This is a genomic window from Streptomyces sp. NPDC086835 (genome assembly GCF_044745705.1).
Lineage (GTDB): Bacteria > Actinomycetota > Actinomycetes > Streptomycetales > Streptomycetaceae > Streptomyces.
The window spans coordinates 57,007-172,349 of the sequence record NZ_JBIVAU010000005.1 but is presented as its reverse complement, the minus strand read 5'-3'; the positions used below and the strand labels follow the sequence as shown (position 1 = coordinate 172,349).

General features: G+C 71.6%; 100 protein-coding genes and 2 pseudogenes (2 of these 102 only partly in view). 68 read left to right on the top strand and 34 right to left on the bottom strand.

Annotated elements, in window-relative coordinates:
* From ACIPJI_RS18625 to ACIPJI_RS18605, 5 genes and pseudogenes are all read left to right on the top strand, one after another.
* A protein-coding gene (locus ACIPJI_RS18625) for a branched-chain amino acid ABC transporter permease (protein ID WP_005309543.1) crosses the window boundary here: on the top strand, positions 1-594 show its 3' portion. It extends 297 nt beyond the left edge of the window; 594 of the gene's 891 nt are visible here — the last part of the coding sequence; its start codon lies off the left edge, out of view; it ends in the stop codon at positions 592-594.
* 220 nt (positions 595-814) lie between these two features.
* Positions 815-1,879, top strand: coding sequence for a branched-chain amino acid ABC transporter permease (locus tag ACIPJI_RS18620; protein WP_307710541.1), 1,065 nt, complete (start codon positions 815-817; stop codon positions 1,877-1,879).
* On the top strand, positions 1,876-3,135 hold the full coding sequence (locus ACIPJI_RS18615; RefSeq protein ID WP_402247368.1) for an ABC transporter substrate-binding protein: 1,260 nt from the start codon (positions 1,876-1,878) through the stop codon (positions 3,133-3,135). Before ACIPJI_RS18620 ends, ACIPJI_RS18615 begins: the two co-directional genes overlap by 4 nt.
* Positions 3,136-3,559: 424 nt before the next feature.
* Positions 3,560-4,402: a response regulator transcription factor gene (locus tag ACIPJI_RS18610; protein WP_402247367.1), complete on the top strand. Its 843-nt coding sequence runs from the start codon at positions 3,560-3,562 to the stop codon at positions 4,400-4,402.
* A 229-nt stretch (positions 4,403-4,631) separates the two neighbouring features.
* Positions 4,632-5,846, top strand: a pseudogene (locus ACIPJI_RS18605) (hypothetical protein); the annotation flags it as partial.
* A gap of 82 nt (positions 5,847-5,928) precedes the next feature.
* On the opposite strand, the gene pssA reads toward ACIPJI_RS18605, so the two are convergent.
* The 9 genes from pssA to ACIPJI_RS18560 form a co-directional block, all read right to left on the bottom strand.
* On the bottom strand, positions 5,929-6,789 hold the full coding sequence (gene pssA / locus ACIPJI_RS18600) for a CDP-diacylglycerol--serine O-phosphatidyltransferase (protein ID WP_356620104.1): 861 nt from the start codon (positions 6,787-6,789) through the stop codon (positions 5,929-5,931).
* Complete coding sequence (locus ACIPJI_RS18595; RefSeq protein ID WP_189464470.1) at positions 6,776-7,432, bottom strand: phosphatidylserine decarboxylase; 657 nt, start codon at positions 7,430-7,432, stop codon at positions 6,776-6,778. The genes pssA and ACIPJI_RS18595 overlap by 14 nt, the downstream gene beginning before the upstream one ends.
* A gap of 169 nt (positions 7,433-7,601) precedes the next feature.
* On the bottom strand, positions 7,602-8,807 hold the full coding sequence (locus ACIPJI_RS18590) for an acyl-CoA dehydrogenase family protein (protein ID WP_307709259.1): 1,206 nt from the start codon (positions 8,805-8,807) through the stop codon (positions 7,602-7,604).
* 2 nt (positions 8,808-8,809) lie between these two features.
* Positions 8,810-9,322 (bottom strand): MaoC family dehydratase, encoded by a 513-nt coding sequence (locus ACIPJI_RS18585; RefSeq protein WP_307709260.1) that lies wholly within the window; start codon positions 9,320-9,322, stop codon positions 8,810-8,812.
* Between the two features lie 5 nt (positions 9,323-9,327).
* Positions 9,328-10,302, bottom strand: coding sequence for a CoA ester lyase (locus tag ACIPJI_RS18580; RefSeq protein WP_307709261.1), 975 nt, complete (start codon positions 10,300-10,302; stop codon positions 9,328-9,330).
* Positions 10,299-12,311: a protein meaA gene (locus tag ACIPJI_RS18575; protein WP_307709262.1), complete on the bottom strand. Its 2,013-nt coding sequence runs from the start codon at positions 12,309-12,311 to the stop codon at positions 10,299-10,301. Before ACIPJI_RS18575 ends, ACIPJI_RS18580 begins: the two co-directional genes overlap by 4 nt.
* 9 nt (positions 12,312-12,320) lie before the next feature.
* Complete coding sequence (ccrA, locus tag ACIPJI_RS18570; protein WP_307709263.1) at positions 12,321-13,658, bottom strand: crotonyl-CoA carboxylase/reductase; 1,338 nt, start codon at positions 13,656-13,658, stop codon at positions 12,321-12,323.
* 463 nt (positions 13,659-14,121) lie between these two features.
* Positions 14,122-14,967, bottom strand: a complete 846-nt coding sequence (locus tag ACIPJI_RS18565; protein ID WP_402247363.1) for a TetR family transcriptional regulator — start codon at positions 14,965-14,967, stop codon at positions 14,122-14,124.
* A gap of 121 nt (positions 14,968-15,088) precedes the next feature.
* Positions 15,089-16,870, bottom strand: coding sequence for a 3-hydroxybutyryl-CoA dehydrogenase (locus ACIPJI_RS18560; protein ID WP_356620096.1), 1,782 nt, complete (start codon positions 16,868-16,870; stop codon positions 15,089-15,091).
* 339 nt (positions 16,871-17,209) lie between these two features.
* Between ACIPJI_RS18560 and ACIPJI_RS18555 the strand changes: the two genes are divergently transcribed.
* Positions 17,210-17,779: an adenylosuccinate lyase gene (locus ACIPJI_RS18555; protein ID WP_402247360.1), complete on the top strand. Its 570-nt coding sequence runs from the start codon at positions 17,210-17,212 to the stop codon at positions 17,777-17,779.
* A gap of 56 nt (positions 17,780-17,835) precedes the next feature.
* Positions 17,836-18,522 carry an HAD-IA family hydrolase gene (locus ACIPJI_RS18550; RefSeq protein WP_356620092.1) on the top strand — a complete coding sequence of 229 codons (687 nt, stop codon included), beginning with the start codon at positions 17,836-17,838 and terminating at the stop codon, positions 18,520-18,522.
* 191 nt (positions 18,523-18,713) lie between these two features.
* Here ACIPJI_RS18550 and ACIPJI_RS18545 read toward each other — a convergent pair whose 3' ends face one another.
* Both ACIPJI_RS18545 and ACIPJI_RS18540 read right to left on the bottom strand, forming a co-directional pair.
* Positions 18,714-20,348, bottom strand: a complete 1,635-nt coding sequence (locus ACIPJI_RS18545; protein ID WP_402247358.1) for a sensor histidine kinase — start codon at positions 20,346-20,348, stop codon at positions 18,714-18,716.
* Positions 20,345-21,229 carry a response regulator transcription factor gene (locus ACIPJI_RS18540; RefSeq protein WP_402247356.1) on the bottom strand — a complete coding sequence of 295 codons (885 nt, stop codon included), beginning with the start codon at positions 21,227-21,229 and terminating at the stop codon, positions 20,345-20,347. The genes ACIPJI_RS18545 and ACIPJI_RS18540 overlap by 4 nt, the downstream gene beginning before the upstream one ends.
* Before the next feature lie 341 nt (positions 21,230-21,570).
* Here ACIPJI_RS18540 and ACIPJI_RS18535 point away from each other — a divergent pair, with 341 nt between their 5' ends.
* Both ACIPJI_RS18535 and ACIPJI_RS18530 read left to right on the top strand, forming a co-directional pair.
* Positions 21,571-22,185 carry a carbonic anhydrase gene (locus ACIPJI_RS18535; RefSeq protein ID WP_307709269.1) on the top strand — a complete coding sequence of 205 codons (615 nt, stop codon included), beginning with the start codon at positions 21,571-21,573 and terminating at the stop codon, positions 22,183-22,185.
* Between the two features lie 57 nt (positions 22,186-22,242).
* Complete coding sequence (locus ACIPJI_RS18530; RefSeq protein ID WP_402247354.1) at positions 22,243-24,201, top strand: SulP family inorganic anion transporter; 1,959 nt, start codon at positions 22,243-22,245, stop codon at positions 24,199-24,201.
* Positions 24,202-24,454: 253 nt separating this feature from the next.
* Here the strand turns inward: ACIPJI_RS18530 and ACIPJI_RS18525 are convergent, their stop codons facing one another.
* Entirely contained in the window at positions 24,455-24,994 is a 540-nt protein-coding gene (locus ACIPJI_RS18525) for a GNAT family N-acetyltransferase (protein ID WP_402247712.1), read from the bottom strand.
* Positions 24,995-25,089: 95 nt separating this feature from the next.
* Positions 25,090-26,133 (bottom strand): Rv2578c family radical SAM protein, encoded by a 1,044-nt coding sequence (locus ACIPJI_RS18520; RefSeq protein WP_402247352.1) that lies wholly within the window; start codon positions 26,131-26,133, stop codon positions 25,090-25,092.
* Positions 26,134-26,269: 136 nt separating this feature from the next.
* Between ACIPJI_RS18520 and ACIPJI_RS18515 the strand changes: the two genes are divergently transcribed.
* The 17 genes from ACIPJI_RS18515 (at position 26,270) to ACIPJI_RS18435 (ending at position 48,215) form a co-directional block, all read left to right on the top strand.
* On the top strand, positions 26,270-26,713 hold the full coding sequence (locus ACIPJI_RS18515; RefSeq protein WP_356620081.1) for an SRPBCC family protein: 444 nt from the start codon (positions 26,270-26,272) through the stop codon (positions 26,711-26,713).
* A 213-nt stretch (positions 26,714-26,926) separates the two neighbouring features.
* The gene (locus ACIPJI_RS18510; protein WP_402247350.1) at positions 26,927-29,335 is read left to right on the top strand and encodes an MFS transporter; all 2,409 of its coding nucleotides are present in this window, start codon (positions 26,927-26,929) and stop codon (positions 29,333-29,335) included.
* 219 nt (positions 29,336-29,554) lie between these two features.
* Positions 29,555-31,993, top strand: coding sequence for a SpoIIE family protein phosphatase (locus tag ACIPJI_RS18505; protein WP_402247348.1), 2,439 nt, complete (start codon positions 29,555-29,557; stop codon positions 31,991-31,993).
* Between the two features lie 33 nt (positions 31,994-32,026).
* Positions 32,027-32,929, top strand: coding sequence for a hypothetical protein (locus ACIPJI_RS18500; protein ID WP_402247346.1), 903 nt, complete (start codon positions 32,027-32,029; stop codon positions 32,927-32,929).
* Between the two features lie 135 nt (positions 32,930-33,064).
* Positions 33,065-34,312, top strand: a complete 1,248-nt coding sequence (locus ACIPJI_RS18495) for a hypothetical protein (protein WP_402247344.1) — start codon at positions 33,065-33,067, stop codon at positions 34,310-34,312.
* Complete coding sequence (locus tag ACIPJI_RS18490) at positions 34,312-35,910, top strand: substrate-binding domain-containing protein (RefSeq protein WP_356620071.1); 1,599 nt, start codon at positions 34,312-34,314, stop codon at positions 35,908-35,910. Before ACIPJI_RS18495 ends, ACIPJI_RS18490 begins: the two co-directional genes overlap by 1 nt.
* On the top strand, positions 35,894-36,670 hold the full coding sequence (locus ACIPJI_RS18485) for a hypothetical protein (RefSeq protein ID WP_402247342.1): 777 nt from the start codon (positions 35,894-35,896) through the stop codon (positions 36,668-36,670). Before ACIPJI_RS18490 ends, ACIPJI_RS18485 begins: the two co-directional genes overlap by 17 nt.
* A 38-nt stretch (positions 36,671-36,708) precedes the next feature.
* Positions 36,709-37,209, top strand: coding sequence for an Lrp/AsnC family transcriptional regulator (locus tag ACIPJI_RS18480; protein WP_307709278.1), 501 nt, complete (start codon positions 36,709-36,711; stop codon positions 37,207-37,209).
* Between the two features lie 66 nt (positions 37,210-37,275).
* Positions 37,276-38,115, top strand: a complete 840-nt coding sequence (locus tag ACIPJI_RS18475) for an alpha/beta hydrolase (RefSeq protein ID WP_356620067.1) — start codon at positions 37,276-37,278, stop codon at positions 38,113-38,115.
* A complete protein-coding gene (locus ACIPJI_RS18470; protein WP_402247340.1) occupies positions 38,112-38,747 on the top strand; it encodes a maleylpyruvate isomerase N-terminal domain-containing protein in 636 nt (211 codons plus the stop codon). The genes ACIPJI_RS18475 and ACIPJI_RS18470 overlap by 4 nt, the downstream gene beginning before the upstream one ends.
* 187 nt (positions 38,748-38,934) lie before the next feature.
* Entirely contained in the window at positions 38,935-39,765 is an 831-nt protein-coding gene (ddaH, locus tag ACIPJI_RS18465) for a dimethylargininase (RefSeq protein ID WP_307709281.1), read from the top strand.
* Positions 39,762-40,985, top strand: a complete 1,224-nt coding sequence (gene rocD, locus ACIPJI_RS18460; RefSeq protein ID WP_402247338.1) for an ornithine--oxo-acid transaminase — start codon at positions 39,762-39,764, stop codon at positions 40,983-40,985. Before ddaH ends, rocD begins: the two co-directional genes overlap by 4 nt.
* Before the next feature lie 123 nt (positions 40,986-41,108).
* Complete coding sequence (locus ACIPJI_RS18455) at positions 41,109-41,945, top strand: M55 family metallopeptidase (RefSeq protein WP_402247336.1); 837 nt, start codon at positions 41,109-41,111, stop codon at positions 41,943-41,945.
* Positions 41,938-43,284, top strand: coding sequence for a M20/M25/M40 family metallo-hydrolase (locus ACIPJI_RS18450; protein WP_356620061.1), 1,347 nt, complete (start codon positions 41,938-41,940; stop codon positions 43,282-43,284). Before ACIPJI_RS18455 ends, ACIPJI_RS18450 begins: the two co-directional genes overlap by 8 nt.
* A gap of 11 nt (positions 43,285-43,295) precedes the next feature.
* The gene (locus tag ACIPJI_RS18445) at positions 43,296-45,293 is read left to right on the top strand and encodes an LpqB family beta-propeller domain-containing protein (RefSeq protein WP_402247335.1); all 1,998 of its coding nucleotides are present in this window, start codon (positions 43,296-43,298) and stop codon (positions 45,291-45,293) included.
* A complete protein-coding gene (locus ACIPJI_RS18440) occupies positions 45,290-46,225 on the top strand; it encodes an LD-carboxypeptidase (RefSeq protein ID WP_402247334.1) in 936 nt (311 codons plus the stop codon). The genes ACIPJI_RS18445 and ACIPJI_RS18440 overlap by 4 nt, the downstream gene beginning before the upstream one ends.
* A gap of 190 nt (positions 46,226-46,415) precedes the next feature.
* A complete protein-coding gene (locus ACIPJI_RS18435) occupies positions 46,416-48,215 on the top strand; it encodes a CocE/NonD family hydrolase (RefSeq protein ID WP_402247710.1) in 1,800 nt (599 codons plus the stop codon).
* On the opposite strand, the gene ACIPJI_RS18430 is transcribed toward ACIPJI_RS18435, so the two are convergent.
* Positions 48,216-49,283, bottom strand: a complete 1,068-nt coding sequence (locus ACIPJI_RS18430) for an adenosine deaminase (protein ID WP_402247332.1) — start codon at positions 49,281-49,283, stop codon at positions 48,216-48,218.
* A gap of 82 nt (positions 49,284-49,365) precedes the next feature.
* On the bottom strand, positions 49,366-50,112 hold the full coding sequence (locus ACIPJI_RS18425; RefSeq protein WP_402247329.1) for a GntR family transcriptional regulator: 747 nt from the start codon (positions 50,110-50,112) through the stop codon (positions 49,366-49,368).
* A 165-nt stretch (positions 50,113-50,277) separates the two neighbouring features.
* On the opposite strand from ACIPJI_RS18425, the gene ACIPJI_RS18420 reads away from it, so the two are divergent.
* From ACIPJI_RS18420 to ACIPJI_RS18400, 5 genes are all read left to right on the top strand, one after another.
* Entirely contained in the window at positions 50,278-50,853 is a 576-nt protein-coding gene (locus ACIPJI_RS18420; RefSeq protein WP_402247327.1) for a GNAT family N-acetyltransferase, read from the top strand.
* Between the two features lie 303 nt (positions 50,854-51,156).
* On the top strand, positions 51,157-51,891 hold the full coding sequence (locus tag ACIPJI_RS18415) for a tetratricopeptide repeat protein (protein ID WP_402247325.1): 735 nt from the start codon (positions 51,157-51,159) through the stop codon (positions 51,889-51,891).
* A 144-nt stretch (positions 51,892-52,035) separates the two neighbouring features.
* Positions 52,036-52,773 carry a VOC family protein gene (locus ACIPJI_RS18410; protein ID WP_307709291.1) on the top strand — a complete coding sequence of 246 codons (738 nt, stop codon included), beginning with the start codon at positions 52,036-52,038 and terminating at the stop codon, positions 52,771-52,773.
* Between the two features lie 264 nt (positions 52,774-53,037).
* Positions 53,038-53,472, top strand: a complete 435-nt coding sequence (locus ACIPJI_RS18405) for an SMI1/KNR4 family protein (protein ID WP_402247323.1) — start codon at positions 53,038-53,040, stop codon at positions 53,470-53,472.
* Positions 53,473-53,569: 97 nt separating this feature from the next.
* Positions 53,570-54,250, top strand: a complete 681-nt coding sequence (locus tag ACIPJI_RS18400; protein WP_402247321.1) for a DNA alkylation repair protein — start codon at positions 53,570-53,572, stop codon at positions 54,248-54,250.
* Between the two features lie 192 nt (positions 54,251-54,442).
* On the opposite strand, the gene ACIPJI_RS18395 is transcribed toward ACIPJI_RS18400, so the two are convergent.
* Positions 54,443-54,796, bottom strand: coding sequence for a VOC family protein (locus tag ACIPJI_RS18395; protein ID WP_307709293.1), 354 nt, complete (start codon positions 54,794-54,796; stop codon positions 54,443-54,445).
* A gap of 67 nt (positions 54,797-54,863) precedes the next feature.
* Positions 54,864-55,673 carry a methyltransferase domain-containing protein gene (locus tag ACIPJI_RS18390; RefSeq protein WP_402247319.1) on the bottom strand — a complete coding sequence of 270 codons (810 nt, stop codon included), beginning with the start codon at positions 55,671-55,673 and terminating at the stop codon, positions 54,864-54,866.
* 110 nt (positions 55,674-55,783) lie between these two features.
* On the opposite strand from ACIPJI_RS18390, the gene ACIPJI_RS18385 reads away from it, so the two are divergent.
* On the top strand, positions 55,784-56,209 hold the full coding sequence (locus ACIPJI_RS18385) for a protein-tyrosine phosphatase family protein (RefSeq protein WP_356620040.1): 426 nt from the start codon (positions 55,784-55,786) through the stop codon (positions 56,207-56,209).
* A gap of 82 nt (positions 56,210-56,291) precedes the next feature.
* Here the strand turns inward: ACIPJI_RS18385 and ACIPJI_RS18380 are convergent, their stop codons facing one another.
* Positions 56,292-57,818, bottom strand: coding sequence for a phosphatase PAP2 family protein (locus ACIPJI_RS18380; RefSeq protein ID WP_356620038.1), 1,527 nt, complete (start codon positions 57,816-57,818; stop codon positions 56,292-56,294).
* A gap of 197 nt (positions 57,819-58,015) precedes the next feature.
* On the opposite strand from ACIPJI_RS18380, the gene ACIPJI_RS18375 reads away from it, so the two are divergent.
* A complete protein-coding gene (locus ACIPJI_RS18375) occupies positions 58,016-59,233 on the top strand; it encodes an aminotransferase class I/II-fold pyridoxal phosphate-dependent enzyme (protein WP_402247316.1) in 1,218 nt (405 codons plus the stop codon).
* Between the two features lie 67 nt (positions 59,234-59,300).
* Here the strand turns inward: ACIPJI_RS18375 and ACIPJI_RS18370 are convergent, their stop codons facing one another.
* A complete protein-coding gene (locus ACIPJI_RS18370; RefSeq protein ID WP_356620034.1) occupies positions 59,301-59,966 on the bottom strand; it encodes a VTT domain-containing protein in 666 nt (221 codons plus the stop codon).
* Positions 59,963-60,745 carry an MBL fold metallo-hydrolase gene (locus tag ACIPJI_RS18365; protein ID WP_307709299.1) on the bottom strand — a complete coding sequence of 261 codons (783 nt, stop codon included), beginning with the start codon at positions 60,743-60,745 and terminating at the stop codon, positions 59,963-59,965. The genes ACIPJI_RS18370 and ACIPJI_RS18365 overlap by 4 nt, the downstream gene beginning before the upstream one ends.
* Positions 60,746-60,887: 142 nt before the next feature.
* Here ACIPJI_RS18365 and ACIPJI_RS18360 point away from each other — a divergent pair, with 142 nt between their 5' ends.
* The 4 genes from ACIPJI_RS18360 to ACIPJI_RS18345 all read left to right on the top strand — a co-directional run bounded on the left by ACIPJI_RS18360 (position 60,888) and on the right by ACIPJI_RS18345 (position 66,038).
* Complete coding sequence (locus ACIPJI_RS18360) at positions 60,888-63,014, top strand: phage holin family protein (protein WP_402247313.1); 2,127 nt, start codon at positions 60,888-60,890, stop codon at positions 63,012-63,014.
* A gap of 79 nt (positions 63,015-63,093) precedes the next feature.
* On the top strand, positions 63,094-64,485 hold the full coding sequence (locus tag ACIPJI_RS18355; RefSeq protein WP_402247312.1) for an amino acid permease: 1,392 nt from the start codon (positions 63,094-63,096) through the stop codon (positions 64,483-64,485).
* The gene (locus ACIPJI_RS18350; protein WP_402247310.1) at positions 64,443-65,483 is read left to right on the top strand and encodes a zinc-dependent alcohol dehydrogenase family protein; all 1,041 of its coding nucleotides are present in this window, start codon (positions 64,443-64,445) and stop codon (positions 65,481-65,483) included. Before ACIPJI_RS18355 ends, ACIPJI_RS18350 begins: the two co-directional genes overlap by 43 nt.
* A 135-nt stretch (positions 65,484-65,618) precedes the next feature.
* The gene (locus ACIPJI_RS18345) at positions 65,619-66,038 is read left to right on the top strand and encodes a hypothetical protein (RefSeq protein ID WP_356620026.1); all 420 of its coding nucleotides are present in this window, start codon (positions 65,619-65,621) and stop codon (positions 66,036-66,038) included.
* On the opposite strand, the gene ACIPJI_RS18340 is transcribed toward ACIPJI_RS18345, so the two are convergent.
* The 3 genes from ACIPJI_RS18340 to ACIPJI_RS18330 form a co-directional block, all read right to left on the bottom strand.
* Positions 66,028-66,864: a helix-turn-helix domain-containing protein gene (locus ACIPJI_RS18340; protein ID WP_402247308.1), complete on the bottom strand. Its 837-nt coding sequence runs from the start codon at positions 66,862-66,864 to the stop codon at positions 66,028-66,030. The genes ACIPJI_RS18345 and ACIPJI_RS18340 overlap by 11 nt on opposite strands.
* Positions 66,865-66,929: 65 nt before the next feature.
* Positions 66,930-67,349, bottom strand: a complete 420-nt coding sequence (locus ACIPJI_RS18335; protein WP_307709309.1) for an SsgA family sporulation/cell division regulator — start codon at positions 67,347-67,349, stop codon at positions 66,930-66,932.
* 516 nt (positions 67,350-67,865) lie between these two features.
* The gene (locus ACIPJI_RS18330) at positions 67,866-68,924 is read right to left on the bottom strand and encodes a phosphatidylinositol-specific phospholipase C domain-containing protein (RefSeq protein WP_356620021.1); all 1,059 of its coding nucleotides are present in this window, start codon (positions 68,922-68,924) and stop codon (positions 67,866-67,868) included.
* Between the two features lie 187 nt (positions 68,925-69,111).
* Between ACIPJI_RS18330 and ACIPJI_RS18325 the strand changes: the two genes are divergently transcribed.
* Entirely contained in the window at positions 69,112-70,650 is a 1,539-nt protein-coding gene (locus ACIPJI_RS18325; RefSeq protein ID WP_402247305.1) for an ATP-dependent DNA ligase, read from the top strand.
* A gap of 48 nt (positions 70,651-70,698) precedes the next feature.
* Here ACIPJI_RS18325 and ACIPJI_RS18320 read toward each other — a convergent pair whose 3' ends face one another.
* The gene (locus ACIPJI_RS18320; RefSeq protein ID WP_402247303.1) at positions 70,699-71,205 is read right to left on the bottom strand and encodes an FBP domain-containing protein; all 507 of its coding nucleotides are present in this window, start codon (positions 71,203-71,205) and stop codon (positions 70,699-70,701) included.
* Between the two features lie 102 nt (positions 71,206-71,307).
* Between ACIPJI_RS18320 and ACIPJI_RS18315 the strand changes: the two genes are divergently transcribed.
* The 4 genes from ACIPJI_RS18315 to ACIPJI_RS18300 all read left to right on the top strand — a co-directional run bounded on the left by ACIPJI_RS18315 (position 71,308) and on the right by ACIPJI_RS18300 (position 74,344).
* Complete coding sequence (locus ACIPJI_RS18315) at positions 71,308-71,610, top strand: 4a-hydroxytetrahydrobiopterin dehydratase (protein WP_402247301.1); 303 nt, start codon at positions 71,308-71,310, stop codon at positions 71,608-71,610.
* Positions 71,611-71,665: 55 nt separating this feature from the next.
* Positions 71,666-72,403 (top strand): class I SAM-dependent methyltransferase, encoded by a 738-nt coding sequence (locus tag ACIPJI_RS18310; protein ID WP_402247299.1) that lies wholly within the window; start codon positions 71,666-71,668, stop codon positions 72,401-72,403.
* A gap of 87 nt (positions 72,404-72,490) precedes the next feature.
* Positions 72,491-73,453, top strand: coding sequence for an AraC family transcriptional regulator (locus ACIPJI_RS18305; RefSeq protein ID WP_402247298.1), 963 nt, complete (start codon positions 72,491-72,493; stop codon positions 73,451-73,453).
* A 27-nt stretch (positions 73,454-73,480) separates the two neighbouring features.
* Entirely contained in the window at positions 73,481-74,344 is an 864-nt protein-coding gene (locus ACIPJI_RS18300) for a class I SAM-dependent methyltransferase (RefSeq protein WP_402247296.1), read from the top strand.
* Positions 74,345-74,419: 75 nt separating this feature from the next.
* Here ACIPJI_RS18300 and ACIPJI_RS18295 read toward each other — a convergent pair whose 3' ends face one another.
* Together ACIPJI_RS18295 and ACIPJI_RS18290 are read right to left on the bottom strand one after the other, a co-directional pair.
* Positions 74,420-74,878, bottom strand: coding sequence for an RICIN domain-containing protein (locus tag ACIPJI_RS18295; protein ID WP_307709317.1), 459 nt, complete (start codon positions 74,876-74,878; stop codon positions 74,420-74,422).
* Positions 74,879-75,051: 173 nt separating this feature from the next.
* Positions 75,052-75,882 (bottom strand): aldo/keto reductase, encoded by an 831-nt coding sequence (locus ACIPJI_RS18290; RefSeq protein WP_307709318.1) that lies wholly within the window; start codon positions 75,880-75,882, stop codon positions 75,052-75,054.
* A gap of 250 nt (positions 75,883-76,132) precedes the next feature.
* Between ACIPJI_RS18290 and pqqA the strand changes: the two genes are divergently transcribed.
* The 7 genes from pqqA (at position 76,133) to ACIPJI_RS18255 (ending at position 80,577) form a co-directional block, all read left to right on the top strand.
* Entirely contained in the window at positions 76,133-76,243 is a 111-nt protein-coding gene (pqqA, locus tag ACIPJI_RS18285; protein ID WP_356620007.1) for a pyrroloquinoline quinone precursor peptide PqqA, read from the top strand.
* A 9-nt stretch (positions 76,244-76,252) separates the two neighbouring features.
* Positions 76,253-77,149, top strand: a complete 897-nt coding sequence (gene pqqB / locus ACIPJI_RS18280) for a pyrroloquinoline quinone biosynthesis protein PqqB (protein ID WP_402247294.1) — start codon at positions 76,253-76,255, stop codon at positions 77,147-77,149.
* Positions 77,146-77,871 (top strand): pyrroloquinoline-quinone synthase PqqC, encoded by a 726-nt coding sequence (gene pqqC / locus ACIPJI_RS18275; protein WP_402247292.1) that lies wholly within the window; start codon positions 77,146-77,148, stop codon positions 77,869-77,871. Before pqqB ends, pqqC begins: the two co-directional genes overlap by 4 nt.
* The gene (gene pqqD / locus ACIPJI_RS18270) at positions 77,868-78,128 is read left to right on the top strand and encodes a pyrroloquinoline quinone biosynthesis peptide chaperone PqqD (RefSeq protein WP_402247290.1); all 261 of its coding nucleotides are present in this window, start codon (positions 77,868-77,870) and stop codon (positions 78,126-78,128) included. The genes pqqC and pqqD overlap by 4 nt, the downstream gene beginning before the upstream one ends.
* The gene (gene pqqE, locus ACIPJI_RS18265) at positions 78,125-79,234 is read left to right on the top strand and encodes a pyrroloquinoline quinone biosynthesis protein PqqE (protein WP_402247288.1); all 1,110 of its coding nucleotides are present in this window, start codon (positions 78,125-78,127) and stop codon (positions 79,232-79,234) included. The genes pqqD and pqqE overlap by 4 nt, the downstream gene beginning before the upstream one ends.
* A 2-nt stretch (positions 79,235-79,236) precedes the next feature.
* Complete coding sequence (locus tag ACIPJI_RS18260; protein ID WP_402247708.1) at positions 79,237-80,013, top strand: Tat pathway signal sequence domain protein; 777 nt, start codon at positions 79,237-79,239, stop codon at positions 80,011-80,013.
* A gap of 207 nt (positions 80,014-80,220) precedes the next feature.
* Complete coding sequence (locus tag ACIPJI_RS18255) at positions 80,221-80,577, top strand: hypothetical protein (protein WP_402247286.1); 357 nt, start codon at positions 80,221-80,223, stop codon at positions 80,575-80,577.
* A gap of 260 nt (positions 80,578-80,837) precedes the next feature.
* On the opposite strand, the gene ACIPJI_RS18250 is transcribed toward ACIPJI_RS18255, so the two are convergent.
* Both ACIPJI_RS18250 and ACIPJI_RS18245 read right to left on the bottom strand, forming a co-directional pair.
* Positions 80,838-82,637 carry an AMP-dependent synthetase/ligase gene (locus tag ACIPJI_RS18250; protein ID WP_402247285.1) on the bottom strand — a complete coding sequence of 600 codons (1,800 nt, stop codon included), beginning with the start codon at positions 82,635-82,637 and terminating at the stop codon, positions 80,838-80,840.
* A gap of 336 nt (positions 82,638-82,973) precedes the next feature.
* Positions 82,974-83,855 (bottom strand): LysR family transcriptional regulator, encoded by an 882-nt coding sequence (locus ACIPJI_RS18245; RefSeq protein WP_402247705.1) that lies wholly within the window; start codon positions 83,853-83,855, stop codon positions 82,974-82,976.
* A 118-nt stretch (positions 83,856-83,973) separates the two neighbouring features.
* Between ACIPJI_RS18245 and ACIPJI_RS18240 the strand changes: the two genes are divergently transcribed.
* The 3 genes from ACIPJI_RS18240 to ACIPJI_RS18230 all read left to right on the top strand — a co-directional run bounded on the left by ACIPJI_RS18240 (position 83,974) and on the right by ACIPJI_RS18230 (position 88,463).
* Positions 83,974-85,014, top strand: a complete 1,041-nt coding sequence (locus ACIPJI_RS18240; RefSeq protein WP_356619997.1) for a bile acid:sodium symporter family protein — start codon at positions 83,974-83,976, stop codon at positions 85,012-85,014.
* 252 nt (positions 85,015-85,266) lie between these two features.
* Entirely contained in the window at positions 85,267-85,668 is a 402-nt protein-coding gene (locus tag ACIPJI_RS18235) for a (2Fe-2S) ferredoxin domain-containing protein (RefSeq protein WP_402247283.1), read from the top strand.
* 800 nt (positions 85,669-86,468) lie between these two features.
* Entirely contained in the window at positions 86,469-88,463 is a 1,995-nt protein-coding gene (locus ACIPJI_RS18230; protein ID WP_402247281.1) for a VWA domain-containing protein, read from the top strand.
* A 214-nt stretch (positions 88,464-88,677) separates the two neighbouring features.
* On the opposite strand, the gene ACIPJI_RS18225 is transcribed toward ACIPJI_RS18230, so the two are convergent.
* From ACIPJI_RS18225 to ACIPJI_RS18200, 6 genes are all read right to left on the bottom strand, one after another.
* Positions 88,678-88,962, bottom strand: coding sequence for a sigma factor (locus tag ACIPJI_RS18225; protein ID WP_402247279.1), 285 nt, complete (start codon positions 88,960-88,962; stop codon positions 88,678-88,680).
* Between the two features lie 68 nt (positions 88,963-89,030).
* Complete coding sequence (fdhD, locus tag ACIPJI_RS18220; RefSeq protein ID WP_364590248.1) at positions 89,031-89,870, bottom strand: formate dehydrogenase accessory sulfurtransferase FdhD; 840 nt, start codon at positions 89,868-89,870, stop codon at positions 89,031-89,033.
* A 23-nt stretch (positions 89,871-89,893) separates the two neighbouring features.
* On the bottom strand, positions 89,894-90,751 hold the full coding sequence (locus tag ACIPJI_RS18215; RefSeq protein WP_402247278.1) for a 2Fe-2S iron-sulfur cluster-binding protein: 858 nt from the start codon (positions 90,749-90,751) through the stop codon (positions 89,894-89,896).
* Positions 90,748-92,730, bottom strand: coding sequence for an NADH-ubiquinone oxidoreductase-F iron-sulfur binding region domain-containing protein (locus tag ACIPJI_RS18210; protein ID WP_402247276.1), 1,983 nt, complete (start codon positions 92,728-92,730; stop codon positions 90,748-90,750). The genes ACIPJI_RS18215 and ACIPJI_RS18210 overlap by 4 nt, the downstream gene beginning before the upstream one ends.
* On the bottom strand, positions 92,721-94,646 hold the full coding sequence (locus tag ACIPJI_RS18205; protein ID WP_356619988.1) for a molybdopterin-dependent oxidoreductase: 1,926 nt from the start codon (positions 94,644-94,646) through the stop codon (positions 92,721-92,723). The genes ACIPJI_RS18210 and ACIPJI_RS18205 overlap by 10 nt, the downstream gene beginning before the upstream one ends.
* Positions 94,643-95,632 carry a 2-dehydropantoate 2-reductase gene (locus ACIPJI_RS18200; RefSeq protein WP_402247274.1) on the bottom strand — a complete coding sequence of 330 codons (990 nt, stop codon included), beginning with the start codon at positions 95,630-95,632 and terminating at the stop codon, positions 94,643-94,645. The genes ACIPJI_RS18205 and ACIPJI_RS18200 overlap by 4 nt, the downstream gene beginning before the upstream one ends.
* A gap of 249 nt (positions 95,633-95,881) precedes the next feature.
* On the opposite strand from ACIPJI_RS18200, the gene ACIPJI_RS18195 reads away from it, so the two are divergent.
* The 16 genes and pseudogenes from ACIPJI_RS18195 to ACIPJI_RS18120 form a co-directional block, all read left to right on the top strand.
* The gene (locus ACIPJI_RS18195) at positions 95,882-96,829 is read left to right on the top strand and encodes a beta-ketoacyl-ACP synthase III (RefSeq protein WP_356619985.1); all 948 of its coding nucleotides are present in this window, start codon (positions 95,882-95,884) and stop codon (positions 96,827-96,829) included.
* Positions 96,830-96,855: 26 nt separating this feature from the next.
* On the top strand, positions 96,856-97,329 hold the full coding sequence (locus ACIPJI_RS18190; RefSeq protein ID WP_402247272.1) for an NUDIX domain-containing protein: 474 nt from the start codon (positions 96,856-96,858) through the stop codon (positions 97,327-97,329).
* Positions 97,330-97,473: 144 nt separating this feature from the next.
* Complete coding sequence (locus ACIPJI_RS18185) at positions 97,474-98,151, top strand: GntR family transcriptional regulator (RefSeq protein ID WP_005309360.1); 678 nt, start codon at positions 97,474-97,476, stop codon at positions 98,149-98,151.
* Between the two features lie 152 nt (positions 98,152-98,303).
* Positions 98,304-98,882 carry a dihydrofolate reductase family protein gene (locus ACIPJI_RS18180; RefSeq protein ID WP_402247270.1) on the top strand — a complete coding sequence of 193 codons (579 nt, stop codon included), beginning with the start codon at positions 98,304-98,306 and terminating at the stop codon, positions 98,880-98,882.
* A gap of 275 nt (positions 98,883-99,157) precedes the next feature.
* Entirely contained in the window at positions 99,158-100,339 is a 1,182-nt protein-coding gene (locus tag ACIPJI_RS18175; RefSeq protein ID WP_402247268.1) for an ROK family protein, read from the top strand.
* A 322-nt stretch (positions 100,340-100,661) separates the two neighbouring features.
* Entirely contained in the window at positions 100,662-102,176 is a 1,515-nt protein-coding gene (locus ACIPJI_RS18170; RefSeq protein WP_402247266.1) for a sugar ABC transporter ATP-binding protein, read from the top strand.
* Positions 102,177-102,182: 6 nt separating this feature from the next.
* A complete protein-coding gene (locus ACIPJI_RS18165; RefSeq protein ID WP_402247265.1) occupies positions 102,183-103,217 on the top strand; it encodes an ABC transporter permease in 1,035 nt (344 codons plus the stop codon).
* A 107-nt stretch (positions 103,218-103,324) separates the two neighbouring features.
* The gene (locus ACIPJI_RS18160) at positions 103,325-104,371 is read left to right on the top strand and encodes a substrate-binding domain-containing protein (RefSeq protein WP_307709339.1); all 1,047 of its coding nucleotides are present in this window, start codon (positions 103,325-103,327) and stop codon (positions 104,369-104,371) included.
* Positions 104,372-104,438: 67 nt separating this feature from the next.
* Positions 104,439-105,653 (top strand): Gfo/Idh/MocA family oxidoreductase, encoded by a 1,215-nt coding sequence (locus ACIPJI_RS18155; RefSeq protein ID WP_356619974.1) that lies wholly within the window; start codon positions 104,439-104,441, stop codon positions 105,651-105,653.
* Positions 105,654-105,693: 40 nt separating this feature from the next.
* Positions 105,694-106,701, top strand: a complete 1,008-nt coding sequence (locus tag ACIPJI_RS18150) for a sugar phosphate isomerase/epimerase family protein (protein WP_402247263.1) — start codon at positions 105,694-105,696, stop codon at positions 106,699-106,701.
* 240 nt (positions 106,702-106,941) lie between these two features.
* Positions 106,942-110,637 (top strand): ThuA domain-containing protein, encoded by a 3,696-nt coding sequence (locus ACIPJI_RS18145; RefSeq protein ID WP_402247261.1) that lies wholly within the window; start codon positions 106,942-106,944, stop codon positions 110,635-110,637.
* A 107-nt stretch (positions 110,638-110,744) separates the two neighbouring features.
* Positions 110,745-111,863: an inositol-3-phosphate synthase gene (locus tag ACIPJI_RS18140; RefSeq protein WP_307709343.1), complete on the top strand. Its 1,119-nt coding sequence runs from the start codon at positions 110,745-110,747 to the stop codon at positions 111,861-111,863.
* Positions 111,860-112,798, top strand: coding sequence for an SCO3242 family prenyltransferase (locus ACIPJI_RS18135; protein WP_402247259.1), 939 nt, complete (start codon positions 111,860-111,862; stop codon positions 112,796-112,798). The genes ACIPJI_RS18140 and ACIPJI_RS18135 overlap by 4 nt, the downstream gene beginning before the upstream one ends.
* 374 nt (positions 112,799-113,172) lie before the next feature.
* Positions 113,173-114,024: pseudogene (locus ACIPJI_RS18130) on the top strand (sugar phosphate isomerase/epimerase family protein); the annotation flags it as partial.
* The gene (locus ACIPJI_RS18125; protein WP_402247258.1) at positions 114,021-114,668 is read left to right on the top strand and encodes an EboA domain-containing protein; all 648 of its coding nucleotides are present in this window, start codon (positions 114,021-114,023) and stop codon (positions 114,666-114,668) included. The pseudogene ACIPJI_RS18130 and the gene ACIPJI_RS18125, both read left to right, overlap by 4 nt.
* Positions 114,668-115,343, top strand: the 5' portion of a protein-coding gene (locus ACIPJI_RS18120) for a TatD family hydrolase (protein ID WP_402247257.1). 173 nt of this gene lie beyond the right edge of the window; the window shows 676 of its 849 coding nt (coding positions 1-676); it begins with the start codon at positions 114,668-114,670; its stop codon lies off the right edge, out of view. Before ACIPJI_RS18125 ends, ACIPJI_RS18120 begins: the two co-directional genes overlap by 1 nt.

Sequence of the window (115,343 nt, the reverse complement as noted above, 5' to 3'; positions counted from 1 at the left end):
GTGGACATTCTCCTGACGACGGAGCTCACCCGGCTGATCGGCACGGACGTGATGGCGCTCGGCGACCCCTGGGGCGACCGGGTGGTGAACCTCGGCGAGATCACGATCGCGCAGACCCGGATCGCGGCGTTCGTCGCCGCCGCGCTGCTCATCACGGCGTTCCTGCTCGCCTTCCGCTACACCTCGTGGGGTGTGGCGATGCGGGCCGCGGCCGAGAACCCGCAGACGGCCGCGCTGATGGGCGTACGTCTAGGACGGGTCTCGATGTCGGCCTGGGCGGTCGCCGGCGCGCTCGCCGCGGTCGCGGCGCTGTTCCTGACCGTCTTCCCGACGCCCGGCCTGGAACGGGCCACCTCACTCGCCGCCCTCAAGGCGTTCCCCGCCGCGATCCTCGGCGGGCTGGACTCGACCACGGGTGCGCTGGCGGGCGGTCTGATCGTCGGGGTCACGGAGTCGTTCGCGACGGGCTACCAGAGCGAACTGACGTTCCTGGGCGGGGGGATCGGGGATCTCGCCCCGTATCTGGTGATGCTGCTCGTGCTGTTGGCGCGGCCCGCCGGACTCTTCGGCACGAAGGAGCTCGCCCGTGTCTGACACCGACCGCCCCGGCTCCGCGGAGCGCGCAGAGCACGTCGGGACCGCGAAGCCGTCCGTACCCGCTCCCTCGGGCGAGACCGCGAAGCCGTCCGTCCCCGCCCCTGCCGGCGAGGCCGCCGCGCCGGTGAAGCCCGCCGACGCCGCACCCGTACCGCCCGGCGGTGCGGAGCCCGCGAAGGCCGTGTCCGAGGCTGCCCGGCCCGGCCGGGTGTCCGGCGTGCGGCAGGGGCCGCCATGGCGGCGCCCCCGCGCGTACCTCTGGTGCGCCCTGTCGCTCCTGCTCCTCGCGCTGCCCTTCTATCTCGACCGCTTCTGGCTCCAGGCAGGCCTCTTCGCCATGGCCGCCGCGATCGGCGCCATCGGCATCAACCTGCTCACCGGCGCGACCGGTCAGCTCTCCATGGGGCACGCCTTCTTCCTGGCCATCGGCGCGTACGGCTACTGCGTCCTGGCCGGCGGCAACGACGTGGAGAGCGGCCACGAGCTGGCCGGTCTCGGCCTGCCGACGTGGCTGGCGGCCGTGCTCGCGGTACTCCTCGCGGGTCTGGCGGGCGGGGTGTTCAGCCCCATCGCCGGCCGGTTGCGCGGGGCGTACCTCGGTATCGCCACGCTCGCGCTGATCTTCGTCGGCCAGCATGTGCTGTTCAACGCCCGTGATCTGACCGGCGGCTTCAACGGCCGCTCCGTGCCTCCGCTCTCCATCTTCGGATTCGAGTTCGACGACAGTGAGCTCCTTGTCGCCGCCGTCCCGTTCCAGTCCATGGAGAAGCTCTGGTACGCCGCGCTCGTCGCCCTCCTGGTGTGCGGGCTCTTCGCCCGCGGAGTGCTCCGCGGCCGGCCCGGCAGGGCGATGAACGCCCTGCGGGACCACCGCATCGCCGCCGGCGTGATGGGCGTACCGGTCGCCCGCTACCGGGCCGCCGTCTTCGTCCTGTCCTCGATGTACGCGGGTCTCGCCGGCGTCCTGCTGGCCCTGATCTTCCAGCGGACCGTGCCCGAGTACTTCGGCATGATCCTTTCCCTCGAGTACCTGGCCATGATCGTCATCGGCGGTCTCGGCACGGTCGCGGGAGCGGTCGTCGGCGCGATCTTCGTCTCGCTGCTCCCTCAGGTCCTCACCCGCTGGAGCGACGCCCTGCCCCTGGTCTCCGCACCGGGCACCGGCGGCGTGTCCCCCGGGGAGGCCTCCCGCTATCTGTACGGCGCGGCTGTCGTCGCGGTCGTGCTGTTCCTGCCCGGCGGACTCACCCGCCTCGTTCCGTCCCCTCGGGAGAAGAAATGAAGTCAAGAACGTACGCGGCGGTCCTCGCCGTCCTCGCGCTGACGGTGACGGCCGGTTGCAGCAGCAAGGCCACCAGCGGCGACGGTGACACCAACGGCGCCGGGGGAGTCAAGACCGACAAGGGGGTCACCGACAAGGCGATCACACTCGGGGTGCTCACCGACATGACGGGCGTCTACGCCTCACTCGGCAAGAGCGTCACCCAGGCCCAGCAGCTGTGGGCGAAGCAGACCAACGCGGCCGGCGGCATCTGCGACCGGCAGATCGAGCTGACGGTCCGCGACCACGGCTACGACCCGCAGAAGGCCGTCGCCGGCTACACCGAGCTGGAGCCGAAGGTGCTCGGCTTCGCGCAGTTCATCGGCTCACCGTTCGTCGCTGCCGTCAAGGAGCGCGTCAACGGCCAGGACAAGGGGCTCGTGCTGCCCCAGGCGTGGTCCGCGAACCTGCTGGGCAGCCCGTACGTCCGGGTCCTCGGCGCCACGTACGACGTCGAGACGATCAACGCCGTCGACTACCTCCTCGCCGAGAAGCGCATCGCCAAGGGCGACAAGATCGGTCACGTCTTCTTCGAGGGCGACTACGGCGAGAACGCGCTGGCCGGCTCCAAGTACGCGGCCGAGAAGGCGGGCCTCACCGTCGTCGAGCAGAAGATCAAGCCGACGGACAACGACATGTCGGCGCAGGTCGCGGCCCTGAAGAAGGCGGGCGTCAAGGCGATCCTGCTCAGCGCGGGTCCGCGGCAGGCCGCGTCCCTGGCCGGTGTGGCGGCGGCGGGCGGCTTCAACGTCCCGATCGTCGGCAACAACTCCGCGTTCGCGCCGCAGCTGCTGGCGACGCCGGCGGGTCCGGCGCTCACCAAGGACTTCTACATCGCCTCCTCCACGCTCCCGATCGGCGCGCCGGAGCCGGGCCCGTCGAAGCTGGCCAAGGAGTACGCGGCCGAGTACCCGAAGGACGGCCTCGACAACGGTGTGGTCGCCGGCTACACGGCGGCGACGGTCTTCGGCGAGGCGCTGAAGAAGGCGTGCGCCGACAAGGACCTGACGAGGGAGGGCGTCGACAAGGCGCTGCTGACGCTCAACGCGTACAAGAGCGACTTCGGCATCACCCACGACCTCTCGGACCCGGCGGCGCCGTCCACCCGTGAGAGCTTCATCATGAAGCCGGACAAGTCCGTGCCGGGCGGCCTGAAGGTGGTCCGGCCGGGGACGGCGTCGGAGGCGGCGAAGTCCTACCGTCCGTCAGCGACGTAACCGCCACATCGGCGCTCGCCGCTCGCCCCTCGCCCCTCGTCCCCCGGCTCAGGGGGCGAGGGGCGAGGGCGTCCCGTAGCGACGGCGTCGGCCACCGCGACGGGGAGTTCTCGCCGGTGGGAACGATCGTGTCCCCCCGGTCGACGCCGTACCCGACGACGCCGAAGGCGGCGAACCGCACACCTCCGGTCGCGGGGCGAGGCCTGCCGCCTTCGGTCCGAACCCCCGTGGCGGACCGCCGGCGCGCCGGCCCCGCCAGAACTATCGCCGAGCCGGATCGCCCTCGCCATGGGGACAAGTGCGTATTGACGGCCGGACAGCGGCTGGCCACGGTCTGCTCCGCTACGGCAAGCTGCTCCGTACGCCACGCTTGAACGCTGCGTGGCGCTCTCTGCTCAGGCAGGGGGACGCGAAAGGCAGAGGGATGTCCGACCCCACAGGAAACGACTACGCACGCATGCTGGAGCTCGCCGTGAGTCTCCTGGAGACCAGGGACCCGGATCATCTGTGGCGTGCTGTGGCGGAGGAACTGATGCGCGCGCTCGGCGGTGAGGTGGTTGTCGCCAAGGACTCCGAGTGGGCCGCGGACGACGGGCCCGTGCGGGCGTGGCGAAGGGGTGGGGGCGGCGCGGCGGACGTGCCCTCGCGCCGGGCCGCACGCCTGATCCGGGAGGGCTACCCCTTCGCCGGGCACTACGGCACCGGGCAGGACCGAGCACCCCGCACGGCGGCCCAGCTCACCGGCGCCCGGTGGCGGAACAGCGAGACCGCGAGCGTCCTCCGCCAGTGCCTCGGGACCGATCACATGCTGGGCCTGCCCCTGCCGGGCCGGAGCCACCCGGTGCGGGGCTTCCTGATCCACCGCGCCGGCCCCGACTTCGACGAGCGGGCCCTGCGGTACGCGGCTGCCGTTCAGCCGCTGCTGCGCGCGGCCGCGGCCCAGCACGAACTGCTGACCGGTTACGCGGCGCCGGGCGCGGAGCGCTCGGACCGCGGTGCGGCATGCCCGTCCGGCGCGCGGTCGTCCGACCTCGGCCTCACCCCGCGCGAGACCGCGGTCCTGGGGCTGCTCGCCGAGGGCCTGCCCGCGCAGACCATAGGCCGTCGGCTGCACGTGTCGGTGCGGACCGTGCACAAACATCTGCAGAGCGTGTACCGGAAGCTGGACGCCCCGGACCGCCTCAGCGCCGTGCTGCACGCGCAGCGGCTCGGCCTGCTCGACCGGGACGCCCCGTGTGACGTACCGGCGCCCGCGTGCAACGGGTGAGGGCGCGACGGGTGCAACGGGTGAGGCCCGGATGCGGAAAGCATCCGGGCCTCGACACGATCGAGACGATCGTGAGCGCACCGAAGGAGGACACAAAGGCCTTCAAGCGCCGTTGGGTCGATGTCCGGGGGGCGCGGATGCCCTGGGGGGCGGATGCGGCATCCGCCCCACAGGGCATGGGATCAGCGTCCGTCGCCGGGGCGGTCGTCCGGGCCGCACTTGTCTCAGGCCCGGCATCACGACACTGCGCCTGCCCTCCGTGCTGGCCATGGCGGTGGCGGCGGCGTGTGTGACGGTCATCGGCCAACGGCTGGCCGGTGGCTGGGCGGGACTGGGAGGAGGGCTGGCGTTCGGGCTGCTTCCCGCTGTGCAGTTCTACCTCCAGGAGGGACGCCCGTACGCACTGGTCGCGGCAGGAGCCGGCATCTCCACGCTGCTGCTGGTCACCGCGTTGCAGGGACGCGACAGGAAAGCGCACTGGGCGGCTTACGGCGGCACGGTCCTGCTGTGCGCGCTGCTCAACTGGCTGTCGCTGCTGATACTGCCCGCGCACCTGGCGACCCTGGCCTGGACGAGAACCGAGCGCGTGACATGGATCCGCTGGGCGGCGGCCTCCACGGCCGCCGTGGCAGGTGCCCTGCCGATGATCCTCTTCACCCTGACCCAGTCCCGGCAGGTGTCCTGGATCCCGCCGCTGACCTGGCACATGCTGATCGGCCCGGCGATCGTGCTGGCCATCGGCGCTCTCGGGGCCCTTCTGGACCGGCCACGGGCAGGCCGACCGTCGCTGGCAGCCGTCGCTCTGCCATTGCTGGCCGTGCCGCAGATCGGCCTGATCGGCCTCTCCTTGGCCAAGCCACTCTTCCTGGACCGCTACGTCCTGTTCAGCATGCTGGGTCTGGCCCTGCTGATCGGAGCGGCACTGGGTGCGGTGACACGGGTGATCAAGCCGCGGTTCCCTCGATCGTCACGATGGCTGGTGCCGGCCGTGGTCGCCGTGGCCGTGATCGGCCTGTGGCCGCAATCGCTGGCCAAACGGTCCCCGGCCAGCCGCGTGGACGATGTCCTGGCCGTGGCGGCGGACGTGCGACAGCTCAAGAAGGACGGTGACGCGGTTGTCTTCGTCCCGGCGGCCCGGCGCGACACCGCGCTGGTTTCCCCCGCCGCGTTCGCCGGTCTGCGGGACATCGCGCTGGCGGAGAGTCCTGTGGCGTCCGGGACGCTGAAGGGTGAGGAGGCGAGTCCGGAGCACATACGGACGGCGATGCTGGCGCAGCGGCGGATCATGCTGATCACCGATACGCCTGAGGTGGCCCGTCCGGCGTCGGCGGCACGGGACAAGGAGAAGATCGCCGTCCTGGAGAAGTGCTTCACAGTGGTGGCGGACGAGCAGGTCCGCGGGCGGCGGGTGACGGTGTACGAGCGGATCCGAACGGACCGGTAGGGCATCGAGGTGCCGTAGAAGACCCGAGGGCCCGGACCGAATCGTGATTCGGTCCGGGCCCTCGGGCACCGTACAAGCCGAGCTACGGGAGCTGCGCCGCCCGCGCCTCGCGGCTCTCGCGCCGGTTGTCACGGAACGTGTTCACCCGGCGCGCCGTCGCGAACAGCGGGATCGTCGCCGCCATCACGATCTGCAGCGCGCAGCCCATCTGCAGCAGCACCTGGCCGCCCGGCGCGTCGAACGCCCACGCCGCCAGCATGCCCATGGCCGCCACGATCCAGCAGAGCACCGCCACCGCGAGGATGCCCCGCGGCTTCGGGTACTCGACCCGGCTCACCATCAGCCACGCGGTACCGACGACGGCCAGCAGTGTCGCCTCGAACGGCAGCTCGAGCAGCACGATCGAGACGACCGTGAGCGCGCCGAAGGGTGAGGGCATGCCCTGGAACGTGCCGTCCTTCACGGTGACGCACGAGAAGCGGGCAAGCCGCAGCACCACCGCCAACAGCACAACGATCGCGCCCACCGCCGCGACCCGCTCATGCGCGTCACTCGCGACCATGCCGTACACGAGCACGAAGTACGCGGGCGCCAGACCGAAGCTGATCAGATCGGAGAGATTGTCCAGCTCCGCACCCATCGGTGACGACCGCAGCTTGCGGGCGACGAGGCCGTCGAACAGGTCGAAGACGGCCGCGCACAGCATCAGTATCACGGCCGTTGCCGCGCTGTTGCGGGCCATGCCCGACTCGTCACCCGAGAGGTGCGGGATGAGGATGCCGGTGGTGGTGAAGTACACCGCCATGAATCCGCACGTCGCGTTACCGAGCGTGAGGGTGTCCGCTATCGACAGCCGGAGAGACAGCGGCATTTCCTCCGCGTCGTCGTCCTCGTCCTCGGCGACCCAGTTCGTGGCCTGTGCGTCGGGATCAATCACGGTCAATTCGAGTCACCCCCGCAGTCGTGGTCTGACCGACCTCGACAGCGACGTCGACACCTTCCGGAAGGTAGATGTCAACGCGCGATCCGAAGCGGATCAGACCGATGCGGTCGCCCTGCTCGACCTTGGTGCCCTGCGGGATGTACGGGACGATCCGCCGCGCGACCGCGCCGGCGATCTGCACCATCTCGATGTCACCGAGCTCGGTGTCGAAGTGCCAGACAACGCGCTCGTTGTTCTCGCTCTCCTTGTTGAACGCGGGGACGAAACCGCCCGGGATGTGCTCGACCGACGTCACCGTGCCCGAGAGGGGCGCGCGGTTGACGTGGACATTGAGCGGGCTCATGAAGATCGCGACGCGGGTACGTCCGTCCTTCCACGGCATGATGCTCTGCACCACACCGTCGGCGGGCGAGATGACCCGGCCGTGTGCGATCTCGCGCTCGGGGTCGCGGAAGAACCACAGCATGCCCGCCGCGAGCGCGGTGGTGGGCACGGCGATGGCCGCGGCACGCCGGGAGCGGCGCGAACGGGCCAGGCTGAGTGCAGCGGTGGCGACGGTCGGCAGAAGCCACGGCGATGCTCCGCGAGCGATACGTACGCCAAGGAGGCTGTCGCGAGGTGCAGAGGTTTGGCTGTGGGGCATGGATGACCTTCGTAGCGGATGATGCCGCGCTGGCAACGGGGGACGGCGGCTTTCCCGCGATCGTATCGGTTACGACCCGCAACTGGGAAAGGCAGAAGCCGAGTCGGCGGCCGGAAGACGATGACAGGGTGTGATCATCTTCCGGCCGTAACCGACTCAAAAGCGACAATCAACCCTGGAATCGGTACTCCTCGAGCAGCCGACGACCAATGATCATTTTCTGGATCTCGGCGGTACCCTCACCGATCAGCAGCATCGGGGCCTCACGGTAGAGGCGCTCGATCTCGTACTCCTTGGAGAAGCCGTAGCCGCCGTGGATACGGAAGGCGTCCTCGACGACTTCCTTGCAGTATTCGGAGGCGAGGTACTTCGCCATCCCTGCCTCCAGGTCGTTTCGTTCCCCGGAGTCCTTTTTGCGAGCTGCGTTGACCATCATCGCATGCGCGGCCTCGACCTTGGTAGCCATCTCGGCCAGCTTGAACTGGATCGCCTGGTGCTGGGCGATCTGCTTGCCGAAGGTGTGGCGCTGCTGGGCGTAGGAGACGCCCAGCTCAAAGGCACGCTGCGCGACGCCGCAGCCACGCGCCGCCACGTTCACGCGCCCGACCTCGACGCCGTCCATCATTTGGTAAAACCCTCGGCCGGTGGTGCCGCCGAGCACCCGATTGGCCGGAATGCGTAGTCCGTCCATGATGAGTTCGGTCGTGTCGACGCCCTTGTAACCCATCTTGTCGATCTTCCCGGGGATGGTGAGGCCGGGTCGGACCTCTCCGAAGCCGGGCTCCTTCTCGACCAGGAAGGTCGTCATCGACTTGTGCGGGGCGGTGCCCTCGGGGTGTCCTTCGTCACTCCGGCACAGGACGGCGACCAGAGTGGACGTGCCACCGTTCGTCAGCCACATCTTCTGGCCGTTGAGGACGTACTCGTCGCCGTCCCTCACACCCTTGGACGTGATGGCCGACACGTCGGAGCCGAGGCCCGGCTCGGACATCGAGAACGCGCCCCGCACCTCGCCCAGCGCCATGCGCGGCAGGAAGGTGTCCTTCTGCTCCTGTGTGCCGTGCTGCTTGAGCATGTACGCCACGATGAAGTGCGTGTTGATGATGCCGGAGACGGACATCCAGCCACGGGCGATCTCCTCCACGCACAACGCGTACGTGAGAAGGGACTCGCCCAGGCCGCCGTACTCCTCCGGGATCATCAGGCCGAACAGACCGAGTTCCTTCAGGCCCTCGACGATCTGCGTCGGGTACTCGTCCTTGTGCTCCAGCCCGGTCGCGACAGGGATGATCTCCTTGTCGACAAAGTCCCGCACGGTGGCGAGGATCTCCTGCTGAACATCGGTCAGACCGTGGGTCTGGGCGAGTCGCGCCATGACTACTTCTCCTGTGACTTCAGCTCGGGCCGGCCGGGCTGCTCGCCGCCGCGCGCCTTGATGTACGTCTCCGTCGGGACCATCACCTTGCGCCGGAAGACGCAGACGAGGGTGCCGTCCTGCTTGTAACCCTTGGTCTCCACGTAGACGATCCCGCGGTCGTTCTTCGACTTGGAGGGCGTCTTGTCGAGGACGGTGGTCTCGCCGTAGATGGTGTCGCCGTGGAAGGTCGGCGCCACGTGCCGCAGCGACTCGATCTCCAGGTTGGCGATGGCCTTGCCGGAGACGTCCGGTACGGACATGCCGAGCAGCAGCGAGTAGATGTAGTTGCCCACCACGACGTTCTTGCCGAAGTCCGTCGTGTTCTCCGCATAGTTGACGTCCATGTGGAGGGGGTGGTGGTTCATCGTCAGGAGGCAGAAGAGGTGGTCGTCGTACTCGGTGACCGTCTTCCCGGGCCAGTGCTTGTAGACGGCCCCGACCTCGAACTCCTCGTAGGTGCGTCCGAACTGCATGGCGGTCAGGCCTCCGGGATCTCGAACTTGCTGGTGCGCTGCATGCCGGCCGCGCGCCCCTTGCCGGAGACGACGAGGGCCATCTTGCGGCTGGCCTCGTCGATCATCTCGTCGCCGAGCATCGCCGAGCCCTTCTTGCCGCCCGCCTCCGACGTGTAGTAGTCGTACGCGTCGAGGATCAGCTCCGCGTGGTCGTAGTCCTCCTGCGACGGCGAGAAGATCTCGTTGGACGCCTCGACCTGCCCCGGGTGGAGCACCCACTTGCCGTCGAAGCCGAGCGCGGCGGCGCGCTGCGCGACCGCACGGTAGCCGTCGATGTTGCGGATCTGCAGGTAGGGGCCGTCGATCGCCTGGAGGTTGTTGGCGCGGGCCGCCATCAGGATCTTCATCAGGATGTAGTGGTACGCGTCGGCGTCGTAACCGGGGGGCTGCTCGCCGACGACCAGGGACTTCATGTTGATGGAGGCCATGAAGTCGGCCGGGCCGAAGATGATCGTCTCCACGCGCGGCGACGCCTGGGCGATCGCGTTGACGTTGTTGAGGCCCTGCGCGTTCTCGATCTGCGCCTCGATGCCGATCTTGCCGACCTCGAAGCCCATCGTCTTCTCGATCTGGGTGAGCAGCAGGTCCAGCGCCACGATCTGCTGGGCGTCCTGCACCTTCGGCAGCATGATGCAGTCGAGGTTCTGGCCGGCGCCCTCGACGACCGTGACGACGTCACGGTAGGTCCAGTGCGTGGTCCAGTCGTTGACCCGCACGACCCGCGTCTTGCCGGTCCAGTCGCCCTCGTTGAGGAACTTCACGATGGTGTGGCGCGCGTCCGGCTTGGCGAGCGGCGCGCAGGCGTCCTCCAGGTCCAGGAAGACCTGGTCGGCGGGCAGACCCTGGGCCTTCTCCAGGAACCGCGGATTCGAGCCGGGCACCGCCAGGCAGGAACGGCGCGGACGAAGACGGTTGACCGGGTGCACAGGGGTGCTCATGCGGGGACCTCCAGAGGGTCGAGCTTGTTCGCTTTACGGATCTCGTCGACGATACGGCCGATGATCTCCGTGATACCGAAGTCCTTCGGGGTGAAGACGGCGGCCACGCCCGCCTCCTTCAGGGCGGCGCCGTCGGCGTTCGGGATGATCCCGCCGACGATCACCGGAATGTCCGCGGCGCCCGCCTCGCGCAACCGTGCGAGTACGTCCGGCACCAGCTCGGCGTGCGAGCCGGACAGGATGGAGAGGCCGACGCAGTGCACGTCCTCCGCGAGGGCGGCGGAGACGATCTGCTCAGGCGTGAGCCGGATGCCCTGGTAGACCACCTCGAACCCGGCGTCGCGGGCCCGTACGGCGATCTGCTCGGCGCCGTTGGAGTGCCCGTCCAGGCCCGGCTTGCCGACCAGCAGCCGCAGCCGGCCGGAGCCCAGCTCGTCCGCGGTACGCGCCACCTTCTCGCGCACGGCGGCGAGCGGGGTGCCCGCCTCCGCGGTGACGGCCACCGGGGCGCTGCTGACGCCCGTCGGCGCACGGAACTCGCCGAAGACGTCACGCAGCGCCCAGGCCCACTCGCCGGTGGTGACGCCCGCACGCGCACACTCGACGGTGGCCGCCATCAGGTTCTCGGTGCCCGCCGCGGCCTTCTTCAGCGCCGCGAGGGCCTCTGCCGCACGGGACTCGTCGCGGTCCGCGCGCCACTCGTGCAGCTTCGCCACGACCCGGGCCTCGTTCGCCGGGTCGACCGTCATGATCGCCGTGTCGAGGTCCGCGGTGAGCGGGTTCTCCTCGGTGGTCTCGTAGATGTTGACGCCGACGATCTTCTCGTCGCCCGCCTCGATCCGTGCCCGCCGCTCGGCGTGCGAGGAGACCAGCTGGGACTTGAGGTAGCCGGACTCGACGGCCGCCATCGCGCCGCCCATCTCCTGGATCCGGTCGATCTCCGCCAGGCACTCGGCGACGAGCGACTCGACCTTGGCCTCGATGACGTGCGACCCGTCGAAGATGTCCTCGTACTCCAGCAGGTCCGACTCGTGCGCCAGCACCTGCTGGATGCGCAGCGACCACTGCTGGTCCCAGGGCCGGGGCAGACCCAGCGCCTCGTTCCACGCGGGCAGCTGCACGGCGCGCGCCCGGGCGTCCTTGGAGAGCGTGACGGCCAGCATCTCGAGCACGATGCGCTGGACGTTGTTCTCCGGCTGCGCCTCGGTCAGCCCGAGGGAGTTGACCTGGACGCCGTAGCGGAAGCGGCGCTGCTTCTCGTTCTCGATGCCGTAGCGCTCGCGGGTGACCTTGTCCCAGATGCGCCCGAACGCGCGCATCTTGCACATCTCCTCGATGAAGCGGACGCCCGCGTTCACGAAGAACGAGATACGGGCGACCACGTCACCGAACTTTTCCGCCGGCACCTGGCCGGAGTCGCGCACCGCGTCGAGCACGGCGATCGCGGTGGACATCGCGTACGCGATCTCCTGCACCGGTGTGGCCCCGGCCTCCTGCAGGTGGTAGCTGCAGATGTTGATCGGGTTCCACTTGGGGATGTTGGCCACCGTGTACGTGATCATGTCGGTGGTCAGGCGCAGCGAAGGACCGGGCGGGAAGACGTGCGTCCCGCGCGACAGGTACTCCTTGACGATGTCGTTCTGGGTCGTGCCCTGGAGCCTGGTGATGTCCGCACCCTGCTCCTCGGCGACCACCTGGTACAGCGCCAGCAGCCACATGGCCGTGGCGTTGATGGTCATCGAGGTGTTCATCTGCTCCAGGGGGATGTCCTGGAACAGCCGGCGCATGTCGCCCAGATGGGAGACCGGCACCCCGACCCGGCCGACCTCGCCGCGGGCGAGGACGTGGTCGGGGTCGTAACCGGTCTGGGTCGGCAGGTCGAAGGCCACCGACAGACCCGTCTGGCCCTTGGCGAGGTTGCGCCGGTACAGCTCGTTGGACGCCTCTGCGGTCGAGTGACCGGCGTACGTCCGCATGAGCCAGGGCCGGTCCTTCTGGCGCTCTGTCATCTGCAGACCTCAGACATTCCTGAAGCGGTTGATGGCGTCGAGGTGCTTCTCGCGCATCTCGGGGTCGCGGACGCCGAGGCCTTCCTGCGGGGCGAGGGCGAGGACGCCGACCTTGCCCTGGTGGAGGTTGCGGTGCACGTCGTACGCGGCCTGGCCGGTGTCCTCGAGGGAGTAGACCTTCGAGAGCGTCGGGTGGATCTTGCCCTTGGCGATGAGGCGGTTGGCCTCCCACGCCTCGCGGTAGTTCGCGAAGTGCGAGCCGATGATCCGCTTCAGCGACATCCACAGGTAGCGGTTGTCGTACTCGTGCATGTAGCCCGAGGTCGAGGCGCAGGTGGTGATGGTGCCGCCCTTGCGGGTGACGTAGACGCTCGCGCCGAAGGTCTCGCGGCCGGGGTGCTCGAAGACGATGTCGATGTCCTCGCCGCCGGTGAGTTCGCGGATGCGCTTGCCGAAGCGCTTCCACTCCTTCGGGTCCTGGGTCTGCTCGTCCTTCCAGAACTTGTAGCCCTCGGCGTTGCGGTCGATGATCGCCTCGGCGCCCATTTTCCGGCAGATGTCCGCCTTCTGGTCGCTGGAGACGACACAGATCGGGTTGGCGCCGCCGGCCAGTGCGAACTGGGTGGCGTAGGAGCCGAGTCCGCCGCTGGCGCCCCAGATGAGGACGTTGTCGCCCTGCTTCATGCCGGCGCCGTTGCGGGAGACGAGCTGGCGGTACGCGGTGGAGTTGACCAGGCCCGGGGAAGCGGCCTCCTCCCAGCTGAGGTGCTTGGGCTTGGGCATCAGCTGGTTGGACTTGACGAGCGCGATCTCGGCCAGGCCGCCGAAGTTGGTCTCGAAGCCCCAGATGCGCTGCTCGGGGTCGAGCATCGTGTCGTTGTGGCCGTCGGAGGACTCCAGCTCGACGGAGAGGCAGTGCGCGACGACCTCGTCCCCGGGGTTCCAGGCGTTCACGCCGGGGCCGGTGCGCAGGACGACGCCCGCGAGGTCGGACCCGATGACGTGGTACGGCAGGTCGTGGCGCTTGGTGAGCTCGGACAGGCGTCCGTAGCGCTCCAGGAAGCTGAAGGTGGACACCGGCTCGAAGATCGAGGTCCACACGGAGTTGTAGTTGACCGAGGAGGCCATGACCGCAACCAGGGCCTCGCCGGGGCCGAGCTCCGGCACCGGCACGTCCTCGACATGGAGGGACTTGCGGGGGTCCTTCTCCCGCGTGGTGAGGCCCTCGAACATGTCGACCTCGTCCTTGTGCACGGTGACCGCGCGGTAGGACTCGGGGATGGTCAGAGCGGCGAAGTCGGCGGACGTGGACTCCGTCGACTGGATCGCGTCCAGGATTTCCTTCACGGTGTTGCCTCCGGCGAAGAGCGTCTGAGGGGGACGCTGAGGGGTACGTCGGGTGGTGCTGCTGCTGTGGAGGTGTGCCGTCGGTTCGGCGGGTGGTGCTCAGTGGCGGCGCTGGTGGGCGCTGAAGGTGCCTGTGACGCAGGCGTCCGGGCGCGCAGCGCGATGGTTGCGGGGACAGCCGGCGTACGAATGGTCTCTGCACGCCGGCCGCCCGGACAACATCAACGTATGGCACCCCGTGCCAGGTGACAAGACACTGCGTGCCAAGAATTTCTCTCAGATGCAATCCGCCGGACACATATGAGCGATGATCGATCGAATGGGGCCCTGAACAGCGCGAACGGCCGCCCCGGGGACGGGGCGGCCGTGACGTTGTGTGTGTATGCGTGCCGGTGGAGTTAGGAGTCGTGAGGTGACTCTCGCGACGGCGGGTACCGCCGGACGGGTGAATCTGTGCGACTGGTCAGCCGCTCTTGAGTGCCTGCTCGATCGTCCGCATGACCTCGCTCAGCGGCGCGTCCGTGCGGGCCACGGCCACCAGCACCTCGCCCTGCGTGCGGGCCGTGGCCGCCGGCTCCTCGGCCGCCGGCGTGGTCTCGCCCATGACCGTGCCGCTCTTGCGGCCGGCCCCTATGCCCGAACCGAACGTGTCGCGGACGATCGCGAACGCGTGGTCGAGCTGGGCCTCCACGTCGCCCTGGCCACCGGCCCGCAGCCAGCGGCGCAGCACGTGGTTGTGCGCGGTGACGACCGCGGAGGCGGCCACCTCCGCCAGCAGCGGGTCGTCATTGCCGTCGTGGTGGTCACGCTCGTCGAAATGGCCCAGGAGATAGCGCGTGAACAGGCGCTCGTAGCGGGCCACCGACGCGATCTCGCGCTCCCGCAGCGTCGGCACCTCGCGGGTCAGGCGATAGCGCTCCACGGAGACCGCGGGGGAGGCCGCGTACATCCGCATGACCTCTTTGATGCCGCGGCAGACCGTGTCCAGCGGATGCTCGTGGGGCGGCGCGGCGTTCAGCACCGCCTCCGCCCGCACCAGCGTGTCGTCGTGGTCCGGGAAGATCGCCTCTTCCTTGGAGCGGAAGTGCCGGAAGAAGGTCCGCCGTGCCACACCCGCCGTGGCGGCGATCTCGTCGACGGTCGTCGCCTCGTAGCCCTTGGTCGCGAACAACTCCATGGCCGCCGCCGCCAGTTCACGGCGCATCTTCAGACGTTGCGCGGCGGCGCGGGAGCCTGCGGCGCTCTCCGGAGCGTCGGCCTGGGCGCCGGTGCGGCCGGTGCGGCGGGAGGGATCAGCGGGCTGGGGCATGATCTGAACGTACTGCATTCGAGCAGCTGAATGCGCCCACGGGGCGGTGCCGGCGTCGGACGGGGCCGGAGCCGGGGACGGGCCGCCCGGACCGAGCAGCCCGCCCCATCCGGCGTCGGACTCAGCGCCGGGCATATTCGCGGAAGCCGCGTCCCGTCTTGCGGCCGAGGCAGCCCGCCGCCACCAGGTGCTCCAGCAGCGGCGCCGGGGCGAGACCAGGGTCGCGGAACTCGCTGTGCAGCACCTTCTCGATGGCCAGCGAGACATCGAGCCCGACCACGTCGAGCAGTTCGAACGGGCCCATCGGGTAGCCGCCGCCGAGCTTCATCGCGGCGTCGATGTCGTCGAGAGTGGCGTAGTGCTCCTCGACCATCTTGATCGCGTTGTTGAGGTACGGGAAGAGCAGTGCGTTCACGATGAAGCCGGCACGGTCGCCGCAGTCCACCGGGTGCTTCTTGATCTTCGCGGTGACCTCGCGGACCGTGGCGTGCACATCGTCGGAGGTGAGGACCGTGCGGACCACCTCGACCAGCTTCATCGCCGGCGCCGGGTTGAAGAAGTGCATCCCGATGACGTCCTCGGGGCGCGAGGTGGCGCGGGCACAGGCGACGACCGGCAGCGACGAGGTCGTGGTGGCGAGCACCGCGCCCGGCTTGCAGATCTTGTCCAGGGTGGCGAACAGCTGCTGCTTGATCTCCAGGTCCTCGGCCACCGCCTCCAGCGCCAGATCGACGTCGGAGAAGGCGTCCAGCGAACCGGCGGGCGCGATACGGGCGAGGGTGGCCTCGCGGGCCTCCTCCGTCATCCGGCCCTTGGAGACCGAGCGGGCCAGCGACTTGCCGATACGGGCCTTGGCCACCTCCGCCTTCTCCAGGCTGCGGGCGGCGAGGACGACGTCGTAACCGGCCTTGGCGAAGACCTCGGCGATACCGCTCGCCATGGTGCCCGAGCCGGCCACACCCACCGAGCGGACCTCGCGGCCGGCGGCCGCCTCCGCGGACGGCTTCGGGGTCAGCGCGTCGTCGACCACCTCCGCGGTGTCCGAAGCGGCGTACGTGTAGAAGCCGCGGCCGGCCTTGCGGCCGGTCAGGCCCGCCTCGCTGAGCTGCTTCAGGACGGGCGCCGGAGCGTGCAGCCGGTCGTGCGACTCCGCGTACATGGCGTCCAGGACGGTACGGGCGGTGTCGATGCCGATCAGGTCGAGCAGCGCGAGCGGTCCCATCGGCAGACCGCAGCCGAGCTTCATCGCGGCGTCGATGTCCTCACGGGACGCGTACCGCGACTCGTACATCGCCGCCGCCTGGTTGAGGTAGCCGAACAGCAGGCCGTCGGCCACGAATCCGGGCCGGTCGCCGACCGCGACCGGCTCCTTGCCGAGCTCCTTGGCGAGCGCGGTGACGGCCTGAACGGCCGCCGGCGCGGTGAGCACGCAGGAGACCACCTCGACCAGCTTCATCGCCGGCGCCGGGTTGAAGAAGTGCAGGCCGAGCACGCGCTCAGGGTGCTCGGAATCGGCGGCGAGCCGGGTCACGGAGAGGGCGTTGGTGCCGGTGGCGATGATCGCCTGCGGCCGGACGATGCCGTCCAGCGCCCGCACGACCTGGAGCTTGGCCTCGTACGACTCGGGCACCACCTCGATGACGAGGTCGGCCTCCGCCGCGGCCTGAAGGTCACAGAAGGTGCGGAAGCGGGCGAGGGTGTTGCGGCGCTCCTCCTCGGTGATCCGCTCGCGCTCCACGGCGCGGGCGGTGGAGGCCTCGAGCGCGAGGACGGCCCGGCGGGCCGCGGCGTCGCTGACGTCGATGCCGATGACCTCACGGCCGGCGCGGGCGAGGACCTCGGCGATGCCGGTGCCCATGGTGCCGAGGCCGACGACGGCAATGGTGTGGAGAGGGGTGTCCATCACGGGACTCCAGGGATGAGTGACGACTGAATGAGGAGCGCGCGGGGCGGAACGGAAGAAACGCCGAGGAGCGCCGAATGCGCACAGGCCGGACACCGAGGGGCGTGCGGCGCGCGAAAAACGCGTGTCGTGGTGCTGGGCCGACGGGCCTGTCCCGGGCCACGTCGTACTGCGGGCTTCGAAAAGCCGAACCGACAGCCTCTCGGCGGCTGCGTCACCAGGCCGCCGAAAGCGCGGGGGTTACCCGCTCACCTGAGATTAACTCGCGGGTAACGAGCGCGCCAGCCCTGGAGTGATGTGATCTGGATCGCGCCTCCGCCCCCTCGATACCCTGCTCCCATGGACGAGGAGTTACGGTCGCTCGCAAGCCGGCTACGGGACGAGGCGGGCGGCGGCCCGGTGTACGAGCGCCTGCTGGCCACCGCCGACCATGACGAACTCGCCGCGGTCCTCACCGAACGCGAACGCCCCTTGTGGGCCCGCGAACTCGCCGCGTTCCGTCTCGGCTGCGCCGGTGACCGCCGGGCCTTCGAGTCCTTGGTCCTGCTCCTCAACCACCGCGACCCGGAGCGCTGCGTCTCCGCGGCCCACGCGCTGTTCCTGCTGGGCGACCCCAGAACCCCCCGCGCGGCGGCGGCACTTGCCACCAACGAACTCCGCGTCGCCTACGCCCTGTTGCCGGTCCGCCTGCTGACGAGGCTGCGCGCCCCCGAGTCCGCGCCGGCGCTGATGACGGTCCTGCGCCGCAGACTCACGGCCGGGGACCCCCACTGGCGCGTGGCCCTGGCCTGCGTGGAGGGCCTCGGCGCGCTCGGCGACAAACGCGCGGCCGAGCTCGTCCGCGCCGCCCTGCCCCACCCCCGCCTGACGGCCGCGGCGGCGGCGGCGCTGGCCAGGCTGGACGTATGAGGAGCCAAGGCCCGTCCGCGGATCGACCGCTCGGAGCCTGCTGGCATGATCGACGAGTGACCAGCGAACCCGCGCGTCCCGGCGCCATGAAGTACGTCCTGTTCGATGTCGACGGGACGTTGATCGATGCCGTGGAGAATCAGCGCCGGGTGTGGCGATCATGGGCAGAGCGGTACGGACTGGACGCCGATGAGGTCTACCGGGTGGCGCTGCGGACGCGGCCGTTGGAGACCTTCGCGCAGGTCGCTCCGGGCGAGGACCCTCAAGCGTGCCTGGCCGCACTGCACGAGTTGGAGGACGAGGACGTCCGATCCGGCACCTATGCGGCTTTCGACGGAGCCGCGGAACTGCTGAGTGCCCTGCGGCCCGGGAGCTGGGCCTTGGTGACCTCGAACTACGAGCACCGGGTACGCGGCCGCTTCGCCCGGACCGGCCTGCCGGTCCCGGACGTCCTCGTGGACGCGGCCGCCGTCGACGAGGGCAAGCCGTCTCCCGTGCCCTATCTGCGGGCCGCCGCGCGACTCGGCGCCGAGCCTGCGGACTGTCTGGTCATCGAGGACGCCCCCTCCGGAGTGCGCTCCGGACTGAGTGCCGGAATGACGGTGTGGGGGGTCAACGCCCCAGCGGCGGTCGACGGCGTGCACCGCCACTTCGGCACCCTGCGCGAAGCGGTCCGCGACATCCTCGCGTTCACGTCCGTGACCCCCTCTCACCAGCTGGAGGGATCCGCCGCAGTGGAATGAGGTACTCCGGGATCGGGCCCGGCGTACGGAACTGCCCGCTGCCGCGCAGGGCCGGGACCGGGAGTGCGACCAGGAGCGACGACGGGCAGGCCGGCCGTGGGCGCGGGTCGTCGGGGCGATGGGGGGGAGAACCCGGGTTCGCCTACGGCGGCCGGCGTACGCCGCCCTCGCGGCGCCCGTGTTCGTGACGCTCAGGTCCGTGGCGAGGGTCCGGCTCCGCCCGGGGCCCGCGTCGGTGTCGGGTGCCCCGGGAAGTCGTCGGTGAGGCCTGGGGCGGCAGGGGGCGCCACGCGGCGGAGACGGCCGCTGCCTGGGCGCGGGCGCAGGCGCGCGCGGGCCGCGTCCGCCATGCGGCGCGGTTTCCAGGGCGCGCGAGGGCCGTCCACCGGACGCGGCGGCGGTGCGGACGGCCGGGGCGGCACCGCGGGAAGGCGGACCACCGCGTCCAGACCGCCGTGCGGGGCCTCCTCCAGCGCGGCCCGCCCGCCGCCGGCGACGGCGAGCCGCTGTACGAGGGCGAGTCCGAGGCCGCTGCCGCCGGCGGCAGCGCCGGGAGCGCGCCAGAAGCGGTCGAAAGCGCGGGCGCGTTGCTCGGGCGGCAGACCCGGGCCTTCGTCGATGACGTGCAACTCCGCCCAGGTGGAGCGCGCTTCGCGCGACGCCCGCCGAGAAGCGCGTACCTGTCGGGTCTCGAGCCGGACCTCGGTCCCGGGCCCGGAGACCCGCAGGGCGTTGGAGAGCAGGTTGTCCAGGATCTGTTCCACCGCGCCCGGTACGGCGAGCGCATGGCCGACGCGCCCGCCGCCGAGAGTCAGCCGGCATCCGCGGGAGGCGAACAACGGGCCCCAGGTGGCGGCCCGTTCGCGGGCGCAGCGGTCGAGGTCCACCGGCTCGCGCGCGGTCGCGTGCTCTTCGAGCCGGGCCATGGCGAGCAGCGTCTCGACCATCCGGGCGAGCCGTTCGGTCTCCGTCATCGCGGCCGTGAGGTTGGCGCGGGAGCCGGGAGCGATCCCGGGCTCCAGGTTGTCCAGTCTCAGCCGCAGCGCGGCGAGCGGTGTCTTGAGCTGGTGGGACGCCTCGCCCGCGAAGGCCCGCTGCGACCGCATCACATGCTCGAGGCGCGCGGCGGTGTCGTTGAAGGTGCCGGCCAGTCGACGGACCTCTGGCGGGCCCGTGGTCGTCGCCAGCGTCGCACGGACGGAGAGGTCGCCGCGGGCCAGCCGGGCGGTGACGGCCTCCAGCTCCATGATGGGGCGGCCGGTCCAGCGTGCCACGGCGAGGCCCAGCCCGGCGAAGGCCGTCAGGACGAGCAGTCCCGCGACGGCGAGCGTCAGCCAGACCCGGTGCACCCGCTGGGAGACCGTCTCCGTGGGCAGCGTCAGGTGCACGGCACCGGAGCGCGAGGCTCCGGCGGTCACCGGTGCGGCCGCGGCCAGCACCTCCACCCGGCCGTAACCGCCGGTGCGCACGTCGGTGGCGGCCCGCCCGCCCATCGCGGCGCGCACGTGCCTGCGACCCAGTATGTCCCGGGCCTCGCGGTCGCTCATCGGGCGGGACGCCGCACGGACCCTGCCGTCACGGTCGAGGACGAACACCTCTCCGTCGATCCGCTCCGCACAGTGGATCACCCGTCGCGCGAGCGCCGCCGTCTGGTCGGAGCGCAGGGAGAGCCGGGCGTACGCGGCGAGGGCCTCGGCCTCGTCCTCCGCGGCCCGCACCACCCGCTGTCGCTCCGCGCCGCCGTAGACGATGCCCAGCGGTATCTCCAGGCTGAGCAGCACCAGCACGACGAGGGTGAGGTAGCTCAGCCGCAGACGGCGGGTCACGGTGGCGGCACCTGATCAAGGACCGGCGGCACCTGATGAGGTACCGGCGGCTCCCGGTCAGGGGCCGGACTCGGGCGCCCGGCACCGGCCGGGCCGGGGAAGGAGAGGTGGTCGGTCAGCCGGAAGCCCACACCGCGTACGGTCTCGATCCAGCGGGTGTCACCGAGCTTGCGCCGCAGCGTCGCCACGTGGACGTCCAGCGTCCTGGTCGGGCCGTGGAAGTGCGGGTCCCACACCTGGTCGATGATCTGCCGGCGGGTGTAGACGGCGCCGGGGTCCTCCGCCAGCAGTGCCAGCAGGTCGAACTCCTTCGCCGTGAGGGCCACTTGTTCCGCGCCCAGCCGTACCTGGCGGGTACGCCGGTCGACGACGAGACCTCCCGGCCGGGCGGTCTTCGCGCCGCCGGGGGTCCGCCGGGCGCGGGCATCGGGCGGGAGTTCCGTGCCGGCGGCTCCGGCCGAAGGCTCCGGCAGGGCGGTCACCGTCGCCGGGCGGGCCCCTTCCGGCGGACCCGTGAAGCCATGGGCGGCAGCGGCCGTGCGTCGGGTGACCGCCCGGACCCGGGCGATCAGCTCACGAATGCTGAAAGGTTTCGCCAGGTAGTCGTCGGCACCGATCTCCAGACCCACGATCCGGTCGGCCTCCCCGCCCCGCGCCGTGAGCATGATGATGGGCACGTCGGAGACCTGACGGATGTGCCGGCAGACGTCGATCCCGTCGATGTCCGGCAGACCGAGATCCAACAGGACGATGTCCCCGTAGGGCGCGCCGAGCGCCTCCGCGCCGGTGGCGACCCGTTCCACCGCCAGCCCGTAGCGCGCCAGTCCTTCGGTCAGGGGCTCGGCGATGGTGTCGTCGTCCTCGATGAGCAACACCCGCATGGTCGTCCTCCCATCCGTCCGTTCTCGGCGACACGTCGGGGCCCTGCCGGGGCGCGCGGCCTGGCCGCGCCTCAAATTCCTTGTATGCAGGGCGAGTTCGGCATCTGCACCGTACAACAGGGGGTCGCCGGGAAGATCGTGACTCATCCCACGCCCGACGACCCGCGTTCCGGGGCCTGTTCTTCGTACACACCCTGCCGCCGCAGAGAACTGGCCGGATCATGTGCGGGCCTTGACGTGCTGCTGGCCTGGCTCTGACGACCGCGTCCCTACGGTCGTTGCCACAGTCCGCAGGTGCCGCCCCCGGGGCGAGCACCGCTGCGACCCCCCAGGAGGCAACCATGCAGGCCCTTCTCGACCATGCGCGTTCCTTCCACCGGAATCCGGGCAGGGACCCCGACACCCTTCGCGCCCTCGCGGCCGGCCAGTCGCCAAAGGCCATGGTCATCAGCTGCTCGGACTCCCGCGTCGTCCCCGCGCTCATCACGGGCGCCGGACCCGGCGAGGTGTTCGAACTGCGCAACGCCGGCAACATCGTGCCCCCGCCCGGCTCGGGCGCCCCCTCCGGCGAGGCCGCCACCATCGAGTACGCGCTCCAGGTGCTCGGCGTACGGGACGTGGTGGTGTGCGGCCACTCCCACTGCGGGGCGATGGACGCCCTCGCCTCGGGCAGCGACCTGTCCGGGCTCCCGGGCGTCGAGGCGTGGCTGTCGCTGGTGCGGCCCGCGCTCACCCCGTACCTCACCCCGTACCTCGGCACGCGCCCCGGCAAGGACGCGCGTCTCGAGCGGATCGTGCAGCGCAACATCGTGCACCAGCTCGCGGTGCTCGGCTCCTACCCGGCGGCCCGCCGGCTCATGAACGCGGGCGAACTCCGCCTGCACGGCTGGTACTACCGCGTCGAGACCGGAGCGCTGCTGGAGCTCGGGGACGACGGGACGTTCGAGGCCCGCTGACGTCCCACCGCTCGGCCCCTCTCGCACCGAACGGCTCCCCCCAAAGGACCCCCTTTCATGACTTCCCCCACCCGAAAACGCGCCCGTCACGCCCGCCCCCCGACCAGGACCTTCCCCACCCGTCCCGCCGCCGGGCACCGCCCGGCCGGCGGGCCCGCGGGCCGGCGCCCGACCCTCGCCGAAGAACTGCGCGGGGCCTCCCTCGTCACCGAGATCGTGGCATCGTTCGTCGTCTTCCTCGTCGCCCTACCCCTGTGCATCGGAGTGGCTGTCGCCTCCGGCGCGCCCGCCGAACTCGGCATCGTCTCCGGTGTGGTCGGCGGGCTGGTCGTCGGCCTGATGCGCGGCAGCACCCTCCAGGTCAGCGGGCCCGCGGCGGGGCTCGCCGCGCTGGTCGCGGAGGCCGGCGCCGCGCACGGGCTGGCGACCCTCGGCGTCATCGTGCTGGCGACCGGGATCCTCCAGATCGCCCTCGCGCTCATCAAGCTCGGCCGGATGTTCCAGGCGATCTCCGTCGCCGTCGTCCAGGGCATGCTGGCGGGCATCGGCCTGCCCCTCATGATCAGTCAGTCCTATGTGCTGGCCGACAGCAAGGCACCGGGCACCCCCGTGGAGAACGCGCTCGGCCTGCCCGGCCTGGTCACCACGGCCCTGAGCACCACCGACGCGCTGATCGCCACGGCGCTCGGACTCGCGACCGTGGCGCTGTGCTTCGTCTGGAAGAAGGTGCCCGGCCCCGTGGCCAAGGTGCCGGCGCCGCTGGTCGCGGTCGCCGTGGGGATGGTGGTGGCCGCGCTGCCCGGGGTGCGGATCGACACCCTCCGAGTGGGCGATCTGGCGGCCTCCGTGCACTTTCCCGGCGCCGCCGAGTTCGCCTCGCTGGCCGACCCGGCCGTCATGGCCACCGTGCTCACGTTCACGGTGATCGCCTCGGCGGAGAGCTTGTTCACCGCCGCCGCCGTGGACCGTATGCACACCGGCCCCCGCACCCGCTACAACAGCGAACTGCTCTCCCAGGGTGTCGGCAACACGGTGTGCGGCTCCCTGGGCGCGCTGCCCATGACGGCCGTGGTCGCGCGCAGTTCGGCCAATGTCCAGGCGGGAGCGAGGACACGGCTCTCCCGCACGCTCCACGGCCTGTGGCTGCTGGGCTTCGCCCTGCTGCTGCCCGGCCTCCTCGCCCTGATCCCCATCACGGTGCTGGCCGGGGTGCTGGTGCACAGCGGCTTCAAGCTCCTCGCGCCGGAACAGTTCCCGCGGCTGTGGAAGCAGGACAAGGGAGAGGCGGTCGTCATGGTGGTCACCACCTTCGCGATCTTCGGTACGGCCCTGCTGGAAGGCGTCCTCATCGGCCTGGCCGCGGGTGTCGTGCTCGCCGTGCTCCGCATGTCCCGGACCACCGTTCGGCACAGCACCGACGGGGACACGGCGAAACTCACGATGACCGGCAGCGCCACCTTCATCAGGCTGCCGCAGTTGCTCGACGCGCTCGACGCCGTCGCCGCTGCCGGCAGCCCCAGGATCCGGCTCGACCTCACGGCCATGACCCACCTCGACCACGCCTGCCGCACCCAGATCGACGAGTTCGTCGCCCAGCAGCGCAGGAGCGGAACGGTCCGGGTGGAACTGCTGCTCCCGGGCGGCCCGAACGGTGCTCCCGCGGTGAAGCCCGGTGGGCCGCCGCCGGGCAACGGCGTACCGGGGGCGGCGGGGGAGGAGCTGCCCGACCTCCCCTACCGCACGGAGCGGCCGGCCCCGGGCCGGAGCGCCACGCCGTCCCGTCCCGGCGTCGAACCGTTCGCTCCCGAGCGGGAGTTCACCGGCACAGCCACCACAGCGGAGTTCGACGTCGGAGAGTGGGAGCAGGCGTACGTGGGTGAGGCCGCCCGCCGCGAGGCCGGTACGCCCCAAGAGGCATCGCACCACCGCGACCCGAGGCGGTCCGACCCTGCCGGCGGCGGCCGTCACGACACACGGGCTCCCGGCCCGTACGACGTCTTCGACGGCCTCGGCTGACACGTTCGCCCCCCCGGCGGGACGAACCGTCGGCATGTCACCGCACGTGGTGCGCCCGCAGGGCGGTGTCGTGGGTGTCGGCGGGGGTCGGCCAGGGTCGAGGCGGTCTCGTTGATCAGTACGGTCCGGTCGTTGCAGAGGAGTTGGGGACGAGGTCGTCGGGCCGGCAGTGGCCGGCGGGGTCGAAGCCCTCCAGGGACCCGGCCCGGGCGGCGTCCTTCGCCGGTGGACCTGCGGCGCCCGCGGCGGAGGCTCAGGCGCCGGCGGCCGCCGAGGGTGCTGCCAGCCACCGCGCGTAGCGCACTTCCGGGACGGTGACGCCGTCGACCTCGAAGGGCTCCTCCCTGCCGTCCGGCAGGAAGCCGGCCCGCTCGTAGAAGCGGCGGGCGCGTGCGTTCTCCTTGAGGACCCACAGCTGCATCAGGGCGAAGCCGCTCGCGCGTGCGCGCCCGGTGAGCTCCGCCGTCAATGCGTGGCCGACGCCGGACGATATCCGCTCGGGCAGGACGTAGAGGGCGTAGAGCTCGCAGGTTCCTGGCGGGGCGTCCTCGTCCCTGGCCGGTCCGAAACAGCCCCAGCCGATCACGTCCCCGTCCCGCTCCGCGACCACGTTGGTGACCCCGGTGCCGTCGGCCAGGTACCGGCGGCGGTGTACCGCGTCCTCCTCGACGCTCATGGCGTCCAGGTACGACTGAGGCATCAGCCCGGCGTACGCGTAGCGCCACCCGCCCACCCGGATCGCTGCGACCGCCTCGCAGTCGTCGACGGTCATGTCCCGTACCTTCACCGTCATCGTCACGCGCCCTCCCTCGCCGTTCTGCACCGCAGACTGCCCGCCGGCTCTCGCCGTCGCCACCAATAATCCGTCACCCAGCCGGTGACGGCTGGTCAGAGCAGCGTCAGCTGGGTCGGTTCGTCCCCGGCGGGCACGCTCTCCGGCGCGCCGCGCACCGGCAGACGCCGGTGCCCGCCGGGCCGGGAGGACGGGCCGATGCCGAACTCCGCGGCCAGTTCGTGCACATGACGGGTGATCCGGCGCTGGTACCACCTCGGCGCGTAGGCGCCCTCGGCGTAGAGACGTTCGTAGCGCGCCACCAGGTGCGGATGGTGTTCGCGCAGCCAGGCCATGAACCATTCGCGCGCGCCCGGCCGCAGGTGCAGCACGAGCGGGGTGACGGAGGTGGCCCCCGCGTCGGCGATCGCCCGGACCGTCGCGCGCAGCTGGTCCGGACGGTCCCCGAGGAACGGGATGACCGGCGCCATCAGGACACCGCAGCCGATGCCGTGGTCGGTGAGGGTGCGTACGGCGTCGAGCCGGCGCTCGGGGGAGGGGGTGCCGGGCTCGACGGTGCGCCACAGGTCCCGGTCGGTGAAGCCGACGGAGACACAGACGCCGACCTCGGTGACGTCCGCGGCCTGCCGCAGCAGGTCCAGGTCGCGCAGGATCAGGGTGCCCTTGGTGAGGATGGAGAACGGGTTCGCGTGGTCGCGCAGCGCGGAGATGATGCCGGGCATCAGCCGGTAGCGGCCCTCGGCGCGCTGGTAGCAGTCGACATTGGTGCCCATGGCGATGTGCGCCCCCTGCCACTGCCGGGACGCGAGCTGGCGGCGCAGCAGCTCGGGGGCGTTGACCTTGACGACGATCTGGGAGTCGAAGCCGATGCCGGTGTCGAGGTCCAGATAACTGTGGGTCTTACGCGCGAAGCAGTACACGCAGGCGTGCGAGCAGCCGCGGTACGGGTTCACCGTCCATTCGAACGGCATCCGGGACGCTCCGGGCACCCGGTTCAGGATCGAACGGGCGCGCACCTCGTGGAAGGTGATGCCCCTGAATTCGGGCGTGTCGAAGGTCCGGGTGGTGACGGCCGACGTCCCGAACAGGGCGGCGTCCCCTGGTGTGGCGGGGCTTTCGGCCAGATTGTCCCAGCGCATGGGTGCCTCCTCGTTCGCACTGACCACAGAATAGAACACCTGTTCCCATGATCGCCGCAAGCGCGATTTGGGGGCCCGGGCCCGAGGTGGTTGGCTAGCCGCATCCCGCTGGAGCTAGTGCTGGAGGAGCAACGAAATGGCGCAGGTCGAAGCCACCACGGAACGGATCGTCGCGGCGGACGCGGAGACGGTGTTCGATGCCGTGGCCGACTACGAGAACACCCGCGCGAAGCTCCTGCCCGAGCACTTCAGCGAATACGAGGTCCGTGAGGGCGGCGACGGTGAGGGCACCCTCGTCCACTGGAAGCTCCAGGCGACCAGCAAGCGCGTCCGGGACTGTCTGCTCGAGGTCACGGAGCCGAAGGACGGGGAACTGGTCGAGAAGGACCGCAACTCCTCCATGGTCACCACCTGGACGGTCACCCCGGCCGGTGAGGGGAAGTCCCGGGTCGTCGTGCGGACCGTGTGGAACGGCGCGGGCGGCATCGGTGGCTTCTTCGAGAGGACTTTCGCGCCCAAGGGGCTCGGCCGGATCTACGACGCCGTGCTCGCCAATCTCGCCGCGAACGTGGAGAAGTAACCTCACCGGTTCGAGTGGTCTTCCCCGTGGCCCGGTGGTGCGCCCGGCGCGCGCCGGGTCGGGGGAAAGTCGCTGGTGGGTACCCCAAATGCGCCCTGGGCGGGGCGTGTTGAGAGGGCTCTCGAACGCCTGGCCGGGGTCGTGACCGACTTGCTCCCCCTTCGTGCGCAATGCGAAGAATGACGCCGCGCAGTGCGACGAGGGGAGCAGGACGTGGGCGGCATCACTCTGGTGAAGGACGAGCAGGCCGCGCCGGCCGCCGCCGGACCCGCGGACCCGCCGCCGCACTCCGCGGAGAGTGCGCCCGCGCCGCTCGGCCCCCGCCGCGTACGGCTCGTCTTCACGGGCCTGATGCTCGCGCTGCTGCTCGCCGCGCTCGAGCAGATGATCGTCGCCACCGCGCTCCCGAAGATCGTCGGTGAGCTGCACGGGCTGGACCGGATGTCGTGGGCGATCACCGCGTATCTCCTCACCGCCACCATCGGACTGCCCGTCTACGGCAAGCTCGGCGACCTCTACGGCCGCAAGGGCGTCTTCCAGTTCGCCATCGTCGTCTTCGTCGTCGGCTCCGCCCTGGCCGGCTGGTCCCGCACCATGAACGAGCTGATCGCCTTCCGTGCGGTCCAGGGCCTCGGCGCCGGCGGGCTCATGATCGGTGTGCAGGCGATCATCGCGGACATCGTGCCGCCCCGTGAACGCGGCCGTTTCATGGGGCTGATCGGCGCCGCCTTCGGGCTCGCCTCCGTCGCCGGTCCGCTGCTCGGCGGGTTCTTCACCGACCACGCCTCCTGGCGTTGGTGCTTCTACTTCAACGTCCCCTTCGGACTGATCACCCTCGTCGTCGTCAGCGTGGTCCTGAGGCTCCCCAAGCCCGAGGGCCGGGCCCGCCTCGACGTCCTCGGCGCGCTGTTCCTCGCCGCCGCCTCCACCTGCCTTGTGCTGCTCACCAGTTGGGGAGGCACCGAGTACGCGTGGGGCTCGCGCGTGATCCTCGGACTCGGCGCCGGCGCCGCGGCGAGCACCGTGCTCTTCCTCGTCGTCGAACGCTACGCACCCGAACCGGTCATCCCGCTGCGGCTGTTCAAGGACTCCGTCTTCAACATCACCTCGCTCGTGGGCGCGGTCGTCGGCATCGCCCTCTTCGGCGCCGCCAGCTACCTGCCGACGTTCCTCCAGATGGTCGACGGGGCCAGCGCCACCGAGTCGGGCCTGCTGATGCTGCCGATGATGGGCGGGATCGTCGTCGCCTCGATCGTCTCCGGCCAGCTCATCAGCCGCACCGGCCGCTACAAGGTCTACCCGGTGCTCGGCAGCGCGATCTCGGTCGTCGGCATGTGGCTGCTGTCCCGGCTGGAGGTGGACACCTCCCGGCTCGAGTACAGCGTCGGGCAGGCGGTCCTCGGTGTCGGCATCGGCCTGGTGATGCCGGTCCTGATCCTCGCCGTGCAGAACGCCGTGCCGCCCGCCGACCTCGGCACCGCGACCAGCGCCAACAACTACTTCCGGCAGATCGGCGGCAGCGTCGGCGCCGCCGTCTTCGGCACGCTCTTCGCCGACCGGCTCACCGACGCGCTCGCCGACCGCGTCCCGGCGGGTGCGGGTCTGCCCGACCCGTCCGCCATCACTCCGCAGCTGGTGCACGCCATGCCGCCCGCACTGCGCGACGCGTACGTCCAGGCCTACGCCGACGCGATGCCGCGGATCTTCCTCTACCTCGTGCCGGTGCTCGTCCTCGGCCTGCTCATCGCCTTCTTCCTCAAGGAGAGACCGCTGGTGTCCCACAACGCCCCCGCCGACGCCGCCGTGCCGCACGCCCGCACCGCCCCCGCGCCCGCCGCCGGGCGGCCGGCCGCCCCGCACCAGGCCGGTGTGCCCGTGTGCGGCACCGTCCAGCACCACGACGGCACCAGCGTCCCGCGCGCCGCACTGACCCTGATCGACGTGCAGGGCACGCAGATCGGCCGCGGAGCGAGCGGCGAGGACGGCCGGTACGCGCTGAGCGCACCCGGTCCGGGGGCGTACGTGATGATCGCGGCGGCGGGCGGCCACCAGCCGCAGGCCGTCACGGTCACCGTCGGCGAGCGGCCCGTCGACCTCGACGTGGTCCTCGGCGGCGCCGGCCGCCTCGCAGGGACGGTCGTCACGGCCGACGGCAGCCCCGTACGCGACGCCGCCGTCACCCTCACCGATGTGCGCGGCGAGGTCGTGGCCACCACCCGCAGCGGACGCGAGGGCAGCTATGTGATCAGCGAACTGGTGGCGGGGGAGTACACCCTGGCGGCCGGCGCCCCCGCCTTCCGGCCCGCCGCGCACCCCGTCAGCGTGCAGGCGTCCCGTGAGACCCGCCAGGACATCGAGCTGGCCGGCGGGGCCGTGCTGCGCGGCACCGTGCGGGCGGGCGACGGCCGGCCGGTCGACGACGCCCGCGTGACCCTGCTGGACGCGGCCGGCAACGTGGTCGACACGCTCACCACCGGGCCCGACGGCACATTCCGCTTCGTCGACCTGTCGTCGGGCGAGTACACGGTCATCGCGTCGGGCTACCCGCCGGTCGCGACCGTGCTCCAGGTCGCCGGCGGCGGGCGCACCGAGCGCGACCTGCAACTCGGTCACGCCGACTGACTCCAGGGCCCGCGGCGCCCCTTCCCACCTGCGGGGCGAGGGGGCGCACGCGACGCGGCGCGCCGACGTTCTGGGCGCCCGCCGCCCGCTCGGCCGTTCGCCGGCTTCGCGCCGGGCGCACGACCTCTTCCGCCAACGCCCGGCGCCCGGCGCGGAGATACCCCTACCGTGGTGAACAAGGCCGTTGTCTCCTGGCGGCGGGGAAGGAGCAATCCACCCATGGACAGTGGCGTTCCGCCGGTGCCCCGGCAGCGGTACCCGGTGGCCGGACGGATTCCGCTTGCCGTGATCGTCGTGGACGGAGACGGTCTGGTGTCGCACTGGTCCACCGGTGCGCGCCGTCTCTTCGGCCACGCGAGGGCGGAGGCGGTCGGGCGTCCGGCCGTCGAACTGCTGCCGCTCTCCGGCGCCTTGGCCGGTCAGGACTGCGACCACGCGGCAGAGCACGGCGGCGACGGCATCGGCCACTGCCCGGGATGCAGCGCGTACAGCGGACTCGGGCGGGGCCTGGACGCGTGCCTGGACAGGCTCACCGCCTACCCGAGGGCCGGCCGTGCCCGCGTCTCCGAGCTGAGCCAGGACCGGGTCGACGTGCTGTGGTGGGCGTATCCGATGGTGGGCCCCGGCGAGGAGCGCCTGCTCGTCCTCGCGGCGGACGCGGGACGGCTCGGCACCGACGAAGGGAGCGTCGAACGGATCGCTCCGGGCTTCGCCCTGCACACCGAATTCCCGGGCGCCGAGGAACTGGCGCGCAGGCTCCCCGAGATCCTCCCCAGCATGAGCGTGCGGGAGTCGACGCGGATCGTCTCCCGGATCCTCGACCTCGGCTACCCCGTCCTCGAGTTCAGCCACCACGACCGGGTGCCCGTCACCCCCGACTGGGGCGTGCCCCGCCGCGCCGCCCGCAGGGCACGGCAGCAGGCGGCCGAGCAGGACCTCGCGGCCGGGCATCCCGTGGAGGAGGCGGACCTCGAGCAGGACCTCGAATACGCCGCGGTGCGCGAGCGCCTGGAGTTCCTGAACGAGGTCAGCGGCCGGATCGGCTCCTCGCTGGACCTCGCCCGGACGATTCGGGAGATCAGCTCCGCGATCGTGCCCCGCTTCAGCGACGTGGCCTGCACCTATCTGCGGGAGGAGGTCGTCGCCGGCGAGGGCTTCTGCGACGGGGACCCCGACGCGACGACCATGTGGCACCGGGTGGCGTTCGAGCACGTCGACGAGCCCGGCCGCTGGGACGACATCGTCCCTGTCGGCGAGTCCATGCCGTTCCCCGCCCACACCCCGTTCTTCCAGTGCATGGTCACCGGCGAGCCGGTCCTGGTGCCGCTCATCACGGAGGAGATGGGCACCGCCATGGCCGAGCAGTTCGACAAGCGGGACATGCGCCCGCTGATCAACGGCCGGTCCATGCTGGTCGCACCGCTCAAGGCACGCAACGTGGTCCTCGGCTGCATGATCCTGCTGCGCCACCCCGAACGGCCCCTGTTCAACGACATGGACCGGGTCACCGGCGCCGAACTGGCCGCCCGTGCGGGGCTGGTGCTCGACAACGCCCGTATGTACACCTACCAGGAGAACGTCGCGGAGACGCTCCAGGACTCGATGCTGCCGCAGGTCGCCCCGCGCACGGCGGGCTGCGACACGGCGACCCGCTATCTGCCGGGCACGCTGCTGGGCCGGGTCGGCGGCGACTGGTTCGACTCCGTCAAGCTGCCGGGCTCGCGCACCGCGCTGGTCGTCGGCGACGTCATGGGTCACGGGCTCAACTCAGCGGCCATGATGGGCCAGTTGCGTACCGCCGTGCAGACGATGGCGGCACTCGACCTGCCGCCCGCCCAACTCCTGCGCAACCTCGACGACCTCGCCCAGCGCCTCGGCGAGCACTACCTGGCCACCTGCGTCTACGCGGTGTACGACCCGGTCCGCGGCGAGTTGGAGCTGGCCAACGCCGGCCATGTGCCCCCGGTGCTCGTCCGCGCCGCCGACGGCCGCAGCGAACTGCTGGAACTGCCGTCGGGAGCGCCCATCGGGGTCGGCGGGGTGCCCTTCCGCAGCGTCCGCGTCGCGGTGTCGCCCGGCGACCGGCTCGTGATGTGCACCGACGGTCTGGTGGAGGTGCGCGGCGAGGACATCGGCGTGGGTCTCGCGACGCTCTGCGAGTCCGCCGCGCATCCCGCGGCGTCGATGGACGAGGCCTGCGACACCATCATCCGCGCGCTGAACACACGGGGCGGGCGCAAGGACGACGTCGCCCTGCTGATGGCGCGGCTGAACGGCATCGACCCCGGCTCCGTCGCCACCTGGGAGCTCTCGCTCGTGCCGCGGGAGGCGGCGAGGGCACGGCGGCTGGTGCGCGGACAGCTGAACGCCTGGGGACTGGGGAAACTCACCGGCACGGCGGAGCTCCTGGTCGGCGAGGTCGTCGCCAACGCGGTGCGGCACGCCTGCGGCCGCCGTGCCGAACTGCGGCTCGTACGGGCCGATTCGCTGCTGTGCGAGGTGGCGGACGACGACCACACCCTGCCGACTCTGCTGGACGCACGCCCTGACGAGGAGGGCGGCCGCGGTCTGCGGGTGTTGAGCGCCCTGTCGCGGGAGTGGGGCACCAGTCGCACGGCGGGCGGCAAGACGGTCTGGTTCGAGCTGCCCCTCGGGTAAGGCGGTTCCGGGCGTCTTCTAGGGTTGCCGCACATGAGGCCTGGACAGCAGCACCCGGAAGGCGGGCAGCACCCGCGCCACCCGCAGCCCGGTCCCTACGGGGCGCCGGGCGGCCCGCAGCAGCCGTGGGACATGCCCACGCAGCCCGCCGGCCCCGCCGCATCCGTCCGTGAGCGCCGCGGCCCCGCCGCGGTCGTCGCCGTGGTCGCGGCCGCGGTCGTCGTCGTGGCCGCCGCGGTCACCGGATATCTGGCCCTCGGCGGCGACGGTGACGACCACGCCCACCCGCCCGTCCCCGCCTCCTCCGCACCTGCGGCGGACGACGCCCGTACGGACGCCGGCGAGCAGCCGACCGTGCCCGGCTGGCGGACCGTGACGAACCCGAGGACCGGCATCGTCTTCGACGTGCCGCCCGAGTGGAGCCTCAAGCCGACGTCATGGGCGAGCTATGTCGCCGACGAGGGCGACCCGGAGGAGATCCCCCTCGTCGGCTTCTCCGCCCCGGCGATGCTCAAGGAGAAGTGGTGCGTCTTTGACGCGGACCTGGACGGCTCGTCGGACGAGACCTGGCTCGCCGCCGCCGGCTCCCGCGGCGAACGCGGGGCGAGAACGCCGCAGGAGGCCGCCCGCGACAATGCCTCCCTGTGGGTGTACGGCGGGTACACCCAGCCGGACAAGGCAAAGGTGACCAAGGGCGCGGCACAGCCGTACACCACCGCCTCCGGCATCACGGGCAGTGTGGCGACCGCCTCCTCAACGGGCGTCGAACGTGATGGCAAGTGCGACACCGACGGCAAGGCGACCGCCTTCGCCTTCAAGAACCCGAAGGGCGACATCGTCTCCTGGACGTTCGTAGGAGCGAAGGGGGTAGGCGACGAGGTGCCGGACGGAGTCGTCCGCAAGGTACTGAGCACCGTCCGCCTGGCCGGGGGCTGACCGGTGCGCCCGGCGGCCAACAGGGCTTTTCTGCAACGGAGTTGTTCACCGAATGTTGGCCGAGTCGTCGAATGGGAGCCGTCCGGAAAGGTAAGGCTGTTCCCGAGGTGACACGGGGACGAAGGGGGAGCGTCCGTGGCTGTCGGAGAGAGACGGGTCACAGCGGAACCGCGGCTGGGCATCCGGCGTGAGTCGCGCTCTTCATGGTCGAGGCGCGGCTTCCTCCTCGTCGTTCTGCCCCTCCTGGCGGCCGTGCTGACAGGCGTCGGCGTGCTGGCCGTGTCCGGGAACATCCTGCTCCCCTTCCAGGGTGTGATCACGCTGGAAGGGAAGATGGCGTCCAAGCGGGACTTCTTCGAGGACGAGGAGGTCCAGCGCATCCTGATGAAGCATCACATACGGGTGCACATCACCAGTTCGGGATCGCGTGAGGTCGCCATCAGGGACATCTCGTCCTACGACTTCGTCTTCCCCTCCGGCCAGCCCGCCGGAGACCTCATCACCTCGGAGCGCGCGGCGCAGAACCGCTACGCCAAGGTGCACCGGCCGTTCGTCAGCCCGATCGTGCTCGCCACCTACCGCGAGTACGCACAGGCGCTGGTCGACGCCGGCACAGCCACCGCGCAGCGCGGCTCCGGTGACGGCGGACAGCCCTTCTACTACGTGCTGGACATGCCCAAGTTCCTTCAGCACATCCACGACAAGCGCCGCTGGAACGACATCGGCATCCAGCGCCAGGGCATCACCAACGCCAACCGGATCGTCGCGCAGAGCCCCGACGTCTGCGGCTCCAACTCCGCGGGCACCTACCTGGCGCTGGTCGCCTTCACCTGGCGCGGCAACGGCGACGAGGTGCCCGACACCGACCAGGAGGCCGACGAGCGGGGCCGGGCGATCCGGCACCTGATGGAGCAGGGCCTGCCGAGCGCCGACGTGTTCCGCACCTACATCTCCCCCGAGGGTAAGAACATCGCCCCTGTGGTCGTGGCGTACGAGCACCAGTACCTCGCCTACCAGGTGCACTACCAGGCCCGGTCCAAGAAGCCCGACCCGCAGCGGGTGCTGCTGTACCCCTCCGGGCAGTTCGTCACCCAGCCGCAGTTCATCGCACTCAACAAGGACGGCGACCGGCTCGGCGAGCTGATCACGCACGACCCCGAGTTGCGGCAGCGCGCCATGGAGCTGGGCTTCCGGATCCTCGATCCGACGGGCCAGGTCGCGGGCGACCGGCTCATCCGGTTCCTCGAGGAACGCGACGTGCCCGTCCCCGCCATCGACGGCGACGACACCAGGTCGGCGATGCCCCGGCTGCGGTACCTGGAGAGGATGATCTCCGTCGTGGGTGACTGCCCCACCGCAGAAGCCGTGGCGGGGCAGCCCTGATGAGGCGGCACACCCGCCTTCGCGGACTGATCGCCCTGTGCCTGGCGTGCCTGCTGCTCCTCCCTGCCACCGGCTGTGCCCCGGACAGCCCCGAGCGGATCACCCTGAAGGTGCTCGCCAGTTCCGAACTCGCCGACATGGCACCGCTCCTGGCCGACCTGCGCCGCGAGACCGGCATCACGCTGGAGATGGACCACCGCGGCACGGTGGACGCCAGCAACGAGCTCGCCGCTCCCGGCGGACAGCGGCGCCACGACCTCGCCTGGCTGTCCTCCGACCGCTACTACCTGCTCAAGGCCAAGGCGAACGGGCTGAGCGGCGAGAAGCCACTCTCCACCAGCATCATGCGCTCGCCCGTGGTCATCGGCATGAAGCGTGCGACGGCGGAGCGGCTGCGCGGCATGGCCACCGACGGACAGATCTCCTGGGCCGACGCGGCCGACGCCGCCGCGGACGGGTCGCTGCGCTTCGGCATGGCCGACCCCCGGCACACCAACAGCGGACTCGCCGCACTCGTCGGAGTGGCCACCGCGTCCGCCGGCACCGGAGCGGCACTGCGCCCGAAGGACGTCTCCTGCGAACGGCTGCGCGGCTTCTTCGCCGGACACGAACTCACCGGCGACTCGTCGGCCGGGCTCGCCGACCGTTTCGTGGCACGGCAGGACGGGCTGAACGCCCTGATCACCTACGAGTCGGAACTCCTTGCCCTCAACAGCAGCGGACGGCTGCGGGAGCCCCTGGAGATCGTGTATCCCCGGGACGGCATGGTCCTGTCCGACTACCCGGTACTGCTGCTGAACCCGGAGCGGCGTGACGCCTACGACCGGCTGGTCGAGTGGCTGCGCAGCGAACCGGTCCAGAAACGGATCATGGAAAGGACCCTGCGAAGGCCGATCGACCCGGGCGTCGCCCGCATCGACGGGCTGCGGGAGCCGGTGGGCAACGCGCTCTACTTCCCGGACGACCAGAAGGTCGTCGACCGCCTCCTCGCCGACTACGGCGACCCGCACCGGGACCGCGCCGCCCGGGTGATCTTCCTGCTCGACTTCTCGACCTCGATGCGCGGCGAACGGATCGAGCGGCTGCGGGCGACGTTCGACGGTCTCGCCGGCGCGGACGACTCCCACTCCGGCAAGTTCGTCCGGTTCTACCGGGGCGAGTCCATCACCGTGATGCGGTTCGGCGGCCGCGTCCTCGACGAGCGGACCGTCGTCTACAACGGGCAGCGGGACCTGGACCGGCTGCGCGGGTTCGTCGCCGCGGACGACTTCGCCGACAGCACCGCCGTCTGGTCCTCGCTCGACCACGCCTACGGCACGGTCCTCGACCTGCTGCGCGAGCGGCCCGGCCAGGACGTGTCCGTGGTCCTGATGACCGACGGTGAGAGCAACGCCGGGATCGACCTCGACACGTTCGTCCGCCGGCACGCGCGATTGCCGAAGGACGTACGCGCAGTGCGCACGTACACCATCCGCTACGGCGAGGCCGACACCGGTGAACTCGACCGAGGGGCAAGGGCGACGGGCGGCCGCATGGTCGACGCCGCAGACCGGTCCCTCCTCAGTGCGTTCAAGGAGATCCGTGGGTGTGTTCACTGAGCTGTGGTGGAGCGTCTGGTGGGCCTGGATGCTGCTGTGGCTGCTGACGGCGGCGGGCGCCGGAGCCCTGCTCGCCATGACCCTCGCGCGGCTGATGCGCCGCAGACGCAGCCGCGCGCGGAACATCACGTACAGCATCTGCTTCTACCTGCACGACCGCTCCGTCATGGACCACTACCAGATGCGGGGCTACGCGGCGGCGCTGCGCAAAGAGGTGGAGCAGCGGACGAGCGACAGCAAGGACGGCACGATCAGGGCCAGTGTCTTCGGGATCGGCGCCGGGGCGGGACGGCGCGACAACAGCGAGATCGTCAGCAAGTACATGGAGGTCGCGGAACCGATCTCGGTGATCGGCGTCATCATGGACGTGCTCGAGGAGAAGGACGTCATCGTGCACGTCGACCTCGTCAACGGGACGGTCCGGCGCAACGCGGCACTCACCCGCGCCCTGGCCGACCACGCGCGGGCCGGCGACCCGCCGCCGAGCTCGGTACGGCTGCGTGACGTGGAGGACTTCGTCCTCATCCGCGGCCGGTTCCGCAGGATCAGCAGGTCGGACGAATCCACGGTGCTCCTCGCGCCCTACGGCGACCCCGACGATCTCTCCCAGGGGCCGCGCGTACGGGTCACCTGCGCCACCGAAGGGCTGCGCAACGACGTGCCGAGCGGCACGTTCTCCGCCCGCTGCCTCGGCAAGGTCCAGGACTGGAACTCCGAGGAAGCGGTGCTGGAAGTGCAGGCCATGGCCATCTTCCGATAGGGTCCGCGCGCGACAGGGCCGTCCGGAGGAACCTTGAGATGACGAACAGATCCGCGCCGTTCGACGAGCTCGACCGCAAGATCGTCGCGGCCCTGGTGGCGAACGCGCGGACCAGTTTCACGGAGATCGGTGCGGCGATCGGCCTGTCGGCCACGGCGGTCAAACGCCGGGTCGACCGGATGCGCGAGAACGACATCATCACCGGCTTCACCACCACGGTGCGTCCCGCCGCGCTCGGCTGGGCCACCGAGGCCTACGTGGAGGTGTACTGCGACGGCGCCGCCCCGCCCCGGCGGCTCGCCGAGGTCGTACGCAACCACCCGGAGATCACGGCCGCGATGACGGTGACCGGCGGCGCCGACGCGCTGCTGCACGTACGGGCGACGGACGTCGAGCACTTCGAGGAGGTCCTCGAACGCATCCGGGCCGAACCGTTCATCCGCAAGACGATCAGCTACATGGTGCTGTCCCACCTGCTGACCGGCAGCCCGGAGGCCGGCGCCGGCCGCGCCGCGACGAGTGGCGACGCCGGCAGGTGACCCGGGGCAGGCGGGCGCACACAACCCGGTTGCCCTGACGGTCCGCCGGTGAAAGGGTCTCGCCCCATGCCTACCTTTTCCGCGCACGACGGAACGCGCCTCTCCTACCGGGAGTTCGGAAACGGCGCGCCCCTGATCTGCGTCCCCGGCGGACCCATGCGGGACTCCACGTACCTGGGCGACCTCGGCGGCCTCTCCGCGCACCGCCGGCTGATCATGCTCGATCTCCGGGGCACCGGACGGTCGGAAGTGCCCCAGGACACCTCCTCCTACCGCTGCGACCGGCTCGTCGACGACCTCGAAGCCCTGCGCAAGCACCTCGGCCTCGACCGGGCGGACCTGCTCGGGCACTCCGCCGGCACCAACCTGGCGGCCCTCTACGCGGCGGCCCTTCCTGAGCGGGTCGGCAGACTCGCCCTGATCACACCGAGCGTCATGGCCCTCGGCGTCACCGTCACCGCGGACACCCGGCGGGAAACGGCGCGGCTCCGCAAGGACGAGCCGTGGTTCCCGACCGCGTTCGCCGCCCTGGAGGAGGTCTTCGCCGGCAAGGCGGGCGACGCCTCCTTGCGGGCCGTCGCACCGTTCTTCTACGGCCGCTGGGACGAAGCGGCCCGGGCCCACCGGGCGGCGGAGGACGAACAGCGCAACGACGCGTCGGCAGCCGCCTTCGGCGCCGACGGCGCCTACGACCCCGATGCCACCCGCGCGGCGCTCGCCCGGTTCACCTCGCCGGTGCTCGTGCTCGCCGGCGAGGTCGACCTCAACTCCCCGCCCCCCGCCATGACCGAAGTCGCCGGACTGTTCCCACGGGCCGAACTCGTCGTCCAGCCAGGAGCCGGCCACTTCCCGTGGCTCGACGACGCCGAGCGCTTCGTCGCGACCACGTCGGCGTTCCTGCGGTGAACGGCCGCCCGCCCGTCACCGCCGACGACCTCGACCACGCCGTCCAGCTCGCCGTCGCCGCCCTCGGAGAGGTCCCCACGAGGGCCTGGGACGGCAACGCGGGCACCCTGGAGTGGACCTGCTGGGAGACCGTCGAGCACCTCGCCGACGACCTCTTCGCCTACGCCGTCCAACTCGGACCCCGCACCCCGCCGCTGGACCGTGAGGTGCCCTTCGCCTACGAGAGCCGCCGGCCCGGCGGCCCCGCCAACTCCGTCCACGCCGATCGCGCCGCGGGCCCCGACGGGCTGCTCCAGGTGCTGGAGGCCGGCGGCGCACTGCTCGTCGCCATGGTGCGCACGACACCGCCGCAGGTGCGCTCCCACCATGTCTTCGGTGCGTCCGACCCCGAGGGCTTCGCCGCGATGGGCATCGTGGAGACCCTGGTGCACACCCACGACATCGCCGACGGGCTCGGCCTCACCTGGGACCCGCCCGCCGGCATCTGCTCACGGGTGCTCGCCCGGCTGTTCCCCGACGCCCCCGCGGACACCGCCCCCTGGCCCGCGCTGCTCTGGTGCACAGGCCGCGCCGACCTCCCCGGACGGCCACGCTCCGCCACCTGGCGGTGGCACGGCGCGCCGCCCGCGTAGCCCGAACGGGTGGTGCAGGCCCGGCGGGCGACGCGAAACGCCGCCGATGGGCCGTACGACGCAGGATTGCTGCGCATACACGCAGCGCTTGTTCCTTGTCGCCCGAACCTCCCGATTCCTACCGTTGAGACGTCACCGGTCGTCACCGGTCGTCACCGGCCATCTCAGGAATCGGGAGGAACCCCGGGTGCCACCCAGCCGCGTGCCTCGCCCCAGGCGTTACCTGGTCTGCGAACCCCGTTACTTCGACGTGAAGTACGCCATCAATCCGTGGATGAGCGAGAACACCGAGGTCGATCAGGACCTCGCCCGGTCCCAGTGGAACGCCCTGACCGACGCCTACCGCGCTCTCGGCCACAAGGTCGAGTCCGTGGAGCCCCACGCAGAACTGCCCGACATGGTCTTCGCCGCCAACTGCGCACTGGTCCTCGACGGCAAGGTCTTCGGCTCCCGCTTCCACGCGCCGCAGCGCCGGCCGGAGGAAGAGGCGTACGCGGCCTGGTTCAAGGTCGCCGGGTTCGACGTGCACCGGCCCGGGTCGGTGTGCGAGGGCGAGGGCGACCTCGTCCCCGTCGGCGGCCACATCCTGGCCGGCACCGGATTCCGTACGACCACAGAGGCCCACCGCGAGGTGCAGGAGTTCTTCGGCGTACCGGTGATCGGCCTCCAGCTCGTCGACCCGTACTTCTACCACCTCGACACCGCCCTGTTCGTCCTCGACGAGGGGAGCGACGGGCACGACGCGAACATCGCCTTCTACCCGGAGGCGTTCTCGCCGGGCAGCCTCGCGGTGCTGCGGCGGTTGTTCCCCGACGCGGTGATCGCCACCCGCGAGGACGCCATGGCCTTCGGCCTCAACTCCGTGTCCGACGGCCGCCACGTCCTCGTGGCCCCGCAGGCGAAGGCACTCGTCGGACAGCTCGCCGAACACGGCTACGAGCCCGTCCCCGTAGACATGTCCGAATTCCACAAGGCCGGCGGCGGCATCAAGTGCTGCACTCAGGAGATCCGCGCATGACTCTCACCCCCGTACGCACGCAGCGCTCCTCCGAGGAGCTCATCCGCGCCGAGAACACGGCGCTGGCGCACAACTACCATCCGCTGCCCGTCGTCGTCGCACGCGCCGAAGGCGTCTGGGTCGAGGACGTCGAGGGCCGCCGCTACCTCGACATGCTGGCCGGCTACTCGGCGCTCAACTTCGGCCACCGCCACCCCGGCCTCGTCGCCGCCGCCCACCGCCAGCTCGACGAGGTCACCCTCACCTCGCGCGCCTTCCACAACGACCGGCTCGCCGGCTTCGCGGAAGGTCTCGCGGAGCTCACCGGCCTCGAGATGACCCTGCCGATGAACACCGGCGCGGAGGCCGTCGAGAGCGCGGTCAAGGTCGCCCGTAAATGGGCCTACGAGGTCAAGGGCGTCGCACCCGACCGGGCGACGATCATCGTCGCCGACGGCAACTTCCACGGCCGCACCACCACCATCGTCAGCTTCTCCACCGACGAGTCGGCGCGCGGCGGCTTCGGCCCCTTCACGCCCGGTTTCCGCATCGTTCCCTACAACGACCTGGCCGCGCTCGAGAACGCGATCGACGAGACCACGGCCGCCGTGCTCATCGAGCCGATCCAGGGCGAGGCGGGCGTCCTCATCCCCGACGACGGCTACCTCGCCGGCGTGCGCGAGCTGACCCGGCGGGCCGGCTGCCTGTTCATCGCCGACGAGATCCAGTCCGGTCTCGGACGCACCGGCACGACCCTCGCCGTCGACCACGAGTCGGTCGTCCCCGACATGCTGCTGCTCGGCAAGGCCCTCGGCGGCGGCATCGTCCCCGTCTCCGCGGTCGTGGCGCGCCGGGACGTGCTGGGCGTGCTGCGTCCCGGCGAGCACGGCTCCACGTTCGGCGGCAACCCGCTGGCCGCCGCGGTCGGTTCCGCCGTGGTCGACCTGCTGGCCACCGGAGAGTTCCAGCGCAGGGCCGCCGAGCTGGGCGAGGTGCTGCGGGAGGGTCTCACCGCGCTGGTGGGCAAGGGCGTCGTCGGCTTCCGCTCCCGCGGGCTGTGGGCGGGCGTCGACGTCGACCCGGCCATCGGCAGCGGCCGGGAGATCAGCGAGCGGCTGATCGCCGAGGGCATCCTCGTGAAGGACACCCACGGCTCCACCATCCGGATCGCGCCCCCGCTGACGATCACCCGTGAGGAACTCGGGTCGGCCCTCGCCTCCTTGGAGAAGGTCCTCGGCTAGCGGGCCGTACCCGGCCGCTCCCCGGAGCGGCCGGGACGCGGGGTGACCAGCCCCTCCGCTCCACGGCCACGCTGTCGTAAGGTGCACTTCTGGCAGCGTGGCCGTGGCGGAACGGAGAGAGCCGTGAAGATCCTCATCAGCGCCGACATGGAGGGTGCCACGGGGGTGACATGGCCGGCCGACGTCCTGCCCGGCACACCCCAGTGGGAACGCTGCCGCTCCCTGTTCACCTCCGACGTGAACGCGGCCGTTCTCGGCTTCTTCGACGGCGGCGCCGACGAGGTGCTGATCAACGAGGCACACTGGACGATGCGCAACCTCCTCCTCGAGGAACTCGACGAACGGGCCGAGATGCTCACCGGGCGTCACAAGTCGCTGTCCATGGTCGAGGGCGTCCAGCACGGCGACGTCGATGGCATCGCCTTCATCGGCTACCACACCGGCGCCGGCACGGAAGGCGTCCTGGCCCACACCTACCTCGCCAACTCCATCACCGGCGTCTGGCTGAACGGCGTCCGCGCGAGCGAGGGTCTGCTCAACGCCCACGTCGTCGCCGAATACGGCGTCCCCGTCGTCCTCGTCACCGGCGACGACCTCACCTGCGAGGACGCGCTCGGCTACGCCCCCGGCGCGCTCAAGGTCGCGGTCAAGGACCATGTTTCGCGCTACGCGGCGGTCTGCCGGACCCCCGCCCGCACCGCGCCGGACATCCGTGCCGCGGCCAAGGAGGCCGCCGGCCTCGCCGTACGCCACGCGCCCGTCGAAGGCGGACCGTTCACCGTCGAGCTCGAGTTCGACGCCGAGCACCTCGCGGCGGCGGCCACCGTCGTCCCGGGCGTGGCAAGGGCCCGGGGAGAGAGGCGGGTGGTGTACACCAGCGGGACGATGTACGAGGGCATCCGCACATTCAAGGCGGTCACGACGATCGTCTCCGCTGCCGTGGAGGAGCAGTATGGCTGACGTGACAGACACCCCCATCGACGCCCGCGCCCTCGACGAGGTGGTGACCTTCACTTCCGAGCTCATCCGCATCGACACCACCAACCGGGGCGGCGGCGACTGCCGTGAGCGGCCCGCCGCCGAGTACGTCGCCGAGCGGCTGGTCAACGCGGGGCTCGATCCGGTGCTGCTGGAGCGCACCCCCGGCCGCACCAACGTGGTGGCCCGCTACGAAGGCTGGGACCCGGGCGCCGACGCGCTCCTCGTCCACGGCCACCTCGACGTGGTCCCCGCGGAGCCCGCCGACTGGACCGTCCACCCCTTCTCGGGCGAGGTCCGTGACGGAGTGGTCTGGGGCCGCGGCGCCGTCGACATGAAGAACATGGACGCCATGGTCCTCGCGGTCGTGCGGGCCTGGGCCCGGCACGGCATCCGGCCACGCCGCGACATCGTGATCGCGTACACCGCCGACGAGGAGGCCAGCGCCGAGGACGGTTCCGGCTTCCTCGCCGCCGAGCACGCCGACCTCTTCGACGGCTGCACCGAAGGCATCAGCGAATCCGGCGCCTACACCTTCCACGCCGGCCCCGACATGGCGCTCTACCCCGTCGCCGCCGGTGAACGCGGCACGGCCTGGATGAGGCTCACCGCGGACGGCAGGGCGGGCCACGGCTCCAAGGTCAACCGCGAGAACGCCGTGACCCGGCTCGCCGCAGCGGTCGCCCGGATCGGCGAACACCACTGGCCGGTACGCCTCACACCGACCGTGAAGGCCGCCCTGCTCGAACTCGCCGCGCTCCACGGCATCGATGTGACCAGGACGGACCTGGAGACCACCGGCTTCGACGTCGACGAGCTGCTCGCCAAGCTCGGCCCGGCCGCGGGGCTCGTCGAGGCGACGGTGCGCAACAGCTCCAACCCGACGATGCTCAACGCCGGTTACAAACTCAACGTCATCCCCGGGAACGCCACCGCCTACGTGGACGGGCGGATCCTCCCCGGCACCGACGAAGAGTTCCACGCGACCATGGACGCGCTCACCGGCCCCGACGTCCACTGGGACTTCTACCACAACGAGATCGCCCTCCAGGCGCCGGTCGACTCCCCGACCTTCGCCAAACTCCGCGCCGCGATCGAGGCCTTCGACCCGGACGCCCATGTGGTCCCGTTCTGCATGTCGGGCGGCACCGACGCCAAGCAGTTCGCCCGGCTCGGCATCACCGGCTACGGCTTCTCACCGCTGAAGCTGCCGCCAGGCTTCGACTACCAGGCGCTCTTCCACGGCGTCGACGAGCGCGTCCCCGTCGACGCCCTCCACTTCGGCGTCCGGGTCCTCGACCACTATCTGCAGACCGCTTAGGGGGAACGGACATGGTGCCCACCGGGGCCTACGGAACCTGGCCGTCGCCGATCGACGCGGCCCTCGCCGCGTCGCACGACGGACGCCCCGAGTATCTCGGCGTCGTCGGCGACGAGGTGTGGTGGACCGCGCCCCGCCCGGCGGAGGGCGGCAGACGCGCCCTGGTGCGCCGGCGACCCGACGGCGCCGAGGAATCGGTGCTCCCCGCCCCGTGGAACGTCCGCAGCCGCGTCATCGAGTACGGCGGCATCCCCTGGGCGGGCGTCGACCGCGCGGAGCTGGGCCCGCTCGTCGTGTTCGTCCACTTCCCCGACCAGCGGCTCTACGCCTACGAGCCCGACCGGCCCGACGCCGAACCGCGGCCCCTCACCCCCGTGTCGGACCTCGGCGGCGGACTGCGCTGGGCCGATCCGCAACTGCGGCCGGAGCGCGGCGAGGTGTGGTGCGTCCTCGAGGAGTTCACCGGACCCTCGCCCACCGACGTCCGCCGGGTCATCGCCGCCGTACCGCTGGACGGCTCCGCGGCCGGCGACAGGTCCGCGGTACGGGAACTCAGCGACGGCCGACACCATTTCGTCACCGGGCCGCGGCTGTCGCCCGACGGGACCAGGGCGGCATGGATCGCCTGGGACCATCCGCGGATGCCGTGGGACGGCACCGTCGTCATGGTCGGTGACGTGACGGAAAACGGTCCGTATCAGAACGTACGGCCGGTGGCCGGCGAGAGCGACGAGTCGGTCGCCCAGGTCGAATGGGCCCCGGACGGCTCCCTCCTGTTCAGCGCCGACGGCAGCGGATGGTGGGAACTCCAGCGCATCAGGCCCGGCGCCCTGGACTCCGAGGGGCGCACACCGCTGTGCCCGGGCCGCGGCGAGGAGTTCGGCGGGCCGCTGTGGAAGATCGGCTCGCAGTGGTTCCTGCCGCTGCCCGGCGGACTGATCGCCGTCATCCACGGCAAGGGGGCGACCGCGCTCGGGATACTGGACCCGGAGACCGGCGAACTCGTCGACGCCCCGGGGCCGTGGAGCGAGTGGGCGCCGACCCTCGCCGTGCACGGCGACCGGGTGTTCGGCGTGGCGGCCAGCCCGCGCAGCGCGTACGAGATCGTGGAGCTCGACACACGTACCGGTCGCGCCCGGGTCGTCGGCAGCCCGCACGACGACCCGGTGGACCCGGCGTACTACCCGGAGCCGCAGATCCGTACCTTCACCGGGCCCGGGCACCGCGAGATCCACGCCCACATCTACCCGCCGCACAGCCCCGACCGGGTGGCGCCCGACGATGAGCTGCCGCCGTTCGTCGTCCGGGCGCACGGCGGCCCGACCGGTCGCGCGGGGCTCGTGCTCGACCTGGAGATCGCCTACTTCACCTCCCGAGGCATCGGGGTGGCCGAGGTCAACTACGGCGGCTCCACCGGTTACGGCCGGGAGTACCGCGACCGGCTCAAGGAGCAGTGGGGCGTCGTCGACGTCGAGGACTGCGCGGCCGTCGCGCAGGCGCTCGCCGACGAGGGGACCGCGGACCCCGCCCGGCTGGCGATCCGCGGCGGCAGCGCCGGCGGCTGGACCGCCGCGGCCTCGCTCGCCACCACCGATGTGTACGCCTGCGGCACGGTCATCTTCCCGATCCTCGACCTCTTCGCCTGGGCCACGGGGGAGACCCACGACTTCGAGTCGCGGTACCTGGAGTCGCTGGTCGGCCCGCTCGACGAAGTCCCCGCCCGCTACCGGGAACGGTCGCCGATCAACCACGTCGACCACATCACCGCGCCCTTCCTGCTGCTGCAGGGCCTGGACGACGTGATCTGCCCGCCGGTGCAGTGCGAACGGTTCCTGGAGCAGTTGGCGGGACGCCGGATCCCGCACGCGTACATCGCCTTCGAGGGCGAGGGGCACGGATTCCGCAGGGCCGACACCTTGGTCCGGGCGCTCGAGGCCGAACTGTCGCTGTACGCCCAGACCTTCGGCGTCACCCGTTCCGATGTCCCCCTGCTGGAGCTGAGGAAATGAACCTGGAGCCGCTCACCCGTCCGAAGCGTCTGCGTGCCGGGGACCGGGTCGCCGTCGTCGCCCCCAGCGGTCCCGTACCGGACGAGCGCCTCGACGCCGGTCTGGACATCCTGCGCGGCTGGGACCTCGACCCCGTCGTCATGCCGCATGTCCGCGAGACGCACCCGGAGCTGGGGTATCTCGCGGGGACGGACGAGGCCCGTGCCCGCGACCTCACCCAGGCGTGGTGCGACCCGTCGGTCTCCGCCGTGATCTGCGCACGCGGCGGGTACGGCGTCCAGCGGATGGTGGACCTCGCCGACTGGGACGCGATGCGCGCCGCCGGGCCCAAGGTCTTCGTCGGCTACAGCGACATCACCGCGCTCCACGAGGCGTTCGCGGTGCGGATGGGACTCGCCACCCTGCACGGCCCGATGACCGGCACGGAGACCTTCCTCAAGGACACCCGCACCCAGGACGCGCTGCGCGCCACGCTCTTCGAGCCGGAGACCGTGCGGCAGCTCCACGGCCTGACGGACGTCCGCCCCATGGTGTCCGGCCGCGCCCGCGGCGTCACCCTCGGCGGCTGCGTCTCGCTGATCGCCGCGGACCTGGGTACACCCCACGCCCGGCCGTCCGCCCGGGGCGGACTGCTGCTGATCGAGGACGTGGAGGAGGAGGACTACCGCCTCGACCGGATCCTCACGCAGCTCCTGCGTGCCGAGTGGCTGGACGGCGTCGCGGGCGTCGTCCTCGGCTCCTGGGCGCAATGCGGTCCTTACGAGCAGATCCGCGCGGTCCTCGCCGACCGGCTCGGCGGGCTGGGCGTCCCGGTCGTCGAGGAGTTCGGCTTCGGCCACGGCCCCACGAACCTCACGATGCCGCTCGGTGTCCCGGCCGTACTGGACGCGGACGCGGGGACGCTGACGCTCGACGTGCCGGCGCTGGTCTGATCAAACGTCGGTTTGATCCGACGCTGGTCCGATCCATTGCTGAACTTCTGTCGACAACCTCACGCACGAGCGTTGACGTGCCTTTGACATGTCCCGCAGCATGGGCGTCGGCCGCCTACTTACCGGTCGGTATGGCGAGTTGGGTCATGTCGACCTCGGGCACGGCGGCCCCGGTCGTGGCGTCCTCGATGTGGAGGTCCTTGTGTCCCGTGCCCTGCCCCGAAGCCGCAAGGCCCTCGCCCTGGCCGCAGGAGCGGCCCTCCTCGCGCCACTCGTGTTCACCTCCACCGCCACGGCCGATCAGACGCCGCAGCCCGCGTACAGCGTCACGGCACTGAAGTTCACCGTCCAGGCAGGCGGCAGGACCTGCGTGATCGACGCCGACCTCTATCGCCCGGCCGGCCTCGACCGGCAGCGGACCGCTCCCGCCGTCCTCACCACCAACGGCTTCGGCGGCAGCAAGGCCGACGGCTCGACGGACGCCACGGCCCGGGCCTTCGCCGCTCGCGGCTATGTCGCGCTGGCCTACTCCGGTCTGGGCTTCGGCGCTTCCGGCTGTCTGATCTCCCTTGACGACCCGGACATCGACGGCAGAGCCGCCTCCCGGCTCGTCGACTTCCTTGCCGGGAAGCGCGCCGCCGACGACGGCACGACGGCCGACTTCGTGACCAGGGACGGCCACGGAGACCCGCGCGTCGGCATGATCGGCGGCTCGTACGGCGGGGCGATCCAGCTGGCCACCGCCGCGGTGGACCACCGGGTCGACGCCCTCGTCCCCGTGATCACCTGGAACGACCTCAACCACTCCCTCGACCCCAACAACGCGGTCGCGACGACCGTGCCGGGCGCCTTCAAATGGCAGTGGGCCGACGGCTTCTGGCTGATCGGGGAGGGACAGCCGCTGACGAACCCGAGCCTGGATCCCTCGCGCTTCGGCTCGCTCCAGTGCCTCCACTTCGTCGCCGAGGCCTGCGACACGCTGCGTCTGCTCAACTCCGGCCGCTATCCCGCCGACCGGGTCGACGCCATGCGGACCTTCGCCCGCAGCGTCTCGCCCGTCTCCTATCTGCCGCGCGTCGAAGCGCCCACGCTGCTGATCCAGGGGCAGGCCGACAGTCTGTTCACCCTCAACGAGGCGCAGGACAGCTACCGGACGCTGAAGGCCGAGGGCACCGAGACCAAGATGATCTGGCAGTCATGGGGACACAGCGGCGGCATGACCGACCCCGCGTCCGGAGAGCTCGACCTCGGCGAGGGAAACCTCGAGTCGAGCTACGTGGGCCGGCGCATCCTCGCCTGGTTCGACCGGTACCTGCACAAGAACACCGCCGTGGACACCGGCCCCGACTTCGCCTACTACCGCGACTGGCAGAGCGGCTACGGCGAAGCGGCCGCCGTGCCCTCCCTCTCGCAGAAGCTCTACCTGTCCGGCGACGGCAAACTCGTCGACACCCGCGCGAAGGTCGCCCGTGGCAGCCGCACCTACACCAACCTGCTCGTGCCGACCAGCCACTCGGAGTCCTCGCTCTCCGGCATCATCGGCGTGCCCGACCCCCAGCCGTACGACATGAGGGGGACCCACCTGGGCTGGCGGAGCGAGCCGCTGAAGTCGGCAGTCGACGTGGTGGGCGCCCCACGGGCCCGGCTCGAGGTGGTCTCGCCCCGGACGGAACGCGTCCAGCACTCCGGGGACGCCGCCGACAAGCTGGTGCTGTTCGCCAAGGTCTACGACATCGCGCCGAACGGCACCAAGACCCTGGTGAACCGCCTGGTCGCGCCGGTCCGGGTACCGGACGTGACCAAGGCGTTCACGGTGGAGCTGCCGGGCATCGTGCACCGCTACGAAGCCGGACACCGGCTGGAGTTCGTCATCGCCGCGAGCGACACGGCGTACTTCGGAAACCGCGGCGTCAAGCCCGTCACGGTCGTCAGCGAGCCCGGCGACACCGGGGTGCTCGAACTCCCCGTCGTCCAAGGCTCCCTGTCCTGACTACGCGCCGAGGGCCGCGTACCCGGGCCGGATCACCTCGTCGATCAGCCGCTGCCGCTCAGGCAGCGGCAGGAACGCCGACTCCACCGCAGCGACCGTGAACTCCTCGAACACCGCGGGTCCGTAGCCGAAGGCGTCCACCATGTGCCGGAACTCCTCGCTCATGGTGGTGCCCGAGACGAGACGGTTGTCGGTGTTGAGCGTGACGCGGAAGCCGAGCCGGCGCAGCAGGTCGATGGGATGCGTGTCGTACGACTTCGCCGCACCCGTCTGGAGGTTGGACGTCGGGCAGACCTCCAGGGCGATGCGGTTGTCGCGCACGTAGGAGGCGAGACGGCCGAGCGTGGCCGTGCCGTCGTCGTGGACCTGGATGTCGTCCGTGATACGGACACCGTGACCGATCCGCTCGGCGCCGCACACCTGCACGGCCTCATGGATCGACTCGGCGCCGACCGCCTCGCCGGCGTGGATCGTGAAGTGGCAGTTGTGACGCCGCAGGTGCTGGAAGGCGGCGAGGTGGCGGGCCGGCGGATTGCCGACCTCACCGCCCGCTATGTCGAACCCGGCGACGCCGCGGTCGCGGTGGGCGACCGTCAACTCGGCGATCTCCAGGGAACGTTCGGTGTGCCGCATGCCGGTGAGCAGCGCGCGCACGGTGATCCTCCCACCGCTGCGCCGCTCACCCTCCCGCAGCCCCGCGTTGACCGCGTCCACGACCTCGTCGAGCCCGAGGCCCCTCTCCTGGTGCTGCTCGGGCGCGTACCGCACCTCGGCGTACACGACACCGTCCGCCGCCAGATCCTCCGCACACTCGGCGGCGACACGCTCCAGCGCCTCGCGGGTCTGCATCACCGCACAGGTGTGGGCGAAGGTCTCGAGGTAACGCTCCAGCGACCCCGAGTCGGCGGCGTCCCGGAACCAGACCGCGAGAGCGGCCGGGTCCTCGGTCGGCAGCCCCTGATAGCCGCAGGCGCGGGCCAGCTCGATGATCGTCCCGGGCCGCAGACCGCCGTCGAGGTGGTCATGAAGGACGGCCTTGGGTGCGCGCAAGATGTCAGACAAGTGCATCCGGGGAGTGTACGGCACGGGGCGTTGTGCGCCGCGCCCGCGGCGGGCTTGTTCCACGCGCCGCGCAGCGGCCCCCGGCCGCTCAGTTCGACTGGCGCACCGGCAACGACCCCGCCCCCGTCGCCAGCACATGCTTCGCCGCCAGCACCGGCACCTCTCCCACCCGCACCACCTGCGTCACCAGCACCGCCGGCGTGTCCGCCGCCCGGTCGAGCTGTTGGCCGCGGCGGGTGCCGAGCAGCGTCGCGCTCACGCCGCTGTGCGCGGTGAGGGCGATGCCGCGGGACGCCCCGGTCAGCGCGGCGAGCATCGAGACCGCGGGCCCCGCCTCCCGCAGCGCCGCCGCGAACGCGGGATGTGCCACCTCCAGCGTCTCTTCCGGCGCGGCCCACTCGTGGCTCAGCACCCCCGTCGTGCCGTCGCCGTTCAGCAGGGACTCCCAGAAGCGCAGCTCGGACCCGGCGGGCGCGAGCAGATGCTGGGTGGTGAAGTCGGTGGGTTCCTCCGTGGTCCGCAGCAGCGGCCGCACCCGCAGCGGCGGTCCGCCGCCGGAGAGGAGCTGCTCCAGCGGCTGGAGGTGTTCGTAACCGCGCCGGGGCGGATGGGCGTTGACCGTCCGCCCGACCCCTCGGCGTACGGACAGCAGGCCGTCCTCCTGGAGCAGCAGCAGCGCCTCACGCAGGGCGGGGCGGCTGACGCCGAGCTCGCCGGCGAGCCGGGGTTCCGAGGGCAGGGTGGACCCGGGCGGGTAGACGCCTTCGCGGATGGCGTCCGCGATCCGCTCGTACAGGACGACGACGGGTCTGCGCTGCTGCCTGCTGACTGCCACTGGACCGGCCCTTCCTCGGCTCACCACTTGGTGCGGGCGCCCCGTTCGATCCCGTCGGGGGGCGCCGTCCCTGTCTGACAAGTGTCTCATCGATGCGACGCGGCGAACGGGATCGTCCTGGCAACGGAGCGGCCTCGGAGCCGGGCCGCATGACAAGCTGACGCCATGTCCGCGCCCGAGCCCCGGCCTTCCGCAGGCGACCCGTACGTCGCCACCGGCACACGCGTCGCCCTGCGCCACCTCACGTACGAGGACGCCGCCGAATTCACCGCGGCCGCGCGGCGGAGCAAGGACCACCACCGGCCATGGCTCTTCCCGCCGCTGACACCCGACGACTACGCCGGGTACGCCCGGCGGCTCATCGAGGACCCGGCCCGTGCGGGCTTCCTGGTGTGTGAGCGCCCGGCGGGCAGGATCGCGGGGTACATCAACATCAACAACATCGTCCACGGCGCGTTCCTCAGCGGCGCCGTCGGCTACGGGGCCTTCGCGCACGCCGTGGGCCGCGGCCTGATGGGGGAGGGCCTGCGGCTCCTGGTCGCATACGCCTTCGCGCGAAGCGGCCTTGGGCTGCATCGCCTGGAGGCCAACATCCAGCCCGGCAACACGGCTTCGCTGGGACTCGTACGGTCGGTCGGCTTCCGGCTCGAGGGCTACTCGCCCGACTTCCTGCACATCGACGGCGCCTGGCGCGACCACGAGCGCTGGGCGATCACCCAGGAGATGACGATCCGGGGCTGAACCGCCGGACATGGAGTCAGTTCCAAGGTGATCGGATCAGGGCTATTCTCGGGCGATGTCGAATCGGGCGGTAGCAGCTGGAGTAGGTCTCGCGCGGGTGATGGCGCACTGCGGGGGCAGCCCGGCGGCAGCCGTGGAGTATCTGGCGGGTGCCGTCGCCTCCGCGCCTGAGGACCCCGAGCCCTATGTGGTTCTTGCCGAATTGTGGAGGGACAAGCCCTCGGAGCTGGCCGAGGCCGTCCAGGACGACGGCTCGTTGAGGACGGTACTGGCGCGGTCGTACATCAACTCCTCGAGGACGACATGGACGGCGCGGCGCTGGCGATCGGCTCGGTCACGGGTGCGCGACCCGACATCGCCTGGGCCGAAGCCCCCTGGTTCAGCGACGAACGATTTCTCGGTGCGGTGAGTGCCGACGCGCTGGCCGAGGCCGCAATGCGGACGATGGACCACGGGCACGGTCTGGACACCGAAAGCATGCGGGAACGGTTCCGCCCCTGGTTCCGGGCCATCGACGCGGTCGCTGCCCGCCGGCCGCTGCCGGAGGCGCTGGCCAAGATGGCGATTCTGCTGCGGGCATGCGGTCTCACCGATGCGTCGTTCGCCCTCTGCGACCGGGCGGACTCCGTCGAGCGGCTCATGCTGACGGAAGTCGTGCGGGCGGGCACATGGCGCAAGCTGGGGGATCTTGAGCAGACCGCGGCGGCGTTCGAGCGTGCCCTCGCCCTGGACCCGGCGAACTGGTCGCTCTGCCTCGACCTGGCCGACGTGCGCGCGGAGCAGGGCGACTTCGCTGCCGCGGTCCGGCTGGTCGATCGGGGAATGAAGCACGAGCCGACCGAGCTCACACTCCGCGCGGCCGGAGCCGCCTACCGGGCACGGCTCACCGGCTCGCCTGCCGAACTGAGTGAACTCATCGAACTGGCGCCGGACCTGCCGAACGACTCGTATCGGGCCCTGCTGATCGATCACGCGTGTGCCGGCCCCGCGCTGCCCGCCGGGCTCGTGGCGGCGGCCCGCCGCATCCAGAACAGCTGAGGCTCCGCCCACCCGCAACAGCACGACATCGTGATGCCCGGTCCTGACCACGATCTCCGCCTCCTGCCCGGGTCAGTAGTACCGGGGCGAGCACATGTCTGATCGCGGCGGCATGGGTCGGCGGCCGATTCTAGGATCTGCGGCATGGCAACAAGACTCGTGCAGATCAATATGAAGGCTCAGGACGACTCCGTGCTCGGCCGGTTCTGGGCGGAGGCACTCGGTTGGGGTGTCGACAGCGAGGGACCCGGCGTCACCAACCTCGAACCCGTGGGTTTCGCCTACCCCGACCCCGTGGCCGTCTGTATCGACATCGTCGCCCGCCCGGAACCCAAAACGGTGAAGAACCGGGTGCACCTTGATCTGGCCACCACCTCGACCGCTCATCAGGCGGAGTTGGTCGCGCGCCTGAAGGATCTCGGTGCGACGCTCGCCGACGTGGGTCAGGGCGACGTCCCGTGGACGGTCATGGCCGACCCGGAGGGCAACGAGTTCTGCGTCCTGGAGCCCCGCCCGATCCACCAGGACACCGGGCCGATCGCCGCGGTGGTGGTCGACTGCACCGACCCACGAGGGATGGCCCGGTTCTGGGGCCAGGCGATGGACTGGACGCTGCACGAGGTCACCGACGACCACGCGGTCATGCGATCCGCCAAAGGCGTCGGCCCCTACCTGGAGTTCCTCCGCACCCCCGACACCAAGAGCGTGTGGAACCGGGTCCACCTCGACGTCTGCCCCTACCCCGGTGACGACCTGGCGGCGGAGGAAGCCCGACTCCGCGCCCTGGGCGCCACCGACCCTGGTATCGACCGGTCCGCGATCTCCTGGACGGTTCTGGCCGACCCGGAAGGCAACGAGTTCTGCCTCCTCACCCCACGCTGACCCTGAAGAACGGCTCCGGCCGGTTTCGGGTCGGCGGCGAAGACCGCGTGGCGTCAGCGCATGCCGCCGGAGACGGGGATGGTGTCCTGGTGATCCAGCGCGCGCACCATTGGGCGTCAGGTAGGCCACGAGCGTGCCGTAGTCGTCGGCGGTGCCCGTACGGACCCGGCGCCTACGGCGGCGCTACGCGGTGGCTTTCGGCCACCATGGAGGGTCCGCCCCGCCCCTGGAGCCGGCTGTGTCAGGAGCTCTTAGGCTGCCTGTATGTGGAGAGACGTCGCATGCCAGGCATTTCCTGAGGCCGAGTTCAGCGCGCCGGTCGACGCTGCCCTGGTGGCCGCCGCGGAGCAACGGCTGAGGTGCTCGCTGCCGTCCGAGCTCGGGCGTCTGCTGCAGGAGACCGACGGCATCGTGGGGCACTACGGGGCGGAGACGGTCTGGCCCCTGGAGCGGATCGTCGAGGACAACCTCCGCTTCTGGTCGGACAGCGTGCTTGCCGACCTGTACATGCCGTTCGACGCGCTGCTCTTCTTCGGTGACAACGGGGGCGGCGATCAGTTCGCCTTCGTCCGGAAGCCCTCGCGAGCCGACGTGTTCGTGTGGGAACACGAGGACGACAGCCGTCGCCGGGTCGCCCGGGACCTGCGGGACTACCTCGGCCGGTCCCTCGCGGACGAGGGAGACGGCTGGTACCGGTGATCGACCGCTGGGCGACCGCGTCCGGTGGCGTGTCCGGCCGGGAGGCCGGCCTCCCGGCGTAGGCTCCATCCCGCACGTCACGGACAGGAGGGCTGAGGTGGCGGAGACGACGGTGGCCGAGGTGATGGCCGAGCTGGCCGAGCTCGAGGACCCGAAGGCACGCGCGGTGAACGAGAGACACGGTGACGATCACGGCGTGAACCTCAGCAAGCTCCGCGCGCTCGCCAAGCGGCTGAAGACGCAGCAGGAACTCGCGTGCCGGCTCTGGGAGACGGACGACACCGCGGCGAGACTGCTGGCGCTCCTGATCTGCCGCCCGAAGGCGTTCGAACGTGACGAGTTGGACGTCATGGTGCGCCAGGCGCGCACGCCCAAGGTGCACGACTGGCTCGTGAACTACGTGGTGAAGAAGAACCCGCACGCCGAAGAGCTGCGCCAGGCCTGGTCCGCCGATCCGGATCCAGTGGTCGCCAGTGCCGGCTGGGCGCTCACCACCGAACGCGTGGCGAAGAAGCCCGACGGCCTCGACCTCGCGGGACTGCTCGACGTCATCGAGGCGGAGATGAAGGACGCCCCGGACCGCCTGCAGTGGGCGATGAACCACTGCCTGGCCCAGATCGGGATCGAGCACGCCGAGCACCGCGCCCGCGCGATCGACATCGGTGAGCGCCTGGAGGTGCTCAAGGACTACCCGACTTCCCCTGGCTGCACGTCTCCGTTCGCGCCGACCTGGATCAACGAGATGGTGCGTCGGCAGCACGACAAGACGGTGGCTTGACCAGCGGTACCGCGTAGTCCGGGGGAACAGGCGTCTCAGACGGAAGCCGGCGGCTCACTTCACGGGGCGCGACCGATGTCCTCGCCCACGAAGCGGTGCGGCAGCCGCACTCGCAGTGCGGACGGCTCCCGGCGGGCCCACGGAGATGGCGCCCCGCCGGGCAACGCGGCCCGCCCGGCGGAATCGCGAGGATCAGGCGGCCTGCTTGCGGTCGACGTACTCGAAGACCGAGCCGTCGGGATGGACGGCGATCAGATTGCGGCCGACGGGGGTCTCCACCGGGCCGGCGAGCACCCGTGCGCCGATGCCGGTGAGGGTGGCGTACGCCTCGTCCACGTCCTTCACGGCGATCGTCGCCGACACCTTCCGCAGGATCTCCAGTTCCGCCTCCGGGCCGCTCATCAGCAAGAAGCAGCCGACGGCCGCCACGGAGACCCCGCCGCGTTCGAACCGGAGCGGCGGGGCGCCGGTGAGGCGTTCGTAGAACGCGGCGGAGGCTTCCAGGTCGTCGACGCAGATGCGCAGCGTGGTTCCGAGGATCTCCATACGGGCGAGCGTAGTTGGCGATCCCGCCCGACGGAATCGGGCCCGACAGACCCGAAGGCCGGGCGGATCACACCCGGCAGAGCACCTCGCCGTGCGGAACCATGAACCATGCGTCGTCGTGGTCGCCCCAGGCGCGCCACGCGTCGGCGATCGTCCGCAGCTCCTTGTGCGTGGTGTGCCCGCCCTCCACGGCGAGCTCCGCGTACACCGACGCGACCGTGCGGTCGGCCCACAGGCCGCTCCACCATGTGCGATCGGCCGGTGTGGCGAAGCACCATGTCGCCGCGCTGGGGGTGATGTCGGTGAAGCCGGCGGCGCGGGCCCACGAGAGCAGTCTGCGGCCGGCGTCGGGCTCGCCGCCGTTGGCGCGGGCCACGCGCCGGTACAGCTGGAGCCACTCGTCCAGGGCCGGGAGCCGGGGATACCAGGCGAAAGCGTCGTAGTCGCTGTCGCGCGCCGCGACGATCCCGCCCGGGCGGCACACCCGCCGCATCTCGCGCAGCGCCTGCACCGGGTCACCGACGTGCTGGAGCACCTGGTGGGCGTGGACCACGTCGAAGGAGTCGTCGGGGAAGTCCAGCGCGTGGATGTCGGCGACGGCGAACCGCACGTTGTCCAGGCCGCGTCGTTCCGCGTGCGCCCGTGCCTGCTCGAGCACGCCTTCCGCCGCGTCCACCGCCGTGACCCGCCCCGGCGCGACCAGCTCCGCGAGGTCGGCGGTGATGGTCCCGGGCCCGCAGCCCACGTCCAACACCTGTGCCCCCGGCCGCAGTTCACCGAGGAGGTACGCGGCCGAGTTCGCCGCGGTGCGCCAGGTGTGCGAGCGCAGCACGGACTCGTGGTGCCCGTGCGTGTAGACGGCTGTCTCCTGCGGCATGACGTGTCTCCTTCTGCTGAGGTGATGCCGCAACGCTACGCCTGTGTCCCGCATTTCGAGACCCGTGTCTTGCATTGTGGACAGGCGTCACGGGTGGATAGGCTGGCCGGGTGACGGAGACATGGCCTTCCGACGGTGACGGAATCATGCGGCTGCCCAGTGGCCGGCTGGTACGTGGCAGGGGCCTGCGCAGGCCCCTGCCGGACGGTGCGCGGCCGGAGTTCGGCGTCTATCTGCTCGGCCGCCGGCCTCCCGCGACCGACTGGGAGGCGAGCTGGATCCGCTGGCCCGACTTCCGGCTGCCGGCCGACCCGGCGCAGGCGCGCGGCCTGCTGGAACAGGCATGGGCCCGCGCGGCGGCGGAGCGGGTCGAGATCGCGTGCGGCGGGGGACGTGGCCGCACGGGCACCGCACTCGCCTGCCTTGCCGTCCTGGACGGCGTCCCGGCCGAGGACGCCGTCGCCTATGTGCGCGAGCACTACCACCGGGGTGCGGTGGAGACGCCGTGGCAACGGCGGTACGTCCTGCGCTTCTGACCCGCCGACCCCGCGGCAGGACGCTGCTCCCGCCCGCGCGGCAGGACGCGCCGCCCGCACGACGGAACGCGGCCCGCAGGCCCTACAGCAGGGCCTGCGGACGGTAGACCGTCAGCGCCTCCGGGACCTTGTCCAGCACCAACTCCGGCGGCGCCGGGGCCACTTCACCGTCGTAGGCGAGCAGGGTCCCCGGAGCCAGCCCGCCGATGTGCAGCCGCCGCAGGGGCCGTGTCGCGTGGACGGGGGAGCGGCGCAGTTTGCCGACGAGCGCCGCTCCCAGCAGCCGCCAGCCGGGCGCCCGGCCGCCGTGCACCACGCGGACGTCCAGCAGGCCGTCCACGAGACTCTGTCGGTGGCCCGGCGTCGGGCCGACGCCCTTGTAGACGCCGTTGCCCGCGAACAGCAGCCACATCGGCCGCCGTCTGCCCTGGACCTCCGCCTCCAGCGGCTGTCGGCCGCGCAGCACCAGCACCGCCGCCAGTACACCGGCGGGCCAGCCGCCGATCCGCGGCGACCAGCGTTCCCTGACGCTCACCAGGTCCGGGTACACGCCGAGGCTGAAGGTGTTGAGGAAGTGGCCCGGTTCCGCGCTGCCGTCCGGTCCCGGCGTGAACCGGCCCAGGTCGACCCGCACCGCGTCACCCGCGGCCAGCGCCCGGCAGGTGTCCTCGACTGACTCTATGCCCAGGTCGTACGCGAAGTGGTTGAGCGTGCCTCCGGGGAAGACGGCGAGCGGCATGCCCCGGCCCGCGGCCACCGCCGCCGCCCTGTTGACCGTCCCGTCCCCGCCGACGATGCCCAGCGCGCGTCCCCGCCCCGCGGCCTTCTCCAGCTCGGCCCGCAGCTCGTCGGGGGCGCACTCCACCACCTCCGCCCGCGGCAGTGCCGCCCGCACGACCGGCGCCATGTCGGCGGAGCCCGACTCCCGGTTGACGATCACGATCAGGCCCTCGCCGTCGGGCAGCTCCGGAGCGTCGGCGTGCGGCGTGCCGGGGCTCGGCAGCTGCGACCTCGTCGGGACCGCGCCGCGCACCGCGAACGCCGCACCCACGCCCAGCGCCGCGCCGACCAGGACGTCGCTCGGATAGTGGACACCCGTGTAGACCCGGGAGAAGGCGACCGACGCCGCCACGGGCGCCACAGCGGCACCCCATCCCTTCGACTCCAGGGCGACACCGGTCGCGAAGGCGGCGGCGGACGCGGAGTGCCCCGAAGGGAAGGACGTGGTGAACGGCTGGCGCTTCAACTGCCGTATCACGGGTACCGCGTCGAGCAGCGGCCGTGCCCGGCGCACGGACCGCTTGCCTACGGTGTTGATGACGGCCGAGGCGACGGCCAGGGAGGCGACACCCCGCACGGCGGCGCGCCGCGAGCGCGCGTCACGGCCCAGAGCGACTATCCCGGCGGCCGCGCCGAACCACAGGAGGCCGTGGTTGGCGCTGCGGCTCAGCCGCGGCAGCACCGGCTCCGCACCGGGCCACTCCCGTGCCGCCACGGCATGGAAGACGCTGCGGTCCCATCGGCCGAGGAGCGCCGTGATCCGCCCGCGGAGCGGCTGCCCGCCGATCGACCGGGTGCCTGGTAGGTGAGTTGCGTGAGCGTCCGACATGTTCCGCCATTACCCCGGGACCGCCGCCACCACGCCGGGCCGTACGCGATCCGTGTCGTGCGCCGCGGCACGCCACTCGCGCCACGCCGCCGCACCGGCGTACGGACCTCCCACGGGGCGCCGGGCGGCGATCCTCCGTATAAAGGGCTCGTGGACGGGCAGACGAGCCCGGGGCGCGAACAGTGGAGGTGGACGGGATGACGGGGACCGATCGTGAGGGCCACGGCCCCGTCCGCTACGGGCCGCCCGCCCCCGACGCGGGGCTTCCCGTTCTGCCCGAGCTGAGTGCAGTCCTCGCCGCCGCCGCGGACGCGGCGGAGGGCGAGCCGCCGGGCGGCGGGCCGACGCTGCGCGAGGCGGCCTGCGGATACTGGTGGCGGCGCGGACTGCGCAGCCGCCCCGGTGAGGTCGTCGCCGCTTCCGGCGCGCAGTCCCTGCTGTTCGCGCTGCTCGGCGCGTACGACGGCGACGTACTGCTGCCCCGTCCGTGCCCTGCCTGGTGGACGCCGCAGGTGCGGCTGCTCGGGCGCCCCGCCTACCACGTGCCCGTCCCCGCGGAGTGCGGCGGAGTGCCGGACCCGGTCGCGCTGCTCGAGACCGTGCGCAGGGTGCGGCTGGAAGGCGGCCGGCCCCGGCTGCTCCTGCTGTCCGTCGCCGACGATCCGACCGCCACCGTCACCCCGCCGGAGATGCTGAGCGAGGTGTGCGAGGCGGCGGTCGGTGAAGGGCTGCACATCATCAGCGACGAGACCTGGCGCGACACCGTGCACGAGCCGCACGAGACAGTGCTGGTCAGCCCCGCCGAGATGTACGCGGAGCAGGTGACGGTCATGAGCGACCTGGCCGGCGCGCTCCTTCCGTCGTCCTGGCCGGTCTCCGTCGCCCGCTTCCCTCGGGGGGAGCAGGGCGAGGCCCGGCGGGCCAGGACCCTCGACATCCTCACCGCCCTCGGCGCCGTCGTCCCCGCTCCGGTCGCCGCCGCCGCGGCGCACGCGCTCGACGAGCCCCCGGAGATCACCGAGCGGGCGTCGGAAGCGGTGGCGCTGCACGCGCGTACGGCGGCCGCCGTGCACCGCACGGTGGTCGAGGCCGGCGCGGTCTCCCGGCCCCCGCAGGCGGGCCGGCACCTCTACGCCGACCTGGGGCCGCTGCGCGGCCGCCTCGCGGAGCTGGGCGTCAGCGACTCCATGGAGCTGGAGGAGCAGCTGACCGAGCGCCTCGGCATGCCGGTGCCCGGCGGACACCGGTTCGGCGACGAACTGGGCGCCCTGCACGTCAGGCTGGACACCGCGCCCTTCCTGGGGGCCACCGCCGAGCAGCGGCTCGAGTCGCTCGCCTCTCCGGAACCGCTGGAACTGCCGCATGTCGCACAGGCGTTGGAGAATCTTCGATCGGTCTTCGACGGTCTACGCTGAGGGGCCCGTCCGCCGCCGGGGCGCCGTCGGCCCGGGCCGCGTGGAAGGGAGCCCGGGGAGCGGGCGGTCAGGTGGGCCGGCTCTCGGAGCCGTACGCCGTCCGCAGTCTGCGCCAGACGGCAGGCGCCCCGCTGATCACCAGTGTCAGCGCGACCGCGGCGACGACTCCCTGCCACGGCTCGGCGAACAGCGAACCGCCCACGATGCCGATCAGCCCGTAGGTCGCGGCCCACGCCAGGCAGGCCGGGACGTCGCCGCGCACGAACCGGCGCAGCGGCATTCTGGCCAGCAGGCACGCCAGCATGATCGGAACGCGTCCGGCGGGCACCAGCCGCGAGAGCACCAGCACCGTCACGCCGTGCTCGTCCAGCTTGCGCTGTGCCTGCTCCAGCCGGTCGGGTGCGGCGCGGTTGCGCAGGGCGGCGAGCCAGCGTGAACCGTTCCTCGAGCGGACCCCGCGCCGTCCGAGCCAGTACAGGGTGACATCACCCAGGAACGCGGCCGCGGAGGCGAGGAGGAAGACGTACAGCAGCGCGAGCGGCGCCATCTGGTGGAAGGCCACCACGGCGGCGGAGGAGACCACAGCTCCGGTCGGCACGACCGGGACCAGCGCGCCGAGCACCACCAGCAGGAACAGCGACGGATAGCCCACGGCCTGCTGGGTCGACTCGGGGGGCAGTTGCCGCACGAGCTCCGACAACTGGCCGAGCGCCTCGGCGAGGTGGGTCCTCACCGCGTCTCCTCCGGCCGGATCCGCTCGCAGTGTCCGAGCCGGTGCACCGTCACCTTCGGGGCCAGCAGCGCCGCCTTGCGCGCGAACTCGTCCCCGGGCGCGTAGAACTCGTGCGGCCGGATGCCGTCCATCCCGATCGGCCAGTACGTGCCGTAGTGGACGGGCACGGCGGCCCGCGGCGCGAGCGCGGCCGCGGCCTGCGCCGCACGGCCGGCGTCCAGATGACCGTGGCCGAGATACGGGCCCCAGCCACCGACCGGGAGCAGTGCCACGTCGACGGGGCCGACCTCTTCCGCCATCGTCTCGAACAGGCCGGTGTCACCCGCGAAATACGTGTGCGACTCGCCGCTGACGACGAAGCCGAGCGCCGGCGAGCGGTGCGGCCCGAGCGGCAGCCGACGCCCGTCGTGCATCGCCGGCACGGCCCGTACGAGGAGCTCGCCCACCCGCACCTCGTCGCCCGGGCCGACCTCGGTGACCCGCAGGGCGGCCGTGCGGACGAGCCGGCCGAGCCGGGGCACCGAACGGGCCGCGCCGCGCGGCAGGATCAGGCGCGTGCCGGGCGCCAGGCGGGCGAGCGACGCGAGGTGCAGATGGTCGGAGTGCAGATGGGAGACGAGGACCGCGTCGGCGACGGCGGCCTGCGGCGGCGGCAGTTCGCCGCGGCGTCTGCGCAGATGGGCCAGCCGCCGCACGAACAGCGGGTCGGTCAGCACGCGGACCCCGGAGTCCTCGATCGTGCAGGTGGCATGACCCCACCAGGTGACCTCCACCGGCACGCGACGCCTCCTCCTTCGAACCCCCCGTACCGTACGAGCCTAGGGCCTTCGTGGGCGGTCCGGGCCGGTACGGCCACCCCGCCGGACCCGGCTTCGCGCTGTGCCACGCTGGAGTCCTGCTCGAAGGGTGAGGTGAAGGGGCGTGGGCGAAGGGCGGTGGCGCAGGGCCGGCAGCGCCGTCGTGCGGGTGGCCGTCGTCTGGGCGGTCTCGACGCTGACGATGCTGGCACTGGCCGGACTTCTGCCGGACTTCCGGCTCCAGTCCGACGACGGCGACAGCGCCACCCGGACCGCGGTCACGGCGGCCTCGGGCGCGGGCGCGTTCGGTCTTCTCACGGGTCTCGTCTGGCCCGTGGTGGTGCGGGCCCTGCTGCTCGTACCCGCCCTGGTGCTGGGCCTGCTGGTGTTCTTCCTCAACGGCTCGCTGCTGCTGATCGCTCTGTGGATCGTTCCCGACGGACGCGGCACGGCCAATCCGGAGACGGCGGTGGTGGTCGCGGCCGTGATGTCGGCGGTCGCCTCCGCCACCTCCACGGCGCTCGCCGTCCGTGACGACAACGCCTACCGGCGAAGGCTGTACCGGCTCGCCCACCGCCGTGGGCGCGGCAACGCCTCGCAGGACCGGTCGGGCCCGCCGGGGACGGTCTTCCTCCAGCTCGACGGCGTCGGCTACGAGGTGCTGCGCAGCGCGGCGGAGAGCGGCGTGATGCCGACCGTGGCCGGCTGGCTGGGCGCCACGCACCGGCTCACGCCCTGGCGCACCGACTGGTCGAGCCAGACCGGTGCGAGCCAGCTCGGCATCCTGCACGGCTCGAACCACGACGTGCCCGCGTTCCGCTGGTACGAGAAGGACAGCCGCCGCATCGTGGTGAGCAACCGCCCGGCGAGCGCCGGGGAGCTCCAGCGGCGGGCGATCGAGCTGACCGGCGACGGCGGGCTGCTGACGGTGGACGGCGCGAGCCGCGGCAACCTGTTCAGCGGTGGCGCGGACCAGCTCGCCCTGGTGCTGTCGATGGCGGCCCGGCGCGGCAGGGCGAACCGTTCCCGGGCCGGCTACTTCGCGTACTTCTCCGATCCGGCCAACGCGGTGCGCACGGCGTTGTCCTTCGTCGCGGAGGTCTGCCGTGAGATCGGCCAGTCGACCAGGGCCAGGCTCCGCGGGGACACGCCCCGCGTCGGGCGTGGGGGTCTCTATCCCTTCATCCGGGCGTTCGCCACCGTCGTCGAGCGCGATGTGGTGGTCGCCGCCGTGATGGGGGACATGCTCGCCGGGCGCAGGGCCGTCTACGCCGATCTGGTCGCCTACGACGAGGTGGCCCACCACTCCGGGCCGCACAGCGGGGACGCCTTCGCGGTGCTGGAGCGGCTGGACCGTTCCATCGCGCTGATCGCCAAGGTCGCGGAGCACGCGCCGCGTGCCTACCGGATCGTGCTCCTCTCCGACCACGGCCAGAGTCCGGGCGACACCTTCGAGGGCGCGTACGGGCTGACGCTGAAGGATCTGGTGCGGGCCGGGTGCGGGCTGCCCGTGCCGCGGCGGGCCGAGCGGTCCAAGAGCGGTGCGGAGGCCCGCGACGCGGCGCGCGACGCGCTGCGGACCGCGCTGCACCGGCAGCCGGCCGGGGACGGTGAGGAACGTCCGGCTACGGGCTCCGACCCGATCGTGCTCGCCTCGGGGAACCTGGCCCTGATCTCGTTCCCCGACGTGTCGTACCGCATGAGCCAGGAGGAGATCCGGCGCCGCCACCCGGCGCTGCTGCCTACCCTCGCCAACCATCCGGGCATCGGCTTCCTGCTGGTGCGCAGCGAGGTGTACGGCTCCGTGGTGCTCGGCGCGGACGGCACGGAGGTGCCCGTCGACGCGCTGAAGGACGACGACGGACCGCTGACCGGTTTCGGGCCGGGCGCGGCCGACGCCGTGCGCCGCACCGACTCGTTCCCGCACGTCGCGGACATCATGGTCAACTCGATGCACGATCCGAGGACGGGCGTGGTGCACGCCTTCGAGGAGCAGATCGGGTCGCACGGAGGACTCGGCGGGGAGCAGTCACAGGCGTTCGTGCTGTCGCCGTTCGAACTGTCCCCGCCGGTCCCCCCGGGGGTCGACCTGATCGGCGCGGAACAGGTGCACCGGGTGCTGCGCCGCTGGCTGCGGGAGGGGGAAGGGCCGCAGATCCCGCTCGGGCCCGTGCAGGTTTCCCGGCCGGAAGGTGAAACGGAAGAAGAAATTCCGGTTGATGGTGGAGTCGGGCCGGACAAAAACGGGTGATTTCTCCGCGGCCTCTCCCGTGCCGGAACATGTCCCGGTCCCCGACATCGCCGCGCACCCGGAAGAGGCCGCACACCCCATGACCACCCAAGCACCACAGAACAGGCATGCCCGCAGGTTCGGGCTGCCCGTCGCCACGGCCCTGGTCATGGGCAACATCATCGGCGGCGGCATCTTCCTGCTCCCGGCGTCCGTCGCCCCGTTCGGCACCATCAGCCTGGTCGCGTTCGCCGTCCTCACCGCCGGAGCGATCGCGCTCGCCCTCGTCTTCGGCCGGCTCGCGGAGCGGCACCCCAGGACCGGCGGCCCGTACGTCTACGCCCGCGAGGCGTTCGGCGACTTCGCAGGCTTCCTCGCCGCCTGGTCGTACTGGATCACCACCTGGGTCTCCAACGCGGCCCTCGCCGTCGCCGCCGTGGGCTACCTCGACGTCCTGATACCCGTCCGGCACTCCACGGCGGCCACCATCACCGCCGCGCTCGTCCTGCAGTGGCTGCCCGCGCTCGCCAACCTGGCAGGCACCCGCTACGTCGGCGCCGTCCAGCTCGTCTCCACCGTGCTGAAGTTCGTGCCGCTGCTGCTCGTCGCCGTCGGCGGGCTGTTCTTCTTCGACACCGACAACCTCGGCCCCTTCCAGGCCGGTGACCACAGTGCGGCCGGAGCGGTCTCCGCGTCGGCCGCCATCCTGCTCTTCAGCTACCTGGGCGTGGAGTCCGCCGCGGTCAGCGCCGGCGAGGTCAAGGACCCCGAGCGCAACGTCGGCCGGGCCACCGTCCTCGGCACCGCCGCGGCCGCCGGCATCTACCTCCTCGGCACCCTCTCCGTCTTCGGCACCGTCGCCCACGACGAACTGGTCGGCTCCACCGCGCCCTTCAGCGACGCGGTCGACTCCATGTTCGGCGGCAGCTGGGGAGGCACCGTCGTCGCCCTGGCGGCCCTGGTCTCCATGGTCGGCGCCCTCAACGGCTGGACCCTGCTCAGCGCCCAGACCCCGTACGCGGCGGCGAAGGACGGCCTGTTCCCCGAGGTGTTCGCCACCAAGCGGCGCGGTGTGCCGACCGTCGGCGTCCTCGTCACCGTCGTCCTCGCGTCGCTGCTGACCGTCTACAACTACACCGCGGGATCCCAGCGGGTCTTCGAGATCCTGGTCCTCGTCACGACCTTCACCGCCACCGTGCCCTACCTGCTGGCGACCGCCGCCCAGATCTACTACCTGCTGTCCGGGCGGCCGGACCGGGTGGACCGGCGGCGCCTCGTGCGCGACGGGGTCCTCGCCGCCGCGGCCTTCGGCTTCTCCATGTGGCTGGTCGCCGGCTCCGGCTACGCGGCCGTCTACCAGGGGGTGCTGTTCCTCTTCGCCGGGGTGCTGGTGTACGCCTGGATGTCGGCCCGCAGGACCAGGGCCGCAGGAACCGAGGAGAGTGGCACGTGCGCGCAGTCGTATTCGACGAGTTCGGTGGAAGGCCGGTAGTACGCGAGGTCCCGGACCCGGAGCCGTCGCCCGACGGCGTCGTCGTCCGGGTCGGGGCGACGGGGCTGTGCCGCAGCGACTGGCACGGCTGGATGGGCCACGACGAGGGCATGACCACTCCGCACGTCCCCGGTCACGAACTGGCGGGCGTGGTCCACTCCGTCGGCCCGGACGTCGTCCGCTGGAGCCCCGGTGACCGGGTGACCGTGCCGTTCATCTGCGCCTGCGGGCGGTGCGCCGCCTGCGCCGACGGCAACCAGCAGGTGTGCGAGCGCCAGGAGCAGCCGGGGTTCACGCACTGGGGCTCCTTCGCCGAGTACGTCCCGCTCCGCCACGCGGACACCAACCTGGTGGCGCTGCCGGAGACCATGTCGTTCACCACCGCCGCGAGCCTCGGCTGCCGCTTCGCCACCGCCTTCCGCGCGGTGGCCGGCCAGGGGCGGGTGCGGCCGGGGGAGTGGGTAGCGGTGCACGGCTGCGGCGGAGTGGGCCTCTCCGCGGTGATGATCGCCGTGGCCTGCGGGGCCCGGGTCGTCGCCGTGGACGTCTCGCCGGGCGCGCTGGAGCTGGCCCGCACCTTCGGCGCGGAGGTCTGTCTGGACGCCTCCGCGCTCGCCGAGGGCGAGGTCGGCGCGGCGCTGCGTGATCTGACCGGCGGCGGCGCCCATCTCTCACTGGACGCCCTGGGCGCGCCGGTGACCTGCGTGAACTCCGTGCAGGGCCTGCGCAGACAGGGGAGGCACGTGCAGGTCGGCCTCCTCCCGTCGGGTGTCGCCCTGCCCATGGACCGGGTGGTCGCCCTCGAGCTGGAGATCCTCGGCAGCCACGGCATGGCGGCCCACGCCTACCCCGAGATGATGGCCATGGTCGCCTCCGGCACCCTGCGGCCCGACCTCCTGGTCACCAAGGAGATAGGCCTCGACGCCGTACCGGACGCCCTGACGGCGCTCGGCACCGCGTCCGGCACCGGGGTCACGGTGATCGTCCCGGGCGCCTGACCGCCATTACCTCCGGCGTAATCGACCTCCCCAGGGGGCGAGGGGCAGTCTGTGAGCACCGGGACCCGGGCGGCGCACTCCGTCCGGGCTCCGGGCCCACGACCAGCCCGCAACCTCGACGGAGGCTGATCCGCCATGTCCACCACCCTGCTCGCCGGCATCTCCCGCACCACCGAGCCGCAGACCATGCTGCGTCGGTTCCTCGCCGCCGACGCCGCCGTGACCGGCGCCAACGGCCTTGCCTATGTGGTCGCTTCGGGGCCGCTCGGGCGGCTCCTCGGAGTCGACGGCACCCTCCTGCTCGGCCTCGGCATCTTCCTGACCGCCTACGCGGCGTGCGTCGGCCTGCTCGCCGCCCGCCCCCGGCCGCCGAGGACCGCCGTCACCCTGGTCGTCGACACGAACATCCTGTGGTCGGTGCTCAGCATCGCCGCCCTCGTGCTGTGGCTCGATCCCACCGCCGCAGGTGCCGCCTGGGCCGTGATCCAGGCGCTGACCGTCGCCGGCTTCGCCGTCGCCCAGTGGTCCGCGCTGCGCGCCACCGCTACGGCGTGAGCGACCGGAGGTACTTCACCGTCGCCGGGTCGGCCGGGAGCAGCGTCTCGATGGCCAGCTCGGCGACGGTCACGTCCATGGGCGTGTTGAAGGTCGAGATCGACGACACAAAGGAAAGGACCTGTCCCTCGTGCTCGATCCGAAGCGGCAGCGCGAAGTACGGGAACGGCGCTTCCCGCCCCGCCTCGCTGTCGCCGTCCTCCGCCAGGCCCGCGTGCGCGTCCTCGCCGGTCTCCGGAAGCGGATAGGCGGCGACCTCGTCGTACACCGCGCGCAGCGCGTCGGAGCGGGCCGGCGCGAGCTGCCGCTCCATCTGGGCCAGCAGGTGGGCGCGCCACTGGCGCAGATTGCGGATCCGGGGCGCGAGGCCCTCGGGGTGCAGCGTGATCCGCATGGCGTTCAGCGGCGGGGCGAGAAGGTGCTCCGGCAGACTGTCGAGCAGCATCGCGATCCCCCGGTTCGCGGCGAGCACGTTGTACGTGCCGTCGACGACCAGCGCGGGGTACGGCTCGTAGCCGTTCAGGAGCTGCTCCATGCCTTCACGCAGGGCCTCCATCGCCGGGTCGCCCAGCGGTGTCTCCGCGTACCGGGGGGCGTAACCCGCCGCCAGCAGAAGGGAGTTGCGTTCCCGCACCGGGACGTCGAGATGTTCGGCGAGGCGCAGGACCATGTCCTCGCTGGGGCGGGAGCGGCCCGTCTCGACGAAGCTGATGTGGCGGGCGGAGGAGCCGGCGCGCAGAGCCAGTTCGAGCTGGCTCAACCGCCGGCGCTCACGCCAGCCGCGCAGCAGCGGCCCTACTCCCGTACCGGACGCGACAGTTGTCATAGCCAGACCGTAGTACGCCGGCCCGCGCCGGCCCATGGGGGTGCCGACCCGGCAGGGGAGCCCGCTCAGCCCCGGGCGTTGCCCAGCAGCGCCGCGAGGGCGCGTTCGATGTCCAGGGCCGCCGCCTCGTTGCCGGCAGGTACGGTCGCGTACGAGCGGACGAGGAACCGGCGCAGGCCGGCCGTGTCCAGCTGGAGCAGCGCGACCCCCTCCGGCGAGCGCAGTTCGATCATGGTCTGCACGCGTCCGCAGGGCCAGACGTGCACATCGCCGTCACCGGTGGGTGCGCGCAGTCCGGCGTCGAGCAGGCTGCGGGCGAAGGTCCAGGTCACGCCGGTGTCGTTCAGGCATGCCTCCGGGGGGAAGACCATGCGGACGGCGAACGGGTCGGCGTCGCAGTAGCGCAGAACCACCGGCACGGCCAGGGAGTGGGGCGCATCGCTGATGAGGCGGGCCCGTACGGATTGCTCGATGGTCGATGACATCGCTCGCTCCTCTGCTGCTGTGCGGTTCCGCTCTCGTGCACGTACGTCCTCAGGGGCAGGTGCCCGCGAGCGACGCCAGTGGCGCGTGTGACCTGCATCACCAAGACTGAAACGATTGAGCCAGGATGGCTAGGGTTTTGCGCCACCGCATATCTGTGTAATTCGGACCGGTGGCTGGTTACGGGCGGGTATCCCGAAAGCGGATCCGCGCAGCGTCGGCCGGGAGCGCGACAGGCGGGAAAAGGGGAGGCCCCGGCCGGACGGGGGTTTCCGGCCGGGGCGGTCACTGGGTGTGGTGCGAATGGTGCTCGCCGCCGGGTGATGCGCTCTACGGGGGCGTCGGTCGAACGGGCTTCCCGGTGCGCGAACGGCGAGGTCCGGGGACTGTGTCCCCTTCACATCCACGTGTAGATGAACGATAAACCATCGAACGGTGATCCGGGGAATCCTCCGCCCTTCCTGTGACGAGGGTTACTCGCCGTTACCCCCGAGGGTGGCTTCCGGACATCCCCCGGCTCACTCGCCGCCTCGCGCGACCACGGACCCCAGCACCTGCGGCAGCGGATACCAGTCGGCGGACACCACGCTCGCGTGCCGTCCCGCCAGCAGAGCCACGCGGTCGTGGGCCTGCTGCTCCGTCGGGTTCGTCCCGTCGATCGCGGGCGCGACCCCGTGCGCGGCCGTCATGATCACGAGGTAGTGGTTGCGGTCGTACCAGGAGGTGTCGACCGACCCGCCCGCGTACACCCCCGCGTCCCCGTCGAACATGACGAACCACGGCCGGATCGAGGCGTCCGCGTACCGGCTGCGCGGATCACCCGCCGCGGCGTGGTGCACGGCGGGGAACGCTCCCGCCTCGCCGAGACGGCCCGCCGCCCGCAGGTCGCGCAGATGCGTCGCGTACTCCCGGTCGGTCCACAGCGAGTCGAACGGGTTGTCCTCCTCGAGCGTGCCCGGGATCAGCTCGACCACGAACTTCCCGGCCAGCGCGGAACGCGCGGGCCAGCCGTCCGCCCGCACCGCGGTGTCCAGATCCGGGTGCCCGCCGGCCAGGTCCGCCGGCCGGTACAGGGCGTCACCGAGCCGCGCCCTCAGCAGGGCGTCCAGCGCCGCCGGCCCGCGGCCCTGACCGCCCTGGAAGCCGTCCTTGAGCTCCAGCTTGATCAGGATCGGCCGATGGCCCGGGTGCGCGTCGTGCCAGGCCCTCATGTCGGCGAGGCAGCCGCCCAGGTCCTGGTTGCGGGACTTGGCGCGCAGTTCGGCGGCGACGGCGGCGTTCACGCAGTTGTTGTCGTTGCCGACCGGGTTGCTGTGCGACACCCGCCACGATCTGCCGAAGGCGTTGGTCCACACGTCTATCTCGAGCATCGCCGCGCCCGAGTCGAGCGCGTCCGCGAAGTACGGGTACTTCGACTTCTCGTAGGCGTTGTGGACGCCGACCCCCGTGGTGGCGGAGTAGGGCAGCCGCCCGGTGTCCGCCGGGCCGGTGGTGGACGCCTGCGCCGGAGCGAGTGCGGCGGCGAGCAGTCCGGCCGCGACGGCCGTCGTCGTAGCGGCGCGAGAGAACGTGCGCATGGGGCCCCTGTCTGTGCGTCGATCGGTCAAATCGACGGAACATTAGGGGAGTTGGGTGAACCGTGGGGAGACTGTACCCGGCCGTTGCGGCCGCCTCGCCGTGCGGTGCGGGCAGGCCGCCGACGGTTGACCGGCCAGGGCGCGGCGCCGGGGTGCGTGCGTCGCCCGGCCGGGGCACGATAGCCGCATGCTGCTCGCCCGCGTCGCCGAAGTGTCCCGTGAGGTGGCCGCCACATCGGCCCGTTCGCGCAAGATCGCCGCGCTGGCGGACCTCTTCGCGGAGGCCTGGCCGGAGGATGTCGCCCTGGTCATCTCGTACCTGGCGGGGAGGGTGCCCCAGGGCCGCATCGGAATCGGCTGGAGCGTCCTCAAGGAGTCCGTACCCCCCGCCGCCGTGCCGTCCCTCACCGTCGGCGGGACCGACGCCGCGCTCGCGGCCCTCGCCCAGGTCTCCGGCCCCGGCGCCCAGGCGGAACGCCGCACCCGGGTGCACCGGCTGATGTCGGCGGCCACCGCCGAGGAACAGGAGTTCCTCGTACGGCTCCTCACCGGCGAGGTCCGTCAGGGCGCCCTGGACGCCGTCGCGCTGGAGGCCGTCGCGAAGGCCGCGGGAGCTCCGTCGGCGGACGTGCGGCGCGCCGTCATGCTGGAAGGGTCGCTGCCCCGCGTCGCGGCGGCGCTGCTCGCCGGCGGCCCGGCGGCACTCGAGCAGTTCCGGCTGCGGGTCGGCAACCCCGTGCAGCCCATGCTCGCCCACAGCGCGAAGTCCGTTACCGAGGCCGTCGGGGCCCTCGGTGCCGCCTGCGTCGTCGAGGAGAAACTCGACGGCATCCGCGTGCAGGTGCACCGCGACGGGACCGACGTCCGGATCTTCACCAGGTCCCTCGACGACATCACCGACCGGCTGCCCGAAGTGGCCCAGCAGACACGGGAGATGACGGGCGACCGGTTCATCCTCGACGGGGAGGTCATCGCGATGGCCGCCGACGGCAGGCCCGTCCCCTTCCAGGACATCGCCTCACGCGTGGGCTCGCGCCTCGACGTCGAGACGGCCCGCACCACCCTGCCGCTGTACCCGGTGTACTTCGACGTCCTCGCCGCCGACGGCGAGCCGGCGCTCGACCTGCCGGGCCGTGAACGGCACCGGATCCTTGCCCGGCTCGTCCCCGAACCGACGCGGGTGCGGCGCACGGTCGTCGAGGACCCGTCCGATCCCGCACAGGTCGCCGCCGCGGAGGAGTTCTTCACCGCGACCCTGGACCGGGGACACGAGGGTGTCCTCGTCAAGGCCCTGGACACGCCGTACAGCGCCGGACGCCGCGGCCGCTCATGGCTCAAGGTCAAGCCGGTCCACACCCTCGACCTGGTGGTCCTGGCCGTCGAACGCGGCCACGGCCGGCGCACCGGACTGCTCTCCAACCTCCACCTGGGCGCCCGCTCGGCCGACGGCGGCTTCGTCATGCTCGGCAAGACCTTCAAGGGCCTCACCGACGAGATGCTGCGCCGGCAGACCGACCTGCTCGGGGAACTGGCCGTCGAGGACGACGGGTTCACCGTGCGCGTCCGGCCGGAACTGGTCGTGGAGGTCGCCTACGACGGGCTCCAGCGGTCCACCCGCTACCCGGCGGGCGTCGCCCTGCGGTTCGCGCGGGTGCTGCGCCACCGGCCGGACAAGTCCGCCGCGGAGGCCGACACGATCGAACAGGTCCTGGCCGCCGGCCGCTGATCCTTGTCCGGCAGCGCGGCCGCTGCCGGCGCCGTCCGGCCCGGCTGCTCAGCGCGGGCCGAGCACCTTGTCGGCGAAGGCCCACAGATTGCCCGTGGTCCGGTCGATCTGCTCCTCCAGCGTGAGGTTCTCCTCGTAGCGTCCGTGGCGCAGCTTCGGCTGCCTCTTGCCGCGGATGTACAGCGAGCAGGCCAGATCGGCGCACAGATACGTGCCGACCGTGTTCCCCTCGCGGCCCGCCGCGCCGGCCAGCGGCGCCGCGAACAGGGTCACCCCCGACGAGGCGTGGGCGGTCAGGCACGCCTGGCACATGCTCGACTTCACCGCACTGGTCCGTCCGGTGGACGGGACCCGGAGCGTGATGCCGACCGGTCCGTCCTCCCGCGGCAGCACCAGATGCGCCTTCAGCGGTGCTCCTGGATCGACCCAGCCCAGGAAGTCCAGGTCGGGCCAGGGAAGTTCGGCGAAGTCGGCGGGCAGGCGCATACGCGTCGCCTCGCCCTTGGTGCAGTTCACGAAGGAGGCACGGATCTGTTTGTCGGTCAATGGTTCCACTCGGTGGAACGTACACAGCGTGGCCCGTGCAGGCACCCGATTTATCGGGCATCGGATCTATGGTGTTCCCGTCCGCCGCCCCCTGCCGGAAGGATCCTGGCCATGCCCACAGAGCCGCTGTCGCAGAAGGAGATCGAGGACCGGCTCCGGGAGCTTCCCGGCTGGTCCCTGGAGGGCGACAGGATCGCCCGCTCCTACCGCCTCGACTCGCACTTCGCGGCGACCGCCCTGGTCGTCCACATCGCGCAGATCCAGGAGGAGCTGAACCACCACTCCGACCTCACCCTCGGCTACAACACGGTCGCCCTGACCGTCCAGTCGCACGACGTGAACGCCCTGACGGAACGCGACTTCGCTCTGGCCGAGCGCGTCGAGCAGATCACCCCGGCCCACGGGGCGAACTAGGGCAGGCCGCGAAAAGCGGCAGCCGTCCGCCTGCCGGTCCGGCATGCTGCCGGTCATGCTCGACTACGACCGTGAGGCCGACGCGTACGACGCCACCCGCGGTGGCGTGCCCAGGGCGGAGGCCGCCGCCGCGGCGGTCCTCGGCCTGGTTCCGGACCGGGCGCGCACGCTGCTCGACATCGGCTGCGGCACCGGCCTGGTGACCGAACGGCTGTGCCGCCCCGGGCTGCGCGTGCTCGGTTGCGACGCTTCGTACGGGATGGCCCGCAAGGCCACGGGCCGTGTCGGCGGCGCCGTGGTCCTCGGCGACGTACGGCGGCTGCCGCTGCGCGACGCGTCCGTGGACGCGGTCAGCGCCGTGTGGCTGCTGCATCTCGTGCCCCGGTCCGCGGCGGTCGTCGCGGAGGCCGCCCGGGTGCTCAGGCCCGGCGGGGTGTTCGTCACCACCGTCGACAAGGATGCCGGTCATGACGTGGACAGCGACATCGACACCGTTCTGCGCCCCCATCGCTCCTTCGCCGCCGCCTCCGACCGCGCCGACAGGATCGAGGAGTACGCCGCCGCGCACGGCCTTCGGCCGGCGGGCGGCGCGCGGTTCGCCGGACACGGCCAGGGCCGCACACCCCGCGGCGCCGCCACCGCCCTGACGGCGGGACGCTTCCGCTCCTGGTTCACCGACACGGACGGCGCGACGGCCCGCGCGCTCACCGCGGAACTGGCGCTGCTGCCCGGCCAGGACACCCGCCGCCCCGATCCGTCGTACACCCTGCGCGCGTTCCGCAAGGGAGGCTGACGCGGTCGGCGTTCCCGCAGGCCGTGCCGGTGTCGTCGGCAGGTGTCGCGGCCTTGCCGGCATACGCGTCCGTCTACGCTGGTGGCCATGGACGCTCTCGCCGGACTTCTGGACGGGCCGCGGGCCAGGGGGGCTTTTCTGCTGCGCATGGTGATGGAGCCGCCGTGGTCCGTGCACATCGACGACGAGGCCCCGCTCTGTCTCATGTGCGTGACCCAGGGGGAGTCGTGGATCGCCCCGGCCTCCGGCGAACCGGTGCTGCTGCGGCCCGGTGACGTGGCGATCGCGCGCGGACCGGAGCCGTACACGGTCTCCCACGCGCCCGGTTCGGAGCCGCAGGCGAGAATCGGACCCGGCGGCACCTGCCACACCCTCCAGGGGGAACCGCTCGCCCAGGCCATGCGGCTCGGCGTGCGGACCTGGGGCAACGCGCCCGACGGCTCGACGTCCATGCTGATCGGCACCTACCAGATGAAGGGCGAGGTCAGCGGCCGGCTGCTGGACGCACTGCCGCCGCTGCTGCACCTGTCGGCCGAGGTGTGGAACCACCCGCTGATGACCGTGCTCGACGAGGAGATCGCCCGGGACGACCCCGGCCAGAGCGTGGTGCTCGACCGGGTGCTGGACCTGTTGCTGATCGCGGTGCTGCGCACCTGGTTCTCCCGCCCGGACGCGGAGGCCCCCGCCTGGTACCGGGCCATGGGCGACCCCGTGGTCGGGCAGGCGCTGCGGCTGATCCAGGACGGCCCGGCCCGCCCCTGGACCGTAGCGACGCTGGCCGCCGAGTGCGGGGTCTCCCGGGCGGCGCTCGCCCGGCGCTTCAACGACCTCGTCGGCGAGCCGCCGATGGCCTACCTCACCGGCTGGCGGCTCGCGCTCGCCGCCGACCTGCTGCGCGAGAGCGACGCGACGGTCGAGGCGGTGGCCAGGAAGGTCGGCTACAGCGGCTCGTTCGCGCTGAGCGCCGCCTTCAAGCGGGTACGGGGCATCAGCCCGCAGGAACACCGAACGGGTGGCGCTTTGCCGGAACGGCAACAAAGCTCGCCGTAATCGCAGGTCCCGGTCCACTCTGTGGCCATGAGCCATCACCACGAGTCCACACACATCGACTGGGACGAGCACGCGCAGCTGCTCGAGCGGGGCGCGGAGCTGCAGAGCCCCATGTACCGGCAGACCGCCGACTGGCTGCGCGAACTGGTGCCGGCCGGCGGCGTCCGGCGCGTACTCGACATCGGCAGCGGCCCCGGAGTGATCACCGGCCTGTTGGCGGAGGCGTTCCCGTACGCCGAGGTCGTCGCCGTGGACGCCGCCGCGCCGCTGCTGGAACGGGCCGAGGCGCGCGCCGCGCGTAACGGCCAGGCCGACCGCGTCCGTACGCATCGCGCCGAACTGCCCGACGGCATCGAGGACCTGGGGGAGGCGGACCTCGTCTGGGCGGCAGGATCCGTGCATCACCTCGGCGACCAGCGCGCCGCGCTCGGCGCGCTGGGCCGCCTGGTGCGGCCGGGCGGTCTGATCGCCGTCGTCGAGGGCGGGCTGCCGGCCCGCCATCTGCCGCGCGACTTCGGGATCGGCAGGCCCGGCCTGGAAAGCCGGGTCGGTGCCGCCGTCGACGAGTGGTTCGCGCGGATGCGGTCGGAGCTGCCCGGTGTGAAGGACGAGGCCGAGGACTGGCGGGCACTGCTCGCCGCGTCGGGGCTGACGCCGAGCGGCACACGCTCGTTCCTCCTCGACATTCCCGCGCCCGCGCCGGCGGCGGTGCGGGAGCAGTTGGTGTCCGCCTTCGCGTGGCAGCGCCGGTTGGTCGAGGGGCTGCTTCCGGACGAGGACATCGCGACCCTGGATCGGCTGCTCGACCCCGAGGACCCGGAAGGGCTGCTGCGCCGGTCCGACGCGTACATGCTGTCCGCGCGCACCGTGTTCACGGCCCGCAAGGACTGAACCGGGCGCAGGGACCGAACCGGACGCGCGGCCGGAGGGGACGCGGGGGCTGCGGCCCGAACCCGGTCCGGCCCGTCAGGAGGGCACCGGCTCCAACCGCCACCACTGGCCGGGGGAGTCGGTGTCCTCCCACTGCTGGACGTTCGCCCCGTCCTCGCTCGAACCGCCGGCGACCTCCAGCAGCAGTCCGCTGATGAAGCTGACGATGGTCACCGTGCCCGGCGAGTCCAGATGCTGTTCGACGATCCACTCCTGGGCGCCGAAGTTGTTCGCCTTCCACTGCTGGACGTTGGCGCCGTTCTCCGTCGAGGCGTTCGCCACGTCGAGGCGTTTGCCACCGGCGACGTTGACGAAGTGGTACAGGCCGTTGCCGTTGGGCACGGGCTCGATACGCCACTGCTGGGCGGGCGAACCGTTCTCCTTGCCCTGCTGGACGTTGACGCCGCTGCCGCCGCGTCCCCCGAACACCTCCAGCAGCAGCCCGCTGCCGACGTTGCGCACCAGGTAGACCCCTGGCTCAAGTGGCCCGTTCACGTCCCCGCCTCCCGTCCGGCGCCTCCCGGTGGGAGGCGGGGATCATCGTCGCATCCGCCACCGACAGTGGCCCGCCGCGGCGGCGCCGCGCCCGCGACAGCGAACGGCGGGCCGGTTCTCCGGCCCGCCGTTCACCGTCCTCGAAGGCTCCTCGTCCCCGTGGCGCGGGCCGCTCAGGAGTTGACGTCCGCCGGCTCCGGACCGAGCCGCCGGCCCTCGTCCAGAGCGGTGAACGCCGCCAGGTCGTCGGCGTCGAGCTCGAAGTCGAACACGTCGATGTTCTCCTGGATCCGGGACGGGGTCACGGACTTGGGGATGACCACGTTCCCGACCTGGAGGTGCCAGCGCAGCACCACCTGGGCGGGTGTGCGGTCGTGCTTGCGGGCGACCGCGACGACCGTGGGCGCCTGGAGGAGGTCCTTGCCCTGTCCGAGCGGTGACCAGGCCTCGGTGGCGATGCCGTGCTTCGCGTGGAAGTCCTTGAGCCCGGACTGCTGGAGCTGCGGGTGCAGCTCGACCTGGTTCACCGCGGGGACGACGGACGTCTCGCCGATGAGGCGCTCGAGGTCCTCGACGCGGAAGTTGGACACGCCGATGGCCTTGGTGCGGCCGTCGGCGAGGATCTTCTCGAAGGCCTTGTACGTGTCCACATAGGTGTCCTTGGCCGGCATCGGCCAGTGGATCAGGTACAGGTCGACGTAGTCGAGCCCCAGCTTCCCGAGCGAGGCGTCGAAGGCGCGCAGGGTGGAGTCGTACCCCTGCTCGGAGTTCCACAGCTTGGTGGTGACGAACAGCTCCTCGCGGGGGATCCCGGAGCCGATGACGGCCTTGCCGGTGCCCGCTTCGTTCCCGTAGATGGCGGCGGTGTCGATGCTGCGGTAGCCCGCCTCCAGGGCGGTGGTGACCGTCTGCGTCGCTTCGTCGTCGGGCACCTGCCAGACACCGAAGCCGAGTTGCGGCATCGCGACGCCGTTGTTGAGGGTGATGAAGGGGACCTTGCTCACGAGCGGTCGATCCTTACGTCGTCGGTTGGGTACTCCCATGGTCAACGATCATCTCGGTGGACGCATTCCCGCCTTCGAAGTTGGCGCGATACCGCTCCGTGATCCTCGGTCCAGACCATTGACCGTGACCCGTCAGCGCGGGACTCTGCTTCAGGTGGCTGAACGACGCACACCGACATGAACCCTGTGTCGGTCTGCTCGGTCCAGCGGCACGCCTGACCCCCACATCTCAGGAAGGCAGGTCCACGCCATGAAGGACACCAAGGAGACGTCGGAACCGACCTCTCGCTGGCAGACCCCCGAGTTCGAGATCGTCGAGACGGCACTCGAAGTCACCGCCTACGCGCTCACCGACCGCTGACCCGCCGCCGTGCTGCTGCAGGTGCTCGGCACCGCGGCGGGCGGCGGAGTGCCCCAGTGGAACTGCGCGTGTCCCGGCTGTGCCGGGGCACGCGCGCATCCGCACCGGCGCCGCCGTCACGCCTCGCTCGCCGTGCGAGCGGACAGGGCCGGCTGGTTCCTCGTCAACGCCACCCCCGACATCGGCGACCAGATCGAGAGCAGTCCGGCGCTGCTGCCCGGGCCGGGACCACGCGAGTCCCCCCTCGCCGGGATCGTCCTCACCGACGCCGAACTCGACCACACCCTGGGCATCGCCAGGCTCCGCGAGGCGGACGGCATCCACATCATCGCCACCCCTCCGGTGCGGCACGCGCTGCTCGGGCGGCTTCACCTGGGCGAGGTGCTCGCCCCCTACACCCGCGTCGACTGGCGCGAGCTGGGCCGCGAAGGCGGACCGCTGCTCCAGGGCGGCACCGTGGAGGTGGCCGCCGTACCCGTTTCGGCCAAACGGCCGCGCTACGCCGCCGGCAGCGGCCCGGACGACCCCACCTGGGTCGTCGCACTCCGGCTGCGGGACACGGCCACCGGCCGGAGCCTGCTCTACGCCCCCGCGCTGGCCAGTTGGACGGACGAGCTCCAGGAGGCGGCGGAGCAGGCCGACTGCGTCCTCGTCGACGGCACCTTCTGGGACGAGGACGAGCCGGTGCGCCACGGACTCTCCGGCGCCACCGCGACCGGCATGGGCCACCTCCCCGTCACCGGCCGGCACGGCACCGCGCGGCGCCTCGCCGGTCTACGGGGCCGCTGCCTCTACACCCACCTCAACAACACGAACCCCCTCACCGACCCTGACGCCCCGCAGCACGCACAGCTCGCGGAGTGGGGACTCGAGGTGGCCGCGGAAGGGATGGTGATCGAGCTGTGAACACGGCCGAAGCGCCCGTGACCGGAACCGGTGAGCCGTGGAACGCCGAGGAGTTCACGGCCCGGCTGCGTGCCGTGCCCGCCGGGCACTACCACGACCGCCACCCCTTCAACGTGCGGATGCACGAAGGCGCCCTCACTCCGGCGGAGCTACGCCGCTGGATCATCAACCGCTTCCACTACCAGCGCCACATCCCCGTCAAGGACGCCCTGATCCTCGCCAAGTTGGGGGAGCCGGCGCTCCGCCGGGCCTGGCTCCGCCGGATCCAGGACCACGACGGCGTGGTCGAGGGCGAGGGCGGCATCGAGCGGTGGCTGCGCCTCGGCGAGGCCGCGGGCATCGAGCGGTCACAGCTCCGGTCGGGCGCCGGCGTCCTGCCCGGCGTGCGGCTCGCCGTCGACGGGTACGTCAACTTCTGCCGGCTGCGCTCCCCGCTCGAAGCCGTGGCGGCCTCGCTGACCGAGCTCGCCGCCCCCGGCATCATGCGCACCCGCATCGACGCGTTCGAGCGGCACTACCGGTGGATCGACGCCGAAGGGCCGGCGTACTTCCGCGACCGGATCGGCCAGGGCGGCCGGGACGGCGCGGAGGCCCTGGGACTCGTCGTCGCCTGGGCGGGGACGAGACGGGAGCAGGAGGCGGCCGTCGCCGCGCTGTCCTTCAAGTGCGATGTGCTGTGGTCCCTGCTGGACGCGGTGGACCGGGCGGGTGAGGACCGGTGACCGGCGCCTGGAAACCGGTGCTCCGGCGGTCGGCCGTCCTCCGGCACGACCGGGTCCGCGGCACGGACCTGCTCGTGCTGCCGGAACGGGTGGTCGTCCTGCGCGGCAACGCCGGGTCCGTCCTGCGGCTCTGCGACGGCGCCCACGACGTCGACGCGATCGTCGCGGAACTGTCCCGGCGCCACCCCGGGGCGCCGGTGGCCGACGAGGTGCCCGGCTTCCTGGGAAGGCTGCGCGAGGAGGGACTCCTCGTATGAACGACGTCCCACCGTTGAGCGACGTCCCGCCGCCGTGGGCGCTGCTCGCCGAGCTCAGCCACGGCTGCCCGCTGCACTGCGCCTACTGCTCCAACCCGCTCGAACTGGTCGCCCGCACGGCGGAACTGACGACCGCGCAATGGGCGGACGTGTTCCGGCAGGCCGCCGACCTCGGCGTCGTGCAGAGCCACCTGTCCGGCGGCGAGCCCCTGCTGCGCCGCGATCTCACCGCGATCGTCGCCGCCGCGGACGGCGCCGGCGTCCACACCCAGCTCGTCACCAGCGGTGTCGGCCTCCATGAGAAGCGGCTCGCCGAGCTGACCGGGGCAGGGCTGCGCAGCGTGCAGCTCTCGGTGCAGCACGCCGACCCGGCCGCCTCCGAACTGATCGCGGGCGCCCGCTCGTTCGCGGCCAAGGAACGCGCCGCCCGGCTCGTACGGGAGGCGGACCTGCCCCTCGGCCTCAACGTCGTCCTGCACCGTGGGAACCTCGACGCGATCGACGCACTGGTCCGACTCGCGCTCGCCTGGGGCGCCGAGCGGATCGAGCTGGCCAACACCCAGTTCTACGGCTGGGCCCTGCGCAACCGCGACGCCCTGCTCCCGGACCGCGTCCGGATCGCCCGCGCCCGTGACCGCGTCGAGCACTGGCGCCCCCGGCTGGCCGGCCGGCTCGAGCTGGTGTGGGTCGTGCCCGACTACGTCGAAGGGACGGCGAAGCCGTGCATGGGCGGCTGGGGAGCCCGCTCCCTGACCGTCGCACCGGACGGCAGCGTCCACCCCTGCCCGGCGGCCGCCGCGCTCCCGGGCCTGGACCCGCCGAGCGTCAAGGACCACACGCTCGAGTGGATCTGGCGCCACTCGAAGGCCTTCAACCGCTACCGAGGCGAGCAGTGGATGCGGGACCCCTGCCGCAGCTGCGAACTGCGCACCAGGGACTTCGGCGGCTGCCGGTGCCAGGCCCACGCCCTCACCGGCGACGCCACGCGCACCGACCCGGCCTGCCGGCTCTCGCCCGACCACACGCTCGTGCGCGACCTCGTCGACCGGCCGGACAGTGTGCTGCCGGCCGTTCCCGGCTACCTCTACCGCAAGGAAGGACGATGAACATGAACGCATCCCGCAGGGCGGTGCTCGGCGCGGCACTCGGCGGCGCGGTCGCCGCCGGACTGCCCGCGACCCCCGCGAGCGCCGCCTCCTGGCAGCTGCGCTGGTCGCCCTCCGCGAGCCGCGACGGGCTCCGGGCCTTCGAGACGATCGAGGACGACCGGGCCGGCTCGCACCCGTCCGGCGCGCCCCACATCCGCACCGAGGGCGACAACTTCCGCTTCACCATGCACACGGCCGACCGCGACACGCACACCGACCGGCAGCGCCACGAGGTCACCGGCTGCCGCAACGGCGATGCGTACCTCCGCTGGACGTCCGGACAGACCTGGCGGATCACCTACTCGATGTTCCTGCCCAGCTCGCTCAAGGCGACCACCACCTTCACCCACATCATGCAGATGAAGCAGCCGGGCACCGGCACGTCGCCGATCGTCGTCCAGTCGCTGCGGCGCGTCGGCGGCGTGCAGACCATCGAGCTCAAGGTGTTCACCGGGGACGTCCTCGTGGGCCGGACCGACCTCGCACCGCTCCACGACAAGTGGACCGACGTCGACCTGCGGATGAAGATAGGCAACGGCACGTCCGGCACCGTGCGCTGGATCCTCAAGAGCGGCGGCGCCACGGTGATCGACACGTCCAGGTCGGGCGTCGACACCTTCCTTGCCGACCGTGTCCGCCCCAAGTGGGGCATCTACCGTTCGCTCGGGGACACTTCCGGCTCGCTCCAGAACTGCCACATGCTGCTCACCCGCATGCGGGCCTACCAGCTCGTCTGAGAGGTCGCCGACCCGGCCACCGTCCATCGTCCGCAGGGAGTTGGCCGAGCCGTGCCGGCGGCCTGGCGCTTCGAGCGCCGTGGCCCTCCGACGCAGGGTGAGGCATCGGCGTGTTGCGCTCAAAATGGTGCAAACATGGCTTAGCTTCCTCTTCGTACGGTTCCACCCATCACTCATCACGTCGAATCTGACGGAAGTGGAGATGTTGTGCGCAAGATTCGCAGTGCTGCCCTGGTGGCTGCCATGCTCGGCTGTGTCAGCATGTTCGGGGCCGGTGCCGCCTCGGCTGCCGGTGCCTACGGCGACGAGGGCGACAAGGGCAACAACGGCAACAGCGACACCAACGTGGTCGTGTGCGAGCAGGATGCTCGGATCGGCGACGAAACTGTGCAGTTCGGCCTGCTCAACGTCGCGACCGGGCCCATCGCGCTCCTCGGCAGCGGCCCGGCGTCCAATGCCACGATCCAGCAGCAGTGCAGTGGCGACGACAGCGTGGCCATCAGTGACTCCGAGGCCACGTCGGAGGGGCTCGAGATCGGTGACATCAGCCTCGATCTTCTCTAAGACGCGGGACGCGTACCAGCGCTCGACGGCGAGCGAGAAACGGGCGTACCCGTTGAGCTCGGCCGACTCGGGCGGCAGCAGTGAACAACTGCTGTTCGCCCGTCCTGCGGGCCGTGGTACCTGGTCTGTCGACTGCTGAAACCGCAGAAGGGCGCTCTCCAGGCCCGTTGCGCAAGGCGGTCGGTTGACGGCCTGCGAGCTGTTCATGCAGACGCTCGGCCGGGAACTCCCGGCCGAGCGTCTTGCGTGCTGAGGCCTGCTCAGCCGTAGAGGGCGTCGACCTCGGCGGAGTAGGCGTTCTCGATCGCCTTCCGCTTCAGCTTCAGCGACGGCGTCAGCAGCCCGTGCTCCTCGCTGAAGGGATGCGCCAGGATCCGGAACGTACGAATCGACTCGGACTTGGAGACCAGGGTGTTCGCTGCGACCACCGCGCGGCGGATCTCCATCTCCAGGTCCGGGTCGCGCACCATCTCCGCGGGTGGCAGCGGCGGCCTGCCCTGGATGGCCAGCCAGTGCTCGACCGACTCCTGGTCCAGGGTGACGAGCGCCGCGATGTAGGGCCGGTCGTTGCCGACGACGATGCACTGCGCCACCAGAGGGTGCGCGCGCACCCGCTCCTCCAGGCCTGCGGGCGAGACGCTCTTGCCGGCGGAGGTCACCAGGATCTCCTTCTTCCGCCCGGTGATGGTCAGATAGCCGTCCTCGTCGAGCGCGCCCAGGTCGCCGGTGGCGAGCCAGCCGTCGTGCAGCACGGCGTCGGTGGCCTTCGGGTCGCCCAGATACCCCTGGAAGATGTTCCCCCCGTGCAGCCACACCTCGCCGTCCTCCGCGATGTGCACGGTCGTGCCGGGGATGGGCAGGCCGACGGTGCCGTAACGGGTGCGCTCGGGCGGGTTCGCGGTGGCGGCGGCCGTCGACTCGGTGAGTCCGTAGCCCTCGAAGATGGTGACACCCGCGCCCTCGAAGAACAGACCGAGCCGCCGGTCCATGCCGGAGCCGCCCGACATCGCATGGCGCACCCGGCCGCCCATCGCGTCGCGGACCTTCCCGTACACCAGCTTCTCGAAGAGCTGGTGCTGCATGCGCAGACCGGCGGAGGGGCCCGGGCCGAGACCGAAGGCCCGGTGCTCCAGAGCCTCCGCGTACTTGACGGCCACCTCGACCGCCTTGTCGAAGGCGCCCACCTTGCCGGCGCTCTCCGCCTTGCGGCGGGCGGCGTTGAAGACCTTCTCGAAGATGTACGGGACGGCCAGGATGAACGAGGGCCGGAAAGCGGCCAGATCGGGCAGCAGTGCGCTCGCCTGGAGCACCGGCTGGTGGCCCAGTTTGACCCGCCCGCGGATCGCGGCCACCTCGACCATCCGGCCGAAGACGTGCGACAGCGGCAGGAACAGCAGAGTGGAGGCCTCGTCGCCCGGCTTGGAGTGGAACACCGGCTCCCACCGGCCGGTCATCGTGTCCGCCTCGAACATGAAGTTGGAGTGGGTGAGCACGCAGCCTTTGGGGCGGCCCGTGGTGCCGGAGGTGTAGATGATCGTGGCCACCGAGTCGGGCGTCACCGCCCGCCGGTGCCGGTGCACCACGTCGTCGTCGATGTGCGCGCCCGCCGCGACCAGTTCCTCCACCGCGCCCGTGTCCAGCTGCCACAGCCGCTTCATGAGCGGCAGCCGGTCGATCACCGAGCCGATCGTCATGGCGTGGTCCTCGTACTCGACCATGCAGGCGGAGACCTCGGAGTCGTGCAGCATCCAGAAGACCTGCTCGGCCGACGACGTCGGGTACAGCGGCACGGACTGGGCGCCGACGGTCCACAGCGCGAAGTCGAACAGCGTCCACTCGTAGCGCGTACGGCTCATCAGGGCGACCCGGTCGCCGAACCGGACGCCGTGCGCGAGCAGCCCTTTGGCCAGCGCCAGCACCTCGTCGCGGAACTGGGCCGACGTCACGTCCTGCCAGCGGCCCTCACGGTCCTTGCGGCCGAGCGCGACGTGGTCGGGGTCGTCGAGGGCATGGTCGAAGACCGCGTCCGCAAGTCCGCCGACCTGAGGCGCCGCGGCCATGGGTGGGACAGTGAACTCGCGCAATGGCTGCTCCTTGTGGCGCTCCGCACAGCGCCGTGACCGTACCCCACGATTTCATCGGGCGGGAGGGTCCTCGTGAACTGTGGACGAAAGACGTAGGCACAGGTCAGCGGTGGTGAGCGAGGAGCGGACGGCCGCAGGGGAGCCGCTTACTGACTCGTCGGTAAGGAGTCCGGCCGTCAATCTCCACCGAATCTGTACGGCGTGATCACCGCCGCTCTACGGGTGACGGTCCCGGTCCGTACCGGATGGAACGCTTCCGTCGAGTTTGCTCGGCACCCCGCCCCGTCGCCGTCGCCAGGGCTGCGGTTGCCCTCAGTGGGGCACGGGGCCGTGCAGCCGGTCGCCCGCCGCCAGCAGGGAGGCGGCCAGCGCCTGAGCGGCATCCTTGGCCGCGTCCCTGCGGCGGCCCTGGAGAAGCACGAAGTCGACGGTCCCGAGCTCGGGCAGTCCCGCCCGGTCCGGCACCGTCACCAGGCCGGGCGGGATCAGCCCGCGGGTGTGGGCCATCACGCCCAGACCGGCGCGGGCGGCGGCCACCAGTCCGCTGAGGCTGCCGCTCGTACAGGCGATACGCCAGGGCCGGCCGGACTGCTCCAGCACCTCCAGGGCGCGGGCCCGGGTGACGGCCGGCGGCGGGAAGAGGATCAGCGGCAGCGGGCGCTCCGGATCCACCCGCAGTCCCTCGGCCGAGATCCACACCATGCGGTCCCGCCAGACCAGCTCGCCGTGCGTGGCGCCGGGGCCGCGCTTGGCGAGCACCAGGTCCAGCCGGCCCGCCTCCAGCCGCTTGTGCAGGGTGCCCGACAGCTCCACGGTGAGCTCGAGGTCCACCTCGGGATGGTCGCGGCGGAACGCCTCGAGGATCTCCGGCAGCCGGGTCAGTACGAAGTCCTCCGACGCGCCGAACCGCAGCCGCCCGCGCAGCCGGGTTCCCGTGAAGTAGGCGGCGGCGCGCTCCTGCGCCTGAAGGATCGTGCGGGCGAAGCCGAGCATGGCCTCGCCGTCCTCCGTCAGCTCCACGCTGTGGGTGTCACGGCTGAACAGCGGCCGGCCGGTGGCGTCCTCGAGCCGGCGTACATGCTGGCTGACCGTCGACTGGCGCAGCCCCAGCCGGCGCGCGGCCTGCGTGAAGTTCAGCGTCTGCGCCACGGCCAGGAACGTACGCAACTGGGTCGGGTCGTACACGCCGCCCATCGTAGCCGCGGCCATCGCGGAACGTGATGACAGTGAGTGCGGTGTACGGGATTCCCGATCGGTCGTTCGGAGAGGACCATGGAGAGGGCACGTCCTGAACCGAGAGCAAGTGGAGCACATGAGCCGCCGCACCCCGCGCCTGCCGTCCTGGCTGCCGATCGATCCGTACATTCTGGCGCTGCTCGGGACCGTGGCTCTCGCGGCACTCCTGCCGGCATCCGGCCGGGCGGCCGACGTCGCGGGCGGGGCGTCGACCGGCGCGGTGGCCCTCTTGTTCTTCCTCTACGGCGCGCGGCTCTCCACGCGCGAGGCGCTCGACGGACTGCGGCACTGGCGGCTGCATGTCACCGTGCTCGCGGCCACGTTCGTGGTCTTCCCGCTTCTGGGGCTGGCCGCCCGCGGGCTCGAACCGGCCGTGCTCACGCCCGAGCTCTACAGCGGGCTGCTCTTCCTGTGCCTGGTGCCCTCCACGATCCAGTCGTCGATCGCCTTCACCTCGATGGCGCGGGGCAACGTGCCCGCGGCGATCTGCGCGGGTTCCTTCTCCAGCCTCGCCGGCATCGTCCTCACGCCGCTGCTGGCGGCCGTGCTGCTGGGCGGCGGCGCCGGCGGCTTCTCCGCGGACTCGCTGCTGCGGATCGTGCTCCAACTCCTTGTGCCGTTCCTCGCCGGCCAATTGCTGCGCCGCTGGGTGAGCGGCTTCCTGGTCCGTCACAAGAAGGTGCTCGGGTACGTCGACCGCGGCTCGATCCTGCTCGTCGTCTACACGGCCTTCAGCGAAGGCATGAACGCCGGCGTCTGGCACCAGGTCACCCCCGTGCGGCTCGGCGCGCTGCTCGTCGTCGAGGCGGTGCTGCTGGCGGCGATGCTGACGCTCACCTGGTTCGGCGCGAAGCGCCTCGGCTTCGGGCGGGCGGACCGGATCGCGATCCAGTTCGCGGGTTCCAAGAAGAGCCTCGCGGCGGGACTGCCCATGGCGACGGTGCTGTTCGGGGCGCAGGCGAGTCTCGCGGTGCTGCCGCTGATGCTCTTCCACCAGATGCAGCTGATGGTCTGCGCGGTGATCGCGAAGCGCCGCGCCCACGACCCGGACCACACCACGCCGGCCCCGCGCCGTGCGGCCGCACCCGACTCGCCTGCCGCGCTGCGAACCCGATGAAGGCGCTCCGTGCGCGTCCGCCACGCCAAGGACCGGGCCGGGCCGCGTCTCCGCGTCGGCTCAGCCGGTCGGGCGGTGGGCGTGGGCGTGGCGACTTCTGCCGCGTCTTGCGACGGCGTCACAGTGACGGTCCGCCCGCCTGCCGACCCGGCGGGCGGCCGGACACCCAGGGTCAGGGCGACCACGTGGACGTGTCCGGCATCACCGCGGCCCCGGCGCGGGTGTGGGTCGTACGGCTGGGAAGATCACCCGGTGACGACGTTCGCCATACGCCCCTTCGGCGCCCGCCCCTGCACCCTTGTCGTCTGCCGTGGTTGCTGCTGCGGCGACGCGCGCAAGAACCCCGGTACCGATCATGCCGGGCAACTCGCCAGACTGCGGGACGCCGCCGCCGCGTCCGGAGGGCGGCTCGCGGTGCGGACCAGTGACTGTCTCGGGCCGTGCGGTCAGGCCAATGTGATCGTGGTGCAGCCGTCGACCGACGGCCGCCGCCGCGGGGCGCGTGCCGCGTGGATCGGCTGGGCGCTCGACGACGACGCCACCGACGACGTGCTGGCGTGGGCGGCGGCCGGCGGGCCGGGGATCGCCGAACCGCCGGCGACGCTCACGCTCCAGATGATCCCGCCGCCGTCCGGCGGCGTCCGCACGCGGTAGCGGCGTTCGCCGGCCCGCGCCGGCACCTCGCGAACGCGGCCGGCAGGGACGGCGGCGGGGAAGGTCAGGTCAGCAGCTGCTGGACACTGGTTCGAATTTCGGCCATGGCTGCCCGGTAGAAGCGTGGCCCGTAGGACACGCGTGCCACACCCGGTTTCAGGAGCGTGGCCAGGTCCAGCTGCTCACCTGTGTTGCCGTTGACGGGCAGGGCGGTTCGGTGACGAGGGTTGCGATGTCGTCCTTCTCGCGCACGTTGATCGGGTAGACACGGTCGGCGCCGGCCTCCCGGTGCAGCCGGCCCCGCCGGATCGTTTCTGCGACCCGGTCCAGTTCATGCGTCGCGCTGTGGGCAGGAAGGTGTCCACAGGGGCGTTGATCACGAGCGGCACTCGGTCACGTCCGCTGCGGAGCGGACGTGACCGGGACCGGCACGGCCCTCGCGACCGCCGGCCGGGCTGACGCCAGGCCGAGTCGGTGATCCATCGCGACCACCGATCGATGCCAAACCGCTGCACTGCGTCGGTACGGCTCTCCTCGCGCGAACTCCGGCTCTCTCGGCGCTCCAACGGCGCAACCTGCGTCGATGGTGCCCGGACCACCCCTCCGGCACCACCTGTTCTGCCGAGGCCAGAGATGCGTACACATGTCCGATCTGTGTGATCTCTTGACGCACGGAGTTCGAATCGGCACGCTCCGTGCTCGGACAACGGCGGAGTCGGGCACATCGGCGTGCCCGTCCCGCTGCTTGGATTCCTAGGGGGGAATCAATGCACGCGTTATCAACGCGTATGCGTATGCCCATGCCCATTCGGGCTCTCCTGGCCGGACTCGCGGTCCTGGCCCTCGCCCTGAGCGGCCTGGTCGCCCTTGCACCGAGCGCCTCGGCCGCACCCGTGCCCGACGCCTCGGCCAGCCCCACGGCCGTCGCCCGGTACGGCACCTCGACCGTGACGCTGAGACTCGACGGCGAGTCCAGCACTCAGTCGACACCGACCGACCTGGTCCTCGTGCTCGACGAGTCCGGCAGCATCGATGCCACCGAGTGGGGTCAGCTGAAGGACTTCGCCAAGAGCGTGGTCAACGGCGTGGCGGCCCACGGCCTGTTCACCAACGGCGGCAGGGTCGGCGTCGTCGGATTCGCCGACGGCGTGACACCGCCGGTCAGCGCGCTCAGCGGGGACAAGGACGCCGTCCTGAACGCCATCGATACCAACCCCAAGCAGAACACCGGCACCTGCATCGCCTGCGGCCTGGCCGAGGCCAACGCTGTCATGGGGGCGGACAACCCCGCCCGCAACCAGCTCGTGATCGTCATCACCGACGGCGAGGCGACCAGTGGCAACACCGCCGCCGAGGCCGCGGCCCTGCAGGCCAAGGCCACCGTCTTCGCCGTGGGCGTCGGCGGAGGGGTCCAGCAGGCCACTCTGGAGGTCATCGCCAGCGGCCCCGGCTCCGACAACACCTTCTCCGCCGGTGACTTCGGCAACCTCGACACCCTCCTGAAGGCCATCGTCGAGGCGGTCGTCGTGCCCGGCGCCACCCATCCGTCCATCGCCGTCACGCTCGACGCGCCCTGGGAGCTCGTGGCCGGCACTGTGACCGCGAACCTCGCCGGATCGGCCGTGAACAACGTCACCGCCGACGGATTCACCTGGTCCCGGGCCGATCTCGGGGACGAGAACCTGGAGATCACCTACCAGGTGAAGCACCGCGGCGCCCCCTGCGGGCCGCTGGACGTGAACAAGTCCGTCGTCTACCACGACGACCAGAACGCGTCCGTCACCTTCCCGAAGGTCGTCGTCACCGTCAACTGCCTGCCGCCCGTCGCCGATGCCGGGCCCGACAAGACCGTCGACGAGGGGTCCCCGGTCACGCTCGATGGCTCCGCCAGCCATGACCCGGACGGCACCGTCGTCTCGTACGCCTGGAGCGGCGCCGATGCCGGCATCGGATCCCTGGCGAACGCCGGTGCGGCGGTGGCCACGTACAACGGTCTCGACGACGGCGGCGACGCCGTGACGCTCACCGTGACGGACGACAACGGCCTCACGGACGACGACTCCACCACCGTGACGGTCAAGAACGTCGCCCCGGACCTCACCCTGACCAACTGCCCCGTCGATCCCTACGCCGTCGGCACGGACATCTCCTTCGCCGGCACGTTCACCGACCCGGGCACCCTCGACACCCACACGATGTCGGTCACCTGGGGCGACGGCACCACCACCGATGTGCCCGGCGTGAACTCCCCGGTGGGCGGCACGCACCAGTACGCGGCCGCGGGCATCTACGACATCGCCGTCACGGTCACGGACGACGACGGCGGGTCCGACACCCAGCACTGCGGCTTCGTCGTCGTGTACGACCCCAACGGCGGCTTCGTGACCGGCGGCGGGTGGATCAACTCCCCGGCCGGCGCCTACCCGGCCGACCCAGGGGCCACCGGGCGCGCGAACTTCGGCTTCGTGTCGAAGTACAAGAAGGGCGCGACCGTACCCACCGGCAGCACGGAGTTCCAGTTCAAGGCCGGAAGCCTCAACTTCCACTCCGCCGACCACCAGTGGCTGGTCGTCGCCGGTGACAAGGCCATCTTCAAGGGCACGGGCACGGTCAACGGCGCCGCCGGGTACTCGTTCATGCTCACCGCAACCGATGGCTCGCCGGACACGTTCCGGATGAGGGTGTGGAAGACCGTGGACGACACCCTCGTCTACGACAACCAAATCGGCTCGGCGCCCGACGCCGACCCGACGACCGCCATCGAGGGCGGGTCGATCAAGATCCACAAGGGCTGACGCCCCACGCTCGGCCGGCGGCCCCACCCAACGCCGGCCGGGCACAGGCCGTGGACCTCTTCGTCTTCACCGCCTTCATGTGAGCAGGTCGGGCTTTGATGATGCCCGACCTGCTCACATGCCTGGACCGGCTTGTGCGGGTGGCTGCTCGGCCGGTTGGCAGCCCGCATCTCGGGCGTCGAGCCATGCGTCCCCCGTGCTTGGGTGTGAGGTGTCAGCGATGGCGCCTTCCGTCTGTGGCAGGCCCTGCCGTGTCTTCGGCACCGCATCTCACGACCACGTCTGCCCCCAGTGTGTTCAGGCAGCGGTCGGCCGCGAGGCGGTGAAGCCACGTCCGCAGCGATGCGCGTTCCTCGTAGCCGCCGATCCCGCGCCAGGCCGCCGGCAACGTCTGCTGGAGCAGACCCTCGCCTTCCTGCACCGAGCCGAGGATGCGGTAGCAGTGCGGGCGGTCGGCGCGCGCCGGGCGCCGGACAGGCCGCTGAGCGGCCGCGCACACGGAAGGACCCGGCCGGCGCAGGGGGCGCTCCCCGCCGGCCGGGTCCGTATCCCGTGCAGCGGGGCGCGTCAGACCCCAGTGCGCAGGGCGATGCGCTCGTCGCCCGCGTACACGTTCATGTTGTTGCCGCGCAGGAAGCCGACCAGCGTCAGACCGGTCTCCGCAGCCAGGTCCACCGCCAGCGACGACGGCGCGGAGACGGCCGCGAGCACCGGTATGCCCGCCATCACCGCCTTCTGCGCCAGCTCGAACGACGCCCGCCCCGAGACCAGGAGGATCGACCGGGACAGTGGCAGCCGGTCGTCCGTCAGTGCCCGGCCGACGAGCTTGTCGACCGCGTTGTGCCGGCCGACGTCCTCCCGGATGTCGAGCAGCTCGCCCTCGGGCGAGAACAGTGCAGCCGCGTGCAGGCCCCCGGTCCGGTCGAAGACCCGCTGCGCCGCCCGAAGCCGGTCGGGGAGGCCGGCGAGCAGAGCGGGCTCGACGCGGACCGGGGGAGTGTCGGCGATCGGGAAGTGGGCAGTGGTGCGCACGGCGTCCAGGCTGGCCTTGCCGCACAGGCCGCAGGACGACGTGGTGTAGACGTTCCGCTCGAGAGTGATGTCCGGGACCGGGACGCCGTCGGCGAGCGCCACGTCCACCACGTTGTACGTGTTGGTGCCGTCCTCCTTGGCGCCCGCGCAGTACACGATCGACCGCACCTGGGAGCCGGCGTGGAGCACACCCTCGCTGACCAGGAAGCCCGCCGCGAGCGCGAAGTCGTCACCCGGAGTGCGCATGGTGATGGCGAGCGGCTTGCCGTTCAGCCGGATCTCCAGCGGTTCCTCGGCCACCAGCGTGTCGGGACGGGACGTGACCACCCCGTCCCTGATGCGGATGGTGCGGCGGCGCTCCGTGACCCGTCCCATGGCGATCAGTCCCATTCGTTCGATCAGCGCTGCTGTACGTGTTGGTAGCCGAAACGGCCCTTGATGCAGAGGTTGCCGTGGGTCACCGGGTTGTCGTGCGGCGAGGTGACCTTGACGATCTCATTCTCCTGCACATGCAGGGTGAGGTTGCAGCCGACGCCGCAGTACGCGCACACGGTCGTCGTCTCGGTCTGGGCCGACTCGTCCCAGGTCCCGGCCGCCCGCATGTCGAACTCCGACTTGAAGGAGAGCGCCCCCGTCGGGCACACCTCGATGCAGTTGCCGCAGTACACGCACGCCGAGTCGGTCAGCGGCGCGTCGTGCTCCGTGGATATGCGGGCGTCGAAGCCGCGCCCCGCGACGGCGATGGCGAATGTGTTCTGCCACTGCTCGCCGCAGGCGTCGACGCACTTGTAGCAGAGGATGCACTTGTCGTAGTCGCGGACGTAGAGGTCGTTGTCGATCTTCGGTTCCTCGTTCATCCGGGCCGCTTCCGGGCCGAAGCGGTCCGGCTTGGCCTCGTACTCCTTGAGCCACTCCGCGGCCCTCGGCGTCGTGGACAGATCGGTGGACGAGGCCAGCAGCTCCAGCACGACCTTCCGGCTGTGCCGGGCGCGCTCGGTGTCCGTCAGCACCGTCATGCCGGGCTCGGCGCGGCGGGAGCACGCGGGCGCGAGGGTCCGTGCGCCCTCGACCTCCACGACGCACACCCGGCAGGCGTTCTTGGGGGTCAGCGTGTCGCCCTGGCAGAGCGTCGGTATGTCCTTGCCGGCGGCACGGCACGCGTCGAGGATCGTGTCGCCCTCGGGGACCCTCACCTCTTGGCCGTCGAGGGTGAACTCGACCAGCCGGCGCGGCATATGGAGGGGGATGGCGGTCATTCGTAGGCTCCCAGCCGGTCGATGGCGGATTCGACGGCGTTCCAGGCGGTCTGCCCGAGGCCGCAGATCGAGGCGTCCCGCATGGCCCGGCCGACCTCGCGCAGCAGGGCGATGTCACCGGCCGCGGCGGCGCCCGTACGGTCCTTGATGCGGTGCAGTGCCTCCTCCTGGCGGACCGTGCCCACCCGGCAGGGCACGCACTGGCCGCAGGACTCGTCGCGGAAGAACTCGGCGATGCGCAGCAGGACGCGGGGAAGTTCGACGGTGTGGTCGAGGACGAGCACCACACCGGACCCCAGCGTCGTACCGGCGGCGCGGGTGCCCTCGAAGGTGAGCGGGATGTCCAGCTCGTCGGGGCGCACGAAGCTGCCGGCGGCCCCGCCGAGCAGGACCGCGCGCATCCTGTCCGGCGGCCCGGCGAGCTCGATCAGCTCGCGCAGGGTGACGCCGAACGGCAGCTCGTAGATGCCGGGACGGGCGACGTTGCCGGACAGGCAGAACAGCTTCGTCTCCTCCGTCCGGCCGGTGAGGATCGGCAGGACGTTGACGAGCGTCTCGACGTTGTTCACGGCCGTCGGCTTGCCGAACAGGCCCTTCTCCACGGGGAAGGGCGGCTTGGTGCGGGGCTCGCCGCGGTAGCCCTCGATGGAGTTGAAGATCGCGGTCTCCTCGCCGCAGATGTAGGCGCCCGCGCCGCGCCGGATCTCGATGTCGAAGGCGTAGCCCTGGCCGAGGACGTCCTCGCCGAGGAGCCCGCGGGCGCGGGCGGAGGTGATGGCGTTCTCCAGGAGGGCGAGCGCGCGGGGGTACTCGCCGCGGAGGTACAGGAAGCCCTTGTGGGCGCCGACGGCGTAGCCCGCGATCGTCATCGCCTCGATCAGGGCGTACGGATCGCCCTCCATCAGCACCCTGTCCTTGAAGGTGCCGGGCTCGCTCTCGTCCGCGTTGCAGACCAGGTAGTGGGGGTGGTCGGCCTGCGACGCGGTCGCCTGCCACTTCCGTCCGGTGGGGAACGCGGCCCCGCCGCGTCCGAGGAGACCCGCGTCGGTGACCTCCCGGATGACACCGGCCGGGCCGAGGGCGAAGGCGCGGCGGAGGGCGGCGTAGCCGCCGTGGGCGCGGTAGTCGTCGAGGGAGGCCGGGTCGACGACGCCGACGCGTGCGAGCAGGGTCAGCGCCGGGTCCCCCGCCTGGGGGACGGCGGCGCCGGCCGACGGCTCCGCGGGGGCGAGGTCCGGGGCGGCGGTGGCGGCGGCGAGGGCGGTGGGGGTGGCGGGAGCGATGACGGCGGTGGCGTATGCGGGTTCTTCCCCACCCCGCCCCTTCCCGACCCGGGGCTCCGCCCCGGCCCCAGCACCGGGGGCTCCGCCCCCGGATCCCCGCGCATCGATCGCCGGCGGGGCCGGGCTTGCCCCCTCGGCGGGGTCGGGGGCGGAGCCCGGAGTACCGCCACGAAGGGGCGATTCGGGGTCCGGGGCCTGTCCCGGTGCCGGAGAGGGGCAGGTCCCCGCACGGATCAGCAGGGCGGCCGGGGCGCGTTCGCACAGGCCCAGGCATGGGCTCGGCTGGACGGAGACGTCCGGGCCGAGGGCTTTTGCCGCCGACAGGGAGCCGCCGCGCGCCGCGCACGCCAGGTCCGTGCACACGTGCAGCACCTTCGCCGGCCGTGGCCGCACCGAGAACATGGAGTAGAACGTCGCCACCCCGTACGCCTCCGCAGGCGGCACCGTCAGGCGTCGGCAGATGTAGTCGAGCGCGCCTTCGCTCAGCCATCCCACCCGGTCGTTGACCGCGTGCAGCGCCGGGAGCAGCAGGTCGCGGCGGTCCCTGGCCGCCGCGCCGCCGCGCGCCCAGCGCAGCTCGTCGGACGAGCGGCCGGAGCCGCCCTCCCAGCCGGTCTCCGGAGCGCCGAGCAGCGCGTCGACCGCGTCCCGTTCCTCGTCCGTCGCCTTCGCGGTTTCGGTGAACTTCAGGTCCATGCGGGCACCAGCTTCTCGATCCGGACGGCCGAGGCCTTGAATTCCGCGGTGCCGGCGATCGGGCAGTTCGCCTCGATCGTCAGGGAGTTGGTGTCGACCTCGTCGGGGAAGTGCATCGTCATGAAGGCGAGCCCCGGCCGCAGCCCGGGGTCCACCCACACCGGGGCGGTCACAGAGCCGCGACGTGAGGTGACGCGGACCTCCTCGCCGACCCGGACGCCGTACGCCTCCGCGTCCTCGGGGCACAGCTCGATGTACTCGCCGCGCCGCAGCGGCGAGGCGAAACTGCCGCTCTGCACACCGGTGTTGTACGAGTCGAGCCGTCGCCCGGTCGTCAGCCGCAGCGGGTACGACTCGTCGGTGAGGTCGACCGGCGGGTCGTGCCGCACGAGGCCGAACTCGGCGGGAGCCCCGCGCCTGGCCGGGTCCTTCTCCCACAGCCTGCCGTGCAGGAAGCTCGACGGCAGCTCGGAGACGTCGGGACACGGCCACTGGAGACCCTGGTGCTCCTCCAGCCTCTCGTAGGTCATGCCGTAGTGGTCGGGGGAGAGCGAGCGCAACTCGTTCCAGACGGCCTCCGAGTCGTCGAACTTCCAGTCGTGGCCGAGCCGTTCGGCGATGTCGCAGATGATGGCGATGTCCTCGCGGGCCTCGCCCGGCGGCACGAGGGCGGCCCGCACCCGCTGCACCCGGCGTTCGCTGTTGGTGGTGGTGCCGTCCGTCTCCGCCCAGCCCGCCGTCGCGGGCAGCACCACGTCCGCCAGCTCGGCGGTCCTCGTCAGGAAGATGTCCTGCACGACCAGGTGGTCGAGCGACTCGAGCCGCCGTACGGCCTGCCCGCTGTCCGCCTCCGACTGGGCCGGGTTCTCGCCGATGCAGTACACGGCGCGGAGCTCACCGCTCTCCATCGCCTCGAACATCTCGGTCAGCGTCTTGCCGTAGCGGGGCTGGATGGCCGCGCCCCAGGCGCGTTCGAACTTCTCCCGAGTCTCGGGGTGGAGGATGTCCTGGAAGCCGGGCAGCCGGTTGGGGATCGCCCCCATGTCGCCGCCGCCCTGCACGTTGTTCTGGCCGCGCAGCGGCTGCACGCCGGCGCCGTACCGGCCGACGTGGCCGGTGAGCAGGGCGAGGTTGATCAGCGCCCGGACGTTGTCGGTGCCGTTGTGATGCTCGGTGATGCCGAGGGTCCAGCAGAGCTGGGCGCGTTCGGCGGTGGCGTAGGCGTGCGCCAGTTCCCGGATCGCCGCGGCGGGCACGCCCGTCACCTTCTCCGCGGCGGTCGGTGTCCACGGCTCGACGAGCTCCGCGTACTCCTCGAAGCGGGTCGTCGCGCGCTCCACGAAGGCCCGGTTGACCAGGCCGGCGTGGATGATCTCGCGTCCGACGGCGTGGGCGAGCGGGATGTCGGTGCCGACGTTGAGGCCGAGCCAGCTCTCCGCCCACTCGGCGGTCGAGGTGCGGCGGGGGTCGACCGCGTACATCTTCGCGCCGTTGCGTATCCCCTTCAGCACGTGCTGGAAGAAGATCGGGTGTGCGAACCGGGCGTTGGAGCCCCACATGACGATCAGGTCGGTGTGGTCGACCTCCTCGTAGGAGGAGGTGCCGCCGCCGGAGCCGAAGACCGCGGACAGGCCCGCCACGCTGGGCGCGTGACAGGTGCGGTTGCACGAGTCGACGTTGTTGGTGCCCATCACGACGCGGGTGAACTTCTGCGCCACGTAGTTCATCTCGTTGGTGGCGCGGGCGCAGGAGAGCATCGCGAAGGCATCGGGCCCGTGCGCCTCGCGGGTTTGCCGGAAACCGGCCGCGGCCCGCTCCAGCGCCTCGTCCCAGCTCGCCCTGCGCAACTGCCCGTCGTCGCCGCGGACCAGTGGATGGGTGAGCCTCGGATACCGCTTCTGCGGCTTCTTCTTCATGCTGCGCTCCCTGTGGAGGCGATCGAGGTCGATGCGAGGAGGTCGGCGAGTGCGTGCACGGCGCACAGCTTCGGTACGGGGGTCTTCGTCAGCGCGGCCAGTTCGACGACGGCGGCGAGCAGCACGTCCAGCTCGAGCGGCTTGCCCTTCTCCAGGTCCTGGAGGGTGGACGTCTTGTGGTCGCCCACGCGCTCAGCGCCGGCGAGACGCCGCTCGACGGAGATCTCCGGGCGGCAGCCGACGGCGGCCGCGACCTCGAGCGTCTCGTGCATCATCGTCTCGACCAGCGCCTTCGTGTCCCGGTGGCGGCAGATCTGCGCCATCGTGGCCCGGGACAGCGCGCTGATCGGGTTGAAGGAGATGTTGCCCAGCAGCTTGATCCAGATGTCGTTGCGCAGATCGGGTTCGACGGGGCATTTGAGCCCGCCGGCGATCATGGCGTCGCTGAACTCGACGCAGCGCGGTGACACGGCCCGGTCCGGCTCGCCGATGGAGAACCGGGTGCCTTCCAGGTGCCGTACGACGCCGGGCGCCTCGAGTTCCGTGGCGGCGTAGACGACGCAGCCGATGGCGCGTTCGGGTGGCAGGGTCGCGCTGACGGCGCCGCCCGGGTCGACGCTCTCGATGCGGCGGCCGGCGTAGGGCCCGGGCAGGCCGTGGAAGTACCACCACGGGATGCCGTTCTGGGCGGCGATGACGGAGGTGCGCTCGTGCAGCAGCGGGTGCACCAACGGGCCCGAGGATGCGTACGAGTTGGCCTTGAGACCGAGGAAGACATGGTCGACGGGGCCGACGGACGACGGGTCGTCGGTGGCGTTCGGACGGGCGGTGAAGTCACCGCGGGGACTGAGCACACGGACGCCGTCGCGGCGCATGGCCGCGAGGTGGGCGCCGCGGGCGATGAGATGGACCTCGGCGCCGGCGCGGTGGAGCGCGGCCCCGACATACGCGCCGATGGCTCCGGCGCCGACAACTGCGACTTTCACGGGGCTCTCCGTTCGGTTGACGACCGAGCGAGGGAGGAATGTGATGAGGGTGAGTCGACAGAATATTGTCTACAGTATGCCCTTCAGGGGGTCAAGGGTCGCGTCGCACCGAGCCCCGCGGGCGCCGGGCACCCTTCGAGAAGCTCCAAAGTCCTGGGCGGGAAGCTGTGGGATCATATGCCGCCGTACCGGCCGGTAGCAGCCAAGACTGGGTCTTTCCTGCCTTACTGATCGAGGAGAACCCCATCCATGACCGGCTCACGTGTCGTCGCGCTCGGGCACTACCAGCCCTCCAAGGTGCTCACCAACGACGACCTGGCGGCCATGGTCGACACCAGTGACGAGTGGATCCGCAGCCGTGTCGGCATCCGGACCCGCCATGTCGGGGGGCCCGACGAGCCGGTCGACGAGCTCGCCGCGCACGCCGCGGCCAAGGCGCTGGCCGCCGCCGGGCTGACGGCCGCCGACATAGATCTGGTGCTGGTGGCGACGTCGACCGCCGTCGACCGCTCACCCAACATGGCGGCGCGGGTGGCGGCCCGGCTGGGCATGGGCTCGCCCGCGGTGATGGACCTCAATGTCGTCTGCGCCGGCTTCACGCACGCGCTCGCCACCGCCGACCACACCCTGCGGGCCGGGGCGGCCTCCCGGGCGCTGGTCATCGGTGCGGACAAGATGGCCGACATCGTGGACTGGACCGACCGCTCGACCTGCGTCCTCGTCGGTGACGGCGCCGGCGCAGCCGTGGTGGAGAGCGTCCCCGAAGGTCAGGAGCCGGGCATCGGCCCGGTGCTGTGGGGTTCGGTCCCCGAGATGGGGCACGCCGTACGGATCGAGGGCACTCCGCCGCGCTTCGCGCAGGAGGGCCAGGCCGTCTACCGGTGGGCCACCACGCAGCTGCCGCCGATCGCCCGCAAGGTCTGCGAGCGGGCGGGCGTCGCGCCGGAGGACCTCGCGGCGGTGGTCCTGCACCAGGCCAACCTGCGGATCATCGAGCCGCTCGCGCAGAAGATCGGCGCCGTCAACGCCGTCGTCGCCCGCGACGTCGTCGACTCCGGCAACACCTCGGCCGGGTCGATCCCGATGGCGCTGTCCAAGCTGGTCGAGCGGGGTGACATCCGGCCGGGCGACCCGGTGCTGCTCTTCGGTTTCGGCGGCAACCTCTCGTACGCGGGCCAGGTCATCCGCTGCCCCTGACGACCCGGGGCGGCACACTGAACGGCATGGTGAACAAGCGGAGCGCCGGGCTGCTGCTGTGGCGGCGCAGGGAAGCCGGTGTCGAGGTCCTCATCGGGCACATGGGCGGCCCGTTCTGGGAGTCGCGCGACGAGGCGGCATGGTCGATCCCCAAGGGTGAGTACGCCCCCGACGAGGAGCCGATGGCCGCCGCGCGGCGGGAGTTCGAGGAGGAGCTCGGGCTCCAGGCCCCGGACGGGGAGTGGCATCCGCTCGGCGAGGCGCGCCAGTCGAGCGGCAAGCTGGTGACGGCCTGGGCGCTGGAGGGCGATCTGGACACGTCCCTCGTCGTGCCGGGGACCTTCACCATGGAGTGGCCGAGGGGGTCGGGCCGGTTCGGCGAGTTCCCGGAGATCGACCGGGCCGAGTGGCACGGGCTGGACGAGGCGCGGCGGAAGCTGGTCAGCGGACAGCGGGTCTTCCTGGAGCGACTGATTCCGCTTGTCGGGCAGGACCGTTGACGTGACCGGTTCGGGACCCGTCGACGTGACCGGCATCTCGGTGTTGGTCATGAGTGCGCTCGGTAGACTGTAGACGATAGCCAATTCCTCGATCGCTGTTGTCGTCCGTACTCGTCCGCTCCATCGCCCGGAAGGGGACCGCCGATGCTGTCCGCAGGACTGCCGCAGGGAACCGTGCCCAAACTGGAACGGCCCGGCCCGCTGCGTGAGCGCGTGTACGAGGCGCTGCTGGAACTGATCACCACACGTGCGCTGCGGCCCGGCCAGCACCTGGTCGAGAGTGAGCTCGCCGGTCATCTGGGCGTCTCCCGGCAGCCCGTGCGTGAAGCGCTGCAACGGCTCAACACCGAGGGATGGGTCGACCTTCGCCCTGCCCAGGGCGCGTTCGTCCACGAGCCGACCGAGTCGGAGGCCGACCAACTCCTCTCCGTGCGCACCCTGCTGGAGGCGGAGGCCGCCAGGCTTGCGGCCGCGAACTCGGGCACGGCCGGTATCGAGGCCCTCGAGGAACTGTGCGCCCAGGGGGAGCAGGCCGTCGCGGACGACGACGTCGACCTGGCGGTCGCCACCAATGCCGCCTTCCACGCCAAGGTGATGGAGCTCGCCGGCAACCTGGTCCTGGCGGAGCTCGCGGGGCAGGTCGACCGCCGCGTCCGCTGGTACTACACCCCGGTCGCCCGGCAGCGGGGACGCCAGTCGTGGATCGAGCACCGCGAACTGATCGCGGCCATCTCCGCCCGCGACGAGAAGCGGGCCACGGAGGTCATGCGGGCGCACACGGAGCACACCCGCAAGACCTACCACCAGCACGAGCAGTCCTGACCCGGCGCCCGGTCGGGCGGGCGGACGGTTCGGGCGAGCGGTTCGGGCGAGCGGTTCAGGCGACGGTTCAGGCGGGCGGACGGCCGCATGTCGCCGTGCCGCGGTCTCCGTATCGGTGGTAGCACTGGCTGCGCCGACGAAGGAGAGCCGCCATGGGAAGAATCGTGATCAGCGAGAACGTCTCGCTCGACGGAGTCGTCCAGGACCCGACCGGTGACGAGGGCTTCGAGCGTGGCGGCTGGTTCGCCCGGATCGGGGACGAGGACCGCGCCAAGTGGGCCACGGTCGAGTTCGACGAGGCGCTGCGCGCCGATGCCCTGCTGCTGGGGCGGCGGAGCTACGAGTGGTTCGCGGCGCGGTGGCCCTCCCGGAGCGGCGCGTGGGCGGACAGGCTGAACAGCATGCCCAAGTACGTCGTCTCCTCGACCCTCGAAGATCCCGACTGGAACAACTCGTCGGTCCTGAAGGGCGAGGTGGTGGGCGCGGTCGCGAAGCTCAAGCAGGAGCTCGACGGGGAGATCGTCGTCTACGGCAGCCGCCGGCTCGCCCGCACGCTGATGGAGCACGATCTGGTCGACGAACTGCGGCTGATGGTCCACCCGGTCGTGCTCGGCGCGGGCGAGCCGATCTTCGGCGGGACCAGCGAGGAGAAGTCAGTCCGCCTCCTGGACAACCGCACCGTCGGTGACGGCCTCGCCTACCTCACCTACGAGCTCGTCCGGGACGCCTGACGTCCGTACGCCTGCCTCCGTGCACACGCCTGTGTCGCACGCCTCCAGCCGGGGTGCGCACGTCCATCCGGACCCGGTACGGACACGGACGACAGGGGCTCGGGCCGACCTGACGGCCGCTCTTTGTCCCGGGTGTGGAGAAAGTTGGACCGGAACTGTGCTCAAGTTCTTCCCAGTTCGGTAAAGCGCTGCTACGTTCCCCTCGAAAGCCCGACGGAGACAGCCGACTGGGTCCCCAGCCGAAGGCCAGGGGAGGGGAGGGGCACGTGAGACGGATGACCGCTCGACCAGCGAACGCGCACCAAGCGCGACTGCTCCGGCTGCTGCGTGACGGCGGGCCCAACTCGCGCGCGCAGCTGGGGGACCAGGTCGACCTGTCCCGGTCCAAGCTCGCCGTCGAGGTCGACCGGCTGCTGGAGACCGGGCTCGTCGTCGCCGACGGGCTCGCCGCCTCCCGCGGCGGCCGCCGGTCCCACAACATCAGGCTCGCACCCGCGCTGCGCTTCCTCGGTGTGGACATCGGCGCCACTTCGATCGATGTCGCCGTCACCAACGCCGAGTTGGAGGTCCTCGGGCATCTCAACCACCCCATGGACGTCCGCGAGGGCCCGGTCGCGGTCTTCGAGCAGGTGCTGTCGATGGCGGCCAAGCTCAAGGCCTCCGGTCTCGCGGAGGGCTTCGACGGCGCGGGCATCGGGGTCCCCGGCCCGGTCCGCTACCCCGAGGGCGTGCCGGTCGCGCCCCCGATCATGCCCGGATGGGACGGCTTCCCCGTACGCGAGGCCCTCAGTCAGGACCTCGGCTGCCCTGTCATGGTCGACAACGACGTGAACCTGATGGCCATGGGCGAGCAGCACGCCGGTGTCGCGCGTTCCGTCGGAGACTTCCTGTGCATCAAGATCGGCACGGGTATCGGCTGCGGCATCGTCGTCGGCGGTGAGGTCTACCGCGGTACGACGGGCAGCGCCGGCGACATCGGCCACATCCAGGTCACACCCGAGGGCCGTGCCTGCGCCTGTGGCAACCGGGGCTGCCTGGAGGCGCACTTCAGCGGCGCCGCCCTCGCCCGCGACGCCGAGGACGCGGCACGGGCCGGCCGGTCGGTGGAGCTCGCCACCCGGCTGGAGGCGGCAGGGCATCTCACGGCCGTGGACGTGTCGGCGGCCGCCGCGGCCGGTGACGCCACGGCACTGGACCTCATCCGTGAGGGAGGGAACCGCCTCGGCCAGGTCATCGCCGGGCTCGTCAGCTTCTTCAACCCGAGTCTCGTCGTGATCGGCGGCGGGGTCACCGGCCTCGGCCACACCCTGCTCGCGAGCGTACGGACCCAGGTCTACCGGCAGTCCCTGCCGCTCGCGACCGGCAATCTGCCCATCGTCCTGGGCGAGTTGGGACCGACCGCCGGCGTCATCGGCGCGGCCCGGCTCATCAGCGACCACCTGTTCTCGCCGGCCTGACAGGGCCGGACGACTCGTCACGCACCACAGCACCGTCGCAGTACCCAACGGCACCACCCGCACCACCCCGCAGCCCGGGAACACCACGGACCACCCGCACGCCGAACAGCACGGCACCACCCGCACGCCCCCGCACCACCCCGGCACACCGCGCCGCGAGCGGCGCCCCGCACTGGTCGCGTGGCATCCAGGCCACGCCCGCTCCCACCCGTACGCCCCGGCACTCATGACGCCAGGGGCGCCCCAGAGCCGCCCGTAACCGCTTCCGTACCCCCGTCCCGCCCTGCCCGCTCACCGGCCGCACCCGCCGAGGGGATTCGTCATGGCACCAGAACCACCCCTGCTCACCATGTCCGGCATCACCAAGTCGTTCCCGGGCGTCCGCGCCCTGGACGGCGTGGACCTCGAGGTCCAGGCCGGTGAGGTCCACTGCCTCCTCGGCCAGAACGGCGCCGGCAAGTCCACCCTGATCAAGGTCCTCGCCGGGGCCCACCAGCCCGACGGCGGAGAGATCACCTGGCGGGGCGAGGCCGTCTCCCTCAAGTCGCCCATCGCCGCCATGCGCCTCGGCATCGCCACCATCTACCAGGAACTCGACCTGGTGGAAGGGCTGTCCGTCGCGGAGAACGTCTTCCTCGGGCACGAGCCCACCACGGCCGGATTCGTCGTGCGCGGCGGGACCGCCCGCACCGCGGCCGCCGGTCTCCTCAAGAGGCTCGGCCACCCGGAGATCGACCCCTCGCGGCTCGTCGGCGACCTCTCCGCGGCCCAGCAGCAGATCGTCTCCATGGCCCGCGCCCTCTCCCACGAGGTACGGCTCATCGTGATGGACGAGCCGTCCGCCGCGCTCGACCCGGACGAGGTCGACAACCTCTTCCGCATCGTGGGCGACCTGACGGCGGACGGGGTCGCCGTCGTCTACATCTCCCACCGTCTGGAGGAGATCCGGCGGATCGGCGACCGGGTCACCGTCCTCAAGGACGGCAGGGCCGTCGCGGTCGGCCTGCCGGCCAAGTCCACCCCGACCCGCGACGTGGTGGCCCTGATGACCGGGCGCAACGTCGAGTACGTCTTCCCCGAGCGTCCCACCGCCGGCGCCGCCGCGGGCAAGGAACCCGTGCTGAGGGTCGAAGGGCTCACCCGGCACGGCGAGTTCGCGCCCGTCGACCTGGAGCTGCGGCCCGGCGAGATAGTCGGCCTGGCGGGACTGGTCGGATCCGGACGCAGCGAGATCCTGGAGACGATCTACGGCGCTCGCCGGGCCGACGCCGGCCGCGTCCTCGTCGACGGCACCGTCCTGCGGCCCGGCAGCGTCCGTGCCGCCGTCCGCGCCGGCATCGGGCTCGCCCCCGAGGAACGCAAGGCGCAGGGCCTGCTGATGCTCGAGTCGGTCACCCGCAACGTCTCCGTCTCCACCCTCTCCCGCTTCTCCCGCGCGGGCTGGCTCGACCACCGTGCCGAACGGGCCGCCGCGCAACAGGCCACCAGGGAACTGTCGTTGCGCCCCGACAACCCCGACGCCCGCATCCGCACCCTCTCCGGCGGCAACCAGCAGAAGGCGGTGCTCGCCCGCTGGCTGCTGCGCGGCTGCAAGGTGCTGCTGCTGGACGAGCCGACCCGCGGCGTCGACGTCGGCGCCCGCGCCGAACTCTACGCAGTGATCCGCCGGCTGGCCGACGAAGGCCTCGCCGTACTTCTCGTATCCAGCGAAGTGCCCGAAGTCCTGGGCCTCGCCGACCGGGTGCTGGTGCTCCGCGAAGGCAGCGTCGTGCACACGGCGGACGCCCGGGAGCTCGACGAGCACCGCGTACTCGACCTCGTGATGGAAGGGAGCTGAGACGGCATGACACAGCCGGCCACCCCGGCGCAGCAGGACGCGCCGATGCCTGCCGCCAAGTCCGCACCGGACAAGGGGGGTTCACGCCGTCCGCTCGGACTGCGCCTCGACGTCCGCAATCTGTCGCTGCTCGGTGTGCTCGCCGTGCTCGTGGCGGTCGGCGGCTTCACCAAACCGGACGAGTTCCTCGCGGCGAGCAATCTCCAGCTCGTCCTCACCCAGGCGTCCGTCATCGGGGTCGTCACCGTCGGCATGACCTTCGTCATCACCAGCGGAGGGATCGACCTGTCCGTCGGCGCCATCGTGGCGCTCGCCTCGGTGTGGGCGACGACGGTGGCGACCCAGGAGTACGGCTTCACCGGCATCCTGTTCACCGCCGTGATCGTGGGCGTCGGCTGCGGGCTGGTGAACGGTCTGCTCATCGCGTACGGCCGGATGGTGCCCTTCATCGCCACCCTCGCGATGCTCGCCTCCGCCCGCGGTCTCGCCCTGCAGATCACGGACGGCAAGACCCAGATCGTCACCGTCGACTCCGTGCTCGACCTCGGCATCAGGGACGCCTACATCCTCGGCATCCCGCCCCTGGTACTGGTCTTCGCCGCGGTCACCGTCATCGGCTGGCTCGTCCTCAACCGCACCACCTTCGGCCGGCGCACCGTCGCCGTCGGCGGCAACGCGGAGGCCGCCAGGCTCGCCGGTATCGACGTCCGCCGCCAGCGGCTCTACCTCTACCTGCTGTCCGGCCTGTGCTGCGGCATCGCCGCCTTCATGCTGATCGTGCTGGCCGGCTCCGGCCAGAACACCAACGGCAACCTCTACGAACTCGACGCCATCGCCGCCGCGATCATCGGCGGCACCCTGCTCAGCGGCGGCCGCGGCACCATCGTCGGTTCCGTCCTCGGTGTCCTCGTCTTCACCACGATCACCAACATCTTCGCCCTCAACAACCTCGAGAGCGCCGTCCAGCAGATCGCCAAGGGCGCCATCATCGTCGCCGCCGTACTGGTCCAGCACCGGACCCTGCGCGGGGGAGACGCCTGACGCCCCGCAGCGTGCGCGGCGGCCGGTCCTGAAGCCGCCGCCGCGCACCCCCTCTCCGTACGTCCGCAGCACCGCCCAGCCCGCCCAGTTGAAGGGGTAGACCCGCCATGCCAGCAACCCCGTCCACCAGCCGCAGAGGACTGCTCTTCGGCACCGCCGCGATCTCCGCCGGCGCACTGCTCACCGCGTGCACCAGCAACGAGCCCAAGAAGCAGGAGGCGGCCACCGACAACGCGCCGGTCGCCGACGACAAGCCCGGCAAGGCCGTCACCATCGGCTTCGCAGGCCCGCAGGCCGACCACGGTTGGCTGAACGCCATCAACCAGAACGCCAAGTCCCGCGCGGAGCGGTACTCCGACGTCACCCTGGAGATCACCGAGGGGTCCAACGACACGGCCGCCCAGATCGGGCAGGTGCAGACCCTGATCAACAAGAAGGTCGACGTCCTGGTCATCCTCCCCGCCGACGGCAAGGCACTCACCCAGGTCGGTCTTCAGGCCATGAAGGCGGGCATCCCGGTCGTCAACCTGGACCGCATCTTCGCCTCACCGCAGGCCTACCGCTGCTGGATCGGCGGCGACAACTACGGAATGGGCCTCAACGCCGGCAATTACATCGGCGAGCAGCTCAAGGACAAGCCGAACGCCAAGGTCATCGAGCTCGCCGGGCTGGACAACCTGGAGCTCACCAAGCAGCGCACCCAGGGCTTCGACGACGCGCTGAAGAACTACCCGAACATCAAGAAGGTCGCCCGCCAGGCGGCCGACTTCACCGTGGAGTCCGGCCAGGCCAAGATGGCCCAACTGCTCCAGGCCCAGTCGCAGTTCGACGCCCTGTGGAACCACGACGACGACCAGGGCGTGGGCGCGCTGCGCGCCATCGCGCAGGCGGGCCGCAAGGACTTCCTGATGGTCGGCGGCGCCGGCGCGAAGTCCGCGATGGACGCCATCAAGGCCGACGACAGCGTCCTCAAGGCCACCGTCCTGTACCCGCCGACGATGGCGGCGTCCGCCATCGACCTCGCCCGCGCGCTCGGTCAGGGCAAGGGCGTCAGCGGCATGGCCGAACTGGAGATCCCGGCCTCCCTCACCCTCTACTCGGCCGTCGTCACCAAGGACAACGTCGACGAGTACCTGCCCACCGGTTTCAACTGACCGGAGGCGCGCCCGCCCCCACCGAGCACACCGACGAGACCGTTGACTCCGACGAGGAGGATTCCGTATGCAACAGAGGGACAGTGAGGCCGCACCGCCGACACTCGGCGTCGGCATGGTCGGATACGCGTTCATGGGCGCCGCCCACTCCCAGGGGTGGCGCACCGCGGGACGCGTCTTCGACCTGCCGCTGCGGCCGGTCCTCGCCGCGATCGCCGGCCGTGACGCCGCCGCAGTGCGTGCCGCGGCCGGCAAACACGGCTGGGCCGCGGCGGAGACCGACTGGCGCGCCCTCGTGGCCCGCGACGACGTGCAACTCGTCGACGTCTGCACACCGGGCGACAGCCATGCGGAGATCGCGATCGCGGCACTGGAGGCGGGCAAGCACGTCCTGTGCGAGAAGCCCCTGGCGAACTCGGTCGCCGAGGCGGAGGCCATGGTCGCGGCGGCCGCACGGGCCCGGCGCAACGGTCAGCTCGCGATGGTCGGCTTCAACTACCGCAGGGTGCCCGCTCTCACCTACGCCCGCCGGCTGATCGCCGAGGGCAGGATCGGCACCCTGCGGCATGTGCGGGTGACCTACCTCCAGGACTGGCTGGTGGACCCGGACTTCCCGCTGACCTGGCGGCTCGAGCGCGAGCATGCGGGGTCCGGGGCGCTCGGCGACCTCGGCGCCCATATCGTCGACCTCGCGCAGTACCTGGCGGGGGAGCCGCTGGTTGGGGTCTCCGCCCAGCTGGAGACCTTCGTCAAGGAACGCCCGCTGCTCCAGGGCGCCTCCGCCGGCCTGACCGCGTCGGGCGGCACGCGGCGGGGGCCGGTCACGGTCGACGACGCGGCCGTCTTCACCGGCAGGCTGGAGTCCGGGGCGCTGGCCACGTTCGAGGCGACCCGGATGGCCTCGGGCCGTAAGAACGCCCTGCGGCTGGAGATCAACGGTGAGCAGGGCTCGCTCGCCTTCGACCTCGAGCGGCTCAACGAGCTCTCCTTCCACGACCACCACGAGCCCGCCGCCACGGCCGGCTTCCGCAGGATCCTCGTCACGGAGGCGGAGCACCCGTATCTGGAGGCCTGGTGGCCGCCGGGCCACGCGCTCGGCTACGAGCACACGTTCGCCCACCAGGCCCGCGACCTGGTCGAGGCGATCGCGTCGGGCACCGACCCGGTCCCCTCGTTCGCCGACGGGCTCCAGGTCCAGCGGGTGCTGGCGGCGGTGGAGGAGAGCGCACAGAAGAACTCCGTCTACACCCCCGTACAGGCGGTGGAGGCAGTACAGGCTTGACGGCCGGCACAGATCCGGCAGGACCCGGTTTGGAGGCGCCATGCCACGCCCGTTCACACTGTTCACCGGCCAGTGGGCCGATCTGCCGCTCGAGGAGGTCTGTTCACTCGCCCGCGACTTCGGCTACGACGGTCTGGAACTGGCCTGCTGGGGCGACCATTTCGAGGTCGACAAGGCCCTGGCCGACCCGTCCTACCTCGACGGCAGGCACGCCCTGCTGGAGAAGTACGGCCTCAAGTGCTGGGCCGTGTCCAACCATCTGGTCGGCCAGGCGGTCTGCGACAACCCCATCGACGAACGCCATCAGGGCATCCTGCCCGCCCGGATCTGGGGCGACGGGGAACCGGAGGGCGTACGGCAGCGGGCCGCCGCGGAGTTGAAGGACACCGCGCGGGCCGCCGCTGCCTTCGGGGTCGACACCGTCGTCGGTTTCACCGGCTCGTCGATCTGGCACCTCGTCGCGATGTTCCCGCCGGTGCCCGAGCGGATGATCGAGCGCGGCTACGAGGACTTCGCCGAACGCTGGAACCCGATCCTCGACGTCTTCGACGCCGAGGGTGTCCGCTTCGCCCACGAGGTGCACCCCAGTGAGATCGCCTACGACTACTGGACGACGAAACGCGCCCTGGAGGCGGTCGGCCACCGGCCGGCCTTCGGGCTCAACTTCGACCCGAGCCACTTCGTCTGGCAGGACCTGGACCCCGTCGGCTTCCTGTACGACTTCCGGGACCGGATCTACCACGTCGACTGCAAGGAGGCCCGTAAGCGTCTGGACGGGCGCAACGGGCGGCTCGGTTCGCATCTGCCGTGGGGCGACCCGCGGCGCGGCTGGGACTTCGTCTCCGCCGGACACGGCGACGTGCCGTGGGAGGACGTGTTCCGGATGCTGCGCTCGATCGGCTACGAGGGGCCCATCTCGGTGGAGTGGGAAGACGCCGGCATGGACCGCCTGATGGGCGCTCCGCAAGCGCTTGCCGATCTGAAGCACTTCGACTTCGATCCGCCGTCGGCCTCGTTCGACGCCGCCTTCTCGGGCGGCGACCGCTAGAAACGCCCAGGTACGGCCCGGTGGTGAGGGATGCCGCCGGGCCGGTCAGGGCTGCCCGGACACGCCTTTGTCCTGTGCTGGGAAAAAGTTCAACTTCTCTGCTGCACAAGGGCTTTCGGTCCAGGACCAACCCGGCTACGGTCCCATCTCGTGTACACGACATAGGTGGTTCGGGAGTGACGGCGCACTCCGGTTCCACGGCACACCGCCCAGTTCGACCGGCCTCACCGGAGGACATTCGTGCACAGAACAAGGCCCAGGGCCCGCAAGGCCCTCGCACTCCTCACCGGCGGTCTTCTGGCCGCCGGGTCGCTCGCCCTCACCGCGCCGACCACCGCGTCCGCCGCCGACCCCCAGACGGCGGTCGCCGCGGCCGCGGAGGAATTCCAGCAGGTCACACTCGCCAAGGGCGGTGAAGAGACCGGCGAACCCATGTCGCTGGCCGTCCTGCCCGACCGCAGTGTGCTGCACACCTCTCGCAGCGGCGAGCTGCGCATGACGGACGCCGCCGGCAACACCCGCGTCGTCGGCACCGTCCCCGTCTACTCGCACGACGAAGAGGGACTCCAAGGCGTCGGCCTGGACCCGAACTTCGCGCAGAACCGTTTCATTTACCTCTACTACGCCCCGCCCATGGACACCCCAGCGGGGGACGCCCCGAACGAGGGCACCGCGGCCGACTTCGCCAAGTTCGACGGCGTCAACCGGCTCTCGCGGTTCGTGCTCCGTGAGGACGGCACGCTGGACAACGCCAGCGAGAAGAAGATCATCGACATCCCGGCGACCCGCGGCATCTGCTGCCACGTCGGGGGCGACATCGACTTCGACGCCGAGGGCAACCTCTACCTGTCGACCGGCGACGACTCCAACCCCTTCGCCTCCGACGGCTACACGCCCATCGACGACCGGCCCGGCCGCAACCCCGCGTACGACGCCCGCCGCACCTCCGGCAACACCAACGACCTGCGCGGCAAGATCCTGCGCATCAAGGTCGAGGCCGACGGCTCCTACTCCATCCCCGAGGGCAACCTCTTCGCCCCCGGCACGGACAAGACCCGCCCCGAGATCTACGCGATGGGCTTCCGCAACCCGTTCCGCTTCAGCGTCGACAAGAAGACCGGCGTCCTGTACGTCGGCGACTACGGCCCCGACGCCGGCACCGCCGACCCGAAGCGCGGACCGGCCGGCCAGGTGGAGTTCGCCCGCGTCACCGGCCCCGGCAACTTCGGCTGGCCGTTCTGCACCGGCGACAACGACCCGTACGTCGATTACGACTTCGCCACCAAGACCTCCGGTGCGACGTTCGACTGCGCCAACCTGAAGAACACCTCGCCGCACAACACCGGCCTGGTCGACCTGCCGCCCGCGCAGCCGGCCTGGATCCCGTACGACGGCGGCTCCGTCCCCGAGTTCGGCAGCGGCTCCGAGTCCCCCATGGGCGGCCCGGTCTACCACTACGACGCCGGGCTCGACTCCCCGGTGAAGTTCCCCGAGGCGTACGACGGTGACTTCTTCGCCGGCGAGTTCGGCCGGCGCTGGATCAAGCGCATCGACATGGACGAGGACGGCGCGGTCCGCTCGATCAACCCCGTCCCGTGGACCGGCACCCAGATCATGGACATGGCCTTCGGCCCGGACGGCGCGCTGTACGTCCTCGACTACGGCACCGCATGGTTCGGCGGCGACGAGAACGCCGGCCTCTACCGCATCGAGAACGCCACCGGCGGCCGCTCCCCGGTCGCGGAGGCCTCCGCGGACAGGACGTCCGGCCAAGCGCCGATGCGCGTCACCTTCTCCTCCGCCGGAACCACCGACGCGGACGGCGACGCCCTCACCTACAGCTGGGACTTCGGCGACGGCACCACCTCCACGGAGGCGAACCCCGTCCACAGCTACACCAAGAACGGCACCTACACGGCGACGGTCACCGCGAAGGACCCGACGGGCCGCACCGGCTCCGCCAGCGTCCACGTCGTCGTCGGCAACACCGCACCCAAGGTCAAGCTCGAACTGCCCGCAGAAGGCGCGCTGTTCGACTTCGGCGACGAGATCCCGTTCAAGGTGACCGTCACCGATCCCGAGGACGGCACCATCGACTGCACCAAGGTCACGGTGAACTACATCCTCGGCCACGACAGCCACGGCCACCCCATCACCTCGGCCAAGGGCTGCGAAGGCACCATCAAGACCTCGGCCGACGGCGGACACGATCCCAACGCCAACATCTTCGGAGTCCTCGACGCCGAGTACACCGACGGCGGAGGCGGCGGCCAGGCCGCGCTGACCAGCCACGACCAGGCCCAGCTCCAGCCCCGCCACCGGCAGGCCGAGCACTTCGACGGCCAGTCCGGCATCAAGACGTACGACAAGGCGGCCGCCCACGGCGGCAAGACCGTCGGCGACATCGACAACGGCGACTGGATCTCCTTCGAGCCGTACAACCTGACCGGCTCCAAGAAGCTCACCGCCCGGGTCTCCTCCGGCGGCGCCGGAGGCATCCTCGAGGTGCGCACCGGCTCCGCGGACGGCAAGCTCCTCGGCTCCGCACCGGTCCCCGTCACCGGCAGCTGGGAGACCTTCCAGGACATCGACGTGGCCCTGCGGGGCGTGCCCGAGCGGACCACGGAACTCTTCCTGGTCTTCAAGGGAGGCGCCGGAGCGCTGTACGACGTGGACGACTTCAAGCTGTCATCGACCCCCGTCGACAAGGCCGCCGAGCGCGTCCTGGTCTTCTCCAAGACCGGCGGCTTCCGCCACGACTCCATCCCTGCGGGCATCACGGCCCTGAAGGAACTCGGCGGCTCGGCCGGGATCACGGTCGACGCCACGGAGGCGGCCGGCCAGTTCACCGCCGCCAACCTCGCCAAGTACGACGCGGTCGTGTTCCTCTCCACCACGGGTGACGTGCTCAACGCCGAACAGCAGAAGGCGTTCGAGGACTTCGTCGCGGCGGGCGGTGGCTACATGGGCGTCCACGCCGCGGCCGACACCGAGTACGACTGGGAGTTCTACGGCGGCCTCGTCGGTGCCTACTTCGCCTCCCACCCGCACATCCAGCCCGCCACCGTCCGCGTGGAGGACCACGATCACCCGGCCACCTCGCACATCGAGGGCCCCTGGGAGCGCACCGACGAGTGGTACAACTACCGCACCAACCCGCGTGAGCAGGCCCGCGTCCTCGCCACCCTCGACGAGACCTCCTACCAGGGCGGCACCATGAAGGGCGACCACCCGATCGCCTGGTGCCAGACCTACGAGGGCGGCCGCGCCTTCTACACCGGCGGCGGGCACACCAAGGAGTCCTACGCCGAGCCGGCCTTCCGCCAGCACCTCCTCGGCGGGCTGAAGTACGCGACCGGCCAGGTGGCGGCCGACTGCAAGCCGCGGACCGGCTACCGGACCATCTTCAACGGCGAGACCCTCGAGGGCTGGAAGCAGGCCGGGCCGGGCAAGTTCAACGTCGTCGACGGCGAACTGCGCACCGAGGGCGGCATGGGCATGCTGTGGTACCAGGCCAAGGAACTCGGCTCGTACTCGCTGAAGCTCGACTGGAAGATGGAAGGCGACGACAACTCCGGTGTCTTCGTGGGCTTCCCGGCCTCCGACGACCCGTGGTCCGCCGTCAACAACGGCTACGAGGTCCAGATCGACGCCACCGACGCCGCCGACCGCACCACCGGCGCGGTCTACGGCTTCAAGTCGGCCGACCTCCAGGCCCGTGACCAGGCGCTGAAGCCGCCCGGTCAGTGGAACAGCTACGAGATCCGGGTCGAGGGAGAGCGTCTGCGGGTCTTCCTCAACGGAGTCAAGATCAACGACTTCACCAACACCGACCCGCTCCGGAGCCTCAAGGACGGCTACATCGGCATCCAGAACCACGGGGCCGACGACCAGGTGTCCTTCCGGGACATCCAGCTGAAGGAGCTGCCCTCCTAGGCCGCAGGCCAGGGCCGCCCATTTGCCGGCGGCGGGCGGGGAGGCGCCGTACCCCCCGCCCGCCGTCCTCCACCACATCGGAACATCGACTGGCAGGGAGGCAGCCCGTGACAGACGGGAATGCACGCACCGGAGTCTGGTTCGTCGGAGCACGCGGCTCAGTGGCCACCACAGCCGTCGCCGGATGTGCGGCGGTCACGGCCGGGCTGCACCCGCCGACCGGCATGGTCACCGAGACCCCGGCCTTCGCCGGGGCCGGGCTGCCGCCCCTGTCCTCCCTCGTCTTCGGCGGACACGACACCGCCCACTGCCCGCTGCCCAAGCGCGCGGAACACCTCACAGAAGCGGGCGTCCTGCCGCACGGCCTCGCCTCCGCGGTGCGCGCCGAACTGGCCGCCGCCGACGCCGGGATACGGCCCGGCGGACCCGGCGCCGGCGACACCCGCGGCGACGAGGAACTCGTCACCGCGTTCGCCGCCGACATCGAGGACTTCCGCGCACGCAACGCGCTCGCCCGTGTCGTGGTCGTAGGCGTCTCCTCCACCGAGCCGCTGCCCGAACCGGGTGCCGTGCGGCTGCCGCCCAGCTCCCTCTACGCGGCCGCCGCCGTGCGGGCCGGCTGCCCCTACGTCAACTTCACCCCCTCCACCGGGCTGCGCACCGACGCCCTCACCGACGCCGTCGCGGCCAGTGGACTTCCCCACGCCGGCCGCGACGGCAAGACCGGCCAGACGCTGCTGCGGGCGGTGCTCGCCCCGATGTTCGTGCAGCGGGCCCTGGACGTACGGGCCTGGTCGGGCACCAACCTGCTCGGCGGCGGGGACGGGGCGGCACTGGCCGACCCCGCCGCCGCGGCGGCGAAGAACGCGGGCAAGGAACGCGTCCTCGCCGACACCCTCGGGCACACACCGCAGGGCGAGGTCCACATCGACGACGTACCCGCGCTCGGCGACTGGAAGACCGCCTGGGACCACATCGCCTTCGAGGGCTTCCTCGGGTCGCGGATGATCCTCCAGACCATCTGGCAGGGCTGCGACTCCGCGCTGGCCGCACCGCTGGTCCTGGACCTGGCGCGGCTGCTGGCCCGGGCCCATGAGGCGGGCCTGTCCGGGCCGCTGCCCGAACTGGGCTTCTACTTCAAGGACCCGGACGGCGGACCGGCGGGCCTCTCCGAGCAGTTCGCCGCCCTCCTCGGCTTCGCGGACCGTCTGCGGGAGGCCGGGTGAGGCCGCGCGACTGGGCCGAACTGCTGCGGGTCTCCGCCCTGTTCACCGTGCCCGGTGACGCCCTCGCGGGGGCGGCGTCGGCCGGAGGGCGTCCCAACCGGGGCACGGCGCTCGCCGTGGGCGCCTCGCTCTGCCTGTACGAGGCGGGCATGGCGCTCAACGACTGGTCCGACCGCGACGAGGACGCGATCGACCGGCCCCACCGCCCGATCCCCTCCGGACGGATCTCTCCTCGTGCCGCCCTGGGCGCGGCCGGAGCGCTGACGGCGGCGGGCCTCGGCCTCGCCGCGCGCGCCGGCCGCCCCGCCCTCGCCGTGGCGACGGCCCTTTCTGCGACGGTCTGGGCGTACGACCTCCACCTCAAGCACACGAAGGCAGGTCCGGCGGTGATGGCAGCGGCCCGCGGTCTGGACCTGCTGCTGGGCGCGGCGGCAACGTTGTCCGCGGCGGGTGGCGCCGCCGTGGCGGCACGGCCGGCCACGCACGGCGCCGGTCACGGGCGGGGCGGGGGATCGTCCGCCTTGGGCCTTGGCGCTGCCGCGCCCGCCGCCGCGGTGCTGGCCGCGCACACGTACGCCGTCACCACCGTGTCCCGCAACGAGACGCAGGGCGGCTCGACCCGCGCCCCGCTCGCCGCGCTCGCGGCGACCGGCGCGGTCGCCGCCTTCGCGGCGCGGCCGCGCGGGACGGCGGCGCCGGCCGCCGCCCGGGTGCTCGCCGCCGCGTACGCCCGTACCGCCGCCGTCCCCTACCTCCACGCCGCGCTCAACCCGTCCCCGCCGCTGACCCAGCGCGCCGTCGGCGGCGGCATCCGCGCCATGATCCCGCTCCAGGCCGCCCTCGCGGCCCGCTCCGGGGCGGGCCTCACCGGCCTCGCGGTGATGGGGTTCGTACCGCTCGCCCGCAAGCTCGCACGGAAGGTGAGCCCGACATGAGCCCCGCCGCCCACCCGGGCCCCACCGGCTCCGGCCGCGCCTCCGGCCCTGGTCCCGACACACGCTTCGGCCCTGACACCCGCCGGACCCGTGACGCCCACTCCGGCCCGACCGCCGGTGCCGGTCCCGAGACGAGCCGTGGCCCGGACTCCCACTTCGGCGTGGACGATCGCCCCGGTCCGGGCTCCCGCCCTGGTGAGGGTTCCCGCTCTGGCCCCGCCGCCCACTCCGGCCGCGCCGCCGGCCCCGGTCCCGGTCCCGACACACGCTCCGGCCCGGGCCGCGCAGCCCACTCCGGCCCGGCCACTGGCGCCGGTCCCGACACCCGCCCGGCAACGGGCGATCGGCCCGGGCCCGCCGCGGAAGGGGACCGGCTTCGTTTCGGGTACGGGACCAACGGGCTCACCGACCTCCGTCTCGACGACGCCCTCGGGCTGCTCTCCGACCTCGGCTACGACGGTGTCGGACTCACCCTCGACCACATGCACCTCGACCCCCTCGCCCCCGGTCTCGCCGAGCGGACCGCCCGCGTCGCCCGCAGGCTCGGCGAACTCGGCCTCACCGCCACGGTCGAGACAGGCGCCCGTTACGTCCTCGACCCGCGCCGCAAGCACGGCCCGTCCCTCCTCGACCCCGACCCCCAAGCACGCGCCGCCCGCACCCGGCTGCTGGTCACCGCCGTCAAGGTGGCCGCGGACCTCGGCGCGCACGCCGTGCACTGCTTCAGCGGCATCACCCCGCCCGGCACCGACGCGGACACCGCGTGGAAGCGGCTGGAGGAGGCGATCCTGCCCGTGCTCGACGCCGCGGCCTTCGCCGGCGTCCCCGTCGCCGTCGAACCCGAGCCCGGCCACCTCCTGGAGAACCTCGCCGGCTTCCACCAGCTGCGCACCTCCCTCGGCAACCCCTCACCCCTCGGCCTCACCCTCGACATCGGCCACTGCCAGTGCCTGGAGCCCGAGCCGCCCGCGGACTGCGTCCGCGCGGCCGGTCCCTGGCTGCGACACGTCCAGATCGAGGACATGCGGCGGGGCGTCCACGAGCACCTGCCCTTCGGCGACGGCGAGATCGACTTCCCGCCCGTGCTCGAGGCCCTCGCGGCCACCGGCTACCAGGGTCTGACCGTCGTCGAGCTGCCCCGCCACTCCCATGCCGGCCCCGAACTTGCCCGCCGGTCCATCGAGTTCCTCCGTACCGCAGTCGCGAAGGGAGCACCGGCATCGTGACGCAGACCGCGCCCTGGACCCGCAAGGAAGTCGAGGCCCGGCTGGCCGACGACACGGCCCGCGCCTGGCTCGGCGAAGCACTGGCCGAGGCCGCCCGAGCCGCCCAGGCGCCGCCGACGCCGCCCTCCCCGTACACGGCGCACACCTGGGAACTGCGGTTCGCCGCCGCGGGCCGCCACTGCGGGCAGGACAACGCGGACGCCGTCCGCACCCTGCTGCTGACGCAAGCGCGTGCGGGCCTCGACACCCTGACCCGGCTCTACCGGCAGGGCAGTGCCGCCGAACGCCGCGCCGTGCTCCGGGCGTTGCCGCCCCTCGTCGAAGGACCGCACGCCGTGCACCTGCTCGACGACGCCCTGCGCACCAACGACACCCGGCTCGTCTCGGCCGCCGTCGGTCCCTACGCCGCCGCCCATCTCGACCCGCACGCCTGGCGGCACGCCGTGCTCAAGTGCCTGTTCACCGGGGTGCCCCTCGACGACGTCGCGGACCTCGAACGGCGGGCCCGCGGCGACGGCGAACTCGCCCGCATGCTCACCGACTACGCCGCAGAGCGCACCGCGGCCGGCCGCGACATCCCCCATGACCTCGACCGCGTGCTGACCCTGACCGGCGAGAAGCCCCAGCGGCCCCAGGAGCTGTGATGCGCATCTTCGACCCCCACATCCACATGACGTCCCGCACCACCGACGACTACGAGGCGATGTACGCCGCCGGTGTGCGCGCCCTCGTCGAGCCGTCGTTCTGGCTCGGCCAGCCCCGCACCTCCCCGGCCAGCTTCTTCGACTACTTCGACGCCCTTCTCGGCTGGGAGCCGTTCCGCGCCGCCCAGTACGGCATAGCCCACCACTGCACCATCGCGCTCAACCCCAAGGAGGCCAACGACCCCCGCTGCACGCCCGTCCTCGACGCGCTGCCCCGCTATCTCGTCAAGGACTCGGTCGTCGCGGTCGGCGAGATCGGCTACGACTCGATGACCCCCGCGGAGGACACGGCGCTCGCCGCCCAGCTCCAGATGGCCGCCGACCACGGCCTGCCCGCCCTGGTCCACACCCCGCACCGCGACAAGCTCGCAGGCCTGCACCGCACCGTCGACGTGATCCGCGAGTCGAACCTGCCCAACGAGCGGGTCCTCCTCGACCACCTCAACGAGACGACCGTGAAGCATGCCGCCGACAGCGGCTGCTGGCTCGGCTTCTCCATCTACCCGGACACCAAGATGGACGAGGACCGCATGGTCACCATCCTGCGCAACCACGGGACTGAGAAGGTACTCGTCAACTCCGCCGCCGACTGGGGCAGGAGCGACCCGCTGAAGA

Coding starts and splice junctions, on each gene's coding strand:
- ACIPJI_RS18615 (WP_402247368.1), top strand. CDS start 1,876: ATGAAGTCAAGAACGTACGCGGCGGTCCTCGCCGTCCTCGCGCTGACG.
- ACIPJI_RS18610 (WP_402247367.1), top strand. CDS start 3,560: ATGTCCGACCCCACAGGAAACGACTACGCACGCATGCTGGAGCTCGCC.
- ACIPJI_RS18595 (WP_189464470.1), bottom strand. CDS start 7,432: ATGCCCCACAGCCAAACCTCTGCACCTCGCGACAGCCTCCTTGGCGTA.
- ACIPJI_RS18590 (WP_307709259.1), bottom strand. CDS start 8,807: ATGGCGCGACTCGCCCAGACCCACGGTCTGACCGATGTTCAGCAGGAG.
- ACIPJI_RS18585 (WP_307709260.1), bottom strand. CDS start 9,322: ATGCAGTTCGGACGCACCTACGAGGAGTTCGAGGTCGGGGCCGTCTAC.
- ACIPJI_RS18580 (WP_307709261.1), bottom strand. CDS start 10,302: ATGAGCACCCCTGTGCACCCGGTCAACCGTCTTCGTCCGCGCCGTTCC.
- ACIPJI_RS18575 (WP_307709262.1), bottom strand. CDS start 12,311: ATGACAGAGCGCCAGAAGGACCGGCCCTGGCTCATGCGGACGTACGCC.
- ACIPJI_RS18565 (WP_402247363.1), bottom strand. CDS start 14,967: ATGCCCCAGCCCGCTGATCCCTCCCGCCGCACCGGCCGCACCGGCGCC.
- ACIPJI_RS18560 (WP_356620096.1), bottom strand. CDS start 16,870: ATGGACACCCCTCTCCACACCATTGCCGTCGTCGGCCTCGGCACCATG.
- ACIPJI_RS18555 (WP_402247360.1), top strand. CDS start 17,210: ATGGACGAGGAGTTACGGTCGCTCGCAAGCCGGCTACGGGACGAGGCG.
- ACIPJI_RS18540 (WP_402247356.1), bottom strand. CDS start 21,229: ATGCGGGTGTTGCTCATCGAGGACGACGACACCATCGCCGAGCCCCTG.
- ACIPJI_RS18535 (WP_307709269.1), top strand. CDS start 21,571: ATGCAGGCCCTTCTCGACCATGCGCGTTCCTTCCACCGGAATCCGGGC.
- ACIPJI_RS18530 (WP_402247354.1), top strand. CDS start 22,243: ATGACTTCCCCCACCCGAAAACGCGCCCGTCACGCCCGCCCCCCGACC.
- ACIPJI_RS18525 (WP_402247712.1), bottom strand. CDS start 24,994: ATGACGGTGAAGGTACGGGACATGACCGTCGACGACTGCGAGGCGGTC.
- ACIPJI_RS18520 (WP_402247352.1), bottom strand. CDS start 26,133: ATGCGCTGGGACAATCTGGCCGAAAGCCCCGCCACACCAGGGGACGCC.
- ACIPJI_RS18515 (WP_356620081.1), top strand. CDS start 26,270: ATGGCGCAGGTCGAAGCCACCACGGAACGGATCGTCGCGGCGGACGCG.
- ACIPJI_RS18505 (WP_402247348.1), top strand. CDS start 29,555: ATGGACAGTGGCGTTCCGCCGGTGCCCCGGCAGCGGTACCCGGTGGCC.
- ACIPJI_RS18500 (WP_402247346.1), top strand. CDS start 32,027: ATGAGGCCTGGACAGCAGCACCCGGAAGGCGGGCAGCACCCGCGCCAC.
- ACIPJI_RS18490 (WP_356620071.1), top strand. CDS start 34,312: ATGAGGCGGCACACCCGCCTTCGCGGACTGATCGCCCTGTGCCTGGCG.
- ACIPJI_RS18480 (WP_307709278.1), top strand. CDS start 36,709: ATGACGAACAGATCCGCGCCGTTCGACGAGCTCGACCGCAAGATCGTC.
- ACIPJI_RS18475 (WP_356620067.1), top strand. CDS start 37,276: ATGCCTACCTTTTCCGCGCACGACGGAACGCGCCTCTCCTACCGGGAG.
- rocD (WP_402247338.1), top strand. CDS start 39,762: ATGACTCTCACCCCCGTACGCACGCAGCGCTCCTCCGAGGAGCTCATC.
- ACIPJI_RS18450 (WP_356620061.1), top strand. CDS start 41,938: ATGGCTGACGTGACAGACACCCCCATCGACGCCCGCGCCCTCGACGAG.
- ACIPJI_RS18445 (WP_402247335.1), top strand. CDS start 43,296: ATGGTGCCCACCGGGGCCTACGGAACCTGGCCGTCGCCGATCGACGCG.
- ACIPJI_RS18440 (WP_402247334.1), top strand. CDS start 45,290: ATGAACCTGGAGCCGCTCACCCGTCCGAAGCGTCTGCGTGCCGGGGAC.
- ACIPJI_RS18430 (WP_402247332.1), bottom strand. CDS start 49,283: ATGCACTTGTCTGACATCTTGCGCGCACCCAAGGCCGTCCTTCATGAC.
- ACIPJI_RS18420 (WP_402247327.1), top strand. CDS start 50,278: ATGTCCGCGCCCGAGCCCCGGCCTTCCGCAGGCGACCCGTACGTCGCC.
- ACIPJI_RS18415 (WP_402247325.1), top strand. CDS start 51,157: ATGGACGGCGCGGCGCTGGCGATCGGCTCGGTCACGGGTGCGCGACCC.
- ACIPJI_RS18410 (WP_307709291.1), top strand. CDS start 52,036: ATGGCAACAAGACTCGTGCAGATCAATATGAAGGCTCAGGACGACTCC.
- ACIPJI_RS18405 (WP_402247323.1), top strand. CDS start 53,038: ATGTGGAGAGACGTCGCATGCCAGGCATTTCCTGAGGCCGAGTTCAGC.
- ACIPJI_RS18395 (WP_307709293.1), bottom strand. CDS start 54,796: ATGGAGATCCTCGGAACCACGCTGCGCATCTGCGTCGACGACCTGGAA.
- ACIPJI_RS18390 (WP_402247319.1), bottom strand. CDS start 55,673: ATGCCGCAGGAGACAGCCGTCTACACGCACGGGCACCACGAGTCCGTG.
- ACIPJI_RS18380 (WP_356620038.1), bottom strand. CDS start 57,818: ATGTCGGACGCTCACGCAACTCACCTACCAGGCACCCGGTCGATCGGC.
- ACIPJI_RS18375 (WP_402247316.1), top strand. CDS start 58,016: ATGACGGGGACCGATCGTGAGGGCCACGGCCCCGTCCGCTACGGGCCG.
- ACIPJI_RS18355 (WP_402247312.1), top strand. CDS start 63,094: ATGACCACCCAAGCACCACAGAACAGGCATGCCCGCAGGTTCGGGCTG.
- ACIPJI_RS18345 (WP_356620026.1), top strand. CDS start 65,619: ATGTCCACCACCCTGCTCGCCGGCATCTCCCGCACCACCGAGCCGCAG.
- ACIPJI_RS18340 (WP_402247308.1), bottom strand. CDS start 66,864: ATGACAACTGTCGCGTCCGGTACGGGAGTAGGGCCGCTGCTGCGCGGC.
- ACIPJI_RS18335 (WP_307709309.1), bottom strand. CDS start 67,349: ATGTCATCGACCATCGAGCAATCCGTACGGGCCCGCCTCATCAGCGAT.
- ACIPJI_RS18330 (WP_356620021.1), bottom strand. CDS start 68,924: ATGCGCACGTTCTCTCGCGCCGCTACGACGACGGCCGTCGCGGCCGGA.
- ACIPJI_RS18325 (WP_402247305.1), top strand. CDS start 69,112: ATGCTGCTCGCCCGCGTCGCCGAAGTGTCCCGTGAGGTGGCCGCCACA.
- ACIPJI_RS18315 (WP_402247301.1), top strand. CDS start 71,308: ATGCCCACAGAGCCGCTGTCGCAGAAGGAGATCGAGGACCGGCTCCGG.
- ACIPJI_RS18310 (WP_402247299.1), top strand. CDS start 71,666: ATGCTCGACTACGACCGTGAGGCCGACGCGTACGACGCCACCCGCGGT.
- ACIPJI_RS18305 (WP_402247298.1), top strand. CDS start 72,491: ATGGACGCTCTCGCCGGACTTCTGGACGGGCCGCGGGCCAGGGGGGCT.
- ACIPJI_RS18300 (WP_402247296.1), top strand. CDS start 73,481: ATGAGCCATCACCACGAGTCCACACACATCGACTGGGACGAGCACGCG.
- pqqA (WP_356620007.1), top strand. CDS start 76,133: ATGAAGGACACCAAGGAGACGTCGGAACCGACCTCTCGCTGGCAGACC.
- pqqE (WP_402247288.1), top strand. CDS start 78,125: ATGAACGACGTCCCACCGTTGAGCGACGTCCCGCCGCCGTGGGCGCTG.
- ACIPJI_RS18260 (WP_402247708.1), top strand. CDS start 79,237: ATGAACGCATCCCGCAGGGCGGTGCTCGGCGCGGCACTCGGCGGCGCG.
- ACIPJI_RS18250 (WP_402247285.1), bottom strand. CDS start 82,637: ATGGCCGCGGCGCCTCAGGTCGGCGGACTTGCGGACGCGGTCTTCGAC.
- ACIPJI_RS18245 (WP_402247705.1), bottom strand. CDS start 83,855: ATGGGCGGCGTGTACGACCCGACCCAGTTGCGTACGTTCCTGGCCGTG.
- ACIPJI_RS18240 (WP_356619997.1), top strand. CDS start 83,974: ATGAGCCGCCGCACCCCGCGCCTGCCGTCCTGGCTGCCGATCGATCCG.
- ACIPJI_RS18230 (WP_402247281.1), top strand. CDS start 86,469: ATGCCCATTCGGGCTCTCCTGGCCGGACTCGCGGTCCTGGCCCTCGCC.
- fdhD (WP_364590248.1), bottom strand. CDS start 89,870: ATGGGACGGGTCACGGAGCGCCGCCGCACCATCCGCATCAGGGACGGG.
- ACIPJI_RS18215 (WP_402247278.1), bottom strand. CDS start 90,751: ATGACCGCCATCCCCCTCCATATGCCGCGCCGGCTGGTCGAGTTCACC.
- ACIPJI_RS18210 (WP_402247276.1), bottom strand. CDS start 92,730: ATGGACCTGAAGTTCACCGAAACCGCGAAGGCGACGGACGAGGAACGG.
- ACIPJI_RS18205 (WP_356619988.1), bottom strand. CDS start 94,646: ATGAAGAAGAAGCCGCAGAAGCGGTATCCGAGGCTCACCCATCCACTG.
- ACIPJI_RS18195 (WP_356619985.1), top strand. CDS start 95,882: ATGACCGGCTCACGTGTCGTCGCGCTCGGGCACTACCAGCCCTCCAAG.
- ACIPJI_RS18190 (WP_402247272.1), top strand. CDS start 96,856: ATGGTGAACAAGCGGAGCGCCGGGCTGCTGCTGTGGCGGCGCAGGGAA.
- ACIPJI_RS18185 (WP_005309360.1), top strand. CDS start 97,474: ATGCTGTCCGCAGGACTGCCGCAGGGAACCGTGCCCAAACTGGAACGG.
- ACIPJI_RS18180 (WP_402247270.1), top strand. CDS start 98,304: ATGGGAAGAATCGTGATCAGCGAGAACGTCTCGCTCGACGGAGTCGTC.
- ACIPJI_RS18175 (WP_402247268.1), top strand. CDS start 99,158: ATGACCGCTCGACCAGCGAACGCGCACCAAGCGCGACTGCTCCGGCTG.
- ACIPJI_RS18170 (WP_402247266.1), top strand. CDS start 100,662: ATGGCACCAGAACCACCCCTGCTCACCATGTCCGGCATCACCAAGTCG.
- ACIPJI_RS18165 (WP_402247265.1), top strand. CDS start 102,183: ATGACACAGCCGGCCACCCCGGCGCAGCAGGACGCGCCGATGCCTGCC.
- ACIPJI_RS18160 (WP_307709339.1), top strand. CDS start 103,325: ATGCCAGCAACCCCGTCCACCAGCCGCAGAGGACTGCTCTTCGGCACC.
- ACIPJI_RS18155 (WP_356619974.1), top strand. CDS start 104,439: ATGCAACAGAGGGACAGTGAGGCCGCACCGCCGACACTCGGCGTCGGC.
- ACIPJI_RS18150 (WP_402247263.1), top strand. CDS start 105,694: ATGCCACGCCCGTTCACACTGTTCACCGGCCAGTGGGCCGATCTGCCG.